The 115,343-nt window shown below is 44.6% G+C and carries 109 protein-coding genes, 5 tRNA genes, 1 other RNA gene and 1 pseudogene (2 of these 116 cut by a window edge); 56 read left to right on the forward strand and 60 right to left on the reverse strand.

Annotated features, from left to right (window positions below; genetic code table 11):
* The 3 genes from AB2U10_RS04175 to AB2U10_RS04185 form a co-directional block, all read left to right on the forward strand.
* Positions 1-296 carry the 3' portion of a T9SS type A sorting domain-containing protein gene (locus tag AB2U10_RS04175; RefSeq protein WP_367913260.1) on the forward strand. It extends 220 nt beyond the left edge of the window, so only the last 296 of its 516 coding nucleotides appear in the window; its start codon lies off the left edge, out of view; its stop codon occupies positions 294-296.
* 56 nt (positions 297-352) lie between these two features.
* Positions 353-1,234: an outer membrane protein assembly factor BamD gene (locus tag AB2U10_RS04180; RefSeq protein ID WP_367913259.1), complete on the forward strand. Its 882-nt coding sequence runs from the start codon at positions 353-355 to the stop codon at positions 1,232-1,234.
* Positions 1,235-1,364: 130 nt separating this feature from the next.
* Positions 1,365-1,670, forward strand: a complete 306-nt coding sequence (locus tag AB2U10_RS04185; RefSeq protein ID WP_367913258.1) for a DNA-directed RNA polymerase subunit omega — start codon at positions 1,365-1,367, stop codon at positions 1,668-1,670.
* A gap of 83 nt (positions 1,671-1,753) precedes the next feature.
* Here the strand turns inward: AB2U10_RS04185 and AB2U10_RS04190 are convergent, their stop codons facing one another.
* Complete coding sequence (locus AB2U10_RS04190) at positions 1,754-2,371, reverse strand: NUDIX hydrolase (RefSeq protein WP_367913257.1); 618 nt, start codon at positions 2,369-2,371, stop codon at positions 1,754-1,756.
* Between the two features lie 46 nt (positions 2,372-2,417).
* Positions 2,418-3,998: an NAD(P)/FAD-dependent oxidoreductase gene (locus AB2U10_RS04195; protein ID WP_367913256.1), complete on the reverse strand. Its 1,581-nt coding sequence runs from the start codon at positions 3,996-3,998 to the stop codon at positions 2,418-2,420.
* Positions 3,999-4,089: 91 nt separating this feature from the next.
* Between AB2U10_RS04195 and AB2U10_RS04200 the strand changes: the two genes are divergently transcribed.
* The 9 genes from AB2U10_RS04200 (at position 4,090) to AB2U10_RS04240 (ending at position 11,250) form a co-directional block, all read left to right on the forward strand.
* A complete protein-coding gene (locus tag AB2U10_RS04200) occupies positions 4,090-5,271 on the forward strand; it encodes a 4Fe-4S dicluster domain-containing protein (protein ID WP_367913255.1) in 1,182 nt (393 codons plus the stop codon).
* Positions 5,264-5,770, forward strand: coding sequence for an NADH-quinone oxidoreductase subunit J family protein (locus AB2U10_RS04205; protein WP_367913254.1), 507 nt, complete (start codon positions 5,264-5,266; stop codon positions 5,768-5,770). The genes AB2U10_RS04200 and AB2U10_RS04205 overlap by 8 nt, the downstream gene beginning before the upstream one ends.
* Positions 5,760-6,068, forward strand: coding sequence for an NADH-quinone oxidoreductase subunit NuoK (gene nuoK / locus AB2U10_RS04210; protein ID WP_367913253.1), 309 nt, complete (start codon positions 5,760-5,762; stop codon positions 6,066-6,068). Before AB2U10_RS04205 ends, nuoK begins: the two co-directional genes overlap by 11 nt.
* Before the next feature lie 200 nt (positions 6,069-6,268).
* Positions 6,269-6,342 (forward strand) — tRNA-Arg (locus tag AB2U10_RS04215).
* Between the two features lie 44 nt (positions 6,343-6,386).
* The gene (locus AB2U10_RS04220; protein WP_367913252.1) at positions 6,387-6,638 is read left to right on the forward strand and encodes a GIY-YIG nuclease family protein; all 252 of its coding nucleotides are present in this window, start codon (positions 6,387-6,389) and stop codon (positions 6,636-6,638) included.
* 65 nt (positions 6,639-6,703) lie between these two features.
* Positions 6,704-7,258 (forward strand): magnetosome magnetite crystal formation protein family, encoded by a 555-nt coding sequence (locus AB2U10_RS04225; protein ID WP_367913251.1) that lies wholly within the window; start codon positions 6,704-6,706, stop codon positions 7,256-7,258.
* A 117-nt stretch (positions 7,259-7,375) separates the two neighbouring features.
* On the forward strand, positions 7,376-8,590 hold the full coding sequence (locus AB2U10_RS04230) for a serine hydrolase domain-containing protein (protein WP_367913250.1): 1,215 nt from the start codon (positions 7,376-7,378) through the stop codon (positions 8,588-8,590).
* Between the two features lie 134 nt (positions 8,591-8,724).
* The gene (locus tag AB2U10_RS04235; RefSeq protein ID WP_367913249.1) at positions 8,725-9,054 is read left to right on the forward strand and encodes a nucleotide pyrophosphohydrolase; all 330 of its coding nucleotides are present in this window, start codon (positions 8,725-8,727) and stop codon (positions 9,052-9,054) included.
* A 15-nt stretch (positions 9,055-9,069) separates the two neighbouring features.
* The gene (locus tag AB2U10_RS04240; protein ID WP_367913248.1) at positions 9,070-11,250 is read left to right on the forward strand and encodes a DNA/RNA helicase domain-containing protein; all 2,181 of its coding nucleotides are present in this window, start codon (positions 9,070-9,072) and stop codon (positions 11,248-11,250) included.
* A 783-nt stretch (positions 11,251-12,033) separates the two neighbouring features.
* Here AB2U10_RS04240 and AB2U10_RS04245 read toward each other — a convergent pair.
* Together AB2U10_RS04245 and AB2U10_RS04250 are read right to left on the reverse strand one after the other, a co-directional pair.
* Entirely contained in the window at positions 12,034-12,999 is a 966-nt protein-coding gene (locus tag AB2U10_RS04245) for a PKD domain-containing protein (protein WP_367913247.1), read from the reverse strand.
* Positions 13,000-13,094: 95 nt separating this feature from the next.
* Positions 13,095-13,526 (reverse strand): helix-turn-helix domain-containing protein, encoded by a 432-nt coding sequence (locus AB2U10_RS04250; protein WP_367913246.1) that lies wholly within the window; start codon positions 13,524-13,526, stop codon positions 13,095-13,097.
* A 197-nt stretch (positions 13,527-13,723) separates the two neighbouring features.
* Here AB2U10_RS04250 and AB2U10_RS04255 point away from each other — a divergent pair, with 197 nt between their 5' ends.
* A complete protein-coding gene (locus tag AB2U10_RS04255; RefSeq protein ID WP_367913245.1) occupies positions 13,724-14,314 on the forward strand; it encodes a TlpA family protein disulfide reductase in 591 nt (196 codons plus the stop codon).
* 122 nt (positions 14,315-14,436) lie between these two features.
* A tRNA-Leu gene (locus AB2U10_RS04260) sits at positions 14,437-14,518 on the forward strand.
* Positions 14,519-14,759: 241 nt separating this feature from the next.
* Here AB2U10_RS04260 and AB2U10_RS04265 read toward each other — a convergent pair.
* Complete coding sequence (locus tag AB2U10_RS04265) at positions 14,760-17,165, reverse strand: TonB-dependent receptor (RefSeq protein ID WP_367913244.1); 2,406 nt, start codon at positions 17,163-17,165, stop codon at positions 14,760-14,762.
* A 179-nt stretch (positions 17,166-17,344) separates the two neighbouring features.
* On the opposite strand from AB2U10_RS04265, the gene AB2U10_RS04270 reads away from it, so the two are divergent.
* From AB2U10_RS04270 to dnaK, 4 genes are all read left to right on the forward strand, one after another.
* On the forward strand, positions 17,345-17,884 hold the full coding sequence (locus AB2U10_RS04270) for a hypothetical protein (RefSeq protein WP_367913243.1): 540 nt from the start codon (positions 17,345-17,347) through the stop codon (positions 17,882-17,884).
* Positions 17,885-18,184: 300 nt separating this feature from the next.
* Positions 18,185-18,724 (forward strand): energy transducer TonB, encoded by a 540-nt coding sequence (locus tag AB2U10_RS04275; RefSeq protein WP_367913242.1) that lies wholly within the window; start codon positions 18,185-18,187, stop codon positions 18,722-18,724.
* Positions 18,725-18,978: 254 nt separating this feature from the next.
* The gene (locus tag AB2U10_RS04280; RefSeq protein WP_367913241.1) at positions 18,979-19,500 is read left to right on the forward strand and encodes a hypothetical protein; all 522 of its coding nucleotides are present in this window, start codon (positions 18,979-18,981) and stop codon (positions 19,498-19,500) included.
* Positions 19,501-19,668: 168 nt separating this feature from the next.
* Positions 19,669-21,570 (forward strand): molecular chaperone DnaK, encoded by a 1,902-nt coding sequence (gene dnaK / locus AB2U10_RS04285; protein ID WP_367913240.1) that lies wholly within the window; start codon positions 19,669-19,671, stop codon positions 21,568-21,570.
* 191 nt (positions 21,571-21,761) lie between these two features.
* Here dnaK and hisC read toward each other — a convergent pair whose 3' ends face one another.
* Positions 21,762-22,817: a histidinol-phosphate transaminase gene (gene hisC / locus AB2U10_RS04290; RefSeq protein ID WP_367913239.1), complete on the reverse strand. Its 1,056-nt coding sequence runs from the start codon at positions 22,815-22,817 to the stop codon at positions 21,762-21,764.
* Positions 22,818-23,028: 211 nt separating this feature from the next.
* On the opposite strand from hisC, the gene hemF reads away from it, so the two are divergent.
* On the forward strand, positions 23,029-23,943 hold the full coding sequence (hemF, locus tag AB2U10_RS04295) for an oxygen-dependent coproporphyrinogen oxidase (RefSeq protein ID WP_367913238.1): 915 nt from the start codon (positions 23,029-23,031) through the stop codon (positions 23,941-23,943).
* Here the strand turns inward: hemF and AB2U10_RS04300 are convergent.
* Positions 23,936-24,979: an o-succinylbenzoate synthase gene (locus AB2U10_RS04300; protein ID WP_367913237.1), complete on the reverse strand. Its 1,044-nt coding sequence runs from the start codon at positions 24,977-24,979 to the stop codon at positions 23,936-23,938. The genes hemF and AB2U10_RS04300 overlap by 8 nt on opposite strands.
* Between AB2U10_RS04300 and lpxK the strand changes: the two genes are divergently transcribed.
* Both lpxK and AB2U10_RS04310 read left to right on the forward strand, forming a co-directional pair.
* Positions 24,978-25,961 carry a tetraacyldisaccharide 4'-kinase gene (gene lpxK / locus AB2U10_RS04305; RefSeq protein WP_367913236.1) on the forward strand — a complete coding sequence of 328 codons (984 nt, stop codon included), beginning with the start codon at positions 24,978-24,980 and terminating at the stop codon, positions 25,959-25,961. The genes AB2U10_RS04300 and lpxK overlap by 2 nt on opposite strands.
* A gap of 33 nt (positions 25,962-25,994) precedes the next feature.
* Positions 25,995-27,842, forward strand: a complete 1,848-nt coding sequence (locus AB2U10_RS04310) for a putative porin (RefSeq protein ID WP_367913235.1) — start codon at positions 25,995-25,997, stop codon at positions 27,840-27,842.
* Positions 27,843-27,845: 3 nt separating this feature from the next.
* Here the strand turns inward: AB2U10_RS04310 and AB2U10_RS04315 are convergent, their stop codons facing one another.
* From AB2U10_RS04315 to AB2U10_RS04325, 3 genes are read right to left on the reverse strand one after another with little or no spacing between them, the layout of a single operon-like run.
* Positions 27,846-28,142 (reverse strand): hypothetical protein, encoded by a 297-nt coding sequence (locus AB2U10_RS04315; protein WP_367913234.1) that lies wholly within the window; start codon positions 28,140-28,142, stop codon positions 27,846-27,848.
* On the reverse strand, positions 28,139-28,708 hold the full coding sequence (locus AB2U10_RS04320; protein ID WP_367913233.1) for a DUF6580 family putative transport protein: 570 nt from the start codon (positions 28,706-28,708) through the stop codon (positions 28,139-28,141). The genes AB2U10_RS04315 and AB2U10_RS04320 overlap by 4 nt, the downstream gene beginning before the upstream one ends.
* 38 nt (positions 28,709-28,746) lie before the next feature.
* On the reverse strand, positions 28,747-30,174 hold the full coding sequence (locus tag AB2U10_RS04325) for a circularly permuted type 2 ATP-grasp protein (RefSeq protein WP_367913232.1): 1,428 nt from the start codon (positions 30,172-30,174) through the stop codon (positions 28,747-28,749).
* A 186-nt stretch (positions 30,175-30,360) separates the two neighbouring features.
* On the opposite strand from AB2U10_RS04325, the gene AB2U10_RS04330 reads away from it, so the two are divergent.
* Both AB2U10_RS04330 and AB2U10_RS04335 read left to right on the forward strand, forming a co-directional pair.
* Positions 30,361-30,444, forward strand: a tRNA-Leu gene (locus AB2U10_RS04330).
* Between the two features lie 229 nt (positions 30,445-30,673).
* Entirely contained in the window at positions 30,674-31,156 is a 483-nt protein-coding gene (locus AB2U10_RS04335; RefSeq protein ID WP_367913231.1) for a type II toxin-antitoxin system VapC family toxin, read from the forward strand.
* A 10-nt stretch (positions 31,157-31,166) separates the two neighbouring features.
* On the opposite strand, the gene AB2U10_RS04340 is transcribed toward AB2U10_RS04335, so the two are convergent.
* Genes AB2U10_RS04340 through AB2U10_RS04390 form a run of 11 tightly spaced genes read right to left on the reverse strand, consistent with a single transcriptional unit; the run spans position 31,167 to position 40,463 of the window.
* Positions 31,167-32,069 (reverse strand): SDR family oxidoreductase, encoded by a 903-nt coding sequence (locus AB2U10_RS04340; protein WP_367913230.1) that lies wholly within the window; start codon positions 32,067-32,069, stop codon positions 31,167-31,169.
* A gap of 59 nt (positions 32,070-32,128) precedes the next feature.
* Positions 32,129-32,821: a peptidylprolyl isomerase gene (locus tag AB2U10_RS04345; RefSeq protein ID WP_367913229.1), complete on the reverse strand. Its 693-nt coding sequence runs from the start codon at positions 32,819-32,821 to the stop codon at positions 32,129-32,131.
* A 30-nt stretch (positions 32,822-32,851) separates the two neighbouring features.
* Positions 32,852-33,760 carry a hydroxymethylbilane synthase gene (gene hemC / locus AB2U10_RS04350; protein ID WP_367913228.1) on the reverse strand — a complete coding sequence of 303 codons (909 nt, stop codon included), beginning with the start codon at positions 33,758-33,760 and terminating at the stop codon, positions 32,852-32,854.
* Positions 33,761-33,764: 4 nt separating this feature from the next.
* The gene (locus AB2U10_RS04355) at positions 33,765-34,400 is read right to left on the reverse strand and encodes a phosphatase PAP2 family protein (protein WP_367913227.1); all 636 of its coding nucleotides are present in this window, start codon (positions 34,398-34,400) and stop codon (positions 33,765-33,767) included.
* Between the two features lie 9 nt (positions 34,401-34,409).
* Positions 34,410-35,876 (reverse strand): RNA polymerase factor sigma-54, encoded by a 1,467-nt coding sequence (gene rpoN / locus AB2U10_RS04360; protein WP_367913226.1) that lies wholly within the window; start codon positions 35,874-35,876, stop codon positions 34,410-34,412.
* Between the two features lie 47 nt (positions 35,877-35,923).
* Positions 35,924-37,096: a chorismate-binding protein gene (locus AB2U10_RS04365; protein ID WP_367913225.1), complete on the reverse strand. Its 1,173-nt coding sequence runs from the start codon at positions 37,094-37,096 to the stop codon at positions 35,924-35,926.
* A complete protein-coding gene (locus AB2U10_RS04370; RefSeq protein WP_367913224.1) occupies positions 37,077-37,523 on the reverse strand; it encodes a cytochrome c maturation protein CcmE domain-containing protein in 447 nt (148 codons plus the stop codon). The genes AB2U10_RS04365 and AB2U10_RS04370 overlap by 20 nt, the downstream gene beginning before the upstream one ends.
* Positions 37,524-37,529: 6 nt before the next feature.
* Positions 37,530-37,709 carry a CcmD family protein gene (locus tag AB2U10_RS04375; protein ID WP_367913223.1) on the reverse strand — a complete coding sequence of 60 codons (180 nt, stop codon included), beginning with the start codon at positions 37,707-37,709 and terminating at the stop codon, positions 37,530-37,532.
* Complete coding sequence (ccsA, locus tag AB2U10_RS04380; protein WP_367913222.1) at positions 37,706-38,362, reverse strand: cytochrome c biogenesis protein CcsA; 657 nt, start codon at positions 38,360-38,362, stop codon at positions 37,706-37,708. Before ccsA ends, AB2U10_RS04375 begins: the two co-directional genes overlap by 4 nt.
* A 3-nt stretch (positions 38,363-38,365) precedes the next feature.
* Positions 38,366-39,028, reverse strand: a complete 663-nt coding sequence (locus AB2U10_RS04385) for a heme exporter protein CcmB (RefSeq protein ID WP_367913221.1) — start codon at positions 39,026-39,028, stop codon at positions 38,366-38,368.
* Positions 39,015-40,463 carry a S41 family peptidase gene (locus tag AB2U10_RS04390; RefSeq protein ID WP_367913220.1) on the reverse strand — a complete coding sequence of 483 codons (1,449 nt, stop codon included), beginning with the start codon at positions 40,461-40,463 and terminating at the stop codon, positions 39,015-39,017. Before AB2U10_RS04390 ends, AB2U10_RS04385 begins: the two co-directional genes overlap by 14 nt.
* Positions 40,464-40,539: 76 nt before the next feature.
* Here AB2U10_RS04390 and nusB point away from each other — a divergent pair, with 76 nt between their 5' ends.
* From nusB to AB2U10_RS04425, 7 genes are all read left to right on the forward strand, one after another.
* Positions 40,540-41,655 carry a transcription antitermination factor NusB gene (nusB, locus tag AB2U10_RS04395; RefSeq protein WP_367913219.1) on the forward strand — a complete coding sequence of 372 codons (1,116 nt, stop codon included), beginning with the start codon at positions 40,540-40,542 and terminating at the stop codon, positions 41,653-41,655.
* Between the two features lie 78 nt (positions 41,656-41,733).
* The gene (locus tag AB2U10_RS04400) at positions 41,734-42,054 is read left to right on the forward strand and encodes a YtxH domain-containing protein (protein WP_367913218.1); all 321 of its coding nucleotides are present in this window, start codon (positions 41,734-41,736) and stop codon (positions 42,052-42,054) included.
* Between the two features lie 17 nt (positions 42,055-42,071).
* Positions 42,072-42,350, forward strand: coding sequence for a preprotein translocase subunit YajC (gene yajC / locus AB2U10_RS04405; RefSeq protein WP_367913217.1), 279 nt, complete (start codon positions 42,072-42,074; stop codon positions 42,348-42,350).
* Positions 42,351-42,653, forward strand: coding sequence for a DciA family protein (locus AB2U10_RS04410; protein ID WP_367913216.1), 303 nt, complete (start codon positions 42,351-42,353; stop codon positions 42,651-42,653).
* Positions 42,653-43,555, forward strand: coding sequence for a S66 peptidase family protein (locus AB2U10_RS04415; RefSeq protein WP_367913215.1), 903 nt, complete (start codon positions 42,653-42,655; stop codon positions 43,553-43,555). The genes AB2U10_RS04410 and AB2U10_RS04415 overlap by 1 nt, the downstream gene beginning before the upstream one ends.
* Complete coding sequence (locus AB2U10_RS04420; RefSeq protein WP_367913214.1) at positions 43,542-43,748, forward strand: hypothetical protein; 207 nt, start codon at positions 43,542-43,544, stop codon at positions 43,746-43,748. The genes AB2U10_RS04415 and AB2U10_RS04420 overlap by 14 nt, the downstream gene beginning before the upstream one ends.
* A gap of 3 nt (positions 43,749-43,751) precedes the next feature.
* Complete coding sequence (locus AB2U10_RS04425; RefSeq protein WP_367913213.1) at positions 43,752-45,209, forward strand: glycine--tRNA ligase; 1,458 nt, start codon at positions 43,752-43,754, stop codon at positions 45,207-45,209.
* Between the two features lie 192 nt (positions 45,210-45,401).
* Here AB2U10_RS04425 and AB2U10_RS04430 read toward each other — a convergent pair whose 3' ends face one another.
* Entirely contained in the window at positions 45,402-46,157 is a 756-nt protein-coding gene (locus tag AB2U10_RS04430) for a hypothetical protein (RefSeq protein WP_367913212.1), read from the reverse strand.
* A 36-nt stretch (positions 46,158-46,193) separates the two neighbouring features.
* Between AB2U10_RS04430 and AB2U10_RS04435 the strand changes: the two genes are divergently transcribed.
* The 3 genes from AB2U10_RS04435 (at position 46,194) to rlmD (ending at position 47,849) form a co-directional block, all read left to right on the forward strand.
* A tRNA-Lys gene (locus tag AB2U10_RS04435) sits at positions 46,194-46,266 on the forward strand.
* 26 nt (positions 46,267-46,292) lie between these two features.
* Positions 46,293-46,365: transfer RNA gene (locus AB2U10_RS04440), tRNA-Lys, on the forward strand.
* A gap of 83 nt (positions 46,366-46,448) precedes the next feature.
* Positions 46,449-47,849, forward strand: a complete 1,401-nt coding sequence (gene rlmD / locus AB2U10_RS04445; RefSeq protein WP_367913211.1) for a 23S rRNA (uracil(1939)-C(5))-methyltransferase RlmD — start codon at positions 46,449-46,451, stop codon at positions 47,847-47,849.
* A 2-nt stretch (positions 47,850-47,851) separates the two neighbouring features.
* On the opposite strand, the gene pdxA is transcribed toward rlmD, so the two are convergent.
* The 3 genes from pdxA to AB2U10_RS04460 all read right to left on the reverse strand — a co-directional run bounded on the left by pdxA (position 47,852) and on the right by AB2U10_RS04460 (position 52,538).
* The gene (gene pdxA / locus AB2U10_RS04450) at positions 47,852-48,925 is read right to left on the reverse strand and encodes a 4-hydroxythreonine-4-phosphate dehydrogenase PdxA (RefSeq protein WP_367913210.1); all 1,074 of its coding nucleotides are present in this window, start codon (positions 48,923-48,925) and stop codon (positions 47,852-47,854) included.
* A 126-nt stretch (positions 48,926-49,051) separates the two neighbouring features.
* Positions 49,052-51,319 carry a GH92 family glycosyl hydrolase gene (locus tag AB2U10_RS04455; protein ID WP_367913209.1) on the reverse strand — a complete coding sequence of 756 codons (2,268 nt, stop codon included), beginning with the start codon at positions 51,317-51,319 and terminating at the stop codon, positions 49,052-49,054.
* Between the two features lie 124 nt (positions 51,320-51,443).
* A complete protein-coding gene (locus tag AB2U10_RS04460; RefSeq protein WP_367913208.1) occupies positions 51,444-52,538 on the reverse strand; it encodes a chorismate mutase in 1,095 nt (364 codons plus the stop codon).
* Positions 52,539-52,619: 81 nt separating this feature from the next.
* On the opposite strand from AB2U10_RS04460, the gene AB2U10_RS04465 reads away from it, so the two are divergent.
* From AB2U10_RS04465 to AB2U10_RS04475, 3 genes are read left to right on the forward strand one after another with little or no spacing between them, the layout of a single operon-like run.
* A complete protein-coding gene (locus AB2U10_RS04465; protein WP_367913207.1) occupies positions 52,620-53,813 on the forward strand; it encodes a proline dehydrogenase family protein in 1,194 nt (397 codons plus the stop codon).
* Positions 53,810-54,397 (forward strand): lipoprotein signal peptidase, encoded by a 588-nt coding sequence (locus AB2U10_RS04470; protein WP_367913206.1) that lies wholly within the window; start codon positions 53,810-53,812, stop codon positions 54,395-54,397. Before AB2U10_RS04465 ends, AB2U10_RS04470 begins: the two co-directional genes overlap by 4 nt.
* Entirely contained in the window at positions 54,394-54,633 is a 240-nt protein-coding gene (locus AB2U10_RS04475) for a hypothetical protein (RefSeq protein ID WP_367913205.1), read from the forward strand. The genes AB2U10_RS04470 and AB2U10_RS04475 overlap by 4 nt, the downstream gene beginning before the upstream one ends.
* Before the next feature lie 14 nt (positions 54,634-54,647).
* Here the strand turns inward: AB2U10_RS04475 and AB2U10_RS04480 are convergent, their stop codons facing one another.
* The 6 genes from AB2U10_RS04480 to AB2U10_RS04505 form a co-directional block, all read right to left on the reverse strand.
* Complete coding sequence (locus tag AB2U10_RS04480; RefSeq protein ID WP_493820225.1) at positions 54,648-55,073, reverse strand: type II toxin-antitoxin system VapC family toxin; 426 nt, start codon at positions 55,071-55,073, stop codon at positions 54,648-54,650.
* Entirely contained in the window at positions 55,070-55,228 is a 159-nt protein-coding gene (locus tag AB2U10_RS04485) for a hypothetical protein (protein ID WP_367913204.1), read from the reverse strand. Before AB2U10_RS04485 ends, AB2U10_RS04480 begins: the two co-directional genes overlap by 4 nt.
* A 138-nt stretch (positions 55,229-55,366) precedes the next feature.
* Positions 55,367-55,540: a hypothetical protein gene (locus tag AB2U10_RS04490; RefSeq protein ID WP_367913203.1), complete on the reverse strand. Its 174-nt coding sequence runs from the start codon at positions 55,538-55,540 to the stop codon at positions 55,367-55,369.
* A gap of 70 nt (positions 55,541-55,610) precedes the next feature.
* Positions 55,611-55,988, reverse strand: a transfer-messenger RNA (tmRNA) gene (ssrA, locus tag AB2U10_RS04495).
* 42 nt (positions 55,989-56,030) lie between these two features.
* Positions 56,031-56,720, reverse strand: coding sequence for a hypothetical protein (locus AB2U10_RS04500; protein WP_367913202.1), 690 nt, complete (start codon positions 56,718-56,720; stop codon positions 56,031-56,033).
* A gap of 264 nt (positions 56,721-56,984) precedes the next feature.
* On the reverse strand, positions 56,985-58,481 hold the full coding sequence (locus AB2U10_RS04505; RefSeq protein ID WP_367913201.1) for a M28 family peptidase: 1,497 nt from the start codon (positions 58,479-58,481) through the stop codon (positions 56,985-56,987).
* 110 nt (positions 58,482-58,591) lie between these two features.
* Here AB2U10_RS04505 and AB2U10_RS04510 point away from each other — a divergent pair, with 110 nt between their 5' ends.
* Entirely contained in the window at positions 58,592-59,155 is a 564-nt protein-coding gene (locus AB2U10_RS04510) for a GNAT family N-acetyltransferase (RefSeq protein ID WP_367913200.1), read from the forward strand.
* On the opposite strand, the gene AB2U10_RS04515 is transcribed toward AB2U10_RS04510, so the two are convergent.
* The 6 genes from AB2U10_RS04515 to msrB all read right to left on the reverse strand — a co-directional run bounded on the left by AB2U10_RS04515 (position 59,134) and on the right by msrB (position 64,857).
* Positions 59,134-59,616 carry a DinB family protein gene (locus tag AB2U10_RS04515; RefSeq protein ID WP_367913199.1) on the reverse strand — a complete coding sequence of 161 codons (483 nt, stop codon included), beginning with the start codon at positions 59,614-59,616 and terminating at the stop codon, positions 59,134-59,136. The genes AB2U10_RS04510 and AB2U10_RS04515 overlap by 22 nt on opposite strands.
* Positions 59,613-60,305, reverse strand: coding sequence for a LytR/AlgR family response regulator transcription factor (locus tag AB2U10_RS04520; RefSeq protein WP_367913198.1), 693 nt, complete (start codon positions 60,303-60,305; stop codon positions 59,613-59,615). Before AB2U10_RS04520 ends, AB2U10_RS04515 begins: the two co-directional genes overlap by 4 nt.
* Complete coding sequence (locus AB2U10_RS04525; RefSeq protein ID WP_367913197.1) at positions 60,306-61,916, reverse strand: sensor histidine kinase; 1,611 nt, start codon at positions 61,914-61,916, stop codon at positions 60,306-60,308.
* A 533-nt stretch (positions 61,917-62,449) separates the two neighbouring features.
* The gene (locus AB2U10_RS04530) at positions 62,450-63,520 is read right to left on the reverse strand and encodes a M42 family metallopeptidase (protein WP_367913196.1); all 1,071 of its coding nucleotides are present in this window, start codon (positions 63,518-63,520) and stop codon (positions 62,450-62,452) included.
* 222 nt (positions 63,521-63,742) lie between these two features.
* Complete coding sequence (locus AB2U10_RS04535; RefSeq protein ID WP_367913195.1) at positions 63,743-64,318, reverse strand: hypothetical protein; 576 nt, start codon at positions 64,316-64,318, stop codon at positions 63,743-63,745.
* A gap of 56 nt (positions 64,319-64,374) precedes the next feature.
* A complete protein-coding gene (gene msrB / locus AB2U10_RS04540) occupies positions 64,375-64,857 on the reverse strand; it encodes a peptide-methionine (R)-S-oxide reductase MsrB (protein WP_493820227.1) in 483 nt (160 codons plus the stop codon).
* 503 nt (positions 64,858-65,360) lie between these two features.
* On the opposite strand from msrB, the gene sufC reads away from it, so the two are divergent.
* The 5 genes from sufC (at position 65,361) to AB2U10_RS04565 (ending at position 70,110) form a co-directional block, all read left to right on the forward strand.
* Positions 65,361-66,122, forward strand: a complete 762-nt coding sequence (gene sufC, locus AB2U10_RS04545) for a Fe-S cluster assembly ATPase SufC (protein WP_367913194.1) — start codon at positions 65,361-65,363, stop codon at positions 66,120-66,122.
* 16 nt (positions 66,123-66,138) lie between these two features.
* Positions 66,139-67,437 carry a Fe-S cluster assembly protein SufD gene (sufD, locus tag AB2U10_RS04550; RefSeq protein ID WP_367913193.1) on the forward strand — a complete coding sequence of 433 codons (1,299 nt, stop codon included), beginning with the start codon at positions 66,139-66,141 and terminating at the stop codon, positions 67,435-67,437.
* Positions 67,434-68,654: a SufS family cysteine desulfurase gene (locus tag AB2U10_RS04555; RefSeq protein WP_367913192.1), complete on the forward strand. Its 1,221-nt coding sequence runs from the start codon at positions 67,434-67,436 to the stop codon at positions 68,652-68,654. The genes sufD and AB2U10_RS04555 overlap by 4 nt, the downstream gene beginning before the upstream one ends.
* Before the next feature lie 49 nt (positions 68,655-68,703).
* Positions 68,704-69,450: a tyrosine-protein phosphatase gene (locus AB2U10_RS04560; RefSeq protein ID WP_367913191.1), complete on the forward strand. Its 747-nt coding sequence runs from the start codon at positions 68,704-68,706 to the stop codon at positions 69,448-69,450.
* A gap of 111 nt (positions 69,451-69,561) precedes the next feature.
* Complete coding sequence (locus AB2U10_RS04565) at positions 69,562-70,110, forward strand: hypothetical protein (protein WP_367913190.1); 549 nt, start codon at positions 69,562-69,564, stop codon at positions 70,108-70,110.
* Between the two features lie 53 nt (positions 70,111-70,163).
* On the opposite strand, the gene AB2U10_RS04570 is transcribed toward AB2U10_RS04565, so the two are convergent.
* The 3 genes from AB2U10_RS04570 to AB2U10_RS04580 are packed head-to-tail and all read right to left on the reverse strand — an operon-like array spanning position 70,164 to position 72,583.
* Positions 70,164-70,535, reverse strand: coding sequence for a hypothetical protein (locus tag AB2U10_RS04570; protein WP_367913189.1), 372 nt, complete (start codon positions 70,533-70,535; stop codon positions 70,164-70,166).
* 3 nt (positions 70,536-70,538) lie between these two features.
* Entirely contained in the window at positions 70,539-71,921 is a 1,383-nt protein-coding gene (locus AB2U10_RS04575; RefSeq protein WP_367913188.1) for a hypothetical protein, read from the reverse strand.
* Between the two features lie 26 nt (positions 71,922-71,947).
* Positions 71,948-72,583, reverse strand: coding sequence for a hypothetical protein (locus tag AB2U10_RS04580; protein ID WP_367913187.1), 636 nt, complete (start codon positions 72,581-72,583; stop codon positions 71,948-71,950).
* Positions 72,584-72,768: 185 nt separating this feature from the next.
* On the opposite strand from AB2U10_RS04580, the gene AB2U10_RS04585 reads away from it, so the two are divergent.
* Together AB2U10_RS04585 and AB2U10_RS04590 are read left to right on the forward strand one after the other, a co-directional pair.
* The gene (locus AB2U10_RS04585) at positions 72,769-73,155 is read left to right on the forward strand and encodes a hypothetical protein (protein ID WP_367913186.1); all 387 of its coding nucleotides are present in this window, start codon (positions 72,769-72,771) and stop codon (positions 73,153-73,155) included.
* A complete protein-coding gene (locus tag AB2U10_RS04590; RefSeq protein WP_367913185.1) occupies positions 73,142-75,319 on the forward strand; it encodes a hypothetical protein in 2,178 nt (725 codons plus the stop codon). The genes AB2U10_RS04585 and AB2U10_RS04590 overlap by 14 nt, the downstream gene beginning before the upstream one ends.
* 6 nt (positions 75,320-75,325) lie before the next feature.
* On the opposite strand, the gene AB2U10_RS04595 is transcribed toward AB2U10_RS04590, so the two are convergent.
* The 6 genes from AB2U10_RS04595 to tnpB form a co-directional block, all read right to left on the reverse strand.
* Positions 75,326-76,882 (reverse strand): hypothetical protein, encoded by a 1,557-nt coding sequence (locus AB2U10_RS04595; protein WP_367913184.1) that lies wholly within the window; start codon positions 76,880-76,882, stop codon positions 75,326-75,328.
* Between the two features lie 97 nt (positions 76,883-76,979).
* Positions 76,980-77,633 (reverse strand): hypothetical protein, encoded by a 654-nt coding sequence (locus AB2U10_RS04600; RefSeq protein ID WP_367913183.1) that lies wholly within the window; start codon positions 77,631-77,633, stop codon positions 76,980-76,982.
* Between the two features lie 104 nt (positions 77,634-77,737).
* On the reverse strand, positions 77,738-80,071 hold the full coding sequence (locus AB2U10_RS04605) for a GumC family protein (protein WP_367913182.1): 2,334 nt from the start codon (positions 80,069-80,071) through the stop codon (positions 77,738-77,740).
* 15 nt (positions 80,072-80,086) lie between these two features.
* Positions 80,087-80,908 carry a polysaccharide biosynthesis/export family protein gene (locus tag AB2U10_RS04610; RefSeq protein ID WP_367913181.1) on the reverse strand — a complete coding sequence of 274 codons (822 nt, stop codon included), beginning with the start codon at positions 80,906-80,908 and terminating at the stop codon, positions 80,087-80,089.
* A gap of 36 nt (positions 80,909-80,944) precedes the next feature.
* Positions 80,945-82,888 carry a polysaccharide biosynthesis protein gene (locus AB2U10_RS04615; RefSeq protein ID WP_367913180.1) on the reverse strand — a complete coding sequence of 648 codons (1,944 nt, stop codon included), beginning with the start codon at positions 82,886-82,888 and terminating at the stop codon, positions 80,945-80,947.
* 418 nt (positions 82,889-83,306) lie between these two features.
* A complete protein-coding gene (gene tnpB / locus AB2U10_RS04620; RefSeq protein WP_493820268.1) occupies positions 83,307-83,567 on the reverse strand; it encodes an IS66 family insertion sequence element accessory protein TnpB in 261 nt (86 codons plus the stop codon).
* 247 nt (positions 83,568-83,814) lie between these two features.
* Here tnpB and AB2U10_RS04625 point away from each other — a divergent pair.
* A pseudogene (locus AB2U10_RS04625) lies at positions 83,815-83,928 on the forward strand (IS66 family transposase); the annotation flags it as partial.
* Positions 83,929-83,989: 61 nt separating this feature from the next.
* Here the strand turns inward: AB2U10_RS04625 and AB2U10_RS04630 are convergent.
* From AB2U10_RS04630 to AB2U10_RS04675, 10 genes are all read right to left on the reverse strand, one after another.
* Positions 83,990-84,415, reverse strand: coding sequence for a WxcM-like domain-containing protein (locus tag AB2U10_RS04630; RefSeq protein WP_367913179.1), 426 nt, complete (start codon positions 84,413-84,415; stop codon positions 83,990-83,992).
* Positions 84,416-84,489: 74 nt separating this feature from the next.
* Positions 84,490-85,080 carry a sugar transferase gene (locus tag AB2U10_RS04635; RefSeq protein WP_367913178.1) on the reverse strand — a complete coding sequence of 197 codons (591 nt, stop codon included), beginning with the start codon at positions 85,078-85,080 and terminating at the stop codon, positions 84,490-84,492.
* On the reverse strand, positions 85,077-86,294 hold the full coding sequence (locus tag AB2U10_RS04640; protein WP_367913177.1) for a DegT/DnrJ/EryC1/StrS family aminotransferase: 1,218 nt from the start codon (positions 86,292-86,294) through the stop codon (positions 85,077-85,079). Before AB2U10_RS04640 ends, AB2U10_RS04635 begins: the two co-directional genes overlap by 4 nt.
* Positions 86,295-86,537: 243 nt before the next feature.
* The gene (locus AB2U10_RS04645) at positions 86,538-87,668 is read right to left on the reverse strand and encodes a glycosyltransferase family 4 protein (protein WP_367913176.1); all 1,131 of its coding nucleotides are present in this window, start codon (positions 87,666-87,668) and stop codon (positions 86,538-86,540) included.
* Positions 87,669-88,089: 421 nt separating this feature from the next.
* A complete protein-coding gene (locus AB2U10_RS04650; protein WP_367913175.1) occupies positions 88,090-89,235 on the reverse strand; it encodes a CDP-glycerol glycerophosphotransferase family protein in 1,146 nt (381 codons plus the stop codon).
* A 4-nt stretch (positions 89,236-89,239) separates the two neighbouring features.
* Positions 89,240-90,385: an O-antigen ligase family protein gene (locus AB2U10_RS04655; RefSeq protein ID WP_367913174.1), complete on the reverse strand. Its 1,146-nt coding sequence runs from the start codon at positions 90,383-90,385 to the stop codon at positions 89,240-89,242.
* A 23-nt stretch (positions 90,386-90,408) separates the two neighbouring features.
* Entirely contained in the window at positions 90,409-91,260 is an 852-nt protein-coding gene (locus AB2U10_RS04660; protein WP_367913173.1) for an adenylyltransferase/cytidyltransferase family protein, read from the reverse strand.
* Between the two features lie 34 nt (positions 91,261-91,294).
* Positions 91,295-92,779: a lipopolysaccharide biosynthesis protein gene (locus AB2U10_RS04665; RefSeq protein WP_367913172.1), complete on the reverse strand. Its 1,485-nt coding sequence runs from the start codon at positions 92,777-92,779 to the stop codon at positions 91,295-91,297.
* 244 nt (positions 92,780-93,023) lie between these two features.
* Complete coding sequence (locus AB2U10_RS04670; RefSeq protein ID WP_367913171.1) at positions 93,024-93,989, reverse strand: SDR family oxidoreductase; 966 nt, start codon at positions 93,987-93,989, stop codon at positions 93,024-93,026.
* A 72-nt stretch (positions 93,990-94,061) separates the two neighbouring features.
* Complete coding sequence (locus AB2U10_RS04675; RefSeq protein WP_367913170.1) at positions 94,062-95,369, reverse strand: nucleotide sugar dehydrogenase; 1,308 nt, start codon at positions 95,367-95,369, stop codon at positions 94,062-94,064.
* A 193-nt stretch (positions 95,370-95,562) separates the two neighbouring features.
* Between AB2U10_RS04675 and AB2U10_RS04680 the strand changes: the two genes are divergently transcribed.
* The 5 genes from AB2U10_RS04680 (at position 95,563) to AB2U10_RS04700 (ending at position 103,385) form a co-directional block, all read left to right on the forward strand.
* Positions 95,563-96,132 (forward strand): DUF3575 domain-containing protein, encoded by a 570-nt coding sequence (locus AB2U10_RS04680; RefSeq protein WP_367913169.1) that lies wholly within the window; start codon positions 95,563-95,565, stop codon positions 96,130-96,132.
* Positions 96,133-96,538: 406 nt separating this feature from the next.
* A complete protein-coding gene (locus AB2U10_RS04685) occupies positions 96,539-99,622 on the forward strand; it encodes a toll/interleukin-1 receptor domain-containing protein (protein WP_367913168.1) in 3,084 nt (1,027 codons plus the stop codon).
* A 166-nt stretch (positions 99,623-99,788) separates the two neighbouring features.
* A complete protein-coding gene (locus AB2U10_RS04690) occupies positions 99,789-102,182 on the forward strand; it encodes a hypothetical protein (RefSeq protein WP_367913167.1) in 2,394 nt (797 codons plus the stop codon).
* Positions 102,183-102,193: 11 nt separating this feature from the next.
* Positions 102,194-102,871, forward strand: a complete 678-nt coding sequence (locus AB2U10_RS04695; RefSeq protein WP_367913166.1) for a collagen binding domain-containing protein — start codon at positions 102,194-102,196, stop codon at positions 102,869-102,871.
* An 88-nt stretch (positions 102,872-102,959) separates the two neighbouring features.
* Complete coding sequence (locus AB2U10_RS04700; protein ID WP_367913165.1) at positions 102,960-103,385, forward strand: SufE family protein; 426 nt, start codon at positions 102,960-102,962, stop codon at positions 103,383-103,385.
* Positions 103,386-103,517: 132 nt separating this feature from the next.
* On the opposite strand, the gene AB2U10_RS04705 is transcribed toward AB2U10_RS04700, so the two are convergent.
* Both AB2U10_RS04705 and AB2U10_RS04710 read right to left on the reverse strand, forming a co-directional pair.
* Positions 103,518-108,266 carry an ATP-binding protein gene (locus AB2U10_RS04705; protein ID WP_367913164.1) on the reverse strand — a complete coding sequence of 1,583 codons (4,749 nt, stop codon included), beginning with the start codon at positions 108,264-108,266 and terminating at the stop codon, positions 103,518-103,520.
* A 235-nt stretch (positions 108,267-108,501) separates the two neighbouring features.
* The gene (locus AB2U10_RS04710) at positions 108,502-108,810 is read right to left on the reverse strand and encodes a hypothetical protein (RefSeq protein WP_367913163.1); all 309 of its coding nucleotides are present in this window, start codon (positions 108,808-108,810) and stop codon (positions 108,502-108,504) included.
* A 74-nt stretch (positions 108,811-108,884) separates the two neighbouring features.
* Between AB2U10_RS04710 and AB2U10_RS04715 the strand changes: the two genes are divergently transcribed.
* The 5 genes from AB2U10_RS04715 (at position 108,885) to AB2U10_RS04735 (ending at position 111,789) form a co-directional block, all read left to right on the forward strand.
* Positions 108,885-109,202: an iron-sulfur cluster assembly protein gene (locus AB2U10_RS04715; protein ID WP_367913162.1), complete on the forward strand. Its 318-nt coding sequence runs from the start codon at positions 108,885-108,887 to the stop codon at positions 109,200-109,202.
* A 71-nt stretch (positions 109,203-109,273) separates the two neighbouring features.
* Positions 109,274-109,696, forward strand: a complete 423-nt coding sequence (locus AB2U10_RS04720; protein WP_367913161.1) for a BrxA/BrxB family bacilliredoxin — start codon at positions 109,274-109,276, stop codon at positions 109,694-109,696.
* 102 nt (positions 109,697-109,798) lie between these two features.
* Complete coding sequence (locus AB2U10_RS04725; RefSeq protein WP_367913160.1) at positions 109,799-110,155, forward strand: four helix bundle protein; 357 nt, start codon at positions 109,799-109,801, stop codon at positions 110,153-110,155.
* A 94-nt stretch (positions 110,156-110,249) separates the two neighbouring features.
* Entirely contained in the window at positions 110,250-111,389 is a 1,140-nt protein-coding gene (gene hemW, locus AB2U10_RS04730) for a radical SAM family heme chaperone HemW (protein ID WP_367913159.1), read from the forward strand.
* On the forward strand, positions 111,379-111,789 hold the full coding sequence (locus AB2U10_RS04735) for an ATP-binding protein (RefSeq protein WP_367913158.1): 411 nt from the start codon (positions 111,379-111,381) through the stop codon (positions 111,787-111,789). The genes hemW and AB2U10_RS04735 overlap by 11 nt, the downstream gene beginning before the upstream one ends.
* A 109-nt stretch (positions 111,790-111,898) precedes the next feature.
* On the opposite strand, the gene AB2U10_RS04740 is transcribed toward AB2U10_RS04735, so the two are convergent.
* A complete protein-coding gene (locus AB2U10_RS04740) occupies positions 111,899-112,672 on the reverse strand; it encodes a class I SAM-dependent methyltransferase (protein WP_367913157.1) in 774 nt (257 codons plus the stop codon).
* A 49-nt stretch (positions 112,673-112,721) separates the two neighbouring features.
* Positions 112,722-113,480, reverse strand: coding sequence for a hypothetical protein (locus AB2U10_RS04745; RefSeq protein WP_367913156.1), 759 nt, complete (start codon positions 113,478-113,480; stop codon positions 112,722-112,724).
* A gap of 683 nt (positions 113,481-114,163) precedes the next feature.
* On the opposite strand from AB2U10_RS04745, the gene AB2U10_RS04750 reads away from it, so the two are divergent.
* Positions 114,164-115,343 carry the 5' portion of an efflux RND transporter periplasmic adaptor subunit gene (locus tag AB2U10_RS04750; protein ID WP_367913155.1) on the forward strand. It continues 2 nt past the right edge of the window, so the window shows 1,180 of its 1,182 coding nt (coding positions 1-1,180); the start codon lies at positions 114,164-114,166; its stop codon straddles the right edge of the window (only 1 of its three bases is visible, at position 115,343).

Below are 115,343 nucleotides of genomic sequence, written 5' to 3' on the forward strand. Positions count from 1 at the left end.
CCGCTCATGTCCGTGCTGCTGAGGTAGCAACCGAAAAAATCAGGTTCGGTAACATGTATCCTAACCCGGCGGTGAACTTCGTGGAAATCCCTTACGAAGCGGTAGACAGTTTTAAGGATGCCCGGGTTACCGTCATGAACATGGTGGGCGCCTCGCTGCTCGAATACCCCGTTACGGCTAACGGCAGCAAAATAAAAATGAATACCACCGGCCTTGAATCGGGAATTTACATGGTGCAGTTTGTAGTAGACGGCAAAAAAGTCAGCACCAAAAAGCTACTTGTAGAACGTAACTGATAATTTTCTTGCAACCCCTTCGTTTAATACCCAATTACAATTCTTACCTTTGTCGGATGAATTTCAGGTTATATCCTTTAGTCGTTTTAAGTCTGCTTATTTTTTCCTGCTCCAGAGAGTTTACCAGGGTTCAGAAAAAAGGTACCACCGAAGAAAAATACGCAGCCGCCATGAAGTATTATAAGAAGGCGGATTATTATAAGGCCGGTGTTTTGTTTGACGAGATCACTCCTTTGTTACGGGGCGACAGTACGGCAGAAAAGACCCAGTTTTACAACGCGTATGCCAATTACTACCAGGGCAACTACCAGATGAGCAGCTACCTGTTCAACTCGTTTTACGCTACCTATAACAACAGCCCTTTTGCTGAAGAAGCGTACTACATGTATGCGTTCTCCATGTATAAGGATACCCCGCCGTATAACCTGGATCAGACCAATACGCTGACAGCCATTGACGCTTTGCAGACATTCATTAACTCGTACCCCGACAGCAAATATGCCGAAAACTGCTCGCGGAACCTGCAGGACCTGCGTGAACGGCTGGAGCGGAAGGCCTACGAGAAAGCCAGGCTGTATTACAAGACCCGCGACCCGTCGTGGGGAGGGCTGAGCAACTACCTGGCTTCTGTGGTAACCATTGAAAACTTCAAGAAAGATTTCCCGGACTCCAGGTATAACGAGGAGCTGAGCGCCATGCAGATTACTGCGCAATATGAGCTGGCCGATCTGAGCTTGTTTAACAAGCAGAAGGAGCGCTATAACGAAACGCTTGATTACTACAATAAATTTGTAGATAAATACCCGAACAGCAAATACATCAAAGACCTGGAGAAATATTATGACCGGTCGCTGAAGGGCCTGGAGAAAGTAGCTGAGATTGAAAAGAAAATAGAGGAGCTGAGGAAGCAGGCGGAAGAGGAGAGAGAAGTGAAATAATTTGTTTTTTCGTAAAGTTGTTTTTTGTTTGACTGAAAACAAATTACAAATTCACAAAAGTACCCCATCTCTTGCATTTACTCCTATTTGTGTCTAATTTTGCACCTTCGTTTATAAAACTGTTTGAAATATGGCAATAAATCCTTCGATAATAACCCGCGATACAGATGTGTTGGCTTCAAAAACCTCTAACATCTACGAATCGGTATATGTGGTTTCCAAGAGAGCCCAGCAGATCGCGATCAAATCCAAAGAGGAGCTTTCGCACAAGCTGAGCGAATTTGCTTCCAGCGTAGATAACCTGGAAGAGATCTTCGAGAACCGGGAACAGATTGAGATTTCAAAATACTACGAGCGCCAGCCCAAGCCTACCAGTGTGGCATTGGAAGAGTTCCTGAGTGACCAGATTGTGGTGAAATACAGGGACGCGGAATAAGAGATTAAGTTAAAAACTAAAAGCTAAAAGCTAAAAATTATGGAAGTAACGTTCTTTAATTTTTCGTTTTTAGCTTTTCTCTTTTAACTTAACACATCTGAAAGCTCACTGAGAATAAGTGACGTGGCTCCCCAAACCCACGAGTCCTGTACCACATAACCCGGCACCGATACCTGCTGATTCCCAATGAGGATCTCGCGGTTAACAATTTCCCCGTGCCGGATGATATCTTCCACATCGGTATAGTAAATGCGTTCTACTTCGCGGGCGTCGGGGTAAAATTCCGGCTTATAGTCCATATACCCGATCACCGGGTGCACCATATAATTGCTGACCGGGATATACACGTCGGTGAGCTCGCCCAGCACCTTCACATCAATGGCTTTGATCCCTATTTCTTCCTGTGCTTCACGAAGTGCCGTACGTACCAGGTTTTCATCGGAAGGTTCTGCTTTTCCGCCCGGCAGTGCCATCTGTCCGCCGTGCTTTCCGTCGTATTGCGGCCGGAGGATCAGCGGGAAATAGGCCCGGGACATCCAGGGATAAAAAAGAATGAGCACGGCACTGCTTCTGACATTATCGGGAGCCGGAAGCGTATGTTTCAGGCGGGCCCGGTGCATATATTTCCTGTGGGAGGCTATCCCGGGAAGAGGCTCCTGCAGTCTTTTTTCAAGGGTATCGATGGTCTGGTCAAACAACATGCATCATGGGGATGAGACTGTGCCCGCCGAAATTAGAGCAAAAAAACTATTTGTCCAAGTATTTTTCAGCGAAAGCATTCACACAACGTTCGCCGTCTACAGCTGCCGAAACAATGCCCCCGGCAAAGCCGGCGCCTTCACCGCAAGGGTAAAAGCGCTTTGTATCTGTATGTTCCAGGGTATTTTCATCACGGGGAATACGTACGGGAGATGAGGTACGGCTCTCCACACCGATCATCTGGCCGGCATCATAATTTCGCATTTTTTTATTAAAGTCGCGCAGCCCCTGTTCCAGCGCACCGGCTATGCCGGCCGGAAGGATCTCGTGAAAATCGAGGGCGGTAAGGCCGGGCTGGTACGAGGTTTCGGAAAGGTCACTGCTCAGTTTTCGCTTATAGAAATCTTTGATCCGTTGGGCCGGGGCTACCTGGGTGATGCCGTCGGTTACACCCAGCTTCTCACACACCAGGCGATGCGCCTTTTGTTCCACACTTTTCTGAAGCTCGAGGGCGGCCGTGTTGCCGTAGGCTTCAAATTCTTTCCAGTCGGGCGGATTAACAGCCACTACCACGCCCGAGTTGGCGAAGAAAGAGTCTCTTCGTGAGGGCGACATGCCATTGACCACCAGCTCATTTTGGGCGGTAGAAGCCGGAACAATGAAGCCGCCGGGGCACATGCAGAAGCTGAATACGCCCCGCTGTACGCCTCCGAAGCTGGTTTGTGCCACCAACGAGTAAGCCGCGGCAGGAAGTAATCCCCGGTTATCGGAATGATACTGGCAGGTATCCACAAAACGCTGTTCGTGCTCTACCCGAACGCCCAGGGCAAAAGGCTTGTTTTCCAGGGACAGGTTTTTACGGCTGAGCAGCGCAAAGATATCGCGGGCCGAATGGCCTGTGGCCAGGATCACGCCGTCGGCTATCCATTCTTTGCCGTCTTGTGTTTTTACTCCCTGTATAGTGCCCTTTTCAATGAGCAGATCGGTTACTTTCTGGTCAAAATGCACTTCACCGCCGTGGTTGAGCAGGGTGTTCCGTATGTTTTCAATGACCACCGGCAGCTTGTTGGTGCCGATGTGCGGGTGAGCCTCGATCAGGATCCTTTCCGTAGCTCCGTGCTTCACCAGTATTTCCAGGATACGGCGGATATCGCCCCGCTTTTTGGAGCGGGTGTAGAGCTTGCCGTCAGAGTAGGTGCCTGCACCGCCTTCGCCAAAGCAGTAGTTGGAGTCGGGGTTCACCAGGTGGTCTTTGTTGATAGCGGCCAGGTCGCGCCGTCTCGACCGTACGTCTTTACCCCGTTCCAGCACCACAGGTTTAATACCCAGCTCCAGGCAGCGCAGGGCAGCAAAAAGCCCGGCAGGTCCGGCACCGATGATCAGCAGGGTCTTGCGAAAAGGCTTGATGTTGTATTGATACCCGGGGAAATCCAGGAGCTGAAAAGGCCCGTCTGCAGAGACCTCTACTTCCAGGTTAACGCGGATGTTCCGGCCACGGGCATCGACCGACTGCCGGTGCTTCCTGAAGTGAAAATGGGAGAGGCCTGTCTTTTTTCGCAGGAAATCTTCGAGTGCCGCCTCATCAAACGCTATCTCAGGCGAAACTACATAATGCAATATTTTGTTCATAAAGAAAGGTATCTATCCTTTAATGCCGTAAAGTTAACCATTGTTCGGCTCAAAATTTGTATTTTTGTCACAGGCATATCATTAAATCGTTTTGGGGTACTTCTCAGATATAGGAAAGGGCATCAGGACCACGGCAAAAGGCTTAAGCCTGACGCTGAAGCACCTGTGGGCCGCCCGGCACACCAAAGGGGGCATGGAGATCAGGGATAACGCCTTTTTTGATATAAAGGAAGGAAATGTAACCCTCAAATACCCTCATGAGCAGCTGGAAGTGCCTGAAAACGGGCGTTACCAGCTCGACTGCGAGATAGACGACTGTATTGTGTGCGACAAGTGCGCGAAGATCTGTCCGGTAGACTGCATTGAGATTGAGGCGATCAAGTCGCCCGAGCTGATCCGGCACGCTTCTGACGGCTCGCCTGTACGGCTTCATGCGGCCAAGTTCAATATTGACATGGCCAAATGCTGTTTCTGCGGACTGTGCACCACGGTATGTCCTACGGAGTGCCTCACCATGACCGACGAATACGATTTCTCTGTTGAAGACGTAAACCTTCTGAATTTCGCATTTTCTAACCTTTCTGAAAAAGAAGCGCAGGAAAAACGGGAGCTCTATGAGCAGTTTGTGGCTGAGAAAGAGGCGGCAAAAGTAGCTGCGAAAGCCCCGGCAGGCACAGAAGGAACCCCTCCTTCCGCTAAACCGGTATTCCGGCCCAAGCCACCAATAGCTGCTGCGGCTGCTGAGGAAGAACAGAAACCTGCCTTTGTACCGAAAGCAAAACCGGAAGCCGGTGAAGACAACAAGCCGGCCTTTGTACCCAAAGCCAAACCTGCCTTTATGCCAAAGGCTAAGCCGGAGGTAAGTGATGAAAGCAAACCCGCGTTTGTTCCTAAAGCAAAACCTGAAGTTAGTGGAGAGAGCAAACCTGCTTTTGTTCCGAAGGCAAAACCGGAATTAAGTGGCGAGAGTAAGCCTGCATTTGTTCCGAAGGCGAAACCGGAGTTAATTGGAGAGAGTAAGTCTGCATTTGTTCCTAAGGCGAAGCCGGAGTTAAGTGGAGAGAGTAAGCCTGCATTTGTTCCGAAGGCGAAACCCGAGCTAAGTGGAGAGAGCAAACCTGCTTTTGTTCCTAAGGCAAAACCGGAGCTAAGTGGGGAGAGTAAACCTGCTTTTGTTCCTAAGGCCAGGCCCGAACCGGCCGAAGAACCCAAAGCGGCGGCACCCCGGTTTATTCCTAAAAACAAACCGCAAATAAGCAATCCTGATGACTGAGCAGCTCTTTACCGATCTTGTTTTCTGGTTGTTCTGCCTGGTCACGGTAGGCGGGGCGGTTTATGTGCTGCTGAGTAACCATGTATTGTATGCGGCATACGGGCTGCTGGTCGTGTTTCTCGGAGTAGCCGGTATCTTTGTATTTGCAGGAGCAGAATTTGTTTCTGCCGCCCAGGTTATGATCTATGTAGGCGGGATTCTGGTGCTGCTGATCTTCGGGATTATGCTGAGCTCGCGGCGGAAAGCGCGCCATGATCATCTGAAAGTGGAAAACGCCCCTCGCGGAACGGGTGTGCTTATTGCCGGTCTTCTGGGAGCCATGCTGATTTTGCTGGGCAGCCGGCTTGCATTCAGCGGAAAACCCACCGGCAAGTGGCTGGCGGTAAAAAGCCTGGGCTTTTCGCTGATGACCAACTACGTGGTAATCCTGGAAATAATAGGAATGTTACTTTTAATGGCCTTGATCGGGGCTACATACCTGGCAAAAGATGATCAATAACATTTTACCTTACCTGGTGGTCTCGGGCCTGCTGTTTGCCATCGGTTTTGCCGTGGTGGTAAGCAAAAAAAACCTGATCCTCATGCTGATGGGCGTGGAGCTGATGCTGAATGCCGTAAATGTCAACTTTGCGGCCTTCTCCAAATTTGACCCGGACCCGGTAAAAGGGCAAATATTTTCAATTTTTGTGATGATTGTTGCCGCAGCTGAAATCGCTGTAGGTCTGGCTATTGTGCTCAAAATCCGCCGCCACTACCACGAAATCGACCCGGAAAAGTTGAATAATTTGCGCGATTAGATTTGAATTTTTAAAAGTTATTTCTACCTTTGCAGTCCAATCGGCTGCGTAGCTCAACTGAATAGAGCACTCCGATTACCATCGGAGAGGTTTCAGTGGAAACGCGACGAAAGATAAACAAGGCTGCGTAGCTCAACTGAATAGAGCACTCCGATTACCATCGGAGAGGTTTCAGTGGAAACGCGACGAAAGATAAACAAGGCTGCGTAGCTCAACTGAATAGAGCATCTGACTACGGATCAGAAGGTTTCAGGTTTGAATCCTGACGCGGTCACAAAGCCCTCGAAAGAGGGCTTTTCTAATTTAAATTCCACAATTATGCATTACTGCTACATTCTTTATTCAAAGAGCCTGGATCGTTATTACATTGGAAGCACCAGCCAAACGCCACAGGAAAGGCTTCAAAAACACTTAGCCAATCACCCTGGTTTTACCGGGAAAGCCAAAGACTGGGAAATTGTTTATTCAGAGGGTTTTTCTTCAAAAGAAGAAGCCGGCAGAAGGGAACGACAGATCAAATCATGGAAAAGTAAAACAATGATTCAGAAACTTATTCTTTCAAACGGTTAATATATTTCCGATTTTAGGTTAAAGTATCGATATTGGATTGATTTTATTTCATCATTTATTTGTGAATGAATAGCACGCAGAAAAATTTTGACCTGGCTAAAAAGCGGCAGGAAAGAGGACTGACCCAGCAGGAGTTGGCCGAACTATCCGGCTTAACCAGCCGAACAATTCAACGGATTGAAAAGGGCGACGTGGTTCCCTACGGCGATACAATACGGAAACTGGCCAAAGGGCTTGACCTCTCCGTTGACGAGCTGAAATCGGTCGCCGGGGAGATGAACGAAAATGCTCAAACCCACATCCTGGCTTTTTATCATTTTGCACCCCTGTTGGGTATCGTTATCCCGTTTACGAATGTTTTAATCCCTTTATTCCTGTGGATATCCTATCGGGATAAGCATACGCTATACGATTTTCACGGCAGAATTTCGCTTAATTTTCAGCTCACCATAACTTTGCTTGCACTGATCCCGATCGTACTCCTTGTTCTTTACTTTCCGGTAGGGTTTCCCCTTCTTATGGGTGTCGGCCTGTACACGGTTGCATGCTGCATTATCAATGGCATCAGGGCACTGAAGAACCGGCTTCCGAAATATTACCTCTTTCTGCACTTTCTTTAACCCGACAGCGCAAAAATCATAAGCGCTTCTACACATCAGCTGCAGATGTCGCCAGGATGTCGTACCCTTGTCGTTGACATATGGATACTGAATACCGGATATTTACAGGAAAAAAATATGAAAAAGATCGGTAAACTCTTACTCCTGCTTATTCCCTTTTTTGCTGTTGAACAAGCTACAGCACAAGCCGGGTTAATTGAAAAACTCGACGGAAGCAAAATAGGAGAACGGGAAATAGATAGTACAGTAAAAAGCTTAATGAGCCGGGCTGAAATTCCCGGGATGGGCCTGGCCATTCTTAACAATAAAAAGAAGGTATTTCTGAAAACCTACGGATTTAAGGATCGATCGGGCGGGAAATTACTGGACACTACCTCTATTCTTTATGCTGCATCCTTCAGTAAGGCGGTCTGCGGATTCCTGTGTATGAGATTAGTGGAAAATAAGATACTTGACCTCGATAAACCCTTGCACCACTACCTGAAAAAGCCCATTGCGGAATATGAGAATTTCTCAGAGCTCAGAAACGATGACCGCTGGCAGAAAATCACGGCCCGGATGTGTCTTAGCCATACCACCGGCTTTCCGAACCTCAAATGGTTTGATCCCACGGCTGCTGATCCTGAATTTGATTCTTTAGGCGTGGTGAAAATATACTTTGAGCCCGGTACAAAATACGCCTACTCCGGCGAAGCTTTTAAACTGCTCCAGGTTGCGCTCGAAGACATAACCGGGAAACCCTTTGACGAGCTGGCAGTGGAGTATGTCTTTAAGCCGGCGGGAATGAACAGATCTGGTTATGTGTGGCACGACAATTTTGGCGATGACCTGGCCATCGGGCACAATGAAAAGGGGCAACAGGATATAAAACGAAAAAGGACGGTTGCCGTGGCAGGAGGTTCCATGGTCACCACTATTGAAGATTACACCCGATTCATTGAATATGTAGTCCGGGGAAAGGGAATACGCAAAGCTACATTTGATGAAATGATCCGTCCGCAGATAAGAATCTATTCCCAAACCCAATTCCCACCCATAACACAAGCCACTACTCACGAAAATGACGATATCCAGCTGTCTTACGGATTAGGCTGGGGCCTGATGCAAACCCCATACGGAAGGGCATTTTTTAAAGAAGGCAGCGACGATGCCTGGAAAAACTACAATATCAATTTCATCGACCGGGGCATTTCCATCATCATTATGACCAACAGCGTTAACGGGAGCATGATTTTCAAGGATTTACTGGAAAAGCTAATCGGAGATACATTTACGCCCTGGAAGTGGGAGGGGTATTACCCGGTGGGGTATGAGGGGATATCCCCGAAATGATAAATCATCTACCTGGCCAGACACCAACAACTTCCCGGAATATCAGACAATATAAATGAATTTGTGTATTTTTATATCTTTGAAGTGCTGCTTACCCATAGCCACACTATTCAAATCTATAAAGATGTACAGAAATGGAAAATTTTGACTCCCTCATATCCGAAATTGTCAGATTCAGAGATGAAAGAGATTGGGAACAGTTTCATAACTCCAAAGATTTAGCCATTGCATTGTCACTGGAGGCCTCTGAGCTGCTGGAAATATTCCTTTGGAAAAGTAATGAAGAATTCAATACAGATAAGTTGAAAGAAGAGCTGGCAGATGTATTGATGTATGCTTTGCTGTTGGCTAATAAGCACAATCTTGATGTCAGTCAGATTATCCGGGATAAGATTAAAAGAAATTCTGAAAAGTACCCGGTGGATAAAGCCAAAGGCACCGCAAAAAAATACGACGAATTATAAGCTAAGCCCTGACTTATGAATTTTAATATTCATCAATATCCTGTTGACCATGCATTAGAGCCTGCTCTGATCGAGCACCATCGTGAATATTTAAATTGGCCGCTTGTTTATTTTTTAGAAGAAGAATGGAAAGAGAAAAGAGAAGCATACGTTGGCGAAACAACAGACGTTTTAACCCGCTTAAAAGCACATTCAAAATCGGGAAAAAAGCAAAATCTGAGTTTTGTCAGCCTTATTCTAAGTGATTTATTTAATAAATCAGCCGCGCTGGATATTGAGTCCAACCTGATCCGCTATATTGCAGCAGACGGTCAATATGTGTTGCAAAATGGTAATTTAGGTATAGCGGATCACCAATATTATCAGCAAAAGGAGAAATATCAGGTCATATTCAGGGATATTTGGAGCGAATTACGAACCAGGGGGATTGCCAGGCACTCGCTTGAGCACATTAATAATTCTAACATATTCAAATATTCGCCTTATAAATCTTTGTCTAAAGAACAGGTTACAGGCTTAAAGATTATCCTAAACTGTTTATTGGATGAAAATGCCAAAGTAAGCCTTATTGAAGGAGGGGCAGGAACCGGAAAATCTATCTTAGCTATTTTCCTCTTCAAGCTTTTAAAAACGGACCTCCATGATTTTAACCGTTTGGATTTTGATGAGGATGACCAGGAGTTGTTTTCTCTTCTGAAAAAGGTGAAGGAGGAATATGGTGATTTGAATATGGCATTGGTAATTCCTATGGCCTCATTCCGGAAAACCATCTCCAAGGTGTTCAAAAATATTAAAGGTTTAACCAGTAAAATGGTGATTGGCCCTTCTGACATGGTAAAGCAGAAATATGACTTACTGATTGTAGATGAAGGGCATCGATTACGAAAAAGGGTAAACCTGGGTTCCTATTATCGCACGTTTGACCAAAATACCGAAATTTTAGGCCTGGATAAAATGGTATCGTCTGAATTAGACTGGGTTCAGATCCAAAGTAAAAAATCAATCATCTTCTACGATGAGCTTCAAACCATTAAACCGTCAGATGTTGCCCGTGAAAGATTTTATGAATTGAAAGACCTGCCCACTACAAGAAAGGAAAAGCTAACGGTACAATTACGTATAAAAGGTGGAAATGAGTATGTGAAACTGGTACATCAATTATTTGACGACAGTAAGAAGCATAAATCCCAGATTAAAGATACCAGCCTATATGATTTCAGGTTATTTGATGATCTGGACGAAATGGTTAAGCAAATCCGTTTCAAAAATCAACAAAAGGGTTTATCAAGAATGGTAGCCGGTTTTGCCTGGGAGTGGATTTCCAAAAAAGATAAGTCATTGTTTGACATTCAGATCGGGGATACCGTATTAAAATGGAACAGTACAGAGAAAGATTGGATTAATTCTACCAACGCCATAAAAGAAGTAGGCTGTATACATACCACTCAGGGCTATGATTTAAACTATACCGGTGTGATTATTGGCCCTGAATTGGACTATGATTTTGTCGCTGACCAGTTTGTTGTGTATAAAGAGAGGTACAAAGATAAAAACGGCAAAAACTCCATTAAAGATAACCGGGTACTTTTAGATTATATTCTCAATATTTACAGAACTTTACTGTTGCGAGGCATGGAAGGAACATACGTCTATGTCTGTAATCCCAACCTGAGAAAATATTTTGCTCAGTTCATTCCCGCAAATGATCATAACGAAGAGCATAAACCCACTTACACTATCGTTCATAAGTCCAATGAATTCACCGTGCCTTATTATGATCTGGAAATAGCGGCGGGAAGTTTTTCTGATCAACAATCGGTCGAAAATGTAACATACATTGAATTACCAGACTTAAGACAAAATAACGACTACTTCGTTTGCAGGGTAGTAGGAGAGTCGATGAACAAAGTAATCCCGAACGGCAGCTTGTGCTTGTTCAAAAAATATACAGGTGGAAGCCGGAACGGGCTGATCACTTTAGTAGAAGGAAGTGAAATACACGATACCGACTCCGGCGCAAATTATACCATCAAGGAATATTCAAGCAAAAAGAGCGCAAATGGAGAAGTCTGGCAACATGAAGAAATCATACTGAAGCCCTTATCTACAGAGCCCTATGATCCTATTGTTTTGAAAGGTGAAGAAATTATGAATTTTCAGGTGATCGGGATTTTTGTTAGGGCGTTGGGGGAATAAACAGTACTTGATCTGGTTTTCGTTAAACAGATTACAACCATTTACCGGCCGCATGACAGCCTGGGTGGGATAAGCTCCATGGTATATAAAAACAAGGAAGCTGTTGTTGGGCGCAATAGAGCGTAGCGGAACAGAGCCCAACAACAGACTGAAACATAAACGTATTTTGTGTACTTTTTAGGACGTACTAAAAGTGGGGAGCTTATAACACTAATATATTTAGTATTATGGGTAAGTATGGTTCTCATTATGGAAACATTCGCAAAAAGTATATTAATTGCTAAACATAAAACCTTTTTCAATTACAATGACAATAACTTCTATCTACATATGTTTTGTTATTATTACTGTTAATATAATAACAGCCTCCCTTTGGGCCGGTAATCAACCTTCTTCCGTTATAAAAGCCACATGGCCATTCTTCGGGAGCATACTTAGATGTAATAACCTGTTTGGTTTTTGAATTTAGACTTAGTTTTACGCTACCAAAAGGATCAGAAGTAGTAACGGTGCTAACCAATTCCTCTTTTAGATAAACCTGAATAGTCAGGTAGCCGTTTACATTATTTTTCTCTGCATTTAATTGTAATGTTTCGGAACTCGAAGATTTAGTACTTATTGTTGATGGTAATTCAATATTCTCTTTCTTTTCCTGAACTCCACTAATATTGGAAGTAAATGTGATAGGTTCACAGGTGCCGGTGAGTCTTATTTCATAAAAGTTAATATAACCGTTTATGATATAGTCTTTATAGTTAAGACTCGAAACCTCTAACTTCAGATCTATATTTTCATCATGCCTGAAAAAAGGTACAAGGCCATTTTTCGATTTTGTTCTAACCGTATTTTTTTGCCCTGAAGATAACTTAACTTCGGCAAAATTGTCATTAGGTGTTCCGGGATATTATTGTAGGCGAAAATGCTGTATGATGTCTTGTTCTCCAGTGTATATATATAATAAGTAAATGAACTGGTTACATTTATCACAGTGTCTTTAGTAGCTATGCCACCTTTTCCTGTGACTTCCATTTTGACTTTGTATTGTCCGTTTTCAGGGAATACATACTCCGGATTTTCCTCAGTAGATTTACCTATATTATCCCCAAATACCCAATAATAGCTTGTGGCATTTTTTGACAAGTTATTAAACTTATATTTACCACCGCCCTTATCTTCAAATGAAAAATCAGGTACTGGTGGATAATCTTTCCCGCTAAGTATAGTGATTTGTTGCTTAGTACTATCAACTGCCCCAAAACCTTTGGCTTCAAGTTTTATAGTATAATCACCGTTATATTCAAATTTAATAGTAGTGTCTTTTGAAACGAATGAAATAGAAAGCTCCGGAATTTTCCATACAAAACTTTCTGCTTCCAGAGATTCGTTGACTAATTGGACATTTCCGGCATCCTGAAGTTTATAGCTAAATGCAGCCTTAGTATTCGCTTTGTGAATTACAAGTGACTGTTGCTTTGAAGATTCACCTCCAGCACCTAACGCTTTTAAAGTAACTGTATAATTGCCGGGTACTTTATAGATGTGTTTTGGGGATTGCTCATTAGAGCCTGCCCCATCACCAAAGTCCCAAGCATAAGAATCTGCATTATGAGATAAGTTTGTAAATGAAGCTTCGGATTTACTTATCGCGAGAGAGAAATCTGCTTCAGGTATAGGAATCTCTTCCTGGCAAGATAAAGCAATGAGGCCCAGAAAAAATAATACTGCAATTTGTTGTACAAAAAATTTCATGGTTTATATAGGAATTATGATAATTTCTGAGTCTCTGCCAGGTAGCTAACGAAAAAATAGAAGTATCCTTTCTTAGTACAGATTTGTCTTTTTCTTTAACTTTTCCCCCTAACCAGCTCCTCCAACCTCGCCATCATCTCGTCCTTGTCTTTCAGCATCCGCTCATAAAGCGCAATTTTCTCGTCGTAAAGCTCCACAATCTTATCAATAGGATTGAAGGTGCAATTCGGGTTAATTGCGTTTAAAGTAGAATTGTCGTTGCTTGTAAATGTATTTGATATCACGTTCACTGCCTGGTCCTCATTATAATTCTGAAATACTTCTACCGGGATTTTCAGGGCTGCTGAAATTTGTTGCAACAGGATAATATCAATAGTTTCCTTTTGCTCCAGTAATGAAATTCGTTGCGGATTCCAGTCGTCGCCCAGCTCAAATGCCAGCGTGTCCTGCCGGATACCCAGCATTTCACGAAAACGTTTCACGTTGCGGCCTTCATGGATTTTCGGATTTTTCGCGGTATGGGTCATCGTTTTAACAGTGTTTTTTGCTTATTGACAAAAATAAGGGTTTCTGTGAAATAATGCTCATTATAAAGCCGGGTAAAAAACCGGTAGTTTACACGAGCGCTCTCCGGTTTCTAACCCGTACCCGTACAATCCTCATTCCCCTTTGCATGACCCAACTATTTAACGGAAGTTTGTAACGGGTTTTACATATACCGGAAATGATCAGAGGGAAGTTTTTATGGCTGGCCATAATAGGGTGGGGCACGACAGCTCCGGCCGCGGCCCAGGAAATGCGTTTCGGGAACACCCTCCTGTTTGATATGATGCTGACCGGGAAAGACCGCATGATCACCGAACCCGTGATCAAGGGCATTACGTACCTCACTGTAGAAGGCGAAACCCGGTCCGTTCCCGAAACCGACGTGCTTCGTTACCTGGAAGACCGTTACCCTGGTAAAGTGATTTATATCGATGTTTACGCGACCTGGTGCGGGCCCTGCCTCGAAGAAATGCGGTATACCCCGGCGCTTCATGAAGAAATGAAAGGTAAAGACGTGGTTTTTGTGAATTTATGCCCTCAGTCGGCGGTATCCAACTGGACAGTGCTGGTCAGGAAGCGATCCATAGGAGGGGAGAACTACTTTTTTACCGATGACGCCACCAAATTGTTCATGGGCACCTATAAGCTGTCGGGCTATCCGTCTTACCTGTTGATGAACCGGCAGGGAGGGCTGATCACCACCAGCGCTCCGCGCCCATCTGAAGCAAAAGCGGTAAAAGAAACCCTCCTGAAACTACTGGAGGAATAATGTTACCGGAAACTACTGTCACTAACTCCAAGAAGTCCAGCTACTTATAAATTTTCTCAAAAAATTTTGTAGAATTATAGTGGAAATATGAAGAGAGTACGTAATTTTGCACCCGTCTTCAAGCCCAGGTGGTGAAATTGGTAGACACGCTGTCTTCAGGTGGCAGTGCCGCATGGTGTGCTGGTTCGAGTCCAGTCCTGGGTACAAACCGGAACTTTGATGAGATTTCATCGGAAGTTCCGGTTTCTTGTTTATAAAAAGTGCTGTTAATGTGATAGATAAGGGATCAAGTGTAAAACTTGTGGAGCGCTTAGATTTTAGGCATAAATCTGACAAAGTCTGAAGAGGAAGAATTGGGAGCAATCGTATTGGGAGCACGCCGGTCATTTTCTACCTTTGGTGAGACTAAATAGAAGGCCAGCATCATTTTATTTTCCGGGATAGGCTATTTCTTATTTTTCAAATCGTCATTGATGATTGTCCGGTCATTTTGCTTTACCCCGTTTTGCAAACGGCCAAAATTATAATAAAAATTTACGCTAAAAGTTCTGTTAAAACTGTCTGAGAAATTTGTTTGTGTGAAATCTCCCCGGTTTATAACCGTTCTATTTCTGTAATAGTAAGTCCATGGATTATTAACTGTCAGGCTTATTTTTGCCTTTTTATCAAATAAACTCTTCGATATTGCAGCGCTGGTCGTGTATCTTTCATTATTATATCCTTGCAAAAATAAATCCCTTGTTGAATAACCCAAATTAAGAGAAAGGCGATACCCCTTGTTCAAGCGATAGCCAATATAAACGTAAATATTGCCCGTGAATCCATTATTCGAAATGTCTTCGCCAAGTTGCTCACCTGAAAAATAAAGATAAGAGATGTGTGCATTTAAATTAAAATTTGTCCGGCCCTTTGAAAAATTGTAATTAAAATTATCACCAATTCTTCTGACTTTCCCGGAATTTGTAGGCTGTGTAATTGTTATAGTGTCTTGATGGGTATAGGTTACATATTGAATGGAATAATTAGTAAAATTGAAAAACAAACTTGAAGAAAAGGAACTCGACTTGCCATATTTAGAATACGTAAAATCAACATTATGATATTTCGCTGGTTTCAGGTTTACATTGCCTGTAGAAACAAATAAGCTGTTAGAATTATCGACATAAGGATTTAACTGGAAAATACCGGGACGCTGTATCCTTTGGTTATATGATAAGTTAAACGTTCCAAGTTTATTGTAGTTCTTCTGCAAAATAAAAGAGGGTAAAAAATTGGTGTAATCAAAATCGAGGTTATTATCCCCTGATTTAAATATTGCGTTTTCATTTGTCTTCTCCAAACGCCCCCCTGCCTTCCAGTCAAGGCTGAATAACTTGAAAGAATAGCTGTTGTATATGCTTAGAATATTTTGATCATGAATATAAGAATTAGTATTTACAGGTGTAGTAGTAGAATTTGTCAATCCATTCTGATTAGACTCACTAAAGTTTGACCTGAAGACACCCTTAGTGCCACCTTCTACCGACCATTTTTTGAATGGATAGATTAAGTCAATTTGGCCCGTATGCTCATTCATTCCAAAAATATTTTCCTGTGAATAATTTTGCTGCGTAGTATTTTGTTCTCCGCCATAGGTAGCTACGTTAGATTGGTAATTATCAAGCCGTAAATAATTGTAGGAAGTAGTTAAGGTCGCATCCTTATTTTTCTTGAATCTATTTTGATAATTTAGGGAAATATTTTTATTTCCAAGTTTTAAAGTTCTGTCAATTAATTCGTTATAAAATTGTTGTAAGTTTCCCGGAGTGGCTAAAGTATTATTAAAAACACTGTTAGTACGGTCGGGAAAGTTATAATAAGTTAAAGATGCTGTCAATAAATTCAAGGTGTCGATGTCGAAACTTATTTCAGTTGTGCTGAACACAAAGTATCCTCTTGATTTTTTTGTACCTTCTTGGTTAATTACTTCAAAGCCCTGGGCGTTATCTTGAATTGTTCCCTGTCTCAGATCAGGTTGATGTTGTCGGTTATAACCTACGCTTTCAGATATAGCAATCTTCCCGTGCCGTATGGATAGCGCCCCATTTAAACCAGGTCCTATAGGATAATCGTAAGATGCACCAATTGTACCGTTGTACCCATTGTTCAAATTTTTCTTCGTAATAATATTGACAATGCCATTTACCCCTTCAGCATCATATCTTGAAGAAGGATGTGAGATGATTTCAACCTTTTTTATACTACTTGCTGGCATTGATTTTAATACACTTTCGGGATTCCCCTGTAAAGACTGAGCAGGCCTTCCATTTATGTAGAATTTGAAATCGGTACTGCCTTTCATTAGCACTTTTTCATTACTATTTACGGAAAGTAATGGTACTTTCTTTAATATATCTAAAAGATTTTTTGTAGTATTCTCAGGATCATCACTGACATTATATTCGAGGCCTTCTATCGTTGGTTTTATTAACGGCCTGCTGCCCTTTATTACCACTTCATTAAGGATTTTGGAATCTTTAACCAGGTATATATGTCCTAAATTTAGTAGGGTATCGGAAGATGGGATATTAAAAGTCTTGACATATGTTTGATATCCCACCGCAGTAATTACAAACCGATAGTTTTTTTCTGAAATTAATTGAGTGGTCATCAGTCCCTTCGAATCTACAAAAATAGAATCAACAGCCTTTATGTCGCCATCATATAATTTAATTACTGCAGTAGATACTTCCGTATGATTAATTGAATCGAGAATACTAAGACGGACTGTAGTAATTGACTGCCCTTTTACACCCAGGCCCTTAAAAATGAAAAACGAAGTAAAAACTACACACCAAAGAAAAGATTTCATGGGATTGCTAATTTAATTAAATTTTTTAGCAAAAAAGTTTGCATTTTTATATATTAGCATATCGGTAATAATACACATATATTATTTCACCCAATATTCTAATTGCGAATAATAAAATTACCGATTAAAATTAATTCTCTTGGGAATAATATAATTAAAACGCCAAATATTTAAACACCATGAGGAATTTATTCAGCTTTTTAAGTTTAATGTTGTTCACCAACTTCAGTGCTTTTTCCCAGGGTCTTCAATTCGATGACATCATTTACTCGTTGGAAAACCTGGCCAGCCCCGCCAAAATAGAAAAGAGATTAAGTGATGCTGGCTTGAAGGTGAGCTTCAGAACACCCGAGTTTACAGTTTTTCAAAATGTCAAAGATTCAAATGAAGTAATCTACGTATCACCTGAATCTTTTAAGTATGAATTTCCAAGCGAGAACGATCCCTCTTTCCAAAGGTGGGCTTCAAATTTTAATACAATTCCTGAAATTAAGTCTTTAGGCGGCTACTTACAATCAAAAGGGGAGTTTAATAAGGAGTGGATGACTTTTATGCTCTATTATGCCAGCCCGGAATATATCTATAAAGTGGCTTCGTATACCGACTATAACCATAGGGTACCCATTAAATTTTTATGTCTTTATATTGACAAACGAACAGGAAGCAGCCCATTAGAAACAGAGCTATTTAAACCATGGTCAAAAAGGAAAAATCAATGAGGTTAAATTATTTTATACTCCTTTTAATGATAGTTCCCCCGATTTCTTTTAGTCAGAGTGTTTTTAAAGGCACATTAGTTAATGCGAGAAGAGCCTACCGGTTTCCTATGTCCAGCTTTCTTTATTGAAAGCTGACTCTATCATTTTAACAACGATCCCATTTAACTCTTTAGGCTCATTTACTTTTAATAAAGCGGCGAAAGGAATTTTCTATATTGCTTTGGGCAAAACATTATATGAAAAAATAGATTTCAGGGGTAGCTCAAGTGTATACAAAATGTGATTAAATATTTTAAAAACATGAAGAAGTCCGCCCCGTTTGTATTTTCTATAGCTGGCTTTTTGCTAACCATGAATGTTGCGTTTTGCCAGGCTCTTCCTCAGCTCAAATCGGGTAAGAGCCTGAGAAATACTTTATTTGAAGATTGCATATACCGGCATGTCAGCGGATATGCTATTCTTGAATTCAGAATTAATAAAGATGGAAAAGTAGATAGTAGTAGGGTTACCAGTAAATACTATACCCCGGATAAGGATAGCACAAAACGTTGGGTAGACGCCAAGGATCACACCCTTTTACGATCGTTGGAGTTTGAACCGCAACAGGAAAGTGTTTGGGTGCAGTGTAAAGTATATATATATTTTTACAATGATAGTATTTGGAATATAGATGATCTGAAAGGACTTGAGGCTATGCAGATGTTTGATTACGGATTTAAAGCGCTGTGGAAGAATGAAATAGAGACCTACTTTATCGACTCTGCGGGAAAGTTGAAAGAACACATCATTTTAAATAACAGGCTTATCGTCGCTCCGATATATATCTTTGGACAACTTTAACGATGTGGCAAATGCTGGAGGTAGAAAATTGGAGCAGTATTATTTGTATTTGCTGAGGAATTGATCAGCTGTCGTATTTTGGCCGGATATGGTGCGTAAAGGGATAATGTAGCAGGGTATGCAGAATAGTTAAGGAGAGGGGATTATACTTATTGAAAATAGGAACAAGCTATAGGCTTTAAGGCATGAAAATATTAAGTTTAGCTACTACTTGAAATATGCAGGCTTATAATGTGATTAAATATTTTAAAAACATGAAGACCCCGTTTGTATTTTCTATAGCTGGCTTTTTGCTAACCATGAATGTTGCGTTTTGCCAGGATCTTCCTAAGCCCAAATCGGGTAAGAGCCTGAGAAATATCCTGTTTGAGGATTCTACATACCGGTGGGTCAGCGGATATGCTATTCTTGAATTCAGAATTAATAAAGATGGAAAGGTAGATAGTAGTAGGGTTACCAGTAAATACTATACCCCGGATAAGGATAGTACAAAACGTTTGGTAGACGCAAAAGACCACACCCTTTTACGATCGTTGGAGTTTGAACCGCGAGAAGAAAGTGTTTGGGTGCAGTGTAAAGTATACAGATATGCACACAGCGACAGAGACCGGGATATAAAATATCTTACTATGCGGATGTTTGATTACGGGCTTAAAGCGTTGTGGAAGAGTGAGATAGATACTTACTTTACAGACGCCGAAGGGAAGTTGAAAGAGTACATCATTTTAAACCGCAAATTTATTGTGGCTCCGATATATAGCTATTCAATTACTTAGAGCCATATTGTCGCCCTTTGACACCCCTTTCAATGGATTTCTGTAAATTACGGCAGTAACCCCTCCTCAGCCCTGTCAATTTGTCATAAAAAAGTGCCAAAAAAACGCGTGGCATCAGGATTGTTCATAATGAAACAAAACCTGAATTAAAAATCTTAAAATATAATTATGGGAAAAATAATAGGAATTGACTTAGGAACAACCAACTCATGCGTTGCCGTAATGGAAGGGAATGAGCCGGTGGTAATTGCTAACAGCGAAGGGGCCAGAACCACTCCCTCCATTGTGGCTTTCTTAGACAATGGGGAGAAAAAAGTAGGTGCTCCTGCCAAAAGACAGGCAATTACCAACCCGAAAAATACGATTTCTTCCATCAAACGCTTCATGGGTAAAAAATATTCAGAAGTAGGAGGAGAAATGAAAACCGTAGCGTATGACGTGGAAAAAGGTCCGAACGATACGCCAAGAGTAAAAATAGGTGACCGCCTGTATACGCCGCAGGAAATCTCTGCCTTCATTCTTCAGAAAATGAAATCTACTGCAGAAGATTACCTCGGACAAACCGTGACCGAAGCGGTTATTACCGTACCCGCCTACTTTAACGACGCCGAACGTCAGGCCACCAAAGAAGCCGGTATCATTGCCGGTCTGGATGTAAAACGGATCATCAACGAGCCTACGGCTGCGGCCCTGGCTTATGGCCTCGACAAGCAGGGGAAAGACAGCACCATTGCCGTATTTGACCTGGGTGGCGGTACGTTTGACGTATCGATCCTGGATCTGGGCGACGGCGTGTTTGAAGTGAAATCAACCGACGGTGATACTCACCTGGGCGGTGACGACTTTGACCAGGTGATCATCGAGTGGCTGGCCGACGAATTCAAAAAAGACGAAGGCGTAGACCTGCGGCACGATGCCATGGCTCTTCAACGTCTGAAAGAAGCAGCAGAAAGAGCCAAGATCGAGCTTTCCAGCTCTACCCAGGCAGAAATTAACCTGCCCTACATCTTCCCGGTAGACGGCGTGCCGAAACACCTGGTAAGAACACTGACCCGCGCAAAATTCGAGCAGCTGGCCGACTCCCTGCTGAAAAGAATGATGGAGCCCTGCAAGAGAGCCCTGAAAAATGCCGGTATCTCTGCCAGCCAGATCCATGAAGTAATCCTGGTGGGTGGTTCTACCCGTATTCCTAAAGTACAGGAAGAAGTAGAGGCGTTCTTCGGTAAAAAACCGTCGAAAGGCGTTAACCCGGATGAAGCCGTAGCCATTGGTGCTGCCATCCAGGGAGGCGTGCTGACCGGTGAGGTGAAAGACATCCTGCTGCTCGACGTGATCCCGCTTTCGCTGGGTATCGAAACCATGGGCGGTGTGTTCACCAAAATGATCGATGCCAACACCACCATTCCTACCAATAAGATGGAAGTGTTCTCTACGGCTGCAGATAACCAGCCATCCGTAGAGCTGCACGTACTGCAGGGTGAGCGCCCGATGGCCGCTCAGAACCGTACACTGGGCCGTTTCCACCTCGACAGCATCCCGCCTGCTCCGAGAGGAGTTCCGCAGATCGAAGTGACCTTTGACGTGGACGCCAACGGTATCCTTAACGTTACGGCCAAAGACAAAGGCACCGGCAAAGAGCAGAAGATCCGTATCGAAGCTTCCAGCGGCCTGTCAGATGCTGAGATCCAGCGGATGAAAGACGAGGCGAAAGCCAACGAAGAAGCCGATAAGAAAGAGCGTGAGGTAGTGGAGAAAGTAAACAGCGCCGACTCGCTGATCTTCCAGACTGAGAAGCAGCTGAAAGAATTTGGTGACAAGCTTTCAGAAGGCAATAAAACCGCCATTGAAGGGGCACTTACCGAGCTGAAAGCAGCCCACGGTACCCGCGATATCGCGGCCATCGATTCTGCTACCGAAAAGCTGAATGCCGCATGGCAGGCCGCCAGCCAGGAGATCTACAACGCGCAGCAGGCCACAGCCGGCGCACAGGGTCAGCCTGATGCAGGTACAGGTTCAGCACCCGGTGGAGACGAAGGCGTAACTGACGTTAACTACGAAGAAGTGAAATAATCAGCCATTGCTTATAATGAAAAAGCCCCGGAAACGGGGCTTTTTTGTGTTATGTGTATATAACAAACGTTTGTAGTTCTCGACAAGCCGGGCCGCGCAGGCTCGAACTGACAGGTACGAGTGCCACTTGTCAGTTCGAGCGAAGACGAGAACCCAACTCCTTAAAACACCCCCTTCATCGGCACTGCTAATCATTTTGTTTTCTCAAACAATTTGATATGCTCCATCAGCCGCTCATTTTCCTGTGCAGTGCCCACCGTAATGCGCAGGCAGTCCTTACAAAGGATTACGTTGGTCCGGTCGCGCACTATAATCTTATTTTTCATCAAAAACCGGAACAGCTCTTTCGCCTTTTTAAACCTTACCAGCAGCATATTCGAATCACTCGGAAATACCTTCTCCGTAATTTCCAGGGCTTCCAGCTCTTCTTTCAGGCTCTCGCGCAGTGCCAGGATTTCCTTTACATACGAATCTTTCCGCGCTTCATTCTGCAGCGATTCCAGCAGCTTGGCCTGTGTGAGCTGGTTGATATTGTAAGGATATTTCACCTTGTTCAGAATTTTGATGATCTCCCGGTGCGCATAGGCAGAACCGATACGCAGGCCGGCCATTCCCCAGGCCTTTGAAAACGTCTGGATCACCACCAGGTTCGGGTAGCTGTCCAGCTCGCTCAAAAAAGAAGGCTGGTCTGAGAAATCCATGTAGGCTTCATCCACCACCACCATCTTGTGCGGGAAAGCCTTTACAATCTGCAGAATGGCATGACGGTCAGCCAGGTTGCCGCTGGGATTGTTCGGCGAGCATACCCAGATGATCTTTGTAGCAGAATTGACCGCATCAAAAACGGTATCCAGGTCTATGGCAAAATCATCGGTTAACGGCGCTTCCTGCACAAATACCTCCTGGATATCCGCACACACTTTGTACATGCCGTAAGTAGGCGGAAGAATAAGGATATTATCCTTTTTCGGTTCGCAGGTAATCTTGATCAGGAGATCAATGGCCTCATCCGAGCCGTTGCCCAGGAAAATATTTTCCGGCGATACGCCTTTGATCGCTGCCAGCTTTTCTTTGCAGGCCCACTGGTAAGGATCAGGATACCGGTTGAAATCTTCTCCGGTAACCGACTGAAAAGGGTTTTCGTTGGCATCCAGAAATGTTCCTTCCCTGCCCGAATACTCATCGCGGGCAGAAGAATAGGGGGTAAGCTTTATAAAATTCGGACGAATAAATTCAGGTACTTCCATGGTTAATGATATATTGGCCTGCAAAGTTATAATTTAGAAAAAAAAATTAACCTTTTTCGAAAAAAACATTCTAATTAGAAAAGACAAATACGATTTAAGCGAAATTTTTCATTGAAGGCGGCATACGTAAAAAAAATTAAAACCAAAGATCAGGTAAGCAGAATATATTTGTTTAATTAGCACCTGAGATGTACCATGTAAACCAGTACTTATGAGAGAAGCTGTGCGTGACTACCTGATGGAACTTCAGGATACGATTTGCCGGGAATTGGAAGTCGCTGATGATAAGGGGAAATTTAAAGAAGATCTGTGGCAGCATGAAACAGGCGGCGGGGGACGTTCCCGCGTAATATCCAAAGGCAGGATCATTGAAAAAGGTGGCGTGAACTTTTCAGAGGTGACGGGTAAAGTGACAGAATCCCTCAAAAACCTCCTCAAGCTGAAAGATGAGCCCGATTACCTGGCCACCGGCGTGTCTATTGTGCTTCACCCGGATAACCCCTACGTACCCATTATTCATATGAATGTGCGGTACTTCGAGCTTTCTGACGGGCAATGCTGGTTTGGCGGGGGAATAGACCTTACCCCGCATTACGTAGACCCCAGGCAGGCCCGCTTATTTCATGAACGCCTGAAGGCCGTATGCGATCAGACCGACCCGGCCTTTTACCCGGCTTTTAAGAAATGGGCCGACGAGTATTTTTATATCCGGCACCGGCACGAGTCGCGCGGAATAGGCGGTATTTTTTACGACTACCTGAAGCCCGATGAGCTTATCCCGCAAACCGGTACCCGGCACAGCCGGCAGGAGCTCTTCAGCTTTATGCAGAACGTAGGCAATGCCTTTGCCCCGGTTTACCTCGAAATGATCCAGCATAACCACTCCAAAGCCTATACTTCTGAGGAAAAGAAATGGCAGTTGCTGAGACGGGGCAGGTATGCTGAGTTTAACCTGGTATGGGACCGGGGTACCCGCTTCGGGCTGGAGTCGAACGGCCGTATCGAATCTATCCTGATGAGCCTGCCGCCCCAGGCCAACTGGGAGTATAACCATGAGCCCAAAGAAGGCAGCCGCGAATACGAGACGTTGCAGTATCTGCGTACCGTAACCGACTGGATCAGCTGAAATAAGAGAGGTCCCAGTGCCCGGCAGGGTCATAAAAGATGCTTCCCCGGCGAATTTCCAGGGGCGAGGCAAAGTTATTGGTATATAGCTTGCCCGTGCCCAGTCCCTGGGGCAACGGATTGTCAAATTCACCGGTAAGCTGGCAGATGGCATTCAGGCCGATGTTCGATTCCAGCGCTGAGGTGATCCACCAGCCGATGCCCGCTTTTCCGGCAGCCCGGATCCATTCCCGGCTGCCGCTAACCCCACCCATGAGGCTGGGTTTCAGAATAATATAGTGCGGTTTTACGGCGGCCAGGAGGGCTTCTTTCCGGTGTGAATTACCGATCAGCTCTTCGTCGAGGGCAATCGGCACCGGGGTACCTTCACACAAAGCGGCCAGGGCATCTTCCTGGCCGGCCGCTATGGGCTGCTCAATGGAGTGCAGGTCATACGCCGACAGGCGCTTTAGCTTTTCCATGGCTTCTGCAGGCGTAAAGGCCCCGTTAGCGTCGACCCGTAAGACCAGGTTTTCGGTCGAAAACTCGGTACGGATAAATTGCAGCAGCCCCAGCTCTTCCTCAAAATCAATAGCGCCGATCTTCAGCTTAATGGTCGTAAACCCTGCCCCGATCTTTTCCACGATCTGCTTCCGCATAAAATCTTTCGGACCCATCCAGATGAGGCCGTTGATCGGAACGGGGGTATGCCGCTTATAAAAATGATTATCGAAAATCTTCCGTACCCCACCGTTCCCGAGGTCGGAGAAGGCGGTTTCCAGGGCAAATTTTACCGAAGGAAAAGCGCTGAGCTCTTCTTCTTTCCATTCTCCGCGGTTGATCTCCCCGCAGATGGCCCGGAGCTTCTCTTCAGCTACCGCACCGAAATCAGGACTTAAGCCGGCAAGCGGACCCGCTTCGCCGAGCCCGAAGACCTCCGGAGTTTCCTGATTCCATACTTTAATGTAGCAGGAGTCCTTTTTTCGTAAAACTCCGCGGGAAGTTCCTGCGTCAAAACTAAAATTTAGCGTATGTTTGTAGAAATGTGCCCGTAACATGATTACTTATCCCCTGCATCTGGTCTACAAAGGTATCACTTCCTTCAGAAATTATCTTTTCGACAAAGGAATTTTGAAAGAATATGCACCGGAGGTCTTCACCATTGGTGTGGGCAACCTGACCGTAGGCGGAACAGGAAAAACCCCCATGGTGAATTACCTCTGCCGTTTGCTCCGGGACAGGCACATAGGGGTGATCAGTAGGGGATACGGGCGGAAAACGAAGGGTTTTCTGCCGGTTACAGCAGAAAGCCCTCCCGAAACAGTGGGCGACGAACCCTGCATGATGGCCCGGCAGAATCCCGGTGTACGGTTTTTTGTTGCTGAAGACCGGGTGAATGGCTACCGGCTGGCGCATGCTGCGGCCCCGGAAATTGATACGTTTATTTTCGACGATGTTTTTCAGCACCGTTACCTTCAACCGCACCTTCGTATCCTGCTGTCAGATTACCAGCGCCCGTTCTACCGCGATCACGTCCTGCCTTACGGCCGTTTACGCGAAGCACGGGCCGGTGCACGCAGGGCAGACGTCATTGTCGTTACCAAATACACCGGCCATCCGGGCGAACAGGAGGCTATAATCAGCGATATCCGGGCATATTCCCGGCCGGATGTACTCGTGTTTTTTGCAGCTTATGCTCCTGAGCCTCCGGTCAATGCACAGCAGGAGGTACTTCCGTACGGAGAAGAGGTGATACTGGTTTCTGCGCTGGCCAACAATACCCAATTCTACCGCCAGCAGGCCGAAAACTATACCGTATTAAAGCATTTTACCTTCCGCGATCATTACAAAATACCGGCAGCGAAGATCCGGGAGATCCTTGAGCCCGGTAAGCCGGTGATCACTACGGGAAAAGACATGGTCAAGATCAGGGAGCTGCTGAGCCCAGGAGATCTGCCGCGTTTTTATGTTCCTGAAATTAAAGTAAAAATGGACGATTCGTTCGCAAATTACATCAGAAGTCAGGTGAGATTCGTTTAAAATAAAGTATTTTTGTGCCAGAATTAATAAGGGATGTTGAAGTACCGGATACTCTTCTTGTGCGTTTTTATAGGTTTCAGAGCCTGGTCTCAGGTATTGGATGATTCTACCCGGCAGATTTACAGCAACAAAACGGTGGAGTATTTTTATGAGAACGATGTGCTCCGGAACATTCACCGGGCCTACAATCCCGATTCTTCCCTGAAAACGTATCATATTTCCAGTCCTTTACGAAAATCGGGCTGGCTTTACCAGGACCTGGGCAATGTAGGTACGGCCTCCCGCCCGCTGTTATTTGAAAAAAATACGGAAGCCGGCCAGCAGATGGGAATGGACGTGAACCGGCTATATGCCCCCCGTACGGCCGATTTTAAATACTACAACACCCGTTCACCCTATACTTACCTGGCCTTCCAGCAGGGAGGCGGACATACCCAGTTTGAAGTAACCCACAGCCAGAATATCAACCCCAGGCTGAACCTGACCCTGAATATTTTCAAGTTTAATTCGGGCAAGCAATACGGTTTTCTGCGCAGTGAAGAAGTGCTGGTCAACCACTGGCGGTACGACATTTCAGGAAATTATACGTCCAAAAACGAGAAATACCGTGTATTGGCCACTTTCTACCATTTTAACCATAAGCATTTTGAACAGGGGGGAATAGGGGGCGGAGATACACTCAGCCTGAGCAACCTGGAAAGTAAATATTCGCGGAATTACGATGCCGCGCTGAAAGGCAACATCTTTAACCGCGAACGGTGGAATAATTTTCACCTGTACCAGCAGTTCCTGATGAAAAATGCTTTGCAGACCTTCCACACACTTGACTACGAAAGAAAATATTACTCGTTCGAGGACCCCGCATTTACCGATAGTACCAGTGCGCTGGTTTACCGGGTAGCAACCCCTGAAAAGGCCGATACGCTGCACTATAGCTACCGCTTCCACACCATTTCCAATAAATTCGGCTTTAAAGGGCTGTACAGGGGTTTTAACTACCAGGTGTATGCCAGGAGCCGCCTTTACAAGCTCACGAATGCCTATTATCCGTCTTTTGCCGAAAAATGGCACCCTGAGCTCTATGCCGGCGGCCTGCTGGGGTATGTTTTCCCCGATTCTACCAATACCCTCGACGTAAAAGCAGAAATAGAAAGCTATAAAAATTACCTTCTCGACGCCACCCTGGTGTATAAGGGCTTTGAAATCGGGTTTTACAATTCGGCCGGTCCGGCAGGGCTTTTCTACCAGAAATTTACGAACGGAGTGGTGGATTACAACGGAAACAAATCGCTTGACCCGGTTAATACCAAGCATCTTTCCGTTCGTTTCCCGGTAGAGTGGAAGTCCTTCTCCCTGGTTCCGGGAGCCCGCTGGACAAGCATCAGGAACTATACCTTCCTGCGCGATGTGGATGAGGTAAGCCAGTCGGCCCGTGACCTTAACCTGCTTACGGTTTCCCTGAATGCCGGCTATAAAAGCAGAATTTTTGAGGCGCGTTACAAGCTTTTTTTCAATACTACCAGTGACGGTTCTGTGTATCCCGTACCTGATTTTATTCATACGGCCAACCTGGAATTCAATTTCCTCTACGCCCATGTATTGAGAATCTACAGCGGTGTGGATATCTTCCTGCAGTCAAAATACCGCGGGCAGTACTATTCGCCCCTGGTGAATCATTTTGTGGCCGTGCAGGGCCAGCAGGTGGGTGGCGTACCGGTGATGGACCTGTATATAAAATTCCCGATCAGCAAAGGCCGGATAGCCCTGAACTGGCAATTTGTGAACAAAGGATTGGGCTGGAACGGCGTATTTACCACGCCGGGATACGTGGGGCAGCCGGGAGCGCTGATCCTGAAGATCGACTGGCCGCTGTTTGATTAATGCTCAGAAAATTTTCTCCAGGTGAGATTCGAAATAGAGAACAGGCTCGGCAATACCGGCCTGGATTTCGCCGATCATATCCTCCAGGGCCAGCTTATTGAAATCCTCCAGCTTTACCGCGTTGGTAAAGCTCAGCTGGATAGCAAAATTAAAAGTTTCGGGGTCCAGCTGTTCCACTAATTTATAGGCTTTGATGTCTTCTACCCAGGTATTCAGCGTATCAGTAGCCTTAAATGCAAGTCCCGGGAAATCGTTTTCGTACCGTACGGGTACTACAAAGGTCAGGTTTTTAATGATCACACCGCACGACTTTCGTTAACAAACCAGGAAGCTTTGGCAATCAGGAAATACGCTCCGAAGAGGATTCCGCTGAAAAGCAGGTCACCCACCAGCATATTCTTAAAGAAGGGCAGGCCCGCCTGGTAAGAAGCAATGATACCGGAGAGGTTATGGGGGTAGTGCCCGAGCGCAGGATCAGCTACAGGGGCCTCGGGATAAAAGAAGGCAAAATTAGTGATCAGGAAAAACAGGATAGAAGCCGTTAAGCTGGCCATAACCACCTGCAAAACACTGATTTTTCTGAGCAGGTAATAACCGGCCGCAAAAATGACCGCAAAGGTAGAATACACCATCAGGGTAGCACTGTGAAAACCGTAGCCGTTCTTTAGCTCAATCAGCAGGTCGCTGAGCAGAAGCGCCACCAGGGGCACCCCGATCTTCCATTTCCAATCTTTAAATATAGCCGCTGAAAATAGCATAACAGCTACCATAGGTGTAGCGTTGATCGGGTGTTCTACCACTCTTAACGCAACAACCAGGAAAACCAGCACTGCTGCCAAAAGACTTTTACGGGTATCAGGTTTCATTACTTTCCGGATTTTTTTACAAAAATAAGGAAGTTTTCTCAATCTTTCAGTACCCAGGTATCTTTACTTCCCCCTCCCTGCGAGGAATTGACCACCAGTGAGCCTTTTTTCAGGGCCACACGGGTCAGTCCGCCGGGCGTTACATGAATATCTTCTCCGAAAAGAATATACGGCCGGAGGTCTACATGCCGCGGCTCAATATCATCGCCGATCAGGCAGGGTGACGTGGAGAGGGAAATAGTAGGCTGGGCAATATAATTTCTCGGGTTGCTTTTGATCTTGTTTCTGAAAATTTCGTGCTCTTCTTTCGTAGATTTCGGGCCGATGAGCATACCATATCCACCGGCTTCATTGGCTTCTTTCACCACCAGCTTCTCAATGTTTTCCAATACGTATTTCATGCTCGACGGGTCTTCACAGAGATACGTCTCCACGTTCCGGATAATCGGGTCTTCGCCCAGGTAGTAATTGATGATCTTCGGAACGTAAGCATACACCACCTTGTCATCGGCCACGCCCGTGCCCAGGGCATTGGCCAGCCCGAGGTTTCCCTTCCTATAGGCATTAAACAGGTTAGGCACCCCGATCAATGAATTGGGGTTAAACGTCAGGGGATCGATATACACATCATCCAGGCGGCGGTAAAGCACATCCACCGTCTTAAAGCCTTTGGTGGTTCTGAGCTTCAGGAGGTCGTTTTCCACCACCAGGTCGCGGTAGTCTACCAGTTCCACGCCCATCTGCATGGCCAGGTACGAATGCTCGTAATAGGCTGAATTGTAGATGCCGGGCGTAAGAACGGCAATGGTGGGTTCTGATTTACCCGAAATATATTGGAGAACCTCAAAGAGCTTGTCGGTGTATTCGCTGATAGACCGCACTTTTGCTTTGGAAATAAGCTTGGAAAGTCCCTGCTTGGAGAGCTCACGGCCCTGGAGCATATACGAAACCCCGGAAGGGCACCTCAGGTTATCTTCGAGCACCACAAACTCACCCTGTGCATTGCGGATAAGGTCTGTGCCGGTAATGTGAATGTAGATGTCTTTCAGTGGCCTTACATTCATACACTCGCGGATAAACCCTTTGCTGCTGAAGATGGTATCTGAGGGAATAACCTTGTCTTTTAGTATTTTCTGATCGGAATAAATGTCAAGGAGAAACTCGTTCAGGGCCTTGATACGCTGCTTCAGCCCGCGTTCCAGCATGGCCCATTCCCTGGCCCGGATCACCCTCGGGATAATATCGATAGGAATGATCCGCTCCATTCCACCTTCCTCAGAATACACGTTAAAAGTGATCCCCATATTCATCATGGAGGCTTCCAGGTTTTTCTGCCTCATCTTCAGTTCTTCGAGGCTAAGGCTGTTGAAATAGTTGTATATCACTTCAAGTCCTTCGCGCGGCTGGGAGTCCAGCGCGTTCAGTTCATCAAAGATGCCGTTGGTTTTATAATTCGCAAAATTCATACGTACTGCCGCCTGGGATAAAAAATTAAATATAAGCATTTATGTGATATACGATATAAAATTCCAGTAAAATGGTAAAATATTTCGATTTTTTCCTGAAATTATACTACGCAAAAAAATAAGAGTCCGGAAAATAAAATTCTGCTGTGGGATTTGAAAAATTGTTGTAATTTTGCACCCGTCAAAGGCGGGATGGTGGAACTGGTAGACACGCTACTTTGAGGGGGTAGTGGGCGTAAGCCTGTGAGAGTTCGAATCTCTTTCCCGTCACCGGTAAGGCCTGGGTAGTAATACCCGGGCTTTTTTCTTTTATACTGCGGTCAAAAAAATCCTGTATTGCCTCCATTTTTTATCCGGAGTTCAGAAGAGTTAATAAATAACTTCGTAGGTTTGCGAAATAATCGACAAAACTTATGAAACCAGAAAACAAAAAAATCAACGAAAAGCCCCCCGGAAAGAAAACGGCTGAAGAACCTAAAAAGCTGTCTAAAGCGGGCGAATGGATGAGGAGCGGGAAGTCTCTTTTTACGATTATAGATATGAAAGCGGTGTTGAAGTAGTGAAACGATTCCTCTTAGACACCAATATCCTCGTTTTTTTAGCCGGTGGAGAGATGGATCAATTAAGCCGGGAAGTTAAGATTATAATAGAGGACTATACGAATCGTCTTGAGACCAGCTCTGTTTCGTTAATTGAGTTGGTACAGCTATACCGGATCGGGAAAATTAAATTGAAGAAAGGGGAGACCATAGAAACTGTTCTAAACAGCTTTGGCAAAACAATCGGCATTTATGTGGCTAACTTTACGGAAAAGCATATCAGGGCGCTATCGTGCCTTGAAGTAACGGATGGTCATAACGACCCGTTTGATCATGCCATTATATCGCATGCGATCTCTGACCGTTACACGCTTATTTCTTCCGACAGTAAATTCAGGCACTATAAAAACCAGAGCCTGAGCTTTGTATACAACAAAAGGTAGAGCAGAGGCCCTACTTTTGGGTGATCTGCTCCGCCAGGAAAGCAATTCCTTCCGCAAATGATTTGGGCGAGTACCCCAGCACTTTTACAGGCTTGTCCAGGATAAACCCGGTACGGGCCGGGCGCCTGGCCGTTTGCCTGAACTGCGAGCCGTCTGTTTCATTGATAAGCGACTTGTTCAGTCCGAAGTAATCGGCGGTCATTATCGCCATCTGGTAAGGAGTAAGCAGGTCTTTCCCGCTGATATTAAAAATACCTTCCGCACGTTGCCGGGCAATCAATATGCAACCGTCTGCCAGGTCTTCGGCCAGGGTAGGCGTACGCCACTGGTCATTGACCACCTGGATGGCTTTACCGCTTTCCAGCGAATTTTTCACCCATAAAATAATGTTGGAGCGGCTCATATCGTGCGCTATACCGTACACCAGGATGGTCCGGGCTATAGCCCACTTGAGCCTGCTGTGCATAACCAGCTTTTCGGCCGCATATTTGCTCCACCCGTAAAAGCTGACCGGGCTGGCCTCTGCTTCTTCGGTGTACGGACCGTCTGCCCCGTCAAAAATGAAGTCGGTAGACAGGTGTAGAAAAAAAGAACCCGTCTTTTCAGCGGCTTCCAGGAGGTATTCCGTAGCGGTTACGTTCAGCTTCCAGCACTCCTCTTTCTCTGTTTCGCATTGGTCTACGTTGGTCATGGCGGCGGTATGGATAACCACTTCCGGAACGTGCTGCCCGAATACCTCGTCTACCTGCTGCTTATCGGTAATGTCCAGCGAAGCAAACGTGTAGCCCGCAGTGAAAGGCAAGCGGTTTTGCCCGCGTGCGGTAGCAATCACCTGCACACCGGCAACGCCAGCCAGCTTCTGAACCAGCTTTTGGCCGAGAAGGCCGTTAGAACCCGTAATCAGTATTCTCATATGTCTAAATTTTAGTGGTGCCATCCGCAGCTTTGCCTTAGCACGCTGTAATGGTACTACTATAAGTAGTGATAACCGTATTTTTTAGTGATTTTCTTTCTTTTCATTTTTTTCATGGAGATCTTCATCTTCTGATCTTCTTCAGGCCGGTTGAACGAATCGGTCTTTACTCCGGCAATCTCGTCAACCAGGGCTGTACTGCCTACTACTTCTCCGAAAACAGTATAGTTTTTATCCAGGTGAGGGGTTCCGCCCAGGGTTTTATAGACCGTGCGCTGCTCTTCGGTATATTTTACACCGTTGCGGCTTTCAAAATTATTCAGCTCGGTATCACTGAACTTTTTACCCTGTACAATATAAAACTGGCAGGCGCTCGATTTCTTCTCGGGGTTTCCGTCGCGTGCCGCTGCCAGCACACCCTTTTTGTGAAAACGGGCCGGGTTATACTCAAACGGTATCCGTTCCAGCTCATCACCGCCGCTGCCCAGCCGGGCTCTTTTCTCTGCATTGCGGGAGGCCGGATCACCGCCCTGGATCATGAAATTTTCAATCACCCGGTGAAAAAGCAGCCCGTTGTAAAAATGTGACTTCACCAGCTTTTGAAAATTGGCTTTGTGCAGCGGGGTTTCATCATACAAAACAAAATGCAGCTTCCCTTTACCGCTCTCCAGGGTATAGAGGTAATCTTTCTTTTGCGAAAAGGCAGATGCACTGAGCACCAGGAGAGAAACAAATACAACTATTTTTTTCATGGGTATTCACACACTATTCATTAAACACACTTATGGGTTCCTCTTGATTTGGGCCAGAATTTCGCGGCCACCGTTTTCCAGTACCTGTAAGGCCACTGCCCTGCCCAACTCAGCCGGCGCAGTACCTGTCTGTTCTATCGTTATGGTGCTTTGTCCGTCTAGCGAGGTAATACCGCCGGTAAACCGGATACCCTGGTCCGTATTCCGGGCATATCCGAAAACCGGTATGGAGCATCCGCCCTTCATTTCTTTCAGGAATGTCCTTTCCGCTACCAGGCATTTTTCAGTCTGGGTGTCGTTACAGGCCTCTTTCACGATTTTTTTAATTTCACTATCCAGGCTTACCGCAATTTCAACCGCTATGGTTCCCTGGCCCACAGGCGGAATAAATTCATTCAGGGGAAAACGGTGAACAATGAGCTCATTGTAGTTCATGCGGTTAACGCCGGCAAAGGCCAGGGCCAGCGCGTCGCATTGGCCGTCCCGCATTTTTTTCAGGCGGGTTTGCAGGTTGCCCCGCATGTTGACCAGTTGAATATGGGGATAATGCTTTTTGAAAAAGGCTATCCTTCTTACAGATGAGGTACCTACGATCAGGGGCTGGGATAGATCTACCGGCCGGTCAGAAATCAGCACGTCGTTGGGTTCTTCCCGCTCGGTAAAAGCAATAATTTCAAAGGCATCGCCCAGATCAGATTGCATATCTTTAGCCGAGTGAACGGCAATATGAATCTCATTATTCAGGAGTTTTTCTTCCAATTCTTCCGTAAATACACCCTTGCTGCCGATTTTGGATAAAGCAACATCCAGCACTTTATCGCCCCGGGTTTCCATGGCCACGATCTCCGTTTCCGCACCCGCAGCTTCAAGGCGCTGCTGAATATAACGGGCCTGCCATAAAGCAAGCTGACTGGCTCTTGTTCCTATTTTTATTTTCAATGTTCTATAATTTCATAAAGTAATATACGCCGGTAAAACCCGTAACAAAGCCCCACAGCGCCCCGATGATCACCTGGCGCAGGTTATGCGCGCCCAAAATTAAGCGTGCAGAAGAAATTATCCCAACCAGGACCAGGATTATGAGGATGGCCGGCACCAGCCTGACGTCTCCGTACCGATAAAATAGTGCCGCAAATACTCCCAAAGCCCCTGAAATGCCCGAAACATGCGCGCTGATCTTATCGAAAAAATTCATCACGAACAAGCCCGTGATATTGACGGCCATCGACACAAAAATAACGGCTGTAGGCATAAAGACGCTGCCTTTTGCATTTAAGAAATAAGCAACGGCAAAGAAAAAGGCAGAGGTAAAAAGGTATACACGGGGCCTTTCACGCCGGTTATTGAGGGTAAAATCGTTGATAAATTTCATCCGGTACTGCAGGTATACAAAAAGCAGCGGGATGATGGCCGTATACGTAACTGTCAGCATGAAAAGGGCCAGGAACAGCTTCGGACCCATAAACAGGTAAAAAAGCGGCAGGGGAGCCAGCCACTTCAACGCCAGTACCAGGTAAGAAGGGATGAATACGGGATGCAGTATGTAGGAAATTCCTTTTGCTGTTTTTTGAAGCACCATAAAAACGGGTTAAATCTCTTTTCTCAAACGGGCCACCGGAATTCCCAGTTGTTCCCGGTACTTGGCCACGGTTCTCCGGGCTATGTTGTATCCTTTGGCCTTTAGCAGCTTCTCCAGCTTATCGTCAGAGTAAGGCGACGTTTTCACTTCTTCGTCAATGAGTGCCCTGAGAATATTTTTTACTTCACGGCTCGAAGCGTCCTCGCCCGATTCCGTAGCAATTCCTTCCGAAAAGAAATATTTCAAGGGATAAATTCCGAAATCTGTCTGCACCGATTTGCTGTTGGCCACCCGCGAAACCGTAGAAATATCCATGTCGATCTTATCGGCAATATCTTTCAGGATCATGGGCTTCAGCTTATTTTCATCGCCTTCCACAAAAAAGCTGTACTGGAAATCCACGATGGCTTCCATGGTTTTCAGCAGGGTCTGCTGCCGTTGCTTGATGGCATCAATAAACCATTTGGCGGCGTCCAGCTTCTGCTTCACAAACGTAACGGTTTCCCTGATCTGCTTGTTTTGCTTGTCGCCCCGCGAGTAGGTATCCAGCATGTCTGAAAACGATTTGCTGATCCGGAGGTCCGGGGCATTTTTCGAATTCAGGATGATCTCCATCTTCCCGTTTAAATAGGTAACAATAAAATCGGCCATCAGGTAGGCCACATTGTGCGATGTGGAGATGATATTGCCCGGCTTGGGGTTCAGCCGCGTGATGAGCTGGAAAACGTTTTTCAGGGTTTCATCGTCTATTCCCAGCTTCTTCTGTATCTTATCGAAGTGCTTTTTGCTAAACTCGTCGAAATAGTCTTCCAGGATGGTCAGGGCCAGGTTGCTCTCTGCCGAGTTCGTCTTTTTTTCAATCTGGAGGATCAGGCATTCCTGGAGGTCACGGGCGCCAATGCCGGCCGGCTCAAATTTCTGTATCTTTTTTAAAACCCCTTCAACTTCTTCTTCGTTGGTATAAATGTTCTGGCTGAAAGCCAGGTCGTTGCAGATAGACCGGAGCGAGCGCCTCAGGTAGCCGTCATCTTCTATAGAGCCTATCAGCTGCTTCCCGATCATGGTTTGCTTGTCATTGAGCTGTAAAAAGCCCAGCTGCTGCATAAGCGACTCCTGCAAAGAATCTACAGACACCACGGGCATGACTTCCCGGGCCTCTTCGTGGTAATTGTCTGACATCTTATAGCCGCCGTACTCATCGCCGTCACTCCGGTAGTCTTTCAGGTTGAAGTCGTCCAGGCTGTAGGTATCAATGCTCTGGTGGTCGTTGTTATCTTCAGAATAGGAATCTTCCCCGTTAACCGAATATTTTTCCTGCTCCATGCTTTTTCCTTCTTCCAGGGCCGGGTTGATTTCCAGCTCTTCCTCTATTCTCTGGGCCAGTTCTGCAGTGGGAATCTGCAGAAGCTTAATGAACTGGATCTGCTGAGGCGATAGCCTCTGCTGCAGAGATTGGTTAAGGATAAGTTTTTGCATTGGTGAGATCATTTATAACGGATTGCCGGAATTCATTCCCAAAGTTACTAAAACCGATGAAAGTTGTCAAATGCCCGGCTGATGGTTCCCATTTTCATTTCGGTTTCCACCCACTCCCTGTCGGGCTGGGAATCTTCCGTAATACCGCCGCCGGCGTATACATACGCTATGCCGTCTTCTACCTTCAGTGTACGGAGGTTCACGAACAGGTGACTCTCCGCATCTACATTGACGGGCCCCAGGTAACCGCTGTAAAATTCCCGGTCGTAGCCTTCAATATCGTCAATGATCTTTTCGGAGCTCTCTTTGGGCATGCCGCAGATGGCCGGGGTAGGGTGGAGCAGGTTAAGCATGACCGAGCTGAGGTTCGGAAAATTCACCTCCCGGTTATCTATGCTGTAGAACGTTCTCAGGTGAAGCAGGTTGCCTGCTTTAACCGTTTTGGGGCCTTCTTCTTCATATTCGCGCACCCGTATTTTTTTGAGGCAGTTGATGATGTACCGCCCCACTATGGCCTGTTCTTCGATTTCCTTGTGGGTCCAGAGGGCATCTACCGGCTTTATTTCTTTTCCGTTGCGGTCAAAGGCCGACTGCGTACCGGCCAGCGACATGGTGGTGAAGACCCCGTCACGGTTTTGAGAGACCAGCACTTCGGGTGAAGCCCCCAGCCAGACCTGCTTATTGTCAGGAAGGTGCACCAGGCTGACCATAGCATCCTGATGCGAAGTGCTCAGGCTTGTAAAGGCAGAAAAAAAGTTGCTTTCCGTGATTCTGCCCAAAGGCTTGCGGCGTGAAAGTACCACTTTCCGTGCCTCACCCTGTCGTATCCGGGTCAGAATCTGCTGTACCTTTGCCTGGTACTCTTCTTCGTCATTGGGGTGGGGCAGGGTCTCAAAGGCAAAGCCCGTGTCGCTCTGAAGCAGGTCAGGAGTACACTTCAGGTCAGAAATATCTATCTGGGGTTCCCGTAAATTCACTTCCCTTTCAAAATCAGCTTTCAGGAACAAAACCGGCGAACCACCGGTTTTAAAGGGGGCAAAGGCAAACCCGGAAGGCAATTCCTCAAAATCTACTTTTTCAAGATGAAGGAAAGGATCATACGATACCAGCAGCCGGAACGTGTCGTGCCGCGGTAGCCGGTAAGCCGCAAAAGGTACACCTGAAGCGATCAGGCCGTTAATCAGGACAGAGGTGTCAACACTATTTTCCGTAACTAACATATCCGTCGTCTTCCGGTTTCAGTTCGGCGTTATTGTATTTGGAAGGGCATTTTAAAAGGATTTTGTCGGCCTCAAAATAGCCTCCTTCCAGGTTCATCCGGCCCACTACCACTACTTTCTCCGACTTCTCCATATCCTGGGGTTTGGGCTGATGGTGAACTACCCGGTATTGGTTATCCAGGGAATCGATCATCAGGAATTCAAACTGGTTGGGATTGACCGAGGGCTCATAACGAATCCCTATAGGCTCACCCTTTGCATTTTTAGGCAATTCACCTACTACGTGCACCGCTTTGGTATTTCCCTGCTCAGCCAGCTCTTTGGCCTCTTTGAAGCTCAGGTATGTGCTGGCATCTCCAATGGTGGAAATGATCATGGTTATCGCCACCGCAATCACACCCAACGCGATAATATGACTTTTTTTCATGCCCTTTTATTTCTTGTGATTTTCTACTTCTTTTTCTAACCGCGTTACTTTTCTGTCCAGGAAAAACAGGTAGGCCAGAAATCCGGTCACCACAATAAGAAGGCCTGCCACCACTACATAAATTTTACCTTCCGAGCGCATGACGTCGGCCATTTCAGCAGTTTGAAGTAAACTCAGGAGTTTCATCCGTTTATCGTTTCGTTAATTAATTTGATTCGTATCCGCAGGCTGGCAATCCAGGTCCCGATAATGATCCACCCCAGCACGGCCGGGTAAAACACCATACGCATTTTTAAGTCCATATCGCTACCGAACGCCGGGTTGCCCCCGTTGCCGGGGTGCAGCGAGTCGGTCAGTCGGGGCAATATCCACACCAGGGGCATAAAAGAGGCAAAAGCAAAGATATTGTAGATGCCGGAAAGACGGGCCCGTCGCTGTTCGTCGTCAAAGGAGCCCCGCAGGATAAAATAGGCCGAATAGATCAGGAGACCCACTTCTACCGCTATCAGCTTGGGGTCTTTGGGCAACCAGTCGCCCCAGGTGAAATTTCCCCAGAGCATGCCGGTCAGGAAACCCAGCACCCCGAAAACCACGCTTACCGCTGCAAACTGCGAAGCATAGATGTCGTCGCGGATATCGCCTTTCCGCAGGTATTTTACCGAAAATACCAGTGAGCTGATCATCAGGGCCATCATGGAGAACCACATGGGCACATGAAAATAAACCATCCGGATGGTCTCATTGAGGATCTCACGGCGGGGCGTTTCTCCTAAAAATCCAAAAAATACACTAAAAATGAGCAAGGCCGCTCCCAGGAATTTCCACCAGTATTTTCTCATGTTTTAACTCTTCCACAAATAGGGAAATAACAAATAACTTAACGCTATAACAATCAAATCAATTCCAAATATAGTCATAATTTCATCATAACTGGCCGATAATTCGAGGCCGTCCATTGCATTTTTGGAAAGTTTGATGAGCATGTTGATCAGGGGCAGCAAAACAGGCAGGCTCAAAACGGCAAGCACGCCTGAAGAATTGTCTGTTTTTGAGGCAATACCGGCCAGCAGGGTCAGTGAAGAGCTGAAACCCAGTGAGCCCAGCACCAACGCAATGAAGTATAGGGTATAGTCGGCTACATGGTTTCCCAGCAGGGCCAGGTAAAGGCCAAAGCCCGAGAGCGACAGCACCAGCAGCAGCAGGAAGTTAAAAAGGATCTTGGCCAGGATGATGGCACCCGGGCCCGCCAGCTGGTAATAATACAGGTGCCGGCCCGCGGTCTCTTTCCGGAAGCTGTTGCCGGCAGAATTCACAGCCGAAAATAAGAGGATAATCCAGAAAAGGGTGTTCCAGGTCAGGCCCTCCAGGTTGTTCGTCCGGAGCATAAAGCTGATATAGCAGAGAAAAATGGTGGAAACCATGAAAAGTACCATGGTATTGATGGTATTCTGCTGCCGCAGCTCCAGCTTTATATCTTTCCAGATCAGGCTCTTAATTTCTTTCATTGCGAATCATCTGTTTTATGAATTCTACAGGGGTGTCTTTCCGCAGTAGAAAATCGTTAAAGCTCTGCTCTACCCAATAATCCGGCTGTACAAAAAAATCGGGGTGCTTTAGCCCCTCCGTGCTGTGCACCAGCTTCATCAGGGGCAGGTTCACCTGTACGTGCGAACGGGCCAGCTTTGTCGTATAAAACCGGCCGGCAAAAGAGCCCCAGTTGGCTCCGCCGGGCGGCGTACCCACAAAGATAACCCGGTCATGGTTTTTTAACAAGGATATGGTAAAGGTGGTGGCTGAATACGAGCCCCCGTCCATCAGCACAAAAAGCCGCCCCGAATACCCGTATTGCTTCACCGGCCTGAGCTTCTTCTTTTCGTTGATGTAGCTCCTGTAGTAGCCGTTTTCCGTTTTCCCGTTCAGGTACATTCGCCCGGCCAGCGCCGTAACTCCCAGGTAGGGCTTAAAGATCTTCCTGAAGCCCGCCCGGCTGATATAAACGCTGTCGTATATCCGGAAAGGCTCGTTCACCAGGTAGGAGATCATCCGGTGAACATTCACCACCGCACCGCCGCCGTTGCTCCGGAGATCCAGGATCAGGTTCTGTACACTGTCTTCACTGATTTGCTTAAAACTTCGCTTTAACTGTTTTCTGAATTTATTTTCGGTAAATTCAAGAAAACTTTTCTTTCCTTTGAAACTGGTAATATCCAGCTTGACCGTACGGCTCAGCGAATCTACCCGCTCCAGCTCAAAGTTCTTGCGCAGCACATTTTTATACCTTTTGGTGAGGTTGCTCATGGCTTCTTTGGGGAGCAGAAACCGCATGGTTTCGGTACGGATGAGGGTGTCGCCGGGAAGTGCATAACGAAGCTGTACGGAGTCGCGTTTGCCGTACCAGCGCATGTAAAGGCCCGGGAAATTCCGGTCTGCATAGTAGTTTTTGCCATAGGGATTCCCGAAATCAGCCCCGTAGAGAGTACGGAACCGGTAAAAGTCAGTAAGGGGCGGCACACCGTCAATAGATACAATGCGCGTTCCCCGCACCAGGGTGCTGTCGTCTGATTGATTATAATGGATATAAAAATCATCACCAAATTTCCGTAGAATGAGCGGAAATCCGCCCGATTCTTTATTAAAATAGTGTTTGGGAAGCCGGGTAGAGAGATGAAGATCCTGCATTTCGCTGGTCAGCAGCGAGAGCCGCCGGTACGCCTCCGGAACAGACAGGGAATCAACGGTGTATAACGAATCTATCCTCCGGGAAAACTGCTCCGGTGTTTCGTAATAATACAGGCCGGGATAGTACTTCTTCAGTAGCCCGCGCAGCTGCTCCAGGTCATCATTGAATTCACCGGGTGAAAGCTTTTCCTGTGCACCTGCTGAAAAAAATAAAAGGAATAGCAGGAGAAACGAAGCTCCAGCTCTGAGAAAAATTTGCATCCCGAATCGAAAAATCGCTTAAAATTACGCATCTTTTCTATTATCTTTGCACCCGTTTTAAAAGTTCTTTGAATATATGCTGAATCGTAGACTGGCGAGAGTAAGGGCAATGCAGGGTTTGTATGCGCTTGAGATATCGAAGGGAGCCAATTATTTATTAGCCCAGGAACTGATCTCCGAGGCTTTTGCTCCTGACCTGAACTCCATGGAGAAGCAGGACCGTACCAAGCTTGCCGGCATGGCCAAACTGGCGCAATCGGTATTTGAAGACGAGATCAAAGGCAATAGCCCGGTCACCGACGATACCAACCCGCGGGAGATCAAAACAGCCGTAGCCAAAGCACGCGAATACTACCGCCTGAAGAACAAAAAAGACTTTGACTACCACGCGGCCCAGACCCTGATCGATGCCGAAAAAACCTACGATATCTACCTGTATATCCTGAACCTCCTGGTGCTGCTGGGCAGCAAATCAGATTCTGTGCTGGAAAAAAACAAGGCCATTGCCGCCCTGGCCTCGGCCAAAGAGCTGGAGTTTTATTCCCTGAAGCGCTCGGTTAGCCTCGAAAACGAATCTTCTCTCGTCAATAAGCTGTACAATGAAGCGGTGAAAGGCAACGCCCATGTAGCCGAATACCTTTCCATTGTCAACAAAACCCGTGAAGACGAGCTGGCCATTGTTAAGTATATTGTCAAAAACATCATCCTGAAGCACGAGGTAAGTGTAGATTTCTTTGAGAAGCTGCATATTTTCTGGTCGGAAGACAAGGAGATCCTCCGCACTATGGTTTTCCATACCTTTGATGATTTTGCAGATGACCAGGTGGTGATGATCGAAAAGCTCGACGAGCAGTGGGAAGAAACCAAAGATTTTCTCCGCACCCTGTTCCGGGAAACCGCTTCACGCGATGAGGAGCTGCTGGAACGGATCCTGCCGCACCTGAAAAACTGGGATCTGGAACGCATCATTGAAACCGACCTCATTCTCCTGAAAATGGCCATTGCCGAACTCACGCTTTTCCCGAGCATACCGGTAAAGGTCACCATCAATGAAATCATAGAGATTGCTAAAAATTATAGCTCGGAAAAGAGCAAAATCTTTATTAACGGTATTCTTGACGCCGTTTGCAAGGATTTACAAACCAAAGGACTCATCCGCAAAACGGGTCGCGGAATGCTGGATAACCGGTAGAAGCCGGTGTGAATTGAAATTTTTCTTGGTGATCTTTCGTTTTGATCTTATATTTATAAAACCAAAAACAACATAATTATGAACACTCAGGCAAAATCTTTAATCGCATTTCTGGCGGGAGTAGCAGCCGGTTCGGCCATTGGTATTTTATTTGCTCCTGAAAAAGGGGAAGTTACCCGCGAGAAACTATCTTCCAGCCTCGGAGATTACAGAGATCAGCTGAAAAACTTTATAAATGACCTCCGGGAAAGGGGAGAAGAAGTGGCGCTGGAATACGTTGGCGGAGACAACAATGCAAAAGCAGAAGGAAAGAAAGTGGTAAACGAGGCGCGTCAGAAAGCAGAAAAGCTGCTGGAAGACGTAGAAGATCTGATGGGACAGATCAAATCAAAGGCGTAATTAACTTATAAATTTTTATGATATTCTTACAAGCAGCAGGTGGTGGAAACATGAGTTTCCTGATCATGATGGTAGGTATGTTTGCCGTTATGTATTTCTTTATGATCCGCCCTCAGCAGAAAAAACAAAAAGATCAACAAAAAATGGTAGAAGAGCTGAAGCCCGGCGACGACGTGGTAACGGCCGGTGGACTTCACGGTAAGGTGTTATCGAAAGATGAAACTACCGTAACCATCTCGGCAGGTGGCGGCGCCAAGCTCACTTTTGAAAAATTTGCCATTTCAAAAAAAGCCTAAATGTCTGTAACTGCCCGCAAAACCCAGGCCCAGAGCATAGGAGAGGCTTTCGAGTCTTTCCTGAATGCATACAAGCTCAGGTCGCGTTATAACGAGACCTACCTGGTGACCTATTGGGAAAAGCTGATGGGTGTGTCTATTGCACAGCGGACAGAGAAGATTTATATCAGCAAAGGCGTTCTTTTCCTGAGAATTACCTCTGCACCTTTAAGACAGGAACTGGTTCTGGCCAAGTCCGGAATCATTTCCCTCTTAAATAAAGAAATGGGCGCTGAGATTGTGAAAGATGTGGTTTTTGTCTGATGATCACACCTCCCTTTCTTCGTCCCGGCGACTTCGTCGCTATCACGGCTCCCGCCAGCCGGGTAGCCCTCCAGGATGTATTGTCCGGCGTGAAGATTCTTGAGCAATGGGGCTTTAAGACAGAAACCGGGGCTACGGCCGGTCGCTCTTTCCACAATTTTTCCGATACATTTGAGAACCGCCTGCAGGAGCTCCAGGGTTTTTTGGATGATCCTGAAGTACGTTGTATCCTGGCGGCACGGGGCGGATACGGCGTTTCCGACCTGATCGATCACCTTGATTTTACCGCTTTTAAAAAACACCCCAAATGGATCATCGGGTTTTCTGACCTCACCGCCCTGCTCCTGCATCTGAATGCATCGGGGTATGAGACCATTCACGGCCCTATGGCCAAAACATTAACCTGCGATCCGGTTTCTTCGGCAAAGCTTCGCGATATGCTTTCCGGTAAAGTGCCATCCGATACCTGGCCGGCGTGCCCCTCCAACCGGGAAGGCCACGCAACAGGTCCTGCCATAGGAGGCAACCTGGTTTTACTGACCCATTCCATAGGTTCGGTTTCCGATATTTCCTACGACGGGAAGATCCTTTTCCTGGAAGATATCGGCGAAAAGCTGTATAACATTGACCGCATGATGGTGCAGCTCAAACGGGCCGGCAAGTTAAAGCACCTGGCCGGGCTGGTAGCCGGCTCATTTACCGCCATCAGCGAGCCTTCTTTCGGCTTTTCTGTGGAAGAGATCATTCTGCAGCACACGGCTGGCTATGATTATCCCGTGGCATTTGGTTTTCAATTTGGACACGAAAGTGTAAATTTGCCCGTAATTATGGGAAGAACGTACGACCTGGACGTTACCCCGGCCGGAGTTACCCTTAAAACACTGGAAAATGTTGTCATTTGATTTCAAAAAATACCATGTCCGGGCCATGAATGCTGCTACGGAAGCAGAAAAGGCAGAAATCAACCGGGAGCTAAAAGATATGTATGAGGCGCTCGACGACGAGTCGAAGAAAATATTTAACGAAGAGCTGCAGGCATTCCTGATCAGGGAATACGCAGCCATTAATTCAATGTATACCGGAATAAACAATTAATCTATGAGTGCTACTTTACAAGACATTATCAGTCACGCCAAAGAATACGGGTTTGTATTTCCTTCGTCTGAGATTTACGACGGGCTCCAGGCGGTGTACGATTACGGCCAGAACGGAGTGGAGCTGAAAAATAATATCAAGCAGGTATGGTGGAAAGCCATGACCCAGCTGAACGACAATATTGTGGGGGTAGATGCCGCTATTTTCATGCATCCGCTTACCTGGAAGGCCTCGGGGCACGTTGACGGCTTCAATGACCCCATGATCGACAACAAAGACTCCAAAAAACGTTACCGCGCTGACCAGCTCCTGGAAGGGAAAGCCGAAGAATACGCAGTGGCCGGTGACGAGGCCCGGGCGCAGGCGCTTCTCCGGAAAATGGGCGCGCTGCTGGGTGCCGAGAAGCTCGATGAGGTGAGAGAGCTGATCATTGAAGAGGGCATTGTATGCCCCATTTCCAAAACGTCTAACTGGACAGAAGTACGGCAGTTCAACCTGATGTTCTCTACCCAGGTGGGTTCTGTGGCTGAAGACGCCAGCCAGATCTACCTCAGGCCCGAAACGGCCCAGGGGATCTTTGTGAACTTCCTGAACGTGCAGAAAAGCGGCCGTATGAAAGTGCCGTTCGGTATTGCGCAGATCGGTAAGGCTTTCCGGAACGAGATCGTGGCCCGCCAGTTCACTTTCCGGATGCGGGAGTTTGAGCAAATGGAAATGCAGTTCTTTGTACGTCCCGGCTCAGAAATGGAATGGTACGAAAAATGGAAAAATACCCGTCTCCGTTTCCATAGGGCCCTCGGCCTGCCTGCTGAAAAGCTGAAATACCACGATCACGAGAAGCTGGCGCACTACGCCAATGCCGCCGTAGATATTGAATACGAATTTCCGTTCGGGTTCAGGGAAATCGAAGGAATTCACTCCCGTACGGATTTCGACCTGAGAAATCACCAGGAACTGTCGAAAAAGAAGCTGCAATACTTTGATCCCGACCTGGGCGAAGACGGCAAAGCCATCGGCAACTACATTCCATTCGTAGTAGAAACCTCGGTAGGGGCTGACCGCCTCTTCCTGGCCGCTTTCTGCAATGCCTTTACCGTGGAAACAGGCGAAAAAGAACGTACTTACCTGAAGCTTCACCCGGCCCTGGCACCGGTAAAAGCGGCTATCCTGCCCCTGGTGAAAAAAGACGGACTGGCTGAAAAAGCACAGCAGATCGCTGATTCGCTCCGTTTATCTTTCCGTACCGTTTACGACGACGGCGGCGCTATCGGTAAACGCTATACCCGGCAGGATCTCATCGGAACACCGTTTTGCGTAGCCGTAGATTACGAAACCATGGAAAACGATACCGTCACTATCCGTCACCGCGACAGCATGGAGCAGGAGCGGGTAAAAATTGCTGATCTTAAAGAGAAAATCGGCTTTGCAGTAGATCCGCAAAGAATACTGGAGGCGATTTGAGCGTATAGATAATACAATGAAGCCGGGGTAATTCCCCGGCTTTTTTGCATTTGGTTCTCGACTACGCTCGAACTGACAGGAACGACCACCACTTGTCAGTTCGAGCGTAGACGAGAACCGAGTGCAGTCGAAAACCAGACATAGTCGAGAACCGAGCACAGTAATGATGCAAGAACACCTGGTGCCTTGCACTCAGTTTTCTAATAACCACAAATCACTTTTATTCACATACGCCACGCCGCGGTTCCAGTATGCCTTTTGCCAGATATCATCACTGCCGAAAATATTGATCTTATTGCCCGGCTCAATTTCGCCTATAACCGTAGCGGCCGAGCTCGGGAAATTCCGCAGGTAGGTTTTCTCTTTTACAATGGCTGATTTATAGCTGGAGGGCAGGTTGATCAGCAAAGCCAGCAACACCATGTAGGTGATCACCAGGGCCCAGTTGTTCCTGTAAATGGGTTTTCCCTGCTTTCGCTTATTAAAGAGCACCCACAGCAGGAAAATTCCGAAAATAATCACCGCATACAGGATAAAAATGTAATACTGCTGGTAAATGGCGAAGACAAAATTGATGTTGTTCCGTTCATAACCCGTAAACTTATTCATCAGCGCCATTTTGTTCATCTTGTCAAAAACTTCGTCGGTGGGCTTAAGGTTATAATAGCTGTTCAGGTAAAAAAGCGCCTTGGGAAAATTCCCCTCGTTCTCGAAGATATAAGCCAGCTTCAGGCTGACGTGCTCGTTGTTTACCTTCGGATCTGCGAATATAGCCTCGTACATTTTGGCTGCTTCGGTGTAATTCCTGGCCAGGAAGAGAGAATCGGCTTTTTTGGCAATATCGTTTTGTGCTTTAGTATCAAAAGGTTGGCTCAGGAAGAGAAAAAAAAGTAAAAATATTTTAATAAAGGGCTTTTGAACTGTAGCAATAAATGCATAGTTTTGCATCCTCATTTGAGAGAGACACTTTCTGAAATGAGTTTTGATTCCGTAGCTCAGCTGGTAGAGCAATACACTTTTAATGTATGGGTCCTGGGTTCGAATCCCAGCGGGATCACTAAAAACAACAACAGAATCGGTTTCGATTCCGTAGCTCAGCTGGTAGAGCAATACACTTTTAATGTATGGGTCCTGGGTTCGAATCCCAGCGGGATCACTAAGCGATGAAAAACTCATCGCTTTTTTTATATCCGTTGTTTTAATTTTCTCATTCATCTTTGCAAAGATAAAGCACCTTGCATGAAGAAAAAATACGAAATTGAAAACATCCAGATCCTCGACTTCGCTGCAGAAGGAAAATGCATTGCAAAGAACGACGGCGAGGTGATCTTTGTAGATGGTAGTAAGGTAGTTCCGGGCGATGAGGTAAGGCTGCTGGTTTCCAAATCCAAAAAACGTTTTTCTGAAGGAAGGGTTCTCTCCGTTAATCAATTCAGCAAAGACAGGATTGAGCCCTTCTGTGCGCATTTCGGCGACTGTGGCGGCTGCAAATGGCAGCATGTGCCCTATGAGACCCAGCTGGCCCAGAAAGAGCGCCAGGTGTACGATCAGCTGTCGCGGATAGGGAAAGTGCCGTTAAAGAATACATCGCCCATCCTGGGCTCTGCCAGGACCCGTTTTTACAGGAATAAGCTCGAATATACCTTTTCCAACTCCCGCTGGTTTACGGAGAAAGAGGTGGATTCAGATGAAAACCTCGACCGGAATGCCCTGGGCTTTCACGTGCCCCGGCGTTTTGATAAAGTATTGCCCATTCACCATTGTTACCTGCAGGGCGATCCCTCCAACGAAGTACGGAATTTCTTCCGGGAGGCGGCAATCGCATCCGGGAAGCCTTTTTATGACCATATCGTACACAAAGGGTTCTTCCGTACCCTTATGATCCGTACCACCTCAACAGGTGAGCTCATGGTGCTGGTGCAGTTTGCCGAAAATGACCGCGAGGCCATTCACGCCGTGCTGGATCAGTTTGTGGCAAAATTCCCGCAGGTGACGTCTTTAAGCTATGTCATTAATACCAAAGGAAACGACACTTTCTTTGACCTGGAACCCGTGTATTACCACGGACTGCCCTACATCACCGAAGAAATGGAGGGGCTGAAATTCAGGATCGGGGTAAAATCGTTCTACCAGACCAATTCCGAACAGGCCTATGAACTGTACAAGCTGGTGCGGAAATTTGCCGGGATCGGCAAAAACGACCTGGTTTACGACCTGTATACCGGTACCGGAACCATTGCCAACTTCCTGGCGCGCCAGGCCCGGCAGGTAGTAGGGGTGGAGTACATAGAACCGGCCGTACAAGACGCCAGGATCAACTCGGAGATCAACGGTATTCACAACACCCGTTTCTTTGCAGGAGACATGGCCAAAATCCTGAACGAAGAGTTTATTGCCGCCAACGGCCGGCCCGATGTGGTCATTACCGATCCGCCCCGTGCGGGCATGGATAAGCCCGTCTGTGAAATGCTGCTCAACATGGCCCCCCGGCGCATTGTATACGTCAGCTGTAACCCGGCCACCCAGGCCCGTGACCTGGAAATATTAAGCGAAAAATACGAAGTGGAAGCCGTAGCACCGGTAGATATGTTTCCCCACACTTTTCATGTGGAGAACATTGTGAGCCTGGTACTAAAGTGAAATTAATTCTTCTCCTTCTTCAGGTTTTCGATATCAATTTTCTGGTGCTTTAACGCGTGTGCCTCCAGATCGTTGTATTCGTGCCGCTGTCGGCTGATGTCGGCTGCCGCATAAATGGCATGAAGCATGGAGCCCGGATCGGCCACGTTCTTTCCCGCAATATCGAAGCCGGTACCGTGATCGGGAGAGGTGCGTACACCGGGAATCCCGGCCGTAAAATTAACGCCGGTGTCAAAAGCCAGCATCTTGAAAGGGGTCAGGCCCTGGTCGTGGTACATGGCCAGGATAGCATCAAATTTCCTGAAGTTGTCGGAGGCAAAGAAGCCGTCGGTAGGGAAGGGCCCGAAAACCAGGTGGCCCTTGTTCTTATATTGCTCAATCACCGGGGTAATCACCTGTTTTTCTTCATCGCCCAGCAGGCCGTTTTCACCGGCATGCGGATTAAGGCCCAGCACGGCTATCCTGGGCTTGGCAATGCCGAAGTCTGTTTTAAGCGACTGGAGCATGAGGTTCAGCTTGGAAGCAATGGCCTCGCGGCTCAGCACTTTCTTTACCTTATCCAGCGGGATATGCCCCGTTACTACCCCTATCCGCAGGCCATCGCTAATCATGAACATCAGCACATCTTTCTTTTCAAAAGCCTGGGCCAGGTATTCGGTATGTCCCGGAAATTTGAACGTGTCGCTCTGGATGTTCTCCTTGCTGATCGGTGCGGTCACCAACGCATCGATTTTACCGCTTTTCAGGTCCTGGGTGGCTCTTTCCAGGCTGTCATAGGCCAGCTGGCCGGCTTTCGGGTCCAGACTGCCGGGTGTCAGATCAAAATATTCGCCTTTCAGGCAATTGACCAGGTTAAAGTTCTTTTGTTGCGCCTGCGATGCATCCTGGATGTGCGTGTACTGCCAGTTCTGCATGCCTACCAGGTTTTTGTATTTGCTCAGGTGCTTCCCGGAACCGTAGAGCACAGGAATACAAATTTTATTCACACGGTGAGTGTTTAAGGCCTTCAGCAGTACTTCGGGGCCAATTCCATTGATATCACCTGTTGTAATTCCTATCCGGGGTATAAATTCCATTCACATCTTTATTTTGGGGCAAATTTAGGGATTTTCCCCTTACCACGTGTAAAATTTGCTATGTATCAGATTTTACACGTAGCAGAAAATAACCGCTGCATTTCCTTTGAGCACATCTCCGCCCGCTTATTGCGGCCGTTGTGCCTTCTCCATAGCGGCAGCCGGCTGAGCTCCCATGGTAAATTCCAGCTCACCGCCTTTCATGATATCCGCATAAGAAATAGAGAGCTTTTCGTAATTTTTACCGTTCAGGCGTACGGTCTGAATATATTTATTCTCCCGGCTGTTGTTTTTGACAAGGATCCGGAAGCTTTTATCTTTCCCGATTTTCAGGGTAGCCTTGTTAACCAGGGGAGACCCAAACACAAACTCCCCGCTCAGCGGGCTAGCCGGGTAAAAACCCATGGCCGATAGCACGTACCAGGCGCTCATCTGGCCCACATCCTCGTTACCGCTCAGTCCGTCAGGACGGGTAGTGTAGAATTTATCGGCCACTTCCCTCAATTTTTCTGCCGTTTTACCGGGCTTGCCGGCAAAGGTGTACAGGTAAATCACATGGTGGCTGGGTTCATTGCCGTGCGCATACTGGCCTATTAACCCGCTGATATCGTTAGAAGCCGTGGCGTCCAGCTCGCTGGGCAGGGCAAAGAATTCATCCAGCCTTTTTACAAAGGCCTCGTCGCCTCCCAGCAGGCTGATCAGCTCATAAGGCTGGTGAGGCACCATCCACAGGTATTGCCAGGCATTGCCTTCCACGTAGTCGTTGGTGCGGTGGTCAGCACTGAAGGGATTAAAATTCTTACGGAAAGACCCGTCTGCGAAACGCCCGTTAAAGAATTTCTTTTCAGGGTCAAAATAGAGCTTGTAAAGGCCGGCCCGCTCTCCGTAATACTGGGCCGCCTCATTTTTGCCCAGTGCTTCGGCCATGGCTGAAAACGCCCCGTCAGCCACGGCATATTCCATGCCCCAGGCCACCGTTTCGTGAATGTAATCTGCCGGTATCCACTTCAGGTCTTTTACCCATTTCTGACCCACCGGCAGTTCGGCTTCGGTAGGGTGGTTGGAGACTTTATAGAGCGCATCAAATGCCTGCAGAGCCGTTTCCTTCCTGAGCAGGCCTTTCCGGAAGGCATCTGAAATAACGGTCATGGCCGGGTTTCCCATCATACAAAAGGTTTCGCTCCCGTAAAGCGGCCACAGAGCCATGGCATCCTGCTGTTTAGTAATATTTACGAGCGACTGCGCAAAATCTTCCGAGCGCTCAGGGTCGGTGAGGGTCAGCAGGGGGTGTAACGCCCTGTAGGTATCCCACAAAGAAAAGGTAGTATAATTCTGAAACCCGGCTTTCCTGTACACCTGCTTATCCGAGCCGAGATAATCGCCGTTGACGTCATTGAAGAGCGAGGGCGCAAAACGGGTGTGGTACAAAGCAGTATAAAAAACGGTTTTCACTGAATCGGCAGCTTCAATCGCTATACGTGACAAATGGGTGTTCCACTTTTCCCGTGCTTCTTCCCGCAGCCGGTCGAAGTCGTTATGCGGCACCTCCGTATTCATGTTCAGCAGGGCGTTTTCAGTGCTTACGGGTGAAAGAGCCACCTTTATCACCAGCTCTTTCTTCCCATCTGTCAGGGCGGGGAACAACAGGGCTTTGGTAGCCCGGCCTTCTGCCCGGTTTCCCTGAACGGCCACCGTATCTTCAAACAGCTGCAGGCTTTTTACGGGTACAGAGGTTTTCAGGGCAAAAAATACCCGTTGATCTTTTGACCAGCCCTTAGAAAAGCGTTCACCGGTGAAGAGGGTATCGTTGACCTGCTCAAAGCGGGTGGCTACGGCTGCGTCCCAACCCATACCAAATTTCAGATCTACCAGCACATGCGCATTTTCTGTCTGCTCAAAGCGGTACCGGTGCATGCCTACACGTTCAGAGGCCGTAAGCTCGGCTGTTATACCGTATTTATCCAGGTGCACCCGGTAATACCCGGCTTCTGTTTTTTCATTTTCTTTTTTGAACAGGGAGCCGTAACCCGTTTCAGGCTTTTCAAACGCCATGGGCTGAAGTTGCGGCTGGCCTGTGGCCGGTAGTACCAGGATATCGTTCAGGTCGCCAATCCCCGTTCCGCTCAGGTGGGTGTGGGTAAAGCCCAGGATCTCCTCACTGATATAATTATAACCGGAGCACCAGTCCCAGCCGTTAAACTCGTCCCAGCTTCTCATGATCTGGGATGGCCCCAGCTGCACTGCCCCAAACGGCACATTGGCCCCTACAAATACATGGCCATGTCCTTTCGAACCGATATACGGGTCTACATAGACCGACAAGTCTTTTTGTGAGGCCTCCCGGGTACATCCCGTTAATACAACAAGCCCGATTACCAACAGCGCAGCTCTCATATTCTTAATATTTTTAATATTTATAACAAAAATAAGAAAATAATTTATAATTAGAGGACGATGAAGGGCATAAAAAAGCCGGACCTCCCTGCGGAGACCCGGCCTTTCCTTATCGATCCGTACTTTATATAGTCTGACGGTTCATTACTTCGGTTTGTTTCCGGATAGACTCCATGTGGATCAGCTTAAACAGCTCTTCCACTACTTCCGGGTAAAGATTCAGGCTTTTCGCCCATTCCGCACGGCTTTCGTGCACGTGTTTCCAGCGATCCAGCTGAAGCACGGCCACGTTGTTATCCCGTTTGTATTCGCCCAGCTGCTCTACTACGGCCATCCGGCTGGCCAGCACTTCCATCAGCTCCCGGTCCAGGTTGTCGAGCCGCGCTCTCAGCCGGTCCAGCTCCGACTGGAAGTCGGTTCCGTAAGTAGCTTTCCGGAATTCCGTGTTGTTCAGCATTTCGCCCAGCGCATCCGGGGTAAGCTGCTGAGAGGCATCTGACCACGCTTCGTCCGGGTTACGGTGCGACTCAATGATCAATCCGTCGTAGTTGAGGTCCATGGCTCGCTGGGTAAGCTCCGCCAGGTAGGCTCTTTTACCGGCCATGTGGCTGGGGTCACCGATCATCGGGATAGCCGGGAAATATGTTTTAAATTCCACAGCAATCTGCCACATCGGCGAGTTCCGGTATTTGGTTTCCTGGGCGTTGGAGAAACCGCGGTGAATGGCACCCAGCTTGGTAATTCCGGCACCGGCAATACGCTCAAATGCACCTACCCAAAGGGCAAGATCCGGGTTTACCGGGTTTTTGATCAGCACCGGCACATCCACACCCTTCAGGGCGTCGGCCAGGTCCTGCACATTAAACGGGTTAACGGTGGTTCTGGCACCGATCCACAATACATCTACACCATATTTTAATGCAAGCTCAATATGCTGCGGGGTAGCTACCTCTACAGCGGTTTTCAAGCCTGTCTGCTCTTTTACTTTTTGTAACCAGGGCAGCGCTTCTTCGCCTTTCCCTTCAAAACTACCCGGCCGGGTTCTTGGCTTCCACACGCCCGCGCGATAAATGTGCGCATAACCGTTCCGGGCTATTCCTTCCGCTGTTTCCAATACCTGCTCTTCTGTTTCCGCACTGCATGGTCCTGCAATGATCAGGGGTTTGCCATCTGTTTTTACCCAGGACTCCAGTGGCGACACGTTCAAATTTGCTTTCATTAAGTGAAACTATTTAATCCTATTCCTATTTTATCTTAAAAACCAATTATCTTTGTGCCTCAAATTCATCGAACATTCTTTATGTCACCTAAACGTCGTATTGATTTTTCTGATACGGAAACAGCGTTCAAAAACCAATCCAACAGCCAACTGAACCTCAACTACTCTATTTTTATGGCCATGAATCAAAATTGGCTGGTAAATATAGGTACTTTTTTAATTAAGTGGTTTCTGAAGATAGGTTTACCCATAAAATTTATAATTAAACGAACTATTTTCCAATTATTCTGCGGCGGTGAGGATATCCAGGAGTGTGAAAAGACCATCGACAAGCTGCACCGTTACAAAGTAGGCACCATTTTAGATTACAGCGTGGAAGGGGAAGACGATGAGAAAAGCTTTGATGAAACCAAGGCCGAGCTCATGAAAACCATTGAAATGGCCAGCCTCTATCCTGAAAAGATCCCGTTTTCGGTGTTCAAAGTAACGGGGATCGGCTCACGGGAGCTCCTGGCAGAGGTACAGGAAGACGGCATCGACTGCCTTTCGCCTGAAAAGCTGAGTGCATACCAGCGCCTGGTCAAGAGATTCCAGACCCTTTGCAAGAGCGCCGCCGATAAGGGTGTTCGTTTGTTCATTGATGCCGAAGAAACCTGGATCCAGGATGTCATTGACGAGCTTACGCTCGAAGAAATGAAGAAATACAATACACCCGGTAAAACGCTTATTTATAATACATACCAGATGTACCGCACCGCTTCTTACGGAAACCTGGAGGCGCACATCCGGACGGCAAAAGCAGGCGGGTTTACCATTGGCGCCAAGCTGGTACGGGGTGCCTATATGGAAAAAGAGCGGAAAAGGGCGGAAGAAAAAGGATACGCCGACCCGATCAACCCCACCAAGCAGGCTTCTGATGAAGAGTACGACGAGGCGGTTGCTTTAAGCGTTTCCGAAATAGACTATATCAGCGTATGCCTGGGCACCCATAACGAAGACAGCTGCAACCTGGCCGTAGCGCTCCTGGACGAAAACGGGATTGCGCCGTCTGACAGCCGTGTCTTTTTTGCCCAGCTTCTGGGAATGAGCGATAACATTTCCTTCAACCTGGCCGCCGCCGGTTATAATGTAGCCAAATATGTACCTTACGGGCCTATTGAGTCGGTTATGCCGTATCTCTTCAGAAGAGCAGATGAGAATACGTCTATTGCCGGACAAAGCAGCCGCGAATATTTATTGATCAAAAAAGAGAGGGAAAGAAGAAAGTCAGCATGAGATCAGCCGGAAAATATTTTTTGTTTACCTTATTGCTTATAGCAATAGACCAGGGCCTGAAGCTTTGGATGTATTACGTGGTGGTTCCGCAGCATAACGGAAGCATCGACCTCATTCACGGGGTATTTAAATTGCATTATGTGACCAATCCCGGTATGGCCTTCGGCATGGAGCTGGGCGGAAATTACGGGAAGATCGCGCTTACCCTTTTCCGGGTGCTGGCCATGGGACTGATCGGCTACTACCTGTTCAGGCAGGCCCGGAAACACCCTGATAACGGTATCCTGTGGGCGCTGGCGGCTATCCTGGCCGGGGCGCTGGGCAACCTGATCGACAGTATCTTTTACGGTGCCCTGCTGCCGGGCAATGCCCCTGAATGGGTGAAAACGCCCTGGTTCCACGGTGAGGTCATTGATATGTTCTACTTCAACTGGCTTGACGGCTTCTGGCCCGAGTGGGTGCCGCGTTACGGCGGGAGTTATTTTCTTACGCCTATTTTTAATTTCGCCGATGCTTGCATATTTTGCGGAGTGGTAGCAATTTTAATCTTTCAAAAGAAATTCTTAGAACTGGGAAATAAATGAAACTTTCTAATCTGAAAATAGCGGTGGCCCTGCTTGTTTTTATGGCACTTTACGGGTCTTATAACATTCCCGGCGTCAAGGCCCAGAAGGTCATCCAGGTGATCTGTACCTTGCTGAGCATTGCGTGTATGGTGCTTATTATCAGGAATCCCGCCGAGCAAAAGAAAAAGTGGTGGAACGTTTCCCTGGCTGTTCTGCTCCTGGTTACGCTGGTGGGTTTCATTATCGGGAAGTAACCCCAGGCTTTCTATCAGCGTTTATTGTAAAGAAACTTTAAGCCCTGACCGGTATAATACTTGAATTTCTCATCGGACGAAACCAGCGTATAACGGTCGGTTATAGCATGTGAAACGATGGCGAAATCATCAGGATCATTGTGGCCGGATCCTGCATCTAATTTTAAGAGTGTGTTTACATGCCTTTCTGTAAAAGGAAGTATGCGAATATTTAAATTGTTCGTTAACAATTCTAATACGTTTTCTTTTTCCCAGTCTCTTCTTGGTTTTATTTTAGCTTTCCTAAGAAGTTGAGATACTTCTATCATAGATACAGAACTCACTTCACAAATATTATAAGCGTCAGAAATTACAGCCATTATATCCCTCTGTATTTTATAGTCTTCTCCTGATATTATATACACAAGGATATTGGTATCTAACAAATACCTGTTCATCATTTCAAAATCGCTTCATGATCAATGATTTCGAATGCGGATTTCCCGCTCTTTAACCATTCTCCAATTTTTGAGAGCTTCTTTGGCTCTTCCTTCATTGATTTAAAGCCGAAATCTTTGTTCCTCCTTTTGCTTGTCTTTTTTTCTTTGGTTTCCATAAGTTCTGCTGATTAATGCACAAATTTAGGCATAGAAAAATTATTTCTTCTGAACTCTGGATAATAAATGGCGTTCTATAAAATACTATCCTGGAAAACAAGATTTCGAATTACTCAAATTAAGTAAAGAACCCTAACCTATTTCAATACAGGTATTTTTATAAAACTATCGGAATACCACCGGATACGCAAGGGCTCGTGGGCGTCTTTTATGGTTTCGGTAGTTACCCGTTTTCCTGTTCCGTAATTCAGTTCCGAAAACGGGTTTTTATTCACGTTGAGTACCACCGCCAGCCGGCTGCCTTTCTGCACTTCTAATTGCCTGGAAATGAAACCGGTATTTAGTTTACAAAAAAGAGGGATTTCGCAATGAAATCCCTCTAAGTGGAGACGCAGGGATTCGAACCCTGGTCCGAACACGGCTACTGTCAAGCCTTCTACATGTTTAGCCGGTCTTAATTTTCGGGGTCAGAAAGCCGTCCGGCGTACCTGGTCTGACCCTTATCTTCTCAAATACTATTCAGAAATCAGAAGCCCGCATCTGAACGCCTCTGCATGGTTGACACCCCTGAATCCCTGGCGGCAGAGGTTGGCCCGGGAGGGATGTGGCTTATGCGTAATTTACTCCGAAATTAGGCAGCCATGGCATACGAAGTATTGCCAGTTATTGTTCGGTAGATTTTTTAAATGGAGACCTTCCACCAACTCCATACATGCTTATACTCGCAATGGCTTCATGCCGTCAAAACCGGTCGTCCCCATTACTATCTATAGTAACCCCGGATCACACCGGATAGTTCCATTAAAGTGTTCTCATATGATTGACCAGGATATAACTCACCTTGCCTTCAATGAAATGCACGTGTACGTAACGGGTATCTTTTTCGTCTACCTTATAACCGAAATACCACTCCGGGGCCTGTTCCATGGTGGGATCAAACGCTTCCTGCAGGTTTTTTACGCCCAGCATGCTGTGTTCAAACCTCGGCCGGTAGCGGCTATTGCCCTGCAGGGATTTCAGCTTTTCAGCGGTCATTTCACTACTTTCTCCCTCGCGAACCGCCTCCGATGCACTTATACTTTCGGGCCATTGTCCCAACCGCTTACCGCCGTTCAGGTAAATGCTTTTCAGCTTCCTGTTTTCAAACCAAAGCTGAACTCCGTCACTTGTTCCTGCTTTTTCATCAAATGTCATGTACGAATAAAGCGGAAGCTGCTGTTCCAATGTGCTGAAATCAGTGATAAAATTCGAAACAAGGTTCAGGTAAGTAACCCCCAGGCTGTCGGTGAGCAGCTGTGCCCCCGGGTAAGCGTCTGAGGCAGCCTGTCCGATGGTGATCCCGTAATGTTTTCCGGCAGTCAGGCTGTCTTTTTTTACCAGGATCGTCGCCGGAGGGTCAATAATGGGGGCTGTTACTTCATCATCTGTAGTAAGGCAGGAGTAAAGCACGGCCGGGACTGCAATCAACATCAATGTCTTTATTTTTTTCATCTGTGTAAAATTTTAGCTTTCAGCCTTCAGCTATCAGCCGCAGCGGCGGATCGCTTATTCATGGGCCGGTTGGTGATACGTCACCCGATGTGCCCGACTTCTGATAGCTGATAGCTGACTGCTCATGGCTATTTCATAAAAGGTTTGAGAAATGATCTATGCTGTAAAGACCCGCCGGCAGGCAAAAAGGTTGTAACCGTTTCAAAAAAGAAGCTGCCCGGAAGATCTCCTCCCGGGCAGCTGTTCTGTCGTTTCGGTTTACGGTTATTTTGCAAACAGCTTATTGTACGCCTGCTCGTACTTATCGCCGCTGATCCAGGCAGGGGCCTGGGCACGGTTGGCAATCAGCCGGGCGGCATAGGTATACGACTGCGCGTATTTCAGCAGGTAACTGTGATCAATATTATCCGGGTTATCGGCAGCCTGGTGATAATACGTATTGATTTCGGCATCAAAAGCATTAAAACCGGGTGAATAGGTAGGTGCAGGAATTCCCTTGGCCGCCAGGCTCACGTTGTCTGAACGGTCAAAAAGGTTCTGCTCCGGGGCCGGGTCATCCATAGCGGTAAGTCCGAAAGCGCGGGTCGCGGTATCAAATTCTTCCTTCACGCCGGTACGGTCCAGGCCGATGATGGTAATTTTTGTCATATCGTTGTAGCCCGCTCCGTCGCAGTTCATGTTAAATACCGTTTTGTTCAGCGGAACCAACGGGTGCTCGGCATAGTAACGGCTTCCTAAAAGGCCCATTTCTTCGGCTGTATACGCAATAAAAAGGATCGACCTTTTGGGCTTTACCTTAGTAAATGCTTCGGCAGCCGTTAAAACCGCTACTGTTCCGAAGGCATTGTCACGGGCACCGTTAAAGACGGTGTCGCCGGCCGATACGTTTCCGGCCGCCGCTCCGTGGCCTACATGGTCATAATGTGCCGAAAGAATCAGGTATTCGTCTTTTAATTGCGGGTCAGAACCCTCCAGCACAGCGGCTACATTGTAAGTCAGCACATCTTTGACCTTCCGCGCCCCGATCTCCAGGTTCACCTTGCTGATCTTATTGGCTACCAGTATTTTGGCTGATGTAGAGCTGATCCAGAGGTGCGTGATCTCCTCTCCTGATGAGGCGGCGGTTTTCATTTTGGTAGAAGGCCGTCCGAAATAGCGTACCACCATATTCCACGGGCGCGGCGAGTTAAAGACCTCGATAATGGCCACGGCGCCCCGCTCTTTGGCCAGCTTCTGCTTGTCTTCAATAGAGGCAAACAGCTGGTTGGGTGCTTCAGAATCGGGAACACCCACACTGGTAATGATCACCTTTCCTTTCACATCCACTCCTTTATAATCGTCGTATCCTTTATCTTTATCGATCCAGGCGTAAGGCAAATGAACGGTTTCAAAAGAGCCTTCAAGGCCGCTTCCCTGCATCAATACAAAGTCTGTTCCTATTTTGGCGCTTCCTTCGGTAGTGGTGATGGTGCCTTCTCTGGGCGGGATCACCGTTTCCAGCGGTACTTTCTGGAAGTAGCTGCCATTGGCCGGTTTCAGTCCCAATGCCCGGAACTGCTCGGCAATGTACCGGCCTGCCATCAGGTTACCCTGCTCGCCGGGCTTTCTTCCCAGCATCTCATCGGCCGCCAGGATATTCATGTGTTTGGTGGTCTGACTTTGCGGGATACTGTACTCCGGAAGGTCCTGCAGCTTTTGTGCAGAGGCGCTTCCGGCCACCAGTAAGCCTAAAGTAAGCGCTGTTAAAGCCTTGTTATTCATTCTTCTTGTTTTAGGTTAATGATCAAAATTACAGAAAATGTTGCTTATAAAGGTAAGATCCTGGCTAATTTTGCGGGTATACAAAAGTATCGTTCCATTTATCCCGTGCAATGAATACCGAAATCCGAAAAGCAGAACCTCAGGATTCCGCCGGAATAGCCACCCTGCTGTTGCTGGCTATGGAAGAGATCGTTTACGAATTCCTGGGCGAAAAAGATAAGCAGGCAGCCTTTGATTTCATGCACCGCATGGTAAGCACGGAAAACAACCAGTATTCCTACCAAAATGCGTACACCCTGCATGTTGACGGGAAAATGGTGGCTGCCGTCAACCTCTACGACGGGGCCCTCCTGGAAGAGCTGAGAAAGCCTGTAGCAGAATATATGCAGGCGCATGCCTCCGTACCCTTTGCGCCCGAAGATGAAACGCAAGCCGGTGAACACTATATCGATTCTATCGGGGTTCACCCCGAATGGCAGGGAAAGGGAATGGGAGGACAGCTGCTCCGGTACCTCATTGCAGAATACGTGGAAAAGCAGGGACTAACCCTCGGTCTGCTGGTTGAAAAAACCAACCCGGCCGCCCGGCGGCTATATGAAAAGGTGGGTTTCCGGAAAACAGGAGAGAAGGTGCTGGCCGGAAAAACAATGGATCATTTGCAGATAAGGTCATAAGCGGCCTTTTTTATCAGCACCACCTGCCCTAAATGGTAATACACATGCTCTATCATGGCTTCAATGTTCCGGCGGTATGTTCCGTAACGTTCTTCCACAAATATGCTGTCGAGCTTTTCCGGAGTCATGCTTTCCACGTGAGCAGCCAGCTTTTCAGCATCCTCCCAGAAGCCGGAAAGCATCCTTTCCCATTCTTCCTGGCATTGGCACGGTTCAAAGTCAAAACTGAAGCGGTCTCTGATCTCCAGCTCTCCTCCTTCAAATACTTTTAAAAGACCGGAGATATAATAGCGGATATGAAACGTAAGCGCTTCCAAAGTATTAAAAGAAAGTACTTTTCGGGCGGCTAACTGCCGGTCGGTACCGGCCAGTTGTTCACGATAATTGGTATTGGCTATCCATTTCCCGTCCAGGATGACTTCCCGGAACCGGCCGGCCAACTGAGCTGATTCTTCCATCATTTCTTCAATAGTTTTTCCCTGATCAACTGGAATGCCCCTTCGTAAGATGCCCCCACCGGGATTTCCGTACGCCCCGCCCATACCGCCGTGCGCGATACTTTATCGATCTTATCCGTAGCGACAATATAGGAGCGGTGAAGCCGTACAAACTTTTCCGGCGGTAGCTGCTGCATGGCCTCCTGGATGGTTTGCCGGCAGAGAAGCTTCCGGTCTTTCAGGTGATATTCCATGTAATTCCCCTGCGAAACGATGAACAGGATATCTTCCCAAAAAACTTTTTCCTCTTCCATACCGGTTTTGAGAAACATGCTTCCCGTCTCCGGGGTTTCAGGCTCCAGCGCTTCCAGCACTTTATTGCATGCTCTGGAAAACCGCGCCAGTGAGAAAGGCTTCATCAGGTAATCTACGGCATCTACTTCAAAAGCATTCACCGCATACTCCGAATAAGCGGTTGTAAAGATCACTTTCGGTTTCCTGGATAGTGTACTGAGAAACTCAAAGCCCGATATATCCGGCATTTTAATATCCAGGAAAAGCAGGTCCACCTTATTTTGCTGCATATACGGAATAGCCTTGAAAGCATCGGTAAAAGTAGCTTTTATAGTTAAAAACGGAACTTTTTCGGCCAGCATCATCACTACTTCCAGGGCTTTGGGCTCATCATCTATGGCAATGGCTTCAATATGCATTCAATATCTGAGGGTTAATGATACAAAAAAATCCTGCTCACTCTGCTCAATGACCAGCCGGTGGCGCTGAGGATACAGTAAATTTAACCGTCGCCTGACATTTTCCAGGCCTATCCCGTTATTAAATTTTTCAGGATCGGCATCCCGCGCCGCATGCAGGCTGTTATGCACTTTAAAAAACAGGCTCTCCTTATCAAAGGTCAGCGTAATATGAATCCAGGAAGGATTGACCAGCGAGATACCGTGCTTAAAGGCATTTTCCACGAAAGGATTTAAAAGCATGGGGGCTATCCGGATCTCGGTACCCGGCTGCTGAAGGTGCACGGTAATGCGGATATCGGGCGTTTCATCAATCCGCATGCGCTGGATATCAATATAATTTTCCAGCTGCTCCACTTCCCTGGAAATGGAGATCTGGTCGTGGTTATTTTCATTCAGCATAAACCGCATCATATCGCCCAGCTTTTGAATGCCCGAAGCCGTAGTCTCGGCATTTTCTTTCAACGCCACCGAATAGAGAGTATTCAGCGCATTAAACAGAAAATGGGGATTGACCTGCGCTCTCAGCTGGTCCAGCTCAGCCGATTTGACGGTCACCTGGGCCTGTAGCTTGTTTTCCTGGCGATAAAAGAGATACCTGAGCCAGCCCGCCCCCAGGGCCAGCACGGCAGCCGGCAACGCTACGCTGCCGCTCCGGGGCAAATGGTTTATTACGGCGTATCGGAGGGCTTCAAAAGTAGGCCGGAAATCCTGGTCACCTCCTTTCTGGCCATCGGTGATCCGGTAAATTACCTGCAATACTTCAACCAGCAAAGCCGAGAGAAAACAGAGTGTAATTACCCCGAAAACGCCCGATAAATATCCCTTTCTGCTGCGTTTGGCCTGCAGGTCGAGGTAGAAATAATCCTGCCCGTAAATAACCGCCACAGCCATGACCAGCACAAACGGCACAGATGTATGACCCGGCAGCTCCCGTAATTCAAAATGCTGTATATTTCCCAGTACACCCAGGAAAACCAGGAAAACGAGGGAGCAGATAGCAAAGAGGAAATTGATCACCAGGTCAAACATGGGCCCTTCGCGCCGTAACCGCCCACAGAGCGCATAAAAGCCCTGGGAGAAGGCTTCGAATAAGAATATCGCCCACAAAAGGGTGAGGCTATAGCCCAGCAGGCTGATTTTGCGGGTTACCTGGAAAAAGCGGAAGCTGTCTTCAAAGCCGCCATGATAGCTGGTCAGCTCAGGGTATATCCGGAAATGCCCGAAAAGAAAACAACCGGCCAGGAGCAGGACAACGGTAAGAAAAAGGTAAGGTATGCCCGCAGGGGAGAACGATTTTTTCCGGAGCAGCGGAAAAGCATAACGATGGAAAGTAAACCAGGCCAGGTACACAAAAGCGGCCAGGAGGATCACCGGCACGATTATATTCCGGACCGGGCTGTAGTCGCCCAGGCTTTGATTGATCATTTCTGCCGGTATACCGTTCCCGGCCAGGATATCCAGGCAGGAATTAAACCGGGCAGCGGCCGCCAGAAGGTAGCTCCTGGCATAAAATGCAATGCCGGCCAGTACCACCCAGTTTTCCCACGATCGTAATTTCTTTTCTTCCATCGGTTTTTCTTCCTCCGGCAATATTACGGCTCCTGCAGGAAATATACAGCGGGAAGTGATCAAACCGGGCTAAAATGGGATGAAATATCTTATTTCACGCCCCTTAAGAATCCGGAGGATTCGGATATTTACAGGAAAAGAAACACACGTTTAAATACGACCCTGTCGGGGTCGTATAGGGTGCTTTAATATTTGACCCTTTCAGGGTCGGAATAGGGCATTTTCGTCTATAAATATTTGACCCTTTCAGGGTCGGAATAGGCATTTTCGTCTATAAATATTTGACCCCTTCAGGGTCGGAATAGGCATTTTCGTCTATAAATATTTGACCCCTTCAGGGTCGGAATAGGCATTTTCGTGCCCTAGGGCTATACAATTTGACCACGAAGGGATTTATGGTTGAGCCGTAACTAAAAGTGGGGCTAAAATGCCCCACCCATAATTACCTACTCGGAACTCCGAACTATCTACCCGACACTCGTCACTCGTCACTCGTCACTAACCACTCGGAACTAACCACTCGGAACTCGCCACTACCGTATATACCTGAAATCCGTCCCCGCCTCCAGGTTCGTCAGAAACGCATAATACAAATCAATGCAGGCCTGTATATCGTCTTTGTGGCACATTTCTACCGTAGTGTGCATGTATTTCTGCGGCAAGGAGATCAGCGCCGAGGCTACTCCTTCTGCCGAATACGCAAACGAGTCGGTATCGGTGCCCGTAGAGCGGCTCGCTGCAGCCAGCTGGTACGGTATCTTCTTTTCTTCTGCCAGGTCAATGATCTGGTGCAGCAGGTTGTGCTGTACCGCCGGGCCATAGGAGAGGGTAGGGCCCTTCCCGCAAGCAATATCGCCGTCTTTTTTCTTATCGTACATAGGGCTTTGGGTATCGTGGGTAACGTCTACACAAACCGCCACATCGGGCTTTAAACGGCGCGAGATCATCTCTGATCCCCGCAAGCCGATCTCCTCCTGCACGGCATTTACCACATACAGCGTAAACGGCAGCTTGACCTTGTTTTCATGGAGCTTCCGGGCCACTTCGGCAATAATGTATCCGCCCATACGGTTATCCAGCGCCCGGCCTACGTAGTATTTCCCGTTCAGCTCGGTCAATCCGTCTTCAAAGGTAGCCACGGTACCCACGGTAATGCCCATTTCCAGCACTTCCGCTTTTGATGAGGCGCCTACGTCGATAAAAATATTTTTCAATGAAGGAGCTTCTTCCTTGCCCGCCTCACGTACGTGGATGGCCGGCCAGCCGAAAATACCTTTTACTACACCTTTCTTACGGGTATGAAGGTTCACCCGCATGGAAGGGGCGATCTGGTGGTCAGAACCGCCGTTTCTCCTTACATAAATATAGCCGCTGTCGGTAATGTAATTCACAAACCAGGAGATCTCATCCGAGTGGGCTTCAATGGCCACCTTGTAGTCCTGTCCGGGATTAATTACGCCCACGGCCGTACCGTACACATCAATGATGTGCTCGTCGATATAGGGTTTCAGGTAATCAAGCCAGATCTGCTGACCGGCCGATTCAAAGCCGGTAGGAGAGGCATTATTCAGGTATTGGTATAAAAAATCGATGTTTTTTGACATATATTTAAATGTTATCAAATACTTACAATGTTTTGGGTTTTATAATTCTGGCGATCTACAGAATCCACGGACTTCGTCCGGTGGCTGATTAGGTTATGTCCCTACGGGACACCCTGATTGCGGGGATTCATCAACTCCCCACCCGGAACTCGTAACCCCTCACTCGACACTCACTACTCGGAACTCGGAACTCTCTACTCGGCACTCGTAACTCGTAACTCTCTACTCGGCACTCGTAACTATTCTCCCATTCTCCACCCTGAACCTGTATTCTTTCTTCACCGAAGGACAGCAGCAGGGGTCACCGGCGGCGTATTCGCTGCCCGCGAAATATATCACTCCTTTTTTGATTTCCCGGATCTCCAGGATAGGTCCTTCGCATCTTCCGCCCCCGTAAATTTCTCCTGATTCCTCCAGCTTTCCGCCGTTTTGCAGCAAAATCTTGAAGTAGATAAGGGTATTGTTTTCCAGGTGCGGGGTGAACGAATACTGCACCACCGCATCATCCAGTCCGTCGCCGTTGAGATCACCCGTTTGCACGGTCTTCTTGTCAATGCTGAACTCACCGAAAAGCTCCTTTTCCGTAGAAAACTCTTCAGTCTTTGGTAAAACAAAGTAGGCGTAGGTGCTGTCGGTCTCGGCCACAGATACGCTGTCGTAGCCCGACATCCGGCCGGTGAAGATCTCTTTTACCTCTTCGATAGGATCTGGTGCCGGGGGGCCTTGCCGGTCAGAGGTACCGGCAGAACCGCAACTGTACAGCAGAAATGCAAATCCGGAAAGGAGAATCAGCTTCATTCAGATGGTTTGGTTAATCAGCTCCAAAAATGGCTGTTTTTTCCTTCTTCTCAAAGTTAATTCTTTTTTTCAAAACCCAGGCTGGCAGAATTTACACAATACCGCAGTCCGGTGGGCTTCGGGCCGTCGTCGAAAACATGTCCCAGGTGAGCGCCGCATTTTTTGCAGACGATCTCTTCCCGGATCATGCCGTGCGATGTGTCCCGGTTCACCCGGACCTTGCTTTTGTCAATGGCATCGTAAAAACTGGGCCAGCCGCAACCCGCATCAAACTTGGTTTCCGAGGTAAACAGCTCCTCGCCGCAGCCAATGCATTTATACGTGCCTTTCTCATGATGATCCCAGAATTCACCGGTGAAGGGCCGCTCGGTTCCCTTCTCACGTACCACATAATATTGCATGGGCGACAGCTGCTTCCGCCACTCCGCTTCGGTTTTGACAATTTCCGGGGCCTCTTCTTTCTTCCGGGCCAGTTCTTCTTTTTGTGCCATGGTAGTACAGGACAGGTTAAACAATACTATGAAAAGTAAATAGCGCATAAGTATATTTTTAGTTTCGGGTGACGAGTACTTAGTTCCGAGTAACGAGTACTTAGTTTCGAGTGACGAGTACTTAGTTCCGAGTAACGAGTACTTAGTTCCGAGTGACGAGTACTTAGTTTCGAGTGACGAGTACTTAGTTCCGAGTAACGAGTACTTAGTTTCGAGTGACGAGTACTTAGTTCCGAGTAACGAGTACTTAGTTCCGGGTGACGAGTACTTAGTTCCGGGTGACGAGTACTTAGTTCCGAGTAACGAGTACTTAGTTCCGGGTGACGAGTACTTAGTTCCGAGTAACGAGTACTTAGTTCCGAGTGATTTGACATCGCTTTGAATACTCTCCACTCGGAACTCTCTACTCGGAACTATTTATAAAACGCCTTTTTCCGGCGAAAAGTGCCCTCCATTTTGAACCCACTTCGGGTAGAATTAGTTAACTATATGTAACCCTTTCGGTGAATATAATTTATCTTTGTAACCGGAAATAAGAACTTTATTTATATATGCTGAGTATCAGTAATTTACAGGCAAGAGTAGAAAGTAAGGAAATACTAAAAGGTATTAATCTGGAAGTGAAGCCCGGTGAGGTGCATGCCATCATGGGTCCTAACGGCTCCGGAAAAAGTACCCTGGCTTCTGTACTGGCCGGGCGCGACACATTTGAAGTGACCGGCGGAAGCGTGGAGTTCAACGGCAAAGACCTGCTGGAGCTGGCTCCCGAAGAACGTGCCGCTGAAGGTATTTTCCTGGCTTTTCAATACCCGATCGAGATACCGGGTGTTACTACCATTAACTTTTTGAAAACGGCTCTCAACGAGATCCGGAAGTACCACGGCAAAGCCCCCCTTGATGCAGCCCAGTTCCTGAAGCTGATGAAAGAGAAGGCCAAAACCGTTAAGATAGATGATCAGCTCCTGCGCCGTTCATTGAACGAAGGCTTCTCCGGTGGGGAGAAAAAACGGAACGAGATTTTCCAGATGGCCATGCTGGAACCTTCACTGGCTATCCTGGATGAAACCGACTCGGGACTGGATATCGACGCCCTGCGTATTGTGGCTGACGGCGTAAACCAGCTCCGTTCCAAAGACCGCTCATTTATCGTGGTAACCCACTATCAGCGTCTGCTGGAATATATCGTTCCTGATTATGTGCACGTGCTGTACAAAGGACGTATTGTTAAATCCGGTACCAAAGAGCTCGCCCTGGAACTGGAAGAAAAAGGATATGATTGGATAAAAGCAGAAGCAGACTCTGTTTCCGCTTAAGTTAAAACATGATGTAATGTCTATTCTGACGAAAATAGAAGGTGAATTTGACTCCCTGCTCCACCATTTAAACGGAAAATCCGGCCTTGCATGGAACCGGCTTCGGGAGCAGGCCTTTGATAACTTTAAAAAGCTGGGTATTCCGACCGTAAAAAACGAAGACTGGAAGTATTCCAGCCTGAAAGGTCTCGACAAGTACGACTACCAGCTCTCCTCTGCTTCATCCGTTGCCGCTGAAGAGCTGGCAGCGCTTCCTTTTGCTGCACTCGAAGGATTGCAGCTCGTATTTGTGAACGGAAGCTTCGCTGCAGACCTGTCTTCTCCTCTGCTTAATGAGAAGATCAGGGTGCTCAGCTTCCGGGAGGCGGAAAATGCAATACCCGAGGTGCTGAACGAATACTACGGCAAAGGGCTTGACATCGAGAAAGAGGGAATGACTGCGTTGAATATGGCCATTTCGCGCGACGGAGCGGTTATTTATGTACCCGACCATGCCGTGCTTGAAAAACCGGTAGTGATCCGGCATATCCATGCAGTAGGGCAGGGACATATCAGCAGTTCGGCGCACCACCTGGTGGTAGCGGGCAAAAATGCAGAAGCTAAGGTAGTGGAGATCTTCCAGACCATCGGCGATAATTCTTCTTTTGCCAATATGGTCACCGAGATTTTTGTTGCCGAAGAGGCCCGGGTAGATTACTACAAGATCCAGGACGATAACGACGCCGGTTTCCATGTAGGCACCACCCAGGTGCTGCAGAAAGACCGCTCATACTTCTATGCGGCCACGTTTACCGTAAACGGGGGCTTTGTGCGCAATAACCTGAACCTGGTGCTCGACGGCGAATACATTGAAAGCCATATGTACGGCCTCTATATCCCTAACGGCAGCCAGCACGTGGATAACCACACGCTGGTAGACCACCAAAAGCCCAATTCGGAAAGCAATGAGCTTTATAAGGGGATTCTCGACGGACGCTCGAAAGGCGTATTCAACGGGAAGATCTATGTGCGCCAGGATGCGCAGAAAACCAATGCCTACCAGAATTGCCGGAACGTGATCCTGTCGGAATCTGCCGGCATGAATACCAAGCCCCAGCTGGAGATCTGGGCCGATGACGTGAAATGTTCGCACGGTACCACTACGGGTAAGCTCGACGACGACGCCGTGTTTTATATGCAGTCGCGCGGTATTCCCCGCGCTGAAGCCATTAAGCTGCAGCTGGCGGCCTTTGCCGAAGACGTGGTTTCCCAGATCAAATGGGAAGCCCTGAGAGATCAGCTGGATATACTCATTCTGAAGAAGCTTCAATCATGAGTTTTGAGGTTAACCGGATAAGGAAAGACTTTCCGCTCCTGGATACACAGGTAGCCGGCAAGCCGCTGGTGTATTTAGACAATGCCGCTACCACCCAGAAGCCGGCCGCCGTGCTGGATGCGCTGGATGCGTATTACCGTTCGTACAATGCCAACATCCACCGGGGCATCCATTACCTGGCTGAAAAGGCAACAGCTGCCTTTGAAGAAACCCGGAAAGCGGTCCGTGACTTTCTCCATGCCGGAAGTACCGAAGAGATCATCTTTACTTACGGTACCACAGATGGCATTAACCTGGTGGCCAATACCTACGGCCGAAAATTCCTGCAGGCCGGAGATGAAATCCTGATTTCTGCCCTTGAGCACCACTCCAATATTGTGCCTTGGCAGCTCTTGTGCGAGGAAAAAGGATGCGTGCTGAAGGTGATCCCGATAGACGATAGGGGAGACCTTATCCTCGAAGAATTCGACCGCCTGCTCTCTGAAAAAACAAAGCTGGTTTCTGTAGTGCACGTTTCCAATGCGCTGGGTACCATTAACCCGGTTGAATACATCATCGGCAAGGCACATGCAGCCGGGGCCAAGGTGTTAATAGACGGTGCCCAGGCCTGCAGCCATATCCCGGTGAATGTGCAGGAGCTGGATGCTGACTTTTATGTGCTTTCGGCCCATAAGCTTTTCGGGCCTACGGGTACGGGTATCCTCTACGGTAAAAAAGAACTTCTGCTGGCCATGCCTCCTTTCCGGGGCGGCGGCGAAATGATCAAAGAAGTTACGTTTGAGAAAACCACCTATGCCGATCTGCCCTATAAATTCGAGGCAGGAACACCCAATATTGCCGATGTGATAGCCTTTAAAGCAGCCCTGGATTACTTGGGTACGCTGGACAAAGAAGGACTGGCCCGGCACGAGCATGAGCTGCTGGAATACGCCACAGCGCAGCTGGAAACCATAGAAGGCCTGCGGATCATCGGGAAAGCTCGGAAAAAGATAAGCGTGGTTTCTTTTGCGATTGAAAATATTCACCCGCAGGATATCGGTATTATTCTCGATCAGCAGGGCATTGCCGTGCGAACCGGCCACCACTGCACCCAGCCGCTGATGCAGTGCCTGGGCGTTCCGGGTACGGTACGGGCCTCTTTTGCGCCGTACAATACCCGGGAGGAAATCGATGCCCTTGTAGCGGGTTTGCATAAGGTGAAGAAATTTCTGAGCTAGTTCCGGATGTGTCGGGCAAAGGCCAGAGGCATTAATAACCGTTTAGTCCATGTTCCCTTTTTTCCGAAAAAAAGAAAATGATTTTACACCCGGAGCTGCCCTGAAAGTCGACATGCACTCTCATCTTATCCCCGGAATAGACGATGGCGCCCCAGATACGGAAACCAGCATCCGGCTGATCCGTGGACTGGCCGGAATGGGCTACCGGAAGGTCATTACCACGCCGCATATAATGCAGGGAGTTTACCCCAATACAAGCGGAATTATTCGTGAGGGCCTGGACCATCTGAAAGCAGAATTGCAAAACCATACAGACCTGTCCATAGAAATAGAGGCAGCAGCTGAATATTTCATGGATCTTCATTTCGAAAATCTGGTGGAGGCTGACGACCTGCTGTATTTTGGAAAAGAAAAATATGTTCTGGTGGAAATGTCGTTTATGGCGCCTTCACCCAACTACGAAAATATCCTGTTTTCTCTTTTTAATAAAGGATACACACCTATCCTGGCCCACCCCGAACGTTATACTTACTGGCACCATCACCCGGAAATTTTTGAACGGATAGCCCAGATGGGGTGTAAACTGCAGGTTAACCTGCTCTCACTTACCGGTTATTACGGTAAAGACGTTATGAAAGCAGGAGAGGGGCTGGTACAGTCGGGCCTGGCAGATTTTCTGGGTACAGATGCCCATCATCAGCGGCATGTGAATGCATTAATAAACTACAGGCTGGTCAACAGAAAGCTTACTACCGTTTTGGGTAGCACCACATTTCTGAATGAGCAATTGCTTTGAATTGCGTGCGGCAATGCCGGATATTAGGGAGTATTTGTTATGAAAAATACAAAAACATTTGGAAATCAGTCCATTAATTGTAAACTTTATGACAAATAAACCTTTAACCCTATGTCAAGAAATATCATTACCAGCAAATTATCTTCCCCATTCCCAACCCCATCAGTACAAGAAGGGGGTTTCTTTGTGGATATAAGAGATAACCAACGCTCTGTTGATCTAAGCACGGGTGAAGTGATCGACGAAAATAACATTCGTCGCACTATATCATTAAATACCCAATCGGTGAACCAGGAAACTGACCCTTATACCTCTAAAATTATCAAGCTTATTCCTGCCGATATTATAGGGGTTTATTTAGGAGTATTTAATATTATAAAATCAAGTAGTGAAAATCAGGGCAATAACCGTACGCTTCAATGGATCGTTTTTGGCCTGATACTTCTCATCACTCCTTTTTATCTTAAGAAGGTTGCCGGTGTAATAAGCACCCGGCAAATCGTCTTTTCTACAATTTCATTTGTGGTATGGGCTTTTTCTTTAGGTGGACCTTTGGACGGTGAAGACATAGGCGGATACACCATCCAGTTTTTAGGGGCGTTGTTTTTGCCTATATACACTCTCGTTATTCCCTTGTTCTATACCGGTAATTCAAAATAAGCCCGGTACTGTACATCCCTTTGCCCTGCCTGAGAAATGTAAAAATATATGTATCAGGAGCTATGGAAAGTTATACTTGATTCCAGCATACTGATCGGTTCTTCCTGGTCATCCAGAAGTACCTTATAATAGGTCTTGCCAAACATCTGATAGGGCGCAGAAGCTACAATACCCGTTGTTCCTTCCGGTACCTTTTTACTATTGACCGTAACCAGCTCACCCACTACAGTATCTGTATCCGCAAACAGCCCTTCACTATGCTTCAGACAGGATTCTGCCAATAATAAGTTACCATAACCTAAAAAAGCTACTGTATAATAATTGGCTCCAAACACGGCTGTAGGGCCCTTAACCACAACACCTGTAACTGATGTCGGTCCGTTATACGGACATATGCATCTTACTTCATCATTAACCTGGAACATGATTTATTCGTTTAATAGTAGTTTTTTATTTGCATTAAAGATATTCCGGATATTTTCAATGGCCTCTTTCCTTTTTAAAGAATCATTAAGATTAGATTCTTCATTGAGAATCGTATAATAGATTAATTCCCTGGCATACTCACTGTTTTTTTTAAGTCTGTTCAGGTTGGACCCGGCTTGAATCATACTGCCTGACATACTAACAGCCGCCTGCTCAGATTCTGAAGAATCGGGAGAAGAGCTGAAACCAAAGCCCGCATAATTCGATAATACTTCTATTGTACTGCTCATAAAACTAAATGTAGCCTTTGTGGCATTAGATGCATCATTTCTGACTCCTTTTACCGTGTACTCGCCATTGGGCTGGGTGACAATAGCTATATCAGAATTGCCTATACGGGTATAAGCTGATGCTTCATTCATTTTTGCTTTCCAGTATTGATCGCCAGCCCCTGCCACAAAAGAGGCAAGAGGGTCATTCTGTACTGATCTCTTTTCTTTTATTTCTGTGAGCGGCTGCACTTCTTCTTCTATGAAGGTTACTACCTGTCTTATTATGTCATCCAATGTTTTAAAATCAAAAGTTTCATCTGCAGATAGTAAATCACTAAGTGCCATAAGGTCTTTCTTCACAGTATTTCCAAGCTTGTTAAGCTCAATAAATCCGTTTGTAGCCAATTCAAAGCTCAAACTATAATCCTGTATAGCTGCTGATTGTCTTTGGCACGAATCAAGCTTGCCCGTTTTAGTATCGGGACAGGATGGTGCAGTCCATGCCCTGTCAAAAGCAGCTAGTGCTCTTGTATGAATTTGAATAATTGAATCTATCTGTGCATTAATGGTTGATTTAGCATTTTCATGTATCCTCCGGAATGTTTGTTTTTCCATTTGAATAGCGTCCTTTCCGTCTTTAATTAATTGAGCTTTTGTCAGCCAGCTCTGCGTAAGAGTATCCATTTGGTATTGCAGTATTTCTTTCTCATTTTTCAGACCGGCCACTTTTTTCGTATCCTTGGACTGGGCCGTAATCAGGGAATCCTGGGTTCTCAGGTTTATTTTCAGCTTATCTATCTTAAGAGAATATTCTTTGCTTTCTTTTCCCAATTGATCTATGCGTTCCCTGCGCTGTTGTTCCCGTTTTGCAGTAATAGAATTCATGCTTTTCGAAGTTTCAGCAAGAATTGATTTCTCCAGTTCTTTGTAACGGTTATTCAATAAATTTTGCCGGATCTTCTGCTCCAATGGCTTCACTCTTTCCAGCCAATAAGCCGGGTTATTTAATAAATAAGTCTTGTCCAGGATTTTCATATCTATGGTCAGCCGGGCGTTGCAGCTCCACAAAGCAAGCGCCACAGGCATTAACGTAACGAGTAACTTTGTTTTCATCTTTTATCTGATTTATAGTACCGGGTTTATTTTCTTTTTATAACTTTTCTGAGCCTGGCCTCACCAATAGAGTCAAGCATCTTATTTTCCACATTATTCTCCAAAACAATATGATTCATCAGCTGGAGCAAGGCAGAATGTATAATGGTAGAATCCTTATTTTCCAGGTCATTTAGCAACGCATCTCCCAACGCCACAAATACTTTATTTTTGTGAAGTTGAAAATCTATTTCATCTGTTGTAGCGGTCAACCTTTCAGCATTATTGACATTTGCAAGGCTTAAAAGATGTTGAAGTGCGTTTTTTGACTGGGTAATATTCCCGATCTGGTTGGCTATATCATCTGCATTGGAAGATAGAATTACTACTAACTGCCTGTCAGGATCAGCGGCTAAGGCCTGCATGCCCCCGCTGGAGTCCTGCAGTTTTCCGTTATCCGGCTGGCTGAATTCATTAAAATAGACATCAATGGCATCTGTTTTAAAATAACCTGACCAATACCTGGTTTTTGAAAATAGCCAGGTATGCGCAGTAATGTCAACCCGGTAATAATTAGGTAGTTCCTTCGCATTATCTTTAAAATAGTGATGCTCACGAATGCTGGTTCTGCAACCGGCCAGCACAAGGCAGGATAAAACCGCCAGGAGGTATACGATTTTCATGTAAATAGGGTTTAGGGGTTCTAAGGTTTACCGTAGAAGGTTGTTTAACAATGATTTATCACTACGAATGTAATAAACCATTATCAAATTATCAACATAAAATGTAATTATTTTCAGATATTATAGGAATGCCGCTATATATTTTATTAAATTGGCAGTGTAATAACCTTAAAACCGCCTATAATATGTCCCCAAAAAGACTTTTCCTCTCATCTCTATGCTTCGTTGTGATTTTATGGATTATTTCCCCTGTTATCTTGGCTTGCTTATTTCCCGAGTTGGAGCACAGAAGTAAGTTTGCTGATACTTATGCGGTTATAAACTCCCTATTCTCAGGTTTGGGCTTTGTTGCTCTGATTTATACGATTGGTGTACAGCAAAAGAGCATTGCCAATGAAATTAATCTGGCACAAAAAAATAACAGGCTGTTATCGCTCACTACTTTATTACAATATTATTCGATGGAAGAGGGGAAATATAAAGATGTGGATCAAAGTATAGTCGCACAAGCAAAAGCTAAAAAAGAACATATCCTGACATTAGTTGATAAAGAAATCCATGATGAAAAATAAACAGAAAAATTTTAAATTTTTCGAGTCCATCTTAACATTTGCAATAGATGAGTATTATGAAGCTAACACAAATTCTGCTAGCTTTCCCCTGAATGAAAAAGTTTTTTTTGAGCAGGTTTATGTAACCAGGGAGAAAAAGGAAGAAGAGCTGGAATATTCACTCAGAACAGATCGTGCACCCCTCTATTTTATAGGCCAACCCGGTACAGGGAAGACAACGGTAGTTCGTAAAGTGTTGTCAAAACTCAAAGAGGATAATGGTTTGATATTGTATTTCGACTTCAAAAAGATCCCCGGAATTAACAATGAGGTCAACCAGTCATTCGAAAATATGTCCCAATTTATTACTGACTGTATTCAAGAGAAAATTAAACTTGATTATCCGGATATCAGCACACGGGAGATTATTTATTTCCTGGAGCAAAAAAGAGAACTCGCACAAGCACCTCATAATCCCAAATTGACCAGACTACTTTCAAACCTAAGAACGGTATATGACTTTGACTTAAACGCCAAAAAAGAAAAAACTTATCTTGAATGGCTTGAGTATTCGCTTTTCAACAGCTTCTCCACAGTGCTACAAGACATTTGCTGGGAAATATTCCATGAGTTAAAACCTCATAATTATCTTTCATTTCTAATTAACAAAGATAACATTGAGAGAAATTGTGTGTTAGCTTTTGATAATATCGATAGTATACTGGATACTGAGATCAGAGGTACGTTTCAGAAAGTAGTCAGGAATGAACTTAATATATATCGTGGCATTGCAAATATAGTATGTGTTATCCGTGAAAAAAATATTGTCGATTATTCTGATTTTGGATCACAGATTGTAAATGAAATAAATTTAAATTATGAAGACCTGATCCCTGGTGAGTATTTAGAGACAGAAACGGCTGCCATTACTGAAAGTCCTGATCCGGAACGGATAAGACAAATCCTGAAAATTACAAATGCAAATCAGGCGAAGGATTTGTTTGCCAAAAAAATTTACAACAAAAGGCTCAATTTCTTTAAAAACAACATCGCTATTTTAGATGAGTCAATAGAAGAAATGGAAGCGTTTTATGAATTGATCCATAATGACGATTGGCTGGCCAGCGACTTCTTTGAACTTTGCAATTTTAATAGAAGACAAATGCTGGTAGATATTTCAAACTTCATTGAGTATATTGTTTTTGACAGAAGATACTCTTTATCAATATTGACTTTAAATAAATATCGCCTTAGCATTATATTACAAACTTTCTTTTACAGCTGGATAAAGTATGCGAAGAAATACTATGAGGATGAAATATACAATCTTCCAAAAGATGTGGATTCGTGGAAGCGAAGAAAAGAGCCGGTAATTAACTGCAACATAGACCATCTTATTTTCTGCGTAATCTTTAATTTGAGTAAACAGGAATATAGGAACTTCAGCTATGGGAAAAAGGCCCAGCTTAAAGAAGTAATCAGCGTAATGTCTGAAATAGGCTATAATAGTGATCTGGTTCTTGAAAGGATACATTTTTTGCATAAAGAGAAAAACGGTATCCATAAAGGCTTACTGGAATTCTACAATGAGCATGACAGAATGACCCGGAAAACCGGTATCCAGGTATCTCTGACACCAAGATCCTGTAATTTACTTTCATTTTCAAGTACAAAATTCTATAGTGTTTTTGCCGATTTAAAAGAAGAAGTCAAAAGGAAATCAGCAAACAAATCAATTGAGCTTTATGAAAATGATCTTGAGCCAATTACTACTCCAAAATTAAAATTATACATTATGTTCCTTCTAGATTTGGCCCAAAGCCATATTGAAGCGCTCTACCATATAAAAGATGAACTTCAAAAAAATAATCATAAAAACTGGCTGGAGCATTTTAAGAAAATTTTCTGTTTCTATCACGTCAAACAAAACTATTCCAAAATTGAGCACCCCGAATTATTATTCAACAGGCTTCTCTTAAGTAATATCAAATTCCTTAAAAGACAAAGTGAAATGGAAAGCGAAATACAAGGGGCTAACATCAGAGTTAAAATTGAAATGATAGAACAGTTTGAAAAACTGCAAATAGCTTTTGATCGTGCCGTTTCAGATATAGATGAAACACCTCTGGCAGAGTTACCCGAGAACGGCCTTATAAAAGCCATCGATTTAAGTATTTTCAAATAATGAAAATTACTTACAATACCCCAGATCCTTCAGATCCGCCAGCCAGTACGCCTTATCAATATGTGCATTCAGCGTCTGGTATGGCCAGCTGACGCCCCCGTCGGTGCTGCCCCGCAGGTCGTAGCGCCTACCGATCAGTAAACGGTAAGTAACGGCGGTTTTGGCTCCCCGTGTAATTACCCCGGCGTCTTTCCAGGCATTTTTTCCCACCTCGCTGAACTGTATCCGCAGCTGGGCCGGCAGCTTGCTGTCAGGGATGGTCGAGCCGTTCGGGCATGTATTGTTCATCTCAATGGTCAGCGGCTTCGGCAGCGTGGCCCGAACGGCCGGCAGGTCCACTGTCCTGCTTTCGCACAGCGGTACGGCTGCAGAAGTCGCCAGTACTTTGGCTTTGTTCCCGCCGTGGTAATTGTTGTAATCCAGCACTACCAATTTAACCGGGTCGTCCTGGGCCGGAAGCAGGCTTACGTTAAGTGTTTTTCCCTTATTCAGCGACAGGTAATATTCTTTGATCACGCTGCCGTCCCTGGCGTTGACCAGCCGGGCGAGATGGCTGATGTCGAGGTTGGTATAGTCGCTCGAAACCCGGAACGACGGCCCTTTGGCACAAATCTCCTGTATCCAGCCGGCTATCCAGTAGCTGAGGTGGGGGATAGGGAACTCCGCCACCAGCGCCCCGCCGGCATTTTTGCTGACGGCTGTTTCTCCTTCCAGCTTCCATACGCCTTCATCGGTATCGTAGCTGATGATATCCAGTCGGTCGCCTGCTTTAATGGGCTTGCCGGTCACCGGGTGAAGCGTGTTGGGGTTGAGCTGCATCACCGCCTGCAAGGGCTCCTTAAAAGAGCGGATCACCTCCTGGTTTTTCGTGCTCATCTCTATAGATACCATGCCGGCCACCCGGCTCACCGTAAACGGGTTGACCAGCGGTTTTCCTTCTGCATTCTGGGGTTTTGCGGCCGTTCCGCCGTCGGGTAGGCGGCTCTGTGCGCCGGCTGCAGAATAAGTGATCAGGCTCAGCTCGCGGGTGCCGCTGAGGGCCTGCCCGTTTTCGTCAAAGAAACGGTTCCCTGCCGGCAGGCGCAGCTCCAGCTTTTCGGCTCCGTTAGCCACCTCTACGGCTGCCTGCTCATCTATTTCCAGCTGGCGGGTAGCCATTGCCCCGGTCTGCCCGGCTTTGATCAGCCGGGCACTGAAGCTCCGGTTGGTCCGCGCCGTATACTTGAATCTTCTGATCACCTTCAGGTAGCCGGCGGCTTCGGCTACTACCGTAAAATCAACCGGTTGCTCGGGAGTAGGCTCGAGCTCCGGCGCCAGGGCCAGTACCACCACCCCTTCTGCATTGATGCGGTATTTGGGAGTATTCAGGTGGCTTACTATCTGGGCGGCATCCGGCCCGGTAACTGAAAATTTCAGGTCAGCGGGCACCTTACCTTCTTCCGGCAGGTTAAACTGTATCCGCAAAGTACCGGTCTCAATAGGCTCCTTAAAGCCCAGCACAAAATCTTCCACCGGATTTTTACAAGCGGTAATAGTTAGGAGAAGGAAAAGCAATTTTTTCATAAATGTTAATTTTAACTATGAGTGTGCTGGTTTTACGGGTGGGTCAGTTCCGGGTACCGAGTTGAAGTACTCGGAACTAACTACTCGGTACCCGGAACTAATACACCCGGTACTTAACCTGTATCGAGAGGTACGGATAAAACCTGTACCCCCTCATATTCTGCTGGATTTTCAACACCTCTTCGTCAATGGTGGTGGTTTCCAGGAAACCTTCGTAGTTCAGCCGGAGCTTCGGGCTTCCCAGGTGAAACATGCCCAGGTCGAGGCACAAGCCCACCCGTTTCTGCATCACCTGCCTGCCGATACCTATGCCCAGGTAAGGCTTCAGCCGGTTCCACCGTATCTCCAGGTCAGTATGGCCGAATTCATTTTTCGGTATGGTCATTTCACCCAGCTTCAGGTCGCCGTCGGTATCAAAAAAGGCTGCATAACGTTGGAAAGGGGCATAGGCCAGTCCGGCGGTAGCCCGCAGCCAGCGTTTCTTCAGAAAGTGATAATCGGCCAGCACATATACATGGCCGCTGTAAATATCGGGTTGTGCATTCAGATAGCTGTCAGTGGCGGTTTCAAAGCGAAGCGGTTTCCTGAACCACACATAATTTACCCCGGCCCGTATAGAAACAGGCCGGGCGGTAAACCGGAAAGAACTTTCCAATCCACCGCCCAGCGTGCTTATGTTCAGTTGCACGGATTCAGCCTTCACCGTATCCGGTGAGCCTGTTAACAGGCCTATAATGAGTAATAGTTTCATGGATAGATTACTTTAGTTCCGAGTGGAGAGTTCCGAGTACCTAGTTCCGGGTGGTTAAATATCGCTTTGGATACTCTCCACTCGGAACTCGGAACTAATATCTACTATCTCCTCGAAAACAACCCCTTCCTCTTCTTCTCATCCCCATACCCATACATACCGTAGCCGTAATAGCTGCCGTACCCATAGCCGTATTCCCTGCTGTTTTTGTAATTAACCCCGTTAAAGATAACGTTAATTGACTTAAACCGCTTGCTTTTCGACAAATCTTTCAGGAAATTCAGGTGATTTCGTGGCGTTACCTCATGCCGGATCAGGTAGAAGCAGGTATCGGCCAGCGGCGCCAGCAACGAAGCATCCGACACCAAGCCGATAGGCGGCATATCCAGGATAATGTAATCAAAAGAGCGCTGGTACACCTCGATCAGCTTTTGAATTTTATCACCGGCCAACAGCTCAGACGGGTTAGGCGGTATGGGGCCGCTTGAAATCAGGTACATGCTCTCAATCACCGTAGCCGTGATCAGCTCATCTTCTTCAGCCTGCCCCGTCAGGTAATGGGTAATTCCTTTTTTCGGTTTGATATTCATATATTCCGAAAGCTTGGGCTTCCGCAAGTCCAGCTCCATGATCAGCACTTTTTTGCCCAGCATCCCTATGCTGGCGGCCAGGTTGAGCGCCACAAAAGTTTTCCCTTCTCCTGACATTGATGAGGTCAGCAGGATGGTTGTTGCCTTTCCGTTATCCTCCTTATTAAGGTATTGCAGGTTGGTCCGGATGGTCCGGAACTGCTCGGCTATAAAATCCCGGCCTTTGGCATCAATAAAGTTACTTTTGTCTTTCCGGTCGCGGAGGGCAATTTCTCCAAATACAGCTAGATTGGTTTTTGCCTCAATTTCTTTTTTTGACTGAACGGTGTCAATCAGCATCTCCCTACCATAGATGTAACCAACTGGTAATAAAATACCCAAGAATAAAGTGGCAAGATAAATTACATTTTTTTTAGGACTAATAGGAACAGAAGTACTATTTGGTATATCCACTATCCGACTATCGGTTACGGTAGACGCATAGGAGAGAGCAGTTTCTTCCCGCTTTTGCAGCAGGATCAGGTAAAGATTTTCCTTGATGTTCTGCTGTCGCTGTACACCCACGTATTCCCGCTCTTTCCGGGGAATGCTGCGGATAGCCCCCTCCAGCCGGTTATTGTTGCCCTGCAGCGCTGTACGGGTAATGGTCAGGCTACGCTTCTGGTTAGCCAGGTTCTCCCGTATCGCCTGCTTGGTGTTGGCAATCTGGGTGTTGATGGTTTCCAGGAAAGGGTTGCTGCTTCGCGCTCCCTTTGATATCTTTTCCTTCTGCAGCTCCAGCTGGCTGAGGCCTTCAATGTAAGAGGTCAATACCGGGTCGGTCACCATCAATGTGGCCGGGGCTACATTAGAGGTAGCTCCTTCACTGTTCACATAGCGCTCCACGCCCTCCAATACCTTGATCTGGATATCCACTTCGCTCAGCTTGCTGTCGTTATCCTTCACTTTTTCCAGGAACAGGTTCGACTCCGCGCTCAAATCCGTAATACCGGCCGAGGTCTTGTACCGCTCCACGTCTTTTTCCACATCAGAGAGCTCCCCGGTCACCAGCTTGAGCCGCTCCTCAATGAACCGGAGGGTATTGGTGGCTTCCCGGTTTTTATCCTCCAGGGAGGTGAAGGTATACACATCCAGCAGTTTAGACAGAATAGCTTTCCCCTTCTCCGGTACAGCACTCTGGTACGTAATAGAAAGTACTGTGCTATTCTTGTTCAAAAGACTTACATTTATATCTCGTAGAAGTCGATCAATTATCTGATCACGGGAAATAAACCGTACTTTCACCAGGTCTTCGCCTGTATCCGGCTGCTTAAATACCCTAAACGTCCCGTATTTGCTTTTCACCGACTGAGTGTATAAAAAAGTACCCATCAACCGGTGATTTTCATCCAAAAGTTCAAATTTCTGCTCACTTAGCGGACGAATGTATACCGGGTTTTCGTAGGCAAAACTTTGCAGCTGATTGGCCGTAACCCGTATAGAGCTTTTGCTATATAATTCATAATCTCTGAACCGACCTTCTTGGTAATAGCTCACGGTCAGATTCAGTTCGTCGACCACCTTCTCCATCAGCATTCGTGACTTCAGCACCTCCGCCTCGTTATCCACCAGCTTGCTACCGGCAAAGAGGTCCAGGTCTTTCAGCATCTCGTTGCTGGCCCCTTTCTTTTCATCCTTGATCAATATGGAGGCCGATACCCGATACATGGGCGTAGCCCGCTTCAGGTACAGCCAGGCAGCACCAAAGCACAAAAATAAAGATATCACGAACCACAGCCAATGCCTGGCATACTGCAATATATTAGCTTTCAGACTAAAAGTGACCTCTTCCTGTTGTCGGAAATCCATTTCTTTCATGTAGGGTTATTTGAATACGTTGATAATAAAGGTAAACAAGACAATGGTGGTGCTGATGGCGCTTAATACTATAGGGGCCAGCTGCACCTGTCGGTCGGTATTCGTAGCTTTTTCTCTCAGGGGTTCCACGTAAATCAGGTCACCGTGGCGGATATAGTAATAGGGCGAGTCAAAGATCTCTTCCGTACGCAGGTTGACCCGGGCTATTTCCCGTATCCCCTCACTCTCCCGGATAACCATCACCCGCTCCCGGTTACCGTATACCCCGATGTCGCCCGCTATCGCCAAGGCTTCCGGTAGAGTAGTCCGGTCATCAAGGAGGTTAAAAGTACCTGTTTTCCCCACTTCCCCCAATACCGAAAATTTCCGGTTCAAAAAACGTACATTTACGGCTGGTTCTACCACCAGGCTGGAGTCCACCAGAGAACGGATAGTTCCCGCTGCTTCTGAGAGCGTAAAGCCGTTCACTCTTACCTTACCCACAAAAGGCAGTTCCACAAAACCCAACGCATCCACTAGATAGCCTAAAGGTTGGCTTCTCATTCCGGTTCCTCCTTGTGTTCCTGGGAAAATACTCATGGGAATAGGATTAATATTGGCAAAATTAAGGATCTCGTTCGATTCCTTGTCCATAGAGGTAATGGTAATGGCCAGGATGTCGTTGGGCTGAATCCGGGAAACTTCCGGCTGTATACCGGGAATCTGTTTGTAGGTCAGGGAATCGGCCGCCTGGAAGTAGGATAATTCCCGCGGGCTTCTGCAGGACTGGAATACCAACATTCCGAAAAATACCGTTACCAGGATCGGGAACAAAGTTCTTGTTTGCATGCTATACATAGAATAATACGCAAAAATAAGGAATATTTACCGGATTTCCACTTCGCTGCCCGCAGTTTGATCCAGTTTTTCGTAGGGTGAATTGTTGGAGATGTATTCCGGCACCATTTTCTTTAGGAAACGCACCAGTTCCAGGGCCGGGCTTTCCCGGTAAACAGTCTCCAGGTGCTCCAGCTCGTGGCCGATCAACCCATCATCATGCGGCATCACCTGGGCAATCATGATCTTGGGGTGATAGGTGGGCAATACCGACTCCCCGTTATTCAGCAACTCTTCGTACAGCTTTTCGCCCGGTCGCAGCCCGCTGTACACAATCGGTATGCCCGTATGAGGCTCCAGGCCCGAAAGGCGGATCATCTTCACCGCCAGGTCGGCAATCCGTACCGGTACTCCCATATCAAATACAAAAATCTCGCCGCCCTTACCCATGGTACCCGCCTCCAGCACCAGCTGGCAGGCTTCCGGGATAGTCATAAAATAACGGATAATATCCGGGTGGGTCACTGTTACCGGCCCGCCGGCCTCGATCTGTTTCCGGAACAGCGGAATCACCGAACCGTTACTGCCCAGCACATTCCCGAAACGGGTAGTGATAAAGCGGGTAGCCTGCGAATTCCGGCTCTGCACATACATTTCTGCCAGGCGCTTGCTGGCCCCCATCACGTTGGTAGGGTTCACCGCCTTATCGGTAGAGATAAACACAAATTTCTCCACCCCATACCTTACAGCCAGGTCGGCCAGGTTGCGGGTCCCCAGTACGTTGACCTCGATAGCCTTGGCCGGGTTGGCCTCCATGAGCGGTACGTGCTTGTAGGCAGCCGCATGAAAAACCAGGTGAGGCCGGTACTGCTCAAAGATCCGTTTCATCTCCACCCGGTTGATGATATTCTCTACCTTGATTACGAACCGTGTATTATCAATATGAGCTTCTCCCATCCGGAGCAGTTCACTTTCCAGGTCATACAGGGCCGATTCCGCCTGGTCTACCAGCACCACGCAAGCCGGCTTCAGCAACAACACCTGCCGTACAATTTCGCTGCCGATCGAGCCGGCTGCCCCGGTAATCATCACACACCGTTCCTGAATGATACCTGCTACCTGCGCATTATCCATCTGTATGCTGGGGCGCTCCAGCAAATCTTCAATGCTTACATTGGCAATCTGTTTGCTGCTCAATTTATTGTCCAGCCATTTCTCAATAGGAGGCACTACTTTCAATCGTAACCCCATCTCCAAAAAGTCCTCGGTTAATGAAGCCTTGATAGAAGTACCATTGGTATGAATAGCAAAGATGAGTTCTATATCTTTATGATCCGAACCATCCTTTTTAAGAAGATTCAGTGCCTCCTCATGATTGTATATCCTGATTCCTTCCAATGTTTTGCCAATTTTACCCGAATCATCATCCACAAAAAACAAAACATGGTATCGTTTAGCCTGGTTATGGCCCAAAGCTTTTTTAGTAGCCCGGCCAAGGGTCCCGGCTCCATAAATTATTACTTTTTGCTCGTTTTTGTGGGCAGATGTTAGTCTCCGGAATAGAAATTTGATCAGCATCCGGCTACCCAACAACGCAAAAACAGATATAAAAAAGTTGATCAACAAAATAGAGGCGGGTACGTGCAAATAAGTCCCCAAACCTGCTTTTCGAAAGTACCCGATAGTCAACAGAAGGAAAAAGGCAGTAAGACACGCGTACAAAACATTTCTGGATTCTTCTAAACTGCTGTGCCGGATAATCCCCCGGTGTGTTTGCCAGAACAGGAAAGCCAGCAGGTTTACTCCCATGACCAGGGCCAAGTGGTACTTATACAGCCCGGGGTCAGGATATTCCAATTCAAAATTGAACCGGATATAAGTAGCCCAAAAGAACGAAAATACTACAATGGTTATATCCATTGCCAGGATCAACCAATGGGAAACAAATTTGTTTTTGTAGCGGTTTACCAAGTGTTCAAGTCGGTTCTTCATATACATACAGGTAAATATCAGTCTTTTATCTGGTGTTGTGCGTATAGAAGGAATGTCCCGGTTTGACCCGGTCAGCATCAACAATTCCCTGAGGATTTTATAAAATATAGTACTAAATACAACTATTCTCCTTCAGATACAAAATAATAGACTGCGGAGAGACCTTAACAAAAATAAAATACCCTCAGCTAGGGCTGGCAGAACGCATCTCATTCCTCCTCCATTAACGGTGGAGAGGAAAACCGGAATCTTGTTTTCATGTTTCATTATTGTAAAGGATGGGTTTATTCGGTTACAAAGATAGTACAGAGTGGGTATCCACACTAGAAATAGAAGATAATTTTAGTGAAGTTTTTTGCTTACATCACAAATAGATATTTACACGCGAATAATTTATGATCCGAAATATCAGACTTTCTTAGATTGACGTCACCAGCCGTTTATAATACAACACAAAACCGCCTCGCACCCAATGCAAAACCTTAATATGTGTGCGGCTACGGTTCAGATACACTAACACCTCTCCGCTGGTGGGCTGACGCTGCATCCTGGAAATTACCAACCCGCAAAGACCATCGAATGACTTTCGCATATCGCAGTGACCATCATAGAGGTAGAACCGGTGAGAGTAACGAAACGTACAATACTTCACCGAAACCCGCTCATAAAATAAACCCACCGGATCTCCGCTTGACTTCCACTCCCAGAAAGGTCTTGGTAGTATGCCCTTTTTCTTATCTGCTCTTCTTTCATGATCGCAAAGTTCAATCCTAACCAATTCTAAAAAAAGAGGGGGATAGGCCGTTACTTACGATAGCATTCGTTCCCGTTTATCGTCCATATTCATGCAGCAAACTTACTGACTCTTGCCAAAGACCGAAATATGTACTTCACCGGGCGGATACGTCTTTCCTATGCCGGAGAACTTCAAAGGGTACCTGCAGACGGGCGGTTACGTGGTTTACGAAAAATACTCACCAAAGGCACAGGTAACGCATCTGGCGTGCTGGGCACATGCCAGAAGAGTGTTTGAAAAGGCTTTGGGAACGATACCCCAAGAGCACAAAAGGCCTTACTAATTTTCTTGTTCTCCAAAAATATTTATCTCCCTCTCTGTAGAAAATAATCTTTTGGCCAGGTATAATCATCTAAAGTAGCGTGTTTAATATCATGATCAGCAAAAACCAAGAGCTCTGATTCTTCTTCTAATGATTGAATAGCAGTTCCATATCCTTGCGGGATATGAATAACTGATAGGTCAGATGCTGTCAATATTTTTCTTTCTACAGGAAGATTTCGAGAGGCAGAGTTCCAATTATCAACTACCACTAAATCCAATATAAATGAGCCTGACAAAACATAAAACCATCGCTGCTCTATACGATGTGCACGCCAACCCCGAACAGTCTCTGTATCAACATTTTTAATAATATAAAATCTCTTAATGCCTGACATATCGAAATCATTTACAAAACGGATATTTCCTCTTTGGTCACTAGCTATCCCGCCCTTTAATATATCTACCATATTATTTGAGTAAAGTAAGAAATTTGATGTGTTATATCTCTAAAACTAGTCTCTGAGCATATAGATTAAAATTTTTATCTAAATACTATTAATTTTAAAGTATTTAGAATCAGCTTGATGTCAAAAAAAAACGACTGTTGACCTATATATTCCAAATTATACTTCAATTTATCTTGCATTACAACCTCAATATAATATTTTTCAGGATTTTCAGCTTTTTCTAAAAGTTCATTTTCATTTCTATATTTGATAGATGCAATATCGGTTATTCCCGGCCTAACTTCTATTACTCTTAATTGCTCCTTGGTATACAAGTTTACATATTTTCTTACTTCAGGCCTTGGGCCTACAATACTCATTTCTCCCTTAATAACGTTAATAAGTTGAGGAAATTCATCCAATTTATACTTTCTTATATAATAACCTGACCTTGTTACCCTGGGATCACGTCCTCCAATTGTTATTAATCCGCCTTTATCCGAATCAATATACATTGATCTGAATTTATATATCTGAAAATCTTTATTGTTTTTTCCCACCCTGGTTTGTCTATAAAAAACAGGACCTTTAGAACCTAACTTAATCCAGACTGCAAGAAAAAGGAATACGGGGCTTAAGAGTAAAAGCCCTATAAAGCTCATGACGATATCAAATATTCTTTTCACTCCTGGCTTATGATTACTTCGTATGATTTTTTTACAACCTCAATAATATAATCAACTTGAGAGTCAGTAAGCTGAGGATATATTGGCAATGAGATTTCACCCTTATAATTATTATACGCCTGCGGATAATCGTCAATTTTATAACCTTTCTCTTTGAAAAATGTAAGCATGGGCATAGGGATAAAATGGACATTCACTGCAACTCCGGCTTTGGCAATCTCTTCTATGATTTTGTCTCTTTGTTCTTCATTTATGTCTTTAATTCTTAATGCATATATATGGTAAGAACTTTCTTTCCCCTTAACAACGGATGGCGGAACTATAGCCCATTGTTCGTTTGAAAATGCAGCATTATACTTATCAAAAATTCTTTTTCTCTCTTTCAATAGTTCCGGATATATTCTCATTTGTGCGAGACCTATGGCAGCATTAATATCGGCCATATTAATTTTCATTCCTAAACCTGTAATATCATATCGCCAGCCTCCTGCCTTAGACTTTGAGAAAGCATCTTTTGTTTGACAATTCAGGCTCATTTGGCGTAATTGCTTATATAATTTCTCATTTTTAAATGGCTCCGGCAAATTCAGACAGATTGCACCACCCTCTGCAGTCGTTACATTTTTGACCGCATGCAGCGAAAAAATAGCTATATCGGTTTCGTTTCCTGTACGCACACCCTCCGAATAGGTGGCTCCTAATGAATGAGCTGCATCATTAATAACCATTATTCTTCCTATCTTTTCCTGTACTTCTGACTCCGCCTTATAAAGTCTTCGTACCCCTTCTTCATTAACCAACTTCATTATTTCCTCATAATCACAAGGAAAGCCAGCAATATCAACAGGAAGTATCGCCTTCGTCTTTGTTGTTATCGCTTTACGAATACTATCAATAGAGATGTTGAAATCTTCTGTTACATCAACCATTACAGGTGTACCGCCGGCATGATAAACGGCCAAAGCTGTCGCACTATAGGTATAAGCGGGAACCACTACCTCATCACCTTCTTTAAGTCCTAACCAACGTAACATCAATATGGCTCCGGAGGTCCAGGAATTTACACATAGAACTTCTTTTGCCCCTGAAAATTTCTTTATTTCCTGTTCCAGCTCTTTCACTTTAGGACCGGTTGTTATCCAGCCCGATTTCAAAGAGTCAACAACTTCATCTATTACTTTATCATTGATAAATGGCGGTGAGAATGGTATCATAATTATTTGTAAATTAATTATATATATATAGCTTTAAATAATTAGAAAGTATGTTTTAAAAATTTTTAGCAATAAATTTTATTTTTTAATTCTTTGAATCTAGAGAAGACATAATCGAAAATTCATATGGATATCCATATATTTTTTAATAATTGTATTTATTATATTAAATAAGAAATTTCATGAATTGCATAATATAAATGTCTAATGATTTTTTGTTTCACAACAAATTACCATGATCTGTTATATACTTAAAATCTCTTTAACACAATTTTCATATACAGCTACAATTTTTTTTATGTCAAAAACATCAACAGCTCTTTTTCTAGCATTTAATCCCATTCTAAGCAATTCTCCCTCATCCATGTTTAGCATCAACTCCATTTTCTCTGCTAAATCTTTACTATTCTTGACTTCACACAAAAGGCCATTAACATTGTTTATAACCACATCTTTACAGCCAGGTACTTTTGTAGTTATCATAGGAATTGCTAAGCTTGAGGCTTCAATTAAAACTCTAGATAATCCTTCTCTATAAGACGGTAATACTAAACAATCCGCATATTTCATTATATCCCTTACATTATCAGAATGTGGTATATAATTAATATGCAACTCATTTATCCAGTCTTTCAACTCTTGTTGAGTTATGGCTGTAGAGTTAGCTTCATATATTGACCCTAAAATTGTAAATTTAACTCTATAATTTTTAGAACGAATAATCCTGATTGCTTCGATAAATTCTCTAATTCCTTTGTCTGCAATTAGTCTTGCAACAAAAATAAATTCAAATAAAGAATTTTTTCTTTTGTTATCGATTGGAGAAAAAAAATTAGTGTCTACACCCGACCCAGGAACCAGTTCCGTTAACTCCTTTTTGACTAAGCCATTTTCTATAAATAAATCCAGATCTTCATGATTCTGAAATAAGACTTTACTTGCTTTATTCTGAGAGAATTTGTATAAATATTTTGCAATTTTTGTAAAAAAAGAATTTTTAATAAAAAGAGTCCCCAAGCCAGAAATATTATTTATAACAGGGATACCTAAATACTGTGCAGCAATTGTTCCATAAATATTGGGTTTTATAGCATTATGTAAAATAATATTTGGGGATATTTGTTTATATAATTTAATATAGTCTAAAATTAGTTTAAAATCTCCAATAGGGTTTGTTGAATTATTATTTATGTCTATATGATGAAAATGAAATCCTTCGTCATCTAAATATTTAGCATATTTATCTTTATGTGCAATAGTATAAATAATATACCCTTTAGACTGAAAATATTTTAACAAGCTAAATCGGAAGTTATATATACTCCAAGAAATATTAGATGAAAATAATATCTTTATTGGGGGGGTTTGTGTCATCTTTTAAATATAATTTTGAATAAATGATGTAATTACCTATATTCAACTTATCATTTTTTAAGTACTTCTTTACCTTCAAAATCTAAGCTCTGAAAAAAATAAGGTTATAAATTAGTATTTGTTAAGGATTGTCTCTTCAATTGTCTACTGGTTAAAGTTGATCTTATTTTACATTTTGTATTTCAACTTCTTTAATATTTACATAAAATTCAAACACTCATTGAGAATATCATTTTTACTTAATAAAATAATTAGTAGATCAAAGAAGAAATATACTTATAATTTAATTTCTCCATCAAAATTTATAGCTATATTTTTATTCCAAAATAAATATTTCTAAAAATATTAATATCGCTATTATATTTAGAATATTAACAATATTCGCATAAAACTCAAATATTAATATGGTGTTTCAAAGAAATTAATTTACTATTATTTTTATTACCTCGTCAAGAAAACGTTTACTAGAGTTACCATCTAAATAAGTATGAAAAGTATTTCTAAATTTATCGTATTTTGCCTGATAGTCTTCATTTTCAAACCACGAAAAATCATTTAAATAATTCATTAAATCGGTTGACTTTTTAACAAAAGGCCCCGGCAGTACTTTTTCTATATCATAATAAAATGACCTATTTGTTTGTATATATTGTTCAAAATCATAAGTATAGAAAATAATAGGTTTTCCTGTAATTACAAAATCTGAAGCTATCCCGCTATAATCCGTAATTAAAACATCTACTGATGCTAATAGAGTTTGAATGTCTTCAGTCTGTTGAGTTATATCAATTATTCGTTCAAAACTAGTAGGTACTTGTAATTTATAATCTGATGGATGCTTTTTTACAAAGAAAATAGCATCTTTTTCCTTCATTAATGCATCAAGAGATTCCCAATCATCAAGCCTCATAGCACTAAACTTACCGCCTGTATCTCTAAAAGTTGGGGCGTAAAGTATCCTTTTCTTCAAATCATTATTATTCTGAATGCCTTCAAAAAAAATATCATTTCTCGGAGAACCTGTAATTCTAACATTAGAGTTTTGAAATGCTATTTCCTTACGCAATTTATCCTCTTCTGAAGTCGCACACACTAATATCATTTTCTTAAAGAATTGCTGTAAAAAATAATGCCGAATACCACTATATTTTTTACCTTTATATGACAGACCTATATTTTTATATCCGGTACCATGCCAAATTTGAATAAACTTGAATAATCCAAAACCCATAAAACTACGTGTGCCATCTGTAAAAATATACTCAGCTCTTAATAATGGATATAACCAAAAGAAACGATTATATATAACAGGTAATTTTAAATTCCTTATATGCTCTTCTGTTTTCCTATTATTAGTTATATATATAATATCACTATTAATTTTTAAACGATTACGGTGCTTGTGTATATACTCAAATAATGCTTTATTATTTCCTGAATATTTTCCATAATATTGAAATGAGATAAAAACCCAATAGTTCTTTTTCTTCGGTATCAAATATGACAAAATAGAAGCCAGTATATGTGAAGCCATACTTAGGAAATTGTTTATTTTCTCTTTAAGCATTTCTTTAGATTTGTTGTTTAAGTTTCATAATAATTTCATTATTAAATATTACATACAGACAGGCTAAAAAAACCCAAAATAATGAATTTCTTAGACCCTGATGTGTCACATTATATGCTAAAACTGGTAATAATATAATTATACCATACAAAAAATTTCTTCTAATACATGTATATATAAAAGAAAGAAAGAAAAAGAAGCCTAATAAACCATAACTAAATAAAACTGTACCAAATCCTGAGTGCATTTCTAGTTTTTGATATGATTCAAATCTCTGATACTCTCCTTCTCCTGAACCATAGAAGATATATTCCGGATGTATCCAAAAACGATCATACGCTCTAATTTGTGCTTGTGTTGCAGAAGCTGCATTTCGTTCATTGCGTTGTTCTATTAAATCTAATCTATCTTTAATAAAATTACTTTGCATTATGACAGGATAAGCAAAGATCAAAATACTGGCTAATATGAATGTGTTAAATTTGTATCTAAATCCTTCTTTTATCAGCATGATAATTCCTAACAACGCAATACCAGATAAAGCGGCCCGTGATCCTGACAAAAAAACTAAGTATCCGGATAATAATACAGTTAATAGCATTATAAACTTCTTTTTCCGAAAAACAGTAGGTAGGACAGCAAAAATAGATAGCATCAAAAGAGCATAATATCCTAGTTGGTTAGGGTTATTAAAAAAAATAACACGCCTCATTTCCATATCTCTTGAGCCACCTTGAATACCTAGAAATCCCAAAATAGATTGTAGAGATAGGGAAATGATTATAAACAAAGAAATCCAATTGAAAAAGTAGCTACCTTCAGAACTATATAAAGTATATGTTACTATTATAAAAAATAACGAATTAAATATATAAAAAAAAGGTACTACAAACATTATATTAGGAATACCCTTAATTGCAAAAAGGTAGAAGGAATAAAATGAATTTATAATAATTACTACTGATAAAAACAAAAGCAGATATTTTACCGCTTTCAGTTTGAAGAAATATTTACCATTACCTGACAGTAAAAAAGCAATACTAGCAATAGCAATAAAGATGTCAGCTATTTGAGGTTGGCCACTTGGAAAAAGATAGAATGGGCATAATATTAAATATATGCAAATAATTATTAAGATAAACTTTTTCACATCACGTGTATTATAATTTTTATTTATTTTACAATATCATATAAAACAGATCTTAATAAAGTACTAGAAGTAGATTCGGTATAAGGAAAATAAACAATTTCAACACCTATCTTAGCAAAATCCTTCTCCATTTGATTCCACTTTTCTGTCCCTTTCCAATCACTTCCAACAAACATTTTATCAAATTTATACTTTTCCCAAGCAATAAATTTATCCATAGTATCTTGATGAACAACTTCGTCAACAAATGAAATATTCTTTACAATCTCTATACGTTCAGCTAATGGAATTACAGGTGTCTTCTTTTTTCTACTCAGTGATAACTCATCAGTTGTTACACCTACTATAAGACGATCACATTCATATTTAGCCTTCCTTAATATATTAAGATGACCAATATGAAATAAATCATACACTCCAGTAGTATAACCAACAACAATTTTTTCCTTTACTGATTGTTCTTTCAGTAATTTTAAAACTTTAAGTTCTATATTATCTTCTTCAATAACATTTGTAAGATCAAGAGGTTTGGGCCAAGAAGAATCTTCATAACTTTTTCCATCTAAAGCAATAGGTTTATCATATCTCGGAAATACATGAAAATGTACTTGGTTATCAACCATCATCAAACACAAATAGTTAATCTTATTATAAGAAAAACTCATTTTTAGTAGCTTTTCCGTTTTAGAAAAAACTAACGAAAGCTCTTTACTTTCTTCTGAAGTTATATCACTTAAATTTGAACAGGATCTTTTTAATGCAATTACTAAAGAGCCTATTGTCAACTGCTGAGGGCGAACGCTTAATAACCAATAATTAAAATTTAATAACTCCAAATCTTTAATTCTAAACTTCCTATCAAAATCAATATTCATAATTTATTTATTTTTCATTATTGTATAATATAATCTATATCTGTTTAATTGTTTGTTTTTTTTGTAGAATCTTTTTAATTAGATTATATCCCCAAAGAAGGTCTATTTTAGTATTATTATTCATCAACAATATTATTAAATATATTATTATGAATATTATAGAAATTAAAAGAACTTGTACAATAGAGCTCCCTTGCTCTCCAATATATATACTTAAAAAATATGTGAATAATAAAGCTATTATAGTTACAGCAAAATACTTTACGTGAATGCCTATCACCTCTCTTAATTTTAAGGTGGGTATAATTGAAAAACTTAACTGCATCATTAATGAAAAGTTGACAATCACTGCTAACACTACACCAATACTTACACCGACAACTCCATATATTTTTGCCCCAATTAATGAAAACACTAAAATAGCTATTGCAAATATCCATTGCCTCCATGCCCTTCTATAAACTGCCCCAGTTGCTCTAGCTAATGAATCGCTCATTTTATAACTTGTTCTAAACAATAATCCAGAGATTAATACTTGCAAAGGTAAAACAGTAGCCCCCCATTGATTTCCCAAAAACAAAGGGACAATATGGTGTGCTAATAATATAACTAAAGCTGAAATTGGAAACATTAACAGAGCCACTAAAGATATCGACCTCAGATATACTTTATGCAGTTGCACTATATCATCTTGAATTTTAGACATAATAGGAAATAAGGTCTTATCTAAAACTGTACCTATCATATTAGTAGGCATCATTAAAAACTCATAAGCTCTTCCATAAACTCCTAATGCTTCTGCTCCTAAGTATCTCCCCGTTACCATATTATCAATCTGAGCAGATCCATAATTAGCAATTTTTGCTAATGTTAAACCTGTACCATAATTTACTATATATTTATAATGGTCTTTATTTGTTTTAACAAAAATATCTATTGGTCTAATCCAAATAGATATAAATGCAGTAATTGTCGTTTGAACAATTATTGCAATTACTAATGACCATACTCCCATTCCATTGAATGCTAAAATGACACCAACAGCACAATACCCAACCAAATAACTAATAGCATCAATGAATGACATCCATTTATACATTAAGCTTCTTATAATTAAAGCGTTAGAAACAATACCAGAACCCATAATTGGAAATACAATACTTAACGCTCTTACAATTTTCACAAGCTCTGGCATACCAAACCATTTAGCAATAGGACTTGCTAAGGAAAATACTAATACTCCAACCATAACAGAAAGACTCATTGTAATTTTAAATCCTGCTGATACATGTTCTTTCTTAAGAAATTTATATTGAGTAATTGATGGTCCAACCCCCATCTGACTAAATACCTCTGCTAATCTTACTACAACGAGTGAAGCACTAATTAAGCCAAAATCAAATGGAGTTAACAATCTTGCCAAAATCATCAAAACCAGCACTTGAGCACCTCCTTGTATTGCAATTCCTAATATTACCCACATAGAGCCTTTTGTACTCTTTTCAGCCAAACTCATCATAACTATTATTATTCATTGAAATTCGAAGCTATTACTTAATTATAATTTTGAAAAAAGTACCGGTTCTTTATAAAATATATCTATTATTGCTTTCTAGAAATGTATGTGGCTATGAAACCATTCAGGAACTAGAAAGTATTTGTAAGAATAAAAATATTAAAATATAAAAATCAAAAAATGTCTTTTACTTATACTTATAGATTATATTCTTAACTAAATTCATTATATAATTCTATTCCAAAAATCACTCAATAATATACCATTTAATTGCTTCTTTCAACCCCTCTTTAATAGTGTGCGTTGGTTGATATCCTAACAAAAACTTTGATTTCTCTACTGATGCCATAGAGTGAGGAATATCTCCTTGCCGATTCGGTCCGTGAATAACTTCCACATCAGCGATAGCCGGATCATAAGTCGATAAAAATTCTTTCAAATACCCCACCAGTTGATTAAGCGTGGTTCTGTCACCCACTGCTGTATTATATACCGTGTTTATAGCCTCCGGGTTCTCTGTCAGCATGGCCAGCTCATTCATCTGAATCACGTTATCGATATACGTAAAATCACGCGAATAATCACCTGTACCGTTAATCACCGGGCTTTCATGATTCATCAGCTTTTTCACAAACAGGGGAATCACTGCTGCATAGGCACCGTTGGGATCCTGGCGCCGGCCGAATACGTTGAAATAACGCAAGCCAATAGTTTCAATACCATAGGTTTTAGAGAAAATATCGGCATAGAGTTCATTCACATACTTAGTGATGGCATAAGGCGACAGGGGCTTACCGATCTTGTCTTCTACTTTGGGCAAGCTCTCCGAATCACCATAAGTAGAGGAGGAAGCTGCATAGACAAAACGTTTCACACCGGCATCACGTGCTGCTACCAGCATATTCAGAAAACCGGATACATTGACCTCATTAGAGGTCTGCGGGTCTTTGATGGAACGAGGCACGGAGCCCAATGCGGCTTGATGCAACACATAGTCAACTCCTCGCACAGCAGTTTCACAATCCTTGGTATTCCGGATGTCCCCTTCGATCAGCTGAAAAGCCGGGTTACCCTCATGTTGGGCAATGTTATGCCGGTGACCGGTGGCAAAGTTATCCAGGACTACTACGGCATAGCCTTCCCCTAAAAAATGTTCAGTCAGGTTTGACCCGATGAAACCGGCTCCACCCGTAATGAGTATTTTCTTTTGCATATTCTCCGCTTTAAGTATTGTTTGATCTGCTCTGTTGCAGTCTTGTAAATAGGCAAATCCGTGACTTTGTAATTACAAACGGGCATCCACCACTTCGCGCGGCAATACCCCTTTTACATCATATACCACGCTGCTCGCTTTTTGCAGCAGGGCCAGGTTCAGCGCTTCAAATTCTTTATGCGCTACGGCCAGCACAATGGCGTCGTATTTTTCACCGTCAGCCAGGGTGTTGGTGCAGTCCCAGCCGTATTCGTGCTTTACTTCTTCCGGCGAGGCCCAGGGGTCAAAGATGGTCAGCTGCGTTCCGTAGCTTTTTAGGGTACTCAGGATGTCCACCGCTTTGGTATTCCGTACGTCCGGGCAGTTTTCTTTAAAGGTTATGCCCAGCACCAGGATTTTTGCATTTTTGACGGGGATATCTTTTTTGATCATGAGGCGTACCACTTCGTGAGCTACGTATTCGCCCATGCCGTCGTTCAGGCGTCGGCCGGCCAGGATTATCTCCGGATGATAGCCCACTTCCTGAGCCTTCTGGGCCAGGTAAAAAGGATCTACCCCAATGCAATGCCCGCCTACCAGGCCGGGCTTAAATTTCAGGAAATTCCATTTGGTACCTGCGGCCTGTAGCACATCGTCGGTATCGATATCCAGGCGGTTAAAGATTTTGGCCAGCTCATTCACAAAGGCAATGTTGATGTCGCGCTGGGCATTTTCAATCACCTTGGCGGCTTCCGCCACCCGTAAGCTGGCGGCTTTGTGGGTTCCGGCAACGATCACCGAGCGATACAGGGCATCTATCTTTTCGGCCGCTTCGGGCGTGGAACCCGAAGTGATTTTCAGGATTTTGGCTACGGTATGCTCCTTATCGCCGGGGTTAATACGCTCAGGCGAATAGCCGGCAAAGAAATCGGTGTTGAATTTCAGTCCTGATACTTTTTCCAGCACGGGCACACATTCCTCTTCGGTAACACCGGGATAAACGGTGGATTCGTACACTACGATATCCCCTTGTTTCATTACAGCACCTACTGTTTCGCTGGCCTTGTACAACGGTGTAAGTACCGGGCGGTTGTATTTATCAACTGGCGTAGGAACGGTAACGATGTAATAATTGCAGCCGGCAATGGATTCCCGGTCAGCGCTGAACCGGAGACCGGGTTCCTGCTCTCCGGTGGTCTCGTCTGAAACCAATACCGATTGCAGCAATTCATCGCTGACTTCCAGGGTACGGTCATGGCCATTACGTAATTCAGTGATTCTGGATTGGTTAATATCGAAACCAACTACAGCGTATTTTTTGGCAAATTCTACGGCTAAAGGCAGACCCACGTAGCCCAACCCGATGATGGCAATACGTGCATCTGAAGCAACTTTTGTCATTATGGTTTATTCTGTTTAAAGTTTTCTGACTTCGCTATTGTACGGCAAAGCTAATGACTTTTCAGGTTGGAGCCAAAAGAAGAAAGAAATTATTCCCCGGTTAACCGAAAAATGCAAACAAACAATATTTCCTTTATAAACCGGAACAAGGAGGAAGTAAAACCTTTAGTTTTGCAGCATTATTCAATGACCCATGAAAAAATTACTCTTTTTTAGTTTAGTATTTGCCTCGTTTTCACTTTCTGCTCAAACCCAGCTTAAATGGAATGTCCCGGCTACATTGGTATTGGTACCACATATAGGAATGGAGACACGGATAAGTGCTAAATGGACCTACCAGGCCGATGTTGCTGCTTCATTCTGGGATAGTTTTAGAGGTGATCCTGTTAAAGCAGCATTGTTCAGCAATGAACTCCGCTATTATCCTAAAGAAGCATTTAGCAGATTTTATATTGGCCCTAATTTAACAGGAATTGATGCTTTCAAGATCAGGAAACCAGGACATAAAGGATATAGAAATCATAATACTTACCAGAAAGGTTTTAATATTCTAATGGGGGCCACCGCAGGATATATGTTTCATTTGAGTGAAAACCTCACATTAGACTTTACGGTAGGGGGGGGGTTTGGCCAAGGTTTTATGAAGCATTACAACGGAAACACAGGCCAGCGAATAGACCGCCCCGAAGGCGCTCCACTCAACAAAACCGGTGAATGGTGGCCCGTGTACCGGGCAGGGGTGATGCTGGGCTTTAAATTGTAAGACATGCAGTAAGGGTCACAGCTCTCCTGTCATAGGCTTCTCTTCAATGAATACCCCGATGAACTGGGCAAAGATGGTGTAAGAGGGCTCCTCTACACACTACCACCTGCTTTCTAAATCTTTCAAACTGTTTGCCCCTCTATACGTTGTGTATTTAACCCGACGTCCGTTTCTTCCTGTCTCACACATTTAGCCCACGAGTCAATGTAAAAAAATAATAGAAAATGAATATTTTTTCATAATATATTTATACATTGCACTCAAATAAACCATTATACTATGCTGATCTACCTCTACCCCAAGTAATTCTATTGCCTTCATAATCAGGATAATCCTAATATTATTAATATTATCATCGGAAGCTCTCAGTTAGTTTCCTTTGTCACCCTATTAAAAACACAAAAAAATGAAAGCTTGGAATATAGATGCAAACAACATTGATCTAAATGATATAAATACGGGCCACATAAACAACTACATGGTTATAACGAGAGAAATTCAGGATTTCCTGAGTCCGGAAACAAAGAAAATGTTCATAGTAGCCCCTAAAGGTCTTGGGAAAACATATCTTTTAAAAGTTAAAAGTCAATTAATAAGGGACAGCAATACGGGTTTTAAATTTATACCTGCCAATACTTTATGCGAAAGGTTCACGAATAATGATTTTTCATTTTCCAAAACTGACTTTGATAAGTTTAATGATATTGGTATTTGGAAAAAAACCTGGGAAATTGCATTATATACACTGATTCTTAAGTCGTTTAATGAAAATACTATTCCTAAAGAAATAAAAGCTACTATTGGAAATGCCGGAAGCCTGGCAGGAATATTAAGTACATTACTTCAGCAGAGGGGTAAGATAGTCGCAATGCATAAGTATGTTGCTTCCGATTTACAACCTGCCGTCAAAAAACTCAGAGAAGAGTCTTCCACAAACCAGGCAGCCGTATTTATAGATAATATAGACGAAGCATTCGATAATTATGTAGGCTATACAGCCCAGAATAATGCTCAACTTTCTCCCAATATCTGGATAAATGCTCAATTATCTATTCTCTTTATTGCAAGAGATATTTGTGCAATCAACAGGCACATAAAGATTTTTCTGACTATAAGAAGTGAGGCGTATAACAATAATCAGGATCCGCTTAGGTTACAATTAGATGACCTGACAGTAAATCTTAAATATACAAAACAAGAAATTAAAAGTATTTTTGAACAAAATATTCTATTGACTTCTCCTGACGATCTGGTTTCTGCATCTCACAAAAATATGATTTACCGGCTTACCGGGTATGATAAAATTCCCCATAAATTTGTGGAAGACAAGAATGGAAATAAAATAGAGGAGTCTTTCTTTGATTTTATTTACAGGCACACATACGGAAGGCCCAGAGAAATTGTTTTGATGGGAAAAAGGATCGTTGAGAAATTAAGACCCCAAGATCGAAGCAATACAAATCGGGTAGGCTCTGTTGTAAACGAAGTCAGTTATGAACTATTTGATCAGTTAAAGAGGGAGATAATTCCTATATTCGAAGATAAGGTATTTGAGTCATTTTGTGAAAAAGTAGAATACAATGTTGTCAAACGGTCTGATTCTGAAAGGATTGATTCTGAGATATTTAACGAGCTAAACTTCCAAAGTGTTTTTTCCTATCTCTATAGAATTGGAATTGTAGGGGTCGTACAAACTGTAATGGATTCTGAAGGAGGAACACAGAAACAAATGTTCTTACCGGTAGGAGAATATACATTATTGGAAAACAGAGCTCCCATTGTTGATTATTTCATACTGCATCCCAGTGTGAATAAGAAAATGAAACAAATTCATGATGTGGGCTACTATAACAGGTTCAATATAATAGGCTATGACAATGAATTTATTCAGCAAAGCAACCAGGCTTACGAACATCATTTGCATTTCGGTTTAGATAGAGACTCCCTGACAATTATTTTGCCGGAACTGAACAATTATAAATGCCTGGCTGTGGTGGTATACCCTGATCCGAAATGGTCCGGGTTTGAAACATCAGACACTTTCCTGCTTGATTTAAATGGCAATAAATATTCTTACAAAGTTTTCCATGATAATCTTACAAGCGTAGAAAAGACGAAGATTCTGGATGAATGGAGAAATAAAAGCTATCCCGTGATTGTCTATTCTGATCAATTTGAAGAGATCTTAAAATTCTACAAAACCGCAACAACTATAAGTGTTTGCCTTTATACTCCTTTTAGTAATCTTTTCGGGGAACTGGTACAATCTGCTGGCCATAAACCCAAACATATCAGTCATTGTATAAGAGAATTTGTAGAAGAAGAATTTAACAAATTTACAGGCCTTTGGGAAGCAAGCTCCTCAAGGGTAACCATAACTCCAGTCATAATTGACAGATATCAATACAGCGAAAATATAACTTCAGATAGTACAAGTAAAATTTCTACAGCAACGGTAGTTTCAGAAAGCTATTGCAAAATTATTTTCAATAGATTAGCGGGCAACAGGCTTCGAAGCAACTCTGTTATACAGATTTATAATGAAGATACTTCTTTTTATCACAATGTTCGTTGTAAGAACTTAATAGTGGAAGGAATCTACCAGTTCTATAAAGCTATAAAACATTCTGAACTACATAGTTCCGAGGAAGATTTAAATAGCCTGGTTAATATTTTCTCTGAGATTCAAATATGGAGATTATTTCATTCATTTCCTGAAAAGAATGAAGACACTTTATTCACGGCTTTTTCAGGAAAAACAAAAGATCAGATTCGTACGGATTTGAAATTATATTCAGAGCAAACATTGAACAGGGTGAAACATTTATTTACTAAATATGATATCACTCTGAATGGATCAAATATACAAATAAATAAAGATAAAAAGATTTTCCCTGGCAATTCTGATTTCTATCAATTTGCCGCATCACGTAAATATACCAAAGAGAATGAACTTGAGCTGTTGTTTTCACTTCACAAGATTTTGGAAATAGATAACGACCCGGGTTACCATAGTATGTTTATTTCCTACAGCTACAAGGATTCATCTATAGCCAATTATATTTATAAGAAGTTAAAAGTAAATGGTATTAACGTTACTTTGTTTGAGAAAGATAACCCGCACAAACATCTTAACAGATATATGAAGGAGAGCGTAACCAGTGCAGATAAGTTACTTTTTATTGCTTCCCGTCATTCGTTAAAAAGTGATGGATGTCATACAGAATTAAGTACTTGCAGAGAAATAATCCGTCTCCAAAATGACGACACCAGATTAATTGCAATCAGGTTAGATAATTATATTTTCGAAACTTATGATTACGAACTCTCTGATCCTAAAAGACGAGAGAATTTTGAAATGTTAAAAAATTACTTCGTTTCAAAATTTGGACCTGATGCGCATACATCGGAAGACCCTAATGATTCAAAAGCATTCAATGAAAATATTGATGCTTTAATACGTGATTTGAAGATATCTGCTAAATCTTAGAATCATACATTAAAAATATCCAATTTACCCCTCGCTGGGTTCCTCCTTCTGCAAATAAGTAAATTACCCCACCCAACCCTGAAAAATACTGCCCAGGCGGTATTTTTTAGCCCATACACTTCTTCTAACTTTACTGAAGAAAACAAACCCCTGAAATAAACCCTTTATGAAACCTTCCGTATCCCGCACCGGATTTCTCTTCCGGTGCATTTCAAAAACCCGTTGGGTCATTATTTTCCTCCTGTCCACCCTCGTCAGGAACGGAACAGCCCAGGACCTTACAAGTGACCTGGCTTTTAAACCTGCAGGAGCTAAAAAGCTGTACGATTCAGCCGGCGGGAACCTGGTCAGGGACACCACGTATACCGAACAGGAAAAAAAGCAGCTGAAAAAACGCCTGCTGGAGAGGGTAGACGAAACCCTTTTTAACCTGGAGGACGACTCCACCGGGCTGGCCAATGATTATTCGTATATCTGGCCCCCGGGTTTCTTAAAAGACTTTACACATGAATTAAAAGAGCTGCGCAAATACCTGGCAGGGGAGGCCCGGGCCGAAGCATGCCCTCTCTTCCGTTACGTGCCGTCGCCCTGTTCCATAGAAGAGCGACTGCAGCAACCGGTGGTGACCATTAAAAAGAAGCCGGGTAACGGGTATATCGAATTTGATGTGATCAAAAAAGACCTCCTTAATGCTTTTTTGCTTGAAAGGTATAATTTTTCGCTGCAAAACGACAATTACCTGTGGAAAAAAGAGATCGACATAAGCTACCTGAAAGAATGGAGAGTCATTGAGCAACGGTATGAAAACCTCCGGCAGATCTACCGGGAGGCCCGGGCCATTAAAAATGATATTTTCTCGTACAATCGCGATGTCATAGACAGCTTACGCCAAAAAGCGGCGGCAAACCACCTGCCCGAAAACGGTATCGTGCAAAAAATACGCTTCAGCCGGTTTATCCGGCAATGGCTTTGGTACACGGGCGGGGTGATCAATATTAACCCTTTGCTGGTTACTTCAAAGCCCGGCCGGTATCCGTACAGCGAGAAAAACAGCTTTTTTACACCTGAAAAGCAGTATTTGCAGGACTCACTGAACAAAATGCCCGTCCTGGATCGTTTCCGGCAATCGGCGCATATCTATAACCGTATTCAGTTACCGGTTACTTCCGGTACGAAAAAAAGCCCGGCGCCCCTGTTCATGGAGTACGATGCCCTGCAGAGTTACAAAAGCAAGTCGGCGGATGACGTGTACCTGGTCAACGGTCAGCCTCTGAAGATCGCCGTATACAACATCCCTGCCAATACGACAGTGACGGCACAATACAAAGAAGGCAAGCTGGTCTATGAAAGCAGCGCCATAAGCCGACTGAATTCGGTTACCGAACCGCTGTCAGTAGTGACCAACCTGGGCTTTGCCCAGAAGTCGGCTTTTGCCCGGGTCACCGCTATGCTGAACGCTACCACCCTGGACCGTATACAAACCAGGGAAGTGAAGGGAACCCAAAATGGGGTGAGTCCCCTTTACAAGGCTCCTGAAAATAAACAGCCACTTTTAGGCAATTACAAAACCTACGACCAATTCACCCCTTATTCATTACCCTACTGCAATTACAGGGTTACAATAGGCGATCAGGTGATCCCCCTCACGGGCAGTGACCTGGAGGAAGACAAGAGAAGAATTTTGTGGGGGGCGCTTCGGGATAGCACCAGGGACACGGCCATCGTATTCCTGGACAAAGCCATAGAGGTGTTCATAAAGAGAAACAGGGGTTATTTTTTAGATTATACCACTGACGCGAGTCTTGTAAGAACGGCGGACAAGCTCCGGGAAGGGTTTGTAAATTATCTGAAGCAGGAACTGGTGCCCAACTTCATCGATGTCGACACGCTCCTCGCGCAAACCAAAGCCCGGATAGACCGTATCACCCCTTTTGTGAGAATATACAACCGGTCGCTTCCCCAGGGAAACCTGGCGGCCACCACCGATACCGCCTGCCAGCATTATACCCAATTGTTTGATCCGGAACTTCCGGAGGCGCCGGGTCTTTTCAAATATGCCCTGCTGGAACAAAGAGGAAAAGCAGCACCGAAAGAGGTGACCCGGAAAGAGCTCAAAGTGATCAAAACGCTTAAAATGGATTTCAGTGTAGGCCTGGGAATGAATTTTTGTCCGTATACAATCAGCCGTTCAGACGGTACCGCCCTGCCGGTCACCGAAAACGGGAACCAGGTTCAATTTGTGGCCGGCCTGCATTGGTACTTTTTAGGCCGCCTGAATAAGCTGAACGACCGTTTCTTAGGAAAACCCGAAGAAAGATTTTCATTATATGCCGGGCTGAGCATACAAAATGCCCTGGATAACTATTACGCAGGCCTCTCTTACGATGTCTGGCCGGGCATAAGGCTGATCGCGGCACTTCACTATTACCGGAACCAGAGCTTCCGGATAGTCAATAACAAGGTGGCTGAAATGGCATACGGAATAGAGTTTGCCGGTCCCTTTCTTTCTGTAAATGTAGAACCGGTAACCCTGGGCAAAGCCATCGGGCTTTTTAAATAAAATAAACCATTATGAAACCTGTTAACCTGTTTTTACTCCTGGCGCTATGGTCGTGTGAAAATTATAAGGATCTTACGGCAAACGACCCGTTCTACGAAAGCTCTTACCTGCATGGGCGGCTGATGCTGACCGATGAAATCTCAGGCGATATCCATAAGCCCCTGGGCAAAAAAACCATCTATGTTTTTAATGCAGCCGATAAAGGAGACGGAGATTTTATTCTCAATACAATGACCAATGAAGAAGGATATTTTCGCTTCGATAACTTGCGGCAGGGGAAATCGTTCAAAATAATCTACAGTGAGGCCCTGGATGGAAAAATCTTCAAAGCCGAATACCTTACCACTACGCTTCCTAAAGATTCGCTTCTTTTTGAAGCAACGGTATCCAAACAACAACCCGGCGTTATCCTGGAAGTGACCGATACTTCAGGGCGGCCTTTAGGCAACGTGGATGTCTGTATAGCCTCCAGCGGGCTGCCGTACCTTGCCGGCGTATGCGAAGGCAGTAATTATACGCTGAAGACAAACTCCCGGGGCAAAGCCGGCCAGTTTAATATGGCAGAAGGAAAATATTACGTATTGGCCAGAATTACCATCAACAACGTAAAATACACGGCCGGTACCGAAATCGTCATTTCAAAAGATAAAACAGTTGAAAAAACGCTGGTTATGCAATCTTCTGTATGAGAATAGGGCCGGATCACTTATTTTTGCAGGATAACGACAAGGTCGGGCGCCGGCAGACCCTGCCCGAAACGATGTTCCGGCATAAAAAATGAGCATTAACGAAATACAGGACGACCTCATCGAAACCTTCGCCTTATTTGACGATTGGGAGGAAAAATACGAATATATCATTGACCTGGGCAAAAAGCTGCCCGGGCTGGATGACAAGCACAAAACGGAAGACAACATCATCAAAGGCTGCCAGTCGGTGGTGTGGTTGCACGCCCGCATGGAAAACGGCAAAGTGATCTTTGAAGCCGACAGCCAGGCCATCATTGTCAAAGGACTGGTAAGCATGCTGCTGCAGGTGCTCTCAGACCACACCCCAAACGAGATCCTGGACGCCGACCTCTACTTTATCGAGAAAACCGGCCTCTCATCGCACCTGGCCCAGACACGCTCTAACGGCCTGGCGTCTATGGTGAAACAGATGAAGGCGTATGCGCTGGCGTTTAAAGTTATTAGTGCCGGGTAAGTCAGTGACGAGTTCCGGGTTGTTAGTTCCGGGTGGGGTGCCGTTTGCAAGCGTAGCTGCGGGAACCAAACATGCGTAGCCCGGCTCGTCTTCTACTGTTGAACCTGTTTTCCCGATTAACATCTTAATGTATTATTTGTCATATTCCGGATACATCTCTGAATTGGTAAAACTTTCATACGTTAATAGGGGAGAGTCTGCCAGCTCTTTCTCCAGTTCCCGGATTTCCTTTCTTATTTTCCCGGCATTGACTTTATGTCTTTCTACTGCCAGGCCAAAATTATAGGTGATATCGCTATAATCGCCTTCCAGGTAAACCTTATTCTCCATATCGCGCTTGAAGGCCACCCCATTACTGTGGTATTGCTTGGTTTTGTGTAAAAGCTGTAACGCGATTTGAAACTGGGAAGTGGTGTCCAGGGAGATTTTTGAAAATGTATTGCCAAACAGAGCATCAATTTTAGAATCAATCAATGATTCTTTTTTTTCCGGATAAAATACCTTGTTCATACAGTTCAGGATCAGGTAATATTTTAGCCATCGGCCCAGGCGCATATGGTATTTGGCCAGGTGTGTATTATTTAATAAAGGATTTACCTGGAAAATACTGTACACTTTTATTTGCTGCACAAACAAATAAATGGAAGAAGAGACCAATTCGCATAAAAAGTTATAAATACCTCTGTGAATCCTGCTTTCTCGTACACGAGTCGAAATATTAGCCTGCTCAGGAGTACGCTTAAGCTGAAAATACAGATCGCTCTCCCAGGAATGGATATCCTTATATTGATTAGCTATTTTCTTCATAATGATATAATTTATCCGGGTATGTAAGTCCACTTCCAATAACCTGGAATATTGACTACTAGGCACGTTATAGGGATTAATAAGCTTCAGCTCCGGCATTTCATGATTGAGGTAACGGTATAGAATATCATGATCCCTCTTAGCTCTTCTAAAAACTTTCAAGGGATTTGAGAGCTCTTTAGCAGACAAGTGTGGACTCAAATTCAGTTCAGGATATTGCGTCGTCTTTAGCTTTAAAAGGGCAAAATAAAGAATAGCTTCTTTGACTTCAGGCCCGTTAGACAAATTAAAGTAATTGTAACGCCGGAAAGCTTTCGGGTGATGCACAAAATTACCCTGATAGTTTCCTATCTGGTTCAGTCCTTCAAAATACTTGTATTTTTGCATTTGGGGCCGGTCTGTAGAATAACTGCTTCGACTGGCCGACTCCAGCACTAGTTTCAACAGTGTATTTTCAAAAAAAGAAACCACCTTTTCCATATCCTCAGAGATAACCGGTTGCTTATCCTTCCGGTCTAAGTTATTCCGGACTATCTGGAATATTTTCTTGATAAGGTGCGAAAAATTATGATTTAACCCACCCTTGGAAAAAAACCTTGCCGATAAATAATAAACAAAGACGATAAATTGAGTTTCGCAGAATGGAGTTTTAAAGGAACCAGGAACTTTGGAATCAGGGTTATCAATGAGTCCGAAGTAATCGTAAGTGATATCATCCCAGTACTTCATAGGCCTCGGTTCGTAATTTTCCAGCAATTCTTCAAGCTTGTCTGGCTCTCCCGATCTTAAAATACGTATTATCCTTACGCGCTCTTTTATAATCAGTATACTGAAATGAATACCCTTCTCGTAAGGAGGTCCTGATTCCTCTAGAAGATCTTTCAAAAACTTTTTCAGCTTTGTGCTACTTCCATCTTTTTTGTATTCTGATAAAGCTCTTTTTACTTTGTTGTGTACCTGTACTTTGAACTCATAATGTTTCGCATAAGCCAATAGATAGTCCGGAGTACTAAACTCCTTGACGGTTAGACTAAACAATGAATCACCTATACTGGAAAAAGTATTGGCACAAATATGCAGGTAACTGGAAACGTATACGTTTTTATAGCTTTTGATCTTCCTGGCAGCAAAATAAAGTAAAGTCGAGAGCCTGGCACATTCCAGTTCATCGGCTTTTCGAAAGGGCCTTCCGGACTTAGGACTAAAATGGGGGTCTTTTTTCCTGATTTTCTCCTCTTCTGAACTCGACAACATACTAAGCAATGCCCGCTTATACTCTCCGAGAGAGGCAAGAGTAGGCCGGTAATCTTTTGATTCGTAATAAATCTTAAACCCTAGCATGGCGTCTGGCGGAAGGTTGGAAAAAATGATCCTGGAAACCAGGTCCCCGCTCCGAATAGTATCAGGTTCATTAGAAGAAGCAGCGATCTGGTTCCGGCTTTTTATCGGGATGATATTTTTATGGAAAAGTATAGTACCGAGCTCGGTATAATAATGAGCCAGTTCAAGATTTATCCGGGGATTCTTATCATCATTTTGCGAATAAAGATAGGCATTGCTGCCTGGTTTAATCGTAGTATTGACCAAATTGCTGAACTCTTCCAGGTTACCCAGGGTGAGTCCGTTGTTGATCTTCTTTTCAGTAAGACTTTTTACGCTTAGAAGTGCTTTAAAAAACAACTGCATCGGCACCGCGTTTATCGACTCCTGAATTGGCTGATATTTTTTTTCATTCCTGCTAAAATTATCTTTATAATAGCTCAAAGCATCATAAAAATAGCCCAAAGCCATGTCAAATTTTTTCATTAGCTCATACATCAGGCCTATCTTTAACAAAAGGCGCAGTACAGAAATCCTGTTTTCGAATGTCCCGACAGCATTCTCTTCATAACGGAGGTTCTGAATACTATCCAGGTACGATAAAATAGCCAGGTCATATTCTTTGTCAAAGTAATAGGCGTCGCCCATCAGCGATTCCAGGAAGGATAAGGAATAGATGGTTCTTTCTTTCCCTGCTTCCCGAATACTACCTGAATGAATAGCCCTCAGGTTCTCTATCCTGCCTTGCAAATAGGTTTTCACAGATTGCATCTCATCAAGAGAGAAATTAAATGCAGCTGAATCTTCTTCAAAAGTTTTCGATATAAATTTCAGTTCGTCTGACGTCTTGCGGTTAAACCGGTACTCAAACAAACCCATTTCAATATTCTTGATGTGGTTTTCACTGAAGTAACTGATCAGGTCAAAAATAAGGTTTCTTACAAGGTGAGTACGGTTCGGAGATATCACCTCCGGTAATAATTCCAGGTTTTGCCGGGAAAAAGCAAAGGCATGAAACTTCAGAATGTGGTCTATCATAAACGGGATAGCCACCAGAATTTTGTCGCTCAGCCGCTTGGCATAAGTGGAATAATTCATAAGGAAAGGCCTGAAAAGATAGGAAATGTAGGCGTTCCGGTATTGTTCATCGTAAGTGAGCTCCAGGCATTGATAAGCGCTATCATTTTTCTTTTTGTAGGGCTCTATACAACTGACTACCAATGTCTTAAAATTATATCTCTCTGCATCATCTCTTTTAACAATATGTTCCTCAATGATCTTGGTCATTTTCTTGGGAGAGCCGTTAGACCGATAGGTCACATAAATGATAAACATCTGGAGACTGAAGATCACTTTCAGGATTTCTTCCATATCAAGAAGTTTCTCTTCCAGGTAATTTTCCTTTAAAAAGAAAAAGTAGCGTCGTAAAAAAACGCCATCATCCGTCGGTACACTGTAGCGGCTTAAAATATCGGCAGGATAATCATTAAAGAGAACCCGCTCCAGGTAGTCTTCTACTCTTTGTGTGAGCCCGGTATTGTGTGCTAAAGGAGTATCTTTCAAAAAAGAGTCTACGTAAATCACATGATGGAATATACTACCCAGGTAATTCTGTCTGTCTGCAATATCAGCCAATGCTGCATCAAACATTTCCCTCCCGGCAATAAAGACAAATTTGGCCCTGGCCTGGCTCATAAAGAATTTTAAAGAGGCCAGAATGCTGACTATGGTTTCTTTCTGTTCCCGGGAACGGTTATACGATTGAGAAGACGAAATCTCCGGGTTGGATTCATTCCAGTCTATGCTCACGTCTACCTTATCCAATTCGTCAAAAACAAAAATGAGCTCAGTTTTTTCAAAATCATCTATAATTTTGATCAGATCACTCTCAATGTCTTTCCCTCGCATCATCGGGTAATTCCGGCTTTTCCTGGAAAAGATTGAAAGAGGAAAGTTAGGAAAAAAAGTAGAGCTGTTGAGATTATCCTCTTCTGTAAGCACAGCATTACTTCTCATTTTGAGCCCCTGCAAACGCAAATAGATATCTTCAGCTAAAGGTTCATTAGGTAGGGAGGGAGCCTTTGCTTTCTTTTCAAGATAAAGTTTTTTCCCTAACCGCAAAAGGCGGAAAAGAAAGGTAAGGAACAAAGTCAGTAAAGATGCTGCCAGACTCACCCAGGCCAAAGTACTAAAAAGGGCGCTGCTTATAAACGTATTCCAGGAAAAGGTATAGGCATCGGGCCATTTTCTGCCTATTTCGAGCAGAACAGGGGATAAAACAACCAACAATATTCCTGAAAGAGCCCATATAAATAATCGAAAAAGCCTGCTGTAGGAAATTTCTTTCTTCATCTTAATTGTGTCATCGCAGGATTCCAAGTAAAAAATAAGAGAGTCCAGAATCTGCTTCAAGATATCTTCTTTGTTGAGATTCTTCTGACTGAAACTCAGGTTGATTTTCTTTACCTTTCTCTTACCTTCATGAGTTTTATTTTTACGGTTTTCGGTATGTTCATTAATTACCTTATTAACAAAGCTGGTTTTACCCATCCCTCTGTAACCCGTCACCAGATAGGAGCCGTGGGGTGAATCACTCTCCAAATATTGCAGAAATTGCATTTCAATTCTTTCTCGACCAATATATCGATCATGGTTGGAGCCATCTAAAGGGTGATGATGGTACTGGTAGTTCTGAATCTCTATAGCGATGTTTTTATTAAAAGCATGATGGGAATAATTGTCTTTTATAATCATAATCGGGTTTATTTATAGAGGTATATGGTTCTACTGTGGGGCTAAAATAGAAATGGTTTTCAAAAAACACAATTATTTATTAAAATAATTCTATAATTTTTACTCCATTTTTCCCCGTAATATTCCTGTTTTACTTTTGACTTTATTTGAAATGTACATGCTTACCGCATATATCCCCTTTGGGGTTAGACCAGATAATAGTGGCTATCCGGCTTCGGGTAGTGTGTAAAATTACTTACTGTTTACTATAGTATCCGCCGGTTTTTGCTGCACCTCTAAATTCAATCTTTTGCGATTCCCTTAAGTACTTTAACCATCGTTCCATGGTTTTCTCCGGTACATTCATAGAAGACACAAAATAGGGTTTTCTGTTGCCTGGGTTTTCTTCTATTAGTTTTAACAATCTATTTACACCCTCATTTACACCCTCATTTATACCCTCATTTGCACCCTCATTCAATCGGTTGGCGGGATGCAATTTCCCCGGATTAAAAAAGGTAATATAATTATCGAAAATTTTTATCTGGATGTCAGCAAGACTCAAATAATCTCTATCCTCTTAAAACCGAACCATTCATTGACCTATTTCGTTATTAATACCAGAAAGCATCATTTTAAATGGAACAAAGCGAAGCCGAATTAAAGGAAAAGGTCATTGAAGCTATAAAAAAAGTATATGACCCGGAAATTCCTGTGGATGTATATGAGCTGGGACTTATTTATGATATTAAGATATTCCCTATTCATAACGTCTATGTGCTGATGACGCTGACATCTCCCTCGTGCCCGTCGGCCGAGAGCATCCCTGTGGAAATGGAAGCCGAGATCCGGGCCATAGAAGGAGTAAACGATGTGAGTATTGAGCTGACCTTCGATCCGCCTTATTCTACGGAAATGATGAGCGAAGTAGCCAAGCTGGAATTAGGATTTATGTGAGACAACCCCACCCAGGTTGTTGATAGTTATACACCCCGAAGGGTAAGGGGCCAAAATCAGATTTAACAAATATGTATCCTCCTCATTTAGTAGCTCCCATGAAAGAAGAGCTGACTTCTGTCGGGTTTAAAGAACTGACCACCCCCGAAGAAGTCGATGAATTTTTTGCGAACCAGAAAGGCACTGCAGTAGTAGTGATCAATTCAGTTTGCGGATGTGCTGCCGGCACCATGCGTCCGGGAGTGAAGATGTCGCTGGATCTGACGGAGAATAAGCCCGATCAGCTCTATACGGTTTTTGCCGGGTTTGATACCGATGCCACCCAACGCGTACGCGAGTACATCCCGCTGCCTCCGTCTTCTCCGTCTATCGCCCTGTTCAAAGATGGCGAGCTGGTGCATTTTGTGGAAAGACATCACATAGAAGGCCGTTCCGCACAGGTCATTGGTACGCACTTAGCAGCCGTATATGATGAAGTGTGTGTAGTTAATTAGTATGTTTAGTTGTTAGTTCCGAGTGATTAGTTCCGAGTTTCGAGTGATTAGTTTCGGGTAAGAGTGCCGTTTGAGTATTATTTCACACAACCTGATAATTTTATGAAGATTCTGAGATTTGAAGATCTGATTGCCTGGAGAAAAGCGCAGGATTTAACCGTTTTGGTTTATTGCGAATTCAGGGAGTTAAAAGATTATGGCTTTAAAGATCAGGTTTGTAGAGCAGCAATTTCAATTTCTAATAATATAGCTGAGGGATTTGACAGGAATACCAGCAAAGAATTTGTCAGATTTCTCTTTATTTCAAAAGGTTCCTGCTCGGAGGTAAAATCAATGATGTATCTTGCTCACAGGCTCGGATATACGAATAAAGATAGTTTTGAGAAAGTGACTGGCTTATGTGATGAAATATCTAAAATGATCCGGGGATTAATCCAGTCAATCATTATCCGGAACTAATCACTCGGAACTAACAAACTCGGAACTCGGAACTAATCACTCGAAACTCGGAACTAATCACTCGGAACTAACAAACTCGGAACTCGGAACTACCATGCACCTCTACCTCCACATTCCCTTCTGCAAACAAGCCTGCCATTACTGCGATTTTCATTTTAGCACCAACCTGTCCTACAAACAGCGAATGGTAGAAGCCATTGCAAAAGAGATAGCGTTAAAAAGCGACTATTTAGGAGAAAAAAAGCTCGAAACACTGTATTTTGGTGGTGGATCGCCGTCTATTTTGACAAATTCCGAGCTGGAGAAGTTATTCAAAGCCGTTTCAGATGTTTATACGGTGGATAATTTGAAGGAAGTCACCCTGGAAGCAAACCCCGATGATATTACACAAGAGAGGCTTGACTTCTGGTATTCTTTAGGAATAAATCGCATAAGTTTAGGAATCCAGACATTTAACGAAGTATTTTTAAAATTTATGAACCGGGCACACACCTCGGGTGAGGCGTTAAAAGCCCTGGAGCTGATCTTGAACAAAGGTTTTGAAACCTCTTCAGCAGACCTGATCTATGCCAAGACCGGTTTTCACCTGGATGAGAAACGACAGGCAGAAATTTTGCGTAAAGACCTTGAAATACTCAGCGGTTTTGACCTTCAGCACATTTCGGCCTATAACCTGACCATCGAAGAAGATACGGTGTTCGGTCGCTGGGCGGCAAAGGAAAAGCTGGCCGCGGTTTCAGACGACTATGCCGCAGATCAGTACCGCATAGTGATCGAAGAGCTGGGTCAGCTGGGTTTTGAGCAATACGAGATTTCCAATTTTGCACGAAATAAAGCCTATGCAGTACACAACACCTCCTACTGGTCAGGAGACGAATACCTGGGCGTAGGCCCCTCGGCCCATTCCTATGACGGCGATTCCCGTCAATGGAACGTGGCGCATAATCACCGGTATATGCAGGGAATAGAGTCGGGGAGGCCTGAATTAGAAAGAGAGCTGCTGAGTCCTTCCGAGAAGGTAAACGATTACCTGCTTACGGGCCTGAGAACCATCTGGGGTGTTTCTCTCCATAAAATATTCCGGATATGGCCCGATATTCCGGCCACTTTCCGGGACTCACTCGAAAAACTCAAATCACAGCAGTTGATTGTGCAGGAGGGCGATGCGATCACCATTCCGGCTGAAGCAAGAATTTTATCAGACCGGGTAGCTGCCGAGCTGTTTGTCGTATAGAAGCTCAAATACTCGAAATAAGCTTATAGCAGAAGCTTTTTACCTGACAGGAGATATTGAAAAATACGGTAGCGGCTTTATTCGTATCCGTAACGAAATAAGAACCTATCCTACTATGGTATTTTCTTTTGAAAACGCACCTAACGGGTTTATAACAAAGCTTTCTTATGATCAACAGAAAACAAGTGAAAGTGTCGTAGAAAATGTCGTAGAAAATGAAAGGAAAATCGTGGAACTCATCCATAGTAACCCAAAGTATACAGCCATACAAATAGCTATACTACTCCAGCTTAATCAGCGTACGGTACAAAGATATCTCAGGCAAATGCAGGAAAAAGGTATAATTGAACGAATAGGCTCTGCAAGAGGCGGTTCCTGGAAAATAATTAAAATAGGTTAGTTCCGGATAAATAAAAGCAAGTTTATACCCAAAAGGTAGAACCCGCTCCAAATACTCGAAACTAAATACTCGGAACTAAGTACTCGAAACTAATCACTCGGAACTAAAATCATTTCGTAGCCACAAAAAAATAATCTATACACTTCTCCGGCTCCTTACTCAGGTAATGGTCATCCCAGTTGATGGCGGCGGCCAGGCTGCCCGGCTCGGCCAGGAGCTTGTTGCGGTTGAAACGGTTCAGCAGCTCGTAGGGAACCCTGAGCATCCAGGCGGGAAGCCGGTGCTGAAGGTCCAGGATGTCCCAACGCATGATCTTTCTTACCGAGGCCTTGTTTTGCTCATAGTAGGCCCATACTTTCTCATTTCCGCCGACTCCTTTGGCGTCAAGCTCCCTGAAATACTTCTTCATCAGGTTTTTCAGCTCTTCGGTACGGTATTCCCGGATATGCCAGGGGTTCCGGCTGAGCGAAAAGTCTTTATTGACCGTGGTCAGCAGGATTTTCCCGCCGGGTTTCAGCACCCGGTGCGCTTCCTGCAGAAACGTATGATCGTCGCGGATGTGCTCAATCACCTGGAACGTTACCACAAAATCAAAAGTATTGTCACCCAACTCGTTAAGGTAGGGGAGGTCAACCGTATTAAAATAATGATCCGGGTATTTTTCCTGTAAAGCACGGATCAGCGGCTCATTTTTGTCCAGCCCGGTAAAATGATCACAAGCGCCGATCAGCTTTTCCACACCGCGTCCCCAGCCGCAACCCAGCTCCAGCACCCGGCCATGAATAATTTTGGCCGCTTCTTCGTATGGAAAATACAGCCGCTGATGAACGGGGTTGTCTGACGGAATCTCTGCACTGGTGATCTCGGTGGTAGCGTATGCCATTCTACTGGGAATTAAAGCACAAAAATAACGGATATTTCTGACAAACGACCTACCTTTTGATATACGAATACGTATATTCGGAAGACCCGCCCAGGTAATTGTGTACGGTTTTGACGATCAGACCCTGCTCATTCAGTTCAGGCGTGAAACTTTCCTGGCGCAGAGACCCGTTGACCGTGGTATAGGTATAACGCACCAGGGGAGCATCCTGTATCTTACCGTAATTGTAAGGATAGGTGACCCACGACTTCAGCTTAATGGCCGGCGAGAAATAGTAGTTTTCGTATTTATACCGTTCAAAATGGGTCGTATTGGTGGTATAAACGGGCGTTTTTGCCTGGAAAGAGACTCCCTCAAAATTATTTTCACCCGGGACAAAGTAGGTATATTCCGTGGTATCTCTCCGGTTAGCTGCCAGGTTCAGCAGTATCTTACGGGAGATCCTGTCCTGACCGTCGTATTCATAGAACGTCCGATAACCTTCTATCTCTTCTTTAACCACACGCTTTTTGCTGTCACAGAATAATTTCTGATTTCCTTCTTTGATCACGTACGGCTCCGACGAGCTGTTCAGGTTGGCAGGGAAAACCCGGAGGGCATCTGAAATAACCACACCGTTTTCGTCATATGCATAAGTAGTGGTACTGGACCCGCCGGCAGTGCTTACCACCGCTTTTTCCAGCAGGTAATCTGAAACACCGTTGACAGGGTCAACCGTCTCTTTCTTTTCTTCAGGCTCATCAGTGCTGCACGACACCGACAAAGCCACCAGTAACAGGTAAACCGGGTTTTTCAGCAGTTTTTTCATGTGTATAAAATTTTAGCTTTCAGCCTTCAGCTATCAGCCGCAGCGGCGGACCGCTTATTCATGGGCCGGTTGGTGATACGTCACCCGGTGTGCCCGACTTCTGATAGCTGACTGCTCATGGCTATTTCATAAAAGTAAATTTTATAGTAATTCCCGGTGCCGGGTATAGAAAGCAGATTCTACCTCATGGGTTGTAAACCTGCTTTTTTACTCACTCAGAACTAATCACCCGGAACTAAATTATAATCGCAACTTAATCCGTATCGGGATATTTTGAAAATAAAATTTAGTTTACGGTAAAAAAAATCGATAAAAAAACGCGGCAGATCGGCTGAATAAGGGGTACAGACGATTACACCCGGAATACAGGCGAATTTTTACGCCGCAATTTGCGTTTGCTTTATTAGTAATTCATGTTACGCACTATTTCCAAACCACAATAGATACATAGATTAAAGAGGTTTTATCAGAACATGTAAACATGTTTCACATAGCTATGTGGTGGAAATTAATTTCCATAATTTCTCCTTTTCTATATAAAATCTATGTGGTTATATCTATTTCACGAAATGCGTAACATCAGTTAGTAAAATCATTACCCGATTAAATTAAAAATGAAGCGGTCCGCCGTGCGGCTCACTACTCCATGCGCATAGCTTCCTACTTGAAACTTTATATAGATAATGAAAAAAACTATTCCATTAATTGCACTTTGTGCACTCTGTTCCTGCCAACCGAAAAGCCAACAGCAAGCTCCTCCCGTTTCCGAATTTCCGGTGGTGGAAGTGACTCAGAAAACCGTTACGGGCTACGATGAATTTCCCGTAACCATTAAAGGCATCAACAATAACGAAGTACGGGCCAAAATTCAGGGCTATGTTAAAAAGGTCTATGTCGACGAAGGGCAGACCGTGGCAGCAGGCGCGCCCCTGTTCCAGCTGGAGACCAACATCCTCACCCAGAATGCCGATGCCGCCCAGGCAGCCGTTACGGCCAGCCAGGCCGGTATTGATGCTGCTGAAGCCGCTGTAAAGGCTGCTGAAGTAGAAGTGACCAAGCTCACGCCCCTGGTAGAAAAGAACATTATAGGCGGAGTTCAGCTTGAAACCGCCAAAGCCAATCTTACCCGGGCACAGGCTGCCTATGCCCAGGCCGTAGCGGCAAAAGGACAGGCCACTTCCACGCTGAAGGGTATCCGGGAGAACATCAATTTCTCAATTGTACGCAGCCCGATCAAAGGTATTGTAGGCGCTTTGCCCCTGCGCGAAGGCAGCCTCGTAGGGCCGTCTGATCCCACCCCGCTGACCACCGTATCCGAAACCAGCTCGGTGTATGCCTATTTTTCCATGAATGAAAAAGAATACCTCGATTTCCTCGAAAGAACGCCCGGAGCTTCCGTAAAAGAAAAGCTGAAGAACATTCCGCCGGTAGAGCTGGTGCTGGCCAACGGACAAACCTATCCTGAAAAAGGAAATGTACGGGCCGTGACCGGGCAGATCGATGCAGCCACGGGGAGCATCCAGTTCCGGGTTACCTTTGCCAATTCGACCGGGCTGCTGAGCAACGGCAATTCGGGTAAAATACGCATACCGAAAACCTACGAAAACGCCGTAATTTTTCCTGAAATGTCGGTTTTCGAACGTCAGGGTAGCTTCTACGTCTATACCGTGGTAAAAGACACGGCCAACATGACCCGGGTGAACATTACCGACAGGACCCAAAACCTGGTGGTAGCCGCAGATGGCGTAAAACCGGGCGACCTCGTGGTTACCCAGGGTACCGCCAACCTGCGCGACAAGGCGCCCGTAAAGCCGCTTAAGCAGGATTTAGACCAGATATTGAGCACCCTCAAACCCGTATTTT

Origin of the sequence: Leadbetterella sp. DM7, from assembly GCF_040829825.2 — a bacterium.
Taxonomy (GTDB): Bacteria; Bacteroidota; Bacteroidia; order Cytophagales; family Spirosomataceae; genus Leadbetterella.

Excerpts from the sequence above, each read along its gene's own strand:
- AB2U10_RS04180 (WP_367913259.1), top strand. The coding sequence starts at position 353 with ATGAATTTCAGGTTATATCCTTTAGTCGTTTTAAGTCTGCTTATTTTT.
- AB2U10_RS04185 (WP_367913258.1), top strand. The coding sequence starts at position 1,365 with ATGGCAATAAATCCTTCGATAATAACCCGCGATACAGATGTGTTGGCT.
- AB2U10_RS04190 (WP_367913257.1), bottom strand. The coding sequence starts at position 2,371 with ATGTTGTTTGACCAGACCATCGATACCCTTGAAAAAAGACTGCAGGAG.
- AB2U10_RS04195 (WP_367913256.1), bottom strand. The coding sequence starts at position 3,998 with ATGAACAAAATATTGCATTATGTAGTTTCGCCTGAGATAGCGTTTGAT.
- AB2U10_RS04205 (WP_367913254.1), top strand. The coding sequence starts at position 5,264 with ATGACTGAGCAGCTCTTTACCGATCTTGTTTTCTGGTTGTTCTGCCTG.
- nuoK (WP_367913253.1), top strand. The coding sequence starts at position 5,760 with ATGATCAATAACATTTTACCTTACCTGGTGGTCTCGGGCCTGCTGTTT.
- AB2U10_RS04220 (WP_367913252.1), top strand. The coding sequence starts at position 6,387 with ATGCATTACTGCTACATTCTTTATTCAAAGAGCCTGGATCGTTATTAC.
- AB2U10_RS04225 (WP_367913251.1), top strand. The coding sequence starts at position 6,704 with ATGAATAGCACGCAGAAAAATTTTGACCTGGCTAAAAAGCGGCAGGAA.
- AB2U10_RS04230 (WP_367913250.1), top strand. The coding sequence starts at position 7,376 with ATGAAAAAGATCGGTAAACTCTTACTCCTGCTTATTCCCTTTTTTGCT.
- AB2U10_RS04235 (WP_367913249.1), top strand. The coding sequence starts at position 8,725 with ATGGAAAATTTTGACTCCCTCATATCCGAAATTGTCAGATTCAGAGAT.
- AB2U10_RS04240 (WP_367913248.1), top strand. The coding sequence starts at position 9,070 with ATGAATTTTAATATTCATCAATATCCTGTTGACCATGCATTAGAGCCT.
- AB2U10_RS04245 (WP_367913247.1), bottom strand. The coding sequence starts at position 12,999 with ATGAAATTTTTTGTACAACAAATTGCAGTATTATTTTTTCTGGGCCTC.
- AB2U10_RS04250 (WP_367913246.1), bottom strand. The coding sequence starts at position 13,526 with ATGACCCATACCGCGAAAAATCCGAAAATCCATGAAGGCCGCAACGTG.
- AB2U10_RS04255 (WP_367913245.1), top strand. The coding sequence starts at position 13,724 with ATGATCAGAGGGAAGTTTTTATGGCTGGCCATAATAGGGTGGGGCACG.
- AB2U10_RS04265 (WP_367913244.1), bottom strand. The coding sequence starts at position 17,165 with ATGAAATCTTTTCTTTGGTGTGTAGTTTTTACTTCGTTTTTCATTTTT.
- AB2U10_RS04270 (WP_367913243.1), top strand. The coding sequence starts at position 17,345 with ATGAGGAATTTATTCAGCTTTTTAAGTTTAATGTTGTTCACCAACTTC.
- AB2U10_RS04275 (WP_367913242.1), top strand. The coding sequence starts at position 18,185 with ATGAAGAAGTCCGCCCCGTTTGTATTTTCTATAGCTGGCTTTTTGCTA.
- AB2U10_RS04280 (WP_367913241.1), top strand. The coding sequence starts at position 18,979 with ATGAAGACCCCGTTTGTATTTTCTATAGCTGGCTTTTTGCTAACCATG.
- dnaK (WP_367913240.1), top strand. The coding sequence starts at position 19,669 with ATGGGAAAAATAATAGGAATTGACTTAGGAACAACCAACTCATGCGTT.
- hisC (WP_367913239.1), bottom strand. The coding sequence starts at position 22,817 with ATGGAAGTACCTGAATTTATTCGTCCGAATTTTATAAAGCTTACCCCC.
- hemF (WP_367913238.1), top strand. The coding sequence starts at position 23,029 with ATGAGAGAAGCTGTGCGTGACTACCTGATGGAACTTCAGGATACGATT.
- lpxK (WP_367913236.1), top strand. The coding sequence starts at position 24,978 with ATGATTACTTATCCCCTGCATCTGGTCTACAAAGGTATCACTTCCTTC.
- AB2U10_RS04300 (WP_367913237.1), bottom strand. The coding sequence starts at position 24,979 with ATGTTACGGGCACATTTCTACAAACATACGCTAAATTTTAGTTTTGAC.
- AB2U10_RS04310 (WP_367913235.1), top strand. The coding sequence starts at position 25,995 with ATGTTGAAGTACCGGATACTCTTCTTGTGCGTTTTTATAGGTTTCAGA.
- AB2U10_RS04320 (WP_367913233.1), bottom strand. The coding sequence starts at position 28,708 with ATGAAACCTGATACCCGTAAAAGTCTTTTGGCAGCAGTGCTGGTTTTC.
- AB2U10_RS04325 (WP_367913232.1), bottom strand. The coding sequence starts at position 30,174 with ATGAATTTTGCGAATTATAAAACCAACGGCATCTTTGATGAACTGAAC.
- AB2U10_RS04335 (WP_367913231.1), top strand. The coding sequence starts at position 30,674 with ATGGATGAGGAGCGGGAAGTCTCTTTTTACGATTATAGATATGAAAGC.
- AB2U10_RS04340 (WP_367913230.1), bottom strand. The coding sequence starts at position 32,069 with ATGAGAATACTGATTACGGGTTCTAACGGCCTTCTCGGCCAAAAGCTG.
- AB2U10_RS04345 (WP_367913229.1), bottom strand. The coding sequence starts at position 32,821 with ATGAAAAAAATAGTTGTATTTGTTTCTCTCCTGGTGCTCAGTGCATCT.
- AB2U10_RS04355 (WP_367913227.1), bottom strand. The coding sequence starts at position 34,400 with ATGGTGCTTCAAAAAACAGCAAAAGGAATTTCCTACATACTGCATCCC.
- rpoN (WP_367913226.1), bottom strand. The coding sequence starts at position 35,876 with ATGCAAAAACTTATCCTTAACCAATCTCTGCAGCAGAGGCTATCGCCT.
- AB2U10_RS04365 (WP_367913225.1), bottom strand. The coding sequence starts at position 37,096 with ATGTTAGTTACGGAAAATAGTGTTGACACCTCTGTCCTGATTAACGGC.
- AB2U10_RS04370 (WP_367913224.1), bottom strand. The coding sequence starts at position 37,523 with ATGAAAAAAAGTCATATTATCGCGTTGGGTGTGATTGCGGTGGCGATA.
- AB2U10_RS04375 (WP_367913223.1), bottom strand. The coding sequence starts at position 37,709 with ATGAAACTCCTGAGTTTACTTCAAACTGCTGAAATGGCCGACGTCATG.
- ccsA (WP_367913222.1), bottom strand. The coding sequence starts at position 38,362 with ATGAGAAAATACTGGTGGAAATTCCTGGGAGCGGCCTTGCTCATTTTT.
- AB2U10_RS04385 (WP_367913221.1), bottom strand. The coding sequence starts at position 39,028 with ATGAAAGAAATTAAGAGCCTGATCTGGAAAGATATAAAGCTGGAGCTG.
- AB2U10_RS04390 (WP_367913220.1), bottom strand. The coding sequence starts at position 40,463 with ATGCAAATTTTTCTCAGAGCTGGAGCTTCGTTTCTCCTGCTATTCCTT.
- nusB (WP_367913219.1), top strand. The coding sequence starts at position 40,540 with ATGCTGAATCGTAGACTGGCGAGAGTAAGGGCAATGCAGGGTTTGTAT.
- AB2U10_RS04400 (WP_367913218.1), top strand. The coding sequence starts at position 41,734 with ATGAACACTCAGGCAAAATCTTTAATCGCATTTCTGGCGGGAGTAGCA.
- yajC (WP_367913217.1), top strand. The coding sequence starts at position 42,072 with ATGATATTCTTACAAGCAGCAGGTGGTGGAAACATGAGTTTCCTGATC.
- AB2U10_RS04410 (WP_367913216.1), top strand. The coding sequence starts at position 42,351 with ATGTCTGTAACTGCCCGCAAAACCCAGGCCCAGAGCATAGGAGAGGCT.
- AB2U10_RS04415 (WP_367913215.1), top strand. The coding sequence starts at position 42,653 with ATGATCACACCTCCCTTTCTTCGTCCCGGCGACTTCGTCGCTATCACG.
- AB2U10_RS04420 (WP_367913214.1), top strand. The coding sequence starts at position 43,542 with ATGTTGTCATTTGATTTCAAAAAATACCATGTCCGGGCCATGAATGCT.
- AB2U10_RS04425 (WP_367913213.1), top strand. The coding sequence starts at position 43,752 with ATGAGTGCTACTTTACAAGACATTATCAGTCACGCCAAAGAATACGGG.
- AB2U10_RS04430 (WP_367913212.1), bottom strand. The coding sequence starts at position 46,157 with ATGCAAAACTATGCATTTATTGCTACAGTTCAAAAGCCCTTTATTAAA.
- rlmD (WP_367913211.1), top strand. The coding sequence starts at position 46,449 with ATGAAGAAAAAATACGAAATTGAAAACATCCAGATCCTCGACTTCGCT.
- pdxA (WP_367913210.1), bottom strand. The coding sequence starts at position 48,925 with ATGGAATTTATACCCCGGATAGGAATTACAACAGGTGATATCAATGGA.
- AB2U10_RS04455 (WP_367913209.1), bottom strand. The coding sequence starts at position 51,319 with ATGAGAGCTGCGCTGTTGGTAATCGGGCTTGTTGTATTAACGGGATGT.
- AB2U10_RS04460 (WP_367913208.1), bottom strand. The coding sequence starts at position 52,538 with ATGAAAGCAAATTTGAACGTGTCGCCACTGGAGTCCTGGGTAAAAACA.
- AB2U10_RS04465 (WP_367913207.1), top strand. The coding sequence starts at position 52,620 with ATGTCACCTAAACGTCGTATTGATTTTTCTGATACGGAAACAGCGTTC.
- AB2U10_RS04470 (WP_367913206.1), top strand. The coding sequence starts at position 53,810 with ATGAGATCAGCCGGAAAATATTTTTTGTTTACCTTATTGCTTATAGCA.
- AB2U10_RS04475 (WP_367913205.1), top strand. The coding sequence starts at position 54,394 with ATGAAACTTTCTAATCTGAAAATAGCGGTGGCCCTGCTTGTTTTTATG.
- AB2U10_RS04480 (WP_493820225.1), bottom strand. The coding sequence starts at position 55,073 with ATGATGAACAGGTATTTGTTAGATACCAATATCCTTGTGTATATAATA.
- AB2U10_RS04485 (WP_367913204.1), bottom strand. The coding sequence starts at position 55,228 with ATGGAAACCAAAGAAAAAAAGACAAGCAAAAGGAGGAACAAAGATTTC.
- AB2U10_RS04500 (WP_367913202.1), bottom strand. The coding sequence starts at position 56,720 with ATGAAAAAAATAAAGACATTGATGTTGATTGCAGTCCCGGCCGTGCTT.
- AB2U10_RS04505 (WP_367913201.1), bottom strand. The coding sequence starts at position 58,481 with ATGAATAACAAGGCTTTAACAGCGCTTACTTTAGGCTTACTGGTGGCC.
- AB2U10_RS04510 (WP_367913200.1), top strand. The coding sequence starts at position 58,592 with ATGAATACCGAAATCCGAAAAGCAGAACCTCAGGATTCCGCCGGAATA.
- AB2U10_RS04515 (WP_367913199.1), bottom strand. The coding sequence starts at position 59,616 with ATGATGGAAGAATCAGCTCAGTTGGCCGGCCGGTTCCGGGAAGTCATC.
- AB2U10_RS04520 (WP_367913198.1), bottom strand. The coding sequence starts at position 60,305 with ATGCATATTGAAGCCATTGCCATAGATGATGAGCCCAAAGCCCTGGAA.
- AB2U10_RS04525 (WP_367913197.1), bottom strand. The coding sequence starts at position 61,916 with ATGGAAGAAAAGAAATTACGATCGTGGGAAAACTGGGTGGTACTGGCC.
- AB2U10_RS04530 (WP_367913196.1), bottom strand. The coding sequence starts at position 63,520 with ATGTCAAAAAACATCGATTTTTTATACCAATACCTGAATAATGCCTCT.
- AB2U10_RS04535 (WP_367913195.1), bottom strand. The coding sequence starts at position 64,318 with ATGAAGCTGATTCTCCTTTCCGGATTTGCATTTCTGCTGTACAGTTGC.
- msrB (WP_493820227.1), bottom strand. The coding sequence starts at position 64,857 with ATGCGCTATTTACTTTTCATAGTATTGTTTAACCTGTCCTGTACTACC.
- sufC (WP_367913194.1), top strand. The coding sequence starts at position 65,361 with ATGCTGAGTATCAGTAATTTACAGGCAAGAGTAGAAAGTAAGGAAATA.
- sufD (WP_367913193.1), top strand. The coding sequence starts at position 66,139 with ATGTCTATTCTGACGAAAATAGAAGGTGAATTTGACTCCCTGCTCCAC.
- AB2U10_RS04555 (WP_367913192.1), top strand. The coding sequence starts at position 67,434 with ATGAGTTTTGAGGTTAACCGGATAAGGAAAGACTTTCCGCTCCTGGAT.
- AB2U10_RS04560 (WP_367913191.1), top strand. The coding sequence starts at position 68,704 with ATGTTCCCTTTTTTCCGAAAAAAAGAAAATGATTTTACACCCGGAGCT.
- AB2U10_RS04565 (WP_367913190.1), top strand. The coding sequence starts at position 69,562 with ATGTCAAGAAATATCATTACCAGCAAATTATCTTCCCCATTCCCAACC.
- AB2U10_RS04570 (WP_367913189.1), bottom strand. The coding sequence starts at position 70,535 with ATGTTCCAGGTTAATGATGAAGTAAGATGCATATGTCCGTATAACGGA.
- AB2U10_RS04575 (WP_367913188.1), bottom strand. The coding sequence starts at position 71,921 with ATGAAAACAAAGTTACTCGTTACGTTAATGCCTGTGGCGCTTGCTTTG.
- AB2U10_RS04580 (WP_367913187.1), bottom strand. The coding sequence starts at position 72,583 with ATGAAAATCGTATACCTCCTGGCGGTTTTATCCTGCCTTGTGCTGGCC.
- AB2U10_RS04585 (WP_367913186.1), top strand. The coding sequence starts at position 72,769 with ATGTCCCCAAAAAGACTTTTCCTCTCATCTCTATGCTTCGTTGTGATT.
- AB2U10_RS04590 (WP_367913185.1), top strand. The coding sequence starts at position 73,142 with ATGATGAAAAATAAACAGAAAAATTTTAAATTTTTCGAGTCCATCTTA.
- AB2U10_RS04595 (WP_367913184.1), bottom strand. The coding sequence starts at position 76,882 with ATGAAAAAATTGCTTTTCCTTCTCCTAACTATTACCGCTTGTAAAAAT.
- AB2U10_RS04600 (WP_367913183.1), bottom strand. The coding sequence starts at position 77,633 with ATGAAACTATTACTCATTATAGGCCTGTTAACAGGCTCACCGGATACG.
- AB2U10_RS04605 (WP_367913182.1), bottom strand. The coding sequence starts at position 80,071 with ATGGATTTCCGACAACAGGAAGAGGTCACTTTTAGTCTGAAAGCTAAT.
- AB2U10_RS04610 (WP_367913181.1), bottom strand. The coding sequence starts at position 80,908 with ATGCAAACAAGAACTTTGTTCCCGATCCTGGTAACGGTATTTTTCGGA.
- AB2U10_RS04615 (WP_367913180.1), bottom strand. The coding sequence starts at position 82,888 with ATGAAGAACCGACTTGAACACTTGGTAAACCGCTACAAAAACAAATTT.
- AB2U10_RS04630 (WP_367913179.1), bottom strand. The coding sequence starts at position 84,415 with ATGGTAGATATATTAAAGGGCGGGATAGCTAGTGACCAAAGAGGAAAT.
- AB2U10_RS04640 (WP_367913177.1), bottom strand. The coding sequence starts at position 86,294 with ATGATACCATTCTCACCGCCATTTATCAATGATAAAGTAATAGATGAA.
- AB2U10_RS04645 (WP_367913176.1), bottom strand. The coding sequence starts at position 87,668 with ATGACACAAACCCCCCCAATAAAGATATTATTTTCATCTAATATTTCT.
- AB2U10_RS04650 (WP_367913175.1), bottom strand. The coding sequence starts at position 89,235 with ATGCTTAAAGAGAAAATAAACAATTTCCTAAGTATGGCTTCACATATA.
- AB2U10_RS04660 (WP_367913173.1), bottom strand. The coding sequence starts at position 91,260 with ATGAATATTGATTTTGATAGGAAGTTTAGAATTAAAGATTTGGAGTTA.
- AB2U10_RS04665 (WP_367913172.1), bottom strand. The coding sequence starts at position 92,779 with ATGATGAGTTTGGCTGAAAAGAGTACAAAAGGCTCTATGTGGGTAATA.
- AB2U10_RS04670 (WP_367913171.1), bottom strand. The coding sequence starts at position 93,989 with ATGCAAAAGAAAATACTCATTACGGGTGGAGCCGGTTTCATCGGGTCA.
- AB2U10_RS04675 (WP_367913170.1), bottom strand. The coding sequence starts at position 95,369 with ATGACAAAAGTTGCTTCAGATGCACGTATTGCCATCATCGGGTTGGGC.
- AB2U10_RS04680 (WP_367913169.1), top strand. The coding sequence starts at position 95,563 with ATGAAAAAATTACTCTTTTTTAGTTTAGTATTTGCCTCGTTTTCACTT.
- AB2U10_RS04685 (WP_367913168.1), top strand. The coding sequence starts at position 96,539 with ATGAAAGCTTGGAATATAGATGCAAACAACATTGATCTAAATGATATA.
- AB2U10_RS04690 (WP_367913167.1), top strand. The coding sequence starts at position 99,789 with ATGAAACCTTCCGTATCCCGCACCGGATTTCTCTTCCGGTGCATTTCA.
- AB2U10_RS04695 (WP_367913166.1), top strand. The coding sequence starts at position 102,194 with ATGAAACCTGTTAACCTGTTTTTACTCCTGGCGCTATGGTCGTGTGAA.
- AB2U10_RS04700 (WP_367913165.1), top strand. The coding sequence starts at position 102,960 with ATGAGCATTAACGAAATACAGGACGACCTCATCGAAACCTTCGCCTTA.
- AB2U10_RS04705 (WP_367913164.1), bottom strand. The coding sequence starts at position 108,266 with ATGATTATAAAAGACAATTATTCCCATCATGCTTTTAATAAAAACATC.
- AB2U10_RS04715 (WP_367913162.1), top strand. The coding sequence starts at position 108,885 with ATGGAACAAAGCGAAGCCGAATTAAAGGAAAAGGTCATTGAAGCTATA.
- AB2U10_RS04720 (WP_367913161.1), top strand. The coding sequence starts at position 109,274 with ATGTATCCTCCTCATTTAGTAGCTCCCATGAAAGAAGAGCTGACTTCT.
- AB2U10_RS04725 (WP_367913160.1), top strand. The coding sequence starts at position 109,799 with ATGAAGATTCTGAGATTTGAAGATCTGATTGCCTGGAGAAAAGCGCAG.
- hemW (WP_367913159.1), top strand. The coding sequence starts at position 110,250 with ATGCACCTCTACCTCCACATTCCCTTCTGCAAACAAGCCTGCCATTAC.
- AB2U10_RS04740 (WP_367913157.1), bottom strand. The coding sequence starts at position 112,672 with ATGGCATACGCTACCACCGAGATCACCAGTGCAGAGATTCCGTCAGAC.
- AB2U10_RS04745 (WP_367913156.1), bottom strand. The coding sequence starts at position 113,480 with ATGAAAAAACTGCTGAAAAACCCGGTTTACCTGTTACTGGTGGCTTTG.